This is a genomic window from Pseudomonas serboccidentalis, from assembly GCF_028830055.1.
Classification (GTDB): domain Bacteria; phylum Pseudomonadota; class Gammaproteobacteria; order Pseudomonadales; family Pseudomonadaceae; genus Aquipseudomonas; species Aquipseudomonas serboccidentalis.
In genome coordinates, this window is record NZ_CP101655.1 from 1618880 (window position 1) to 1732418 (window position 113539).

At 59.0% G+C, this 113539-nt stretch carries 108 protein-coding genes and 1 pseudogene (1 of these 109 only partly in view); 47 read left to right on the forward strand and 62 right to left on the reverse strand.

The genetic code is table 11. The annotated features are described in order from the left end of the window. The 7 genes from NN484_RS07455 to NN484_RS07485 form a co-directional block, all read right to left on the reverse strand. Positions 1-257: hypothetical protein (locus NN484_RS07455; RefSeq protein WP_274658801.1), on the reverse strand; the 257-nt coding region annotated here is incomplete at its 3' end. Positions 258-346: 89 nt separating this feature from the next. Beyond that, positions 347-1423: a DUF6708 domain-containing protein gene (locus NN484_RS07460; RefSeq protein ID WP_252191752.1), complete on the reverse strand. Its 1077-nt coding sequence runs from the start codon at positions 1421-1423 to the stop codon at positions 347-349. 123 nt (positions 1424-1546) lie between these two features. After that, positions 1547-2644 carry a DUF6708 domain-containing protein gene (locus NN484_RS07465; protein ID WP_343228791.1) on the reverse strand — a complete coding sequence of 366 codons (1098 nt, stop codon included), beginning with the start codon at positions 2642-2644 and terminating at the stop codon, positions 1547-1549. A gap of 4 nt (positions 2645-2648) precedes the next feature. Beyond that, positions 2649-5990, reverse strand: coding sequence for a toxin VasX (locus NN484_RS07470; protein WP_274658802.1), 3342 nt, complete (start codon positions 5988-5990; stop codon positions 2649-2651). Then, positions 5987-6886 carry a DUF4123 domain-containing protein gene (locus NN484_RS07475; protein WP_274658803.1) on the reverse strand — a complete coding sequence of 300 codons (900 nt, stop codon included), beginning with the start codon at positions 6884-6886 and terminating at the stop codon, positions 5987-5989. The genes NN484_RS07470 and NN484_RS07475 overlap by 4 nt, the downstream gene beginning before the upstream one ends. After that, positions 6879-8921, reverse strand: coding sequence for a type VI secretion system Vgr family protein (locus tag NN484_RS07480; protein ID WP_274658804.1), 2043 nt, complete (start codon positions 8919-8921; stop codon positions 6879-6881). The genes NN484_RS07475 and NN484_RS07480 overlap by 8 nt, the downstream gene beginning before the upstream one ends. 130 nt (positions 8922-9051) lie before the next feature. Next, complete coding sequence (locus NN484_RS07485) at positions 9052-9567, reverse strand: Hcp family type VI secretion system effector (RefSeq protein WP_007919523.1); 516 nt, start codon at positions 9565-9567, stop codon at positions 9052-9054. Between the two features lie 407 nt (positions 9568-9974). Between NN484_RS07485 and NN484_RS07490 the strand changes: the two genes are divergently transcribed. Further along, positions 9975-10652, forward strand: a complete 678-nt coding sequence (locus tag NN484_RS07490) for a type 1 glutamine amidotransferase domain-containing protein (protein ID WP_127651782.1) — start codon at positions 9975-9977, stop codon at positions 10650-10652. 94 nt (positions 10653-10746) lie between these two features. On the opposite strand, the gene hglS is transcribed toward NN484_RS07490, so the two are convergent. The 6 genes from hglS to NN484_RS07520 all read right to left on the reverse strand — a co-directional run bounded on the left by hglS (position 10747) and on the right by NN484_RS07520 (position 18463). Next, a complete protein-coding gene (gene hglS, locus NN484_RS07495; RefSeq protein ID WP_274658805.1) occupies positions 10747-12126 on the reverse strand; it encodes a 2-oxoadipate dioxygenase/decarboxylase HglS in 1380 nt (459 codons plus the stop codon). 88 nt (positions 12127-12214) lie between these two features. Then, complete coding sequence (gene glcF / locus NN484_RS07500) at positions 12215-13435, reverse strand: glycolate oxidase subunit GlcF (RefSeq protein ID WP_215502623.1); 1221 nt, start codon at positions 13433-13435, stop codon at positions 12215-12217. 2 nt (positions 13436-13437) lie between these two features. Further along, on the reverse strand, positions 13438-14487 hold the full coding sequence (glcE, locus tag NN484_RS07505) for a glycolate oxidase subunit GlcE (protein WP_215502624.1): 1050 nt from the start codon (positions 14485-14487) through the stop codon (positions 13438-13440). After that, the gene (gene glcD / locus NN484_RS07510; protein WP_274658806.1) at positions 14487-15986 is read right to left on the reverse strand and encodes a glycolate oxidase subunit GlcD; all 1500 of its coding nucleotides are present in this window, start codon (positions 15984-15986) and stop codon (positions 14487-14489) included. The genes glcE and glcD overlap by 1 nt, the downstream gene beginning before the upstream one ends. A gap of 77 nt (positions 15987-16063) precedes the next feature. Beyond that, positions 16064-16990: an alpha/beta fold hydrolase gene (locus tag NN484_RS07515; RefSeq protein ID WP_127651777.1), complete on the reverse strand. Its 927-nt coding sequence runs from the start codon at positions 16988-16990 to the stop codon at positions 16064-16066. A gap of 21 nt (positions 16991-17011) precedes the next feature. After that, positions 17012-18463, reverse strand: a complete 1452-nt coding sequence (locus tag NN484_RS07520; protein ID WP_274658807.1) for a flavin-containing monooxygenase — start codon at positions 18461-18463, stop codon at positions 17012-17014. Between the two features lie 190 nt (positions 18464-18653). Here NN484_RS07520 and NN484_RS07525 point away from each other — a divergent pair, with 190 nt between their 5' ends. Then, entirely contained in the window at positions 18654-19727 is a 1074-nt protein-coding gene (locus tag NN484_RS07525; protein ID WP_127651775.1) for a diguanylate cyclase, read from the forward strand. Between the two features lie 210 nt (positions 19728-19937). Next, positions 19938-21173 (forward strand): M20/M25/M40 family metallo-hydrolase, encoded by a 1236-nt coding sequence (locus NN484_RS07530; RefSeq protein ID WP_274658808.1) that lies wholly within the window; start codon positions 19938-19940, stop codon positions 21171-21173. Between the two features lie 262 nt (positions 21174-21435). Here NN484_RS07530 and NN484_RS07535 read toward each other — a convergent pair whose 3' ends face one another. From NN484_RS07535 to NN484_RS07570, 8 genes are all read right to left on the reverse strand, one after another. Continuing rightward, positions 21436-22305 (reverse strand): isocitrate lyase/PEP mutase family protein, encoded by an 870-nt coding sequence (locus tag NN484_RS07535; protein WP_127651770.1) that lies wholly within the window; start codon positions 22303-22305, stop codon positions 21436-21438. A gap of 121 nt (positions 22306-22426) precedes the next feature. Then, positions 22427-23461: an arginine N-succinyltransferase gene (gene astA, locus NN484_RS07540; protein ID WP_274658809.1), complete on the reverse strand. Its 1035-nt coding sequence runs from the start codon at positions 23459-23461 to the stop codon at positions 22427-22429. A 61-nt stretch (positions 23462-23522) separates the two neighbouring features. Further along, positions 23523-24539 (reverse strand): arginine N-succinyltransferase, encoded by a 1017-nt coding sequence (locus tag NN484_RS07545; protein ID WP_274658810.1) that lies wholly within the window; start codon positions 24537-24539, stop codon positions 23523-23525. 119 nt (positions 24540-24658) lie between these two features. Beyond that, complete coding sequence (locus tag NN484_RS07550) at positions 24659-26008, reverse strand: APC family permease (protein WP_127651767.1); 1350 nt, start codon at positions 26006-26008, stop codon at positions 24659-24661. An 88-nt stretch (positions 26009-26096) separates the two neighbouring features. Next, on the reverse strand, positions 26097-26849 hold the full coding sequence (locus tag NN484_RS07555) for an N-formylglutamate amidohydrolase (protein ID WP_274658811.1): 753 nt from the start codon (positions 26847-26849) through the stop codon (positions 26097-26099). Continuing rightward, entirely contained in the window at positions 26833-28164 is a 1332-nt protein-coding gene (locus NN484_RS07560; protein WP_274658812.1) for a type I glutamate--ammonia ligase, read from the reverse strand. Before NN484_RS07560 ends, NN484_RS07555 begins: the two co-directional genes overlap by 17 nt. Further along, positions 28161-28805, reverse strand: a complete 645-nt coding sequence (locus tag NN484_RS07565; protein WP_274658813.1) for a cysteine hydrolase family protein — start codon at positions 28803-28805, stop codon at positions 28161-28163. Before NN484_RS07565 ends, NN484_RS07560 begins: the two co-directional genes overlap by 4 nt. A 2-nt stretch (positions 28806-28807) precedes the next feature. Next, entirely contained in the window at positions 28808-29662 is an 855-nt protein-coding gene (locus NN484_RS07570) for a MurR/RpiR family transcriptional regulator (RefSeq protein ID WP_127651763.1), read from the reverse strand. Positions 29663-29972: 310 nt separating this feature from the next. Between NN484_RS07570 and NN484_RS07575 the strand changes: the two genes are divergently transcribed. Then, complete coding sequence (locus NN484_RS07575; RefSeq protein ID WP_174823803.1) at positions 29973-30563, forward strand: histidine phosphatase family protein; 591 nt, start codon at positions 29973-29975, stop codon at positions 30561-30563. Then, on the forward strand, positions 30563-31318 hold the full coding sequence (gene cobF / locus NN484_RS07580; RefSeq protein WP_127651762.1) for a precorrin-6A synthase (deacetylating): 756 nt from the start codon (positions 30563-30565) through the stop codon (positions 31316-31318). The genes NN484_RS07575 and cobF overlap by 1 nt, the downstream gene beginning before the upstream one ends. Positions 31319-31423: 105 nt before the next feature. Here the strand turns inward: cobF and ftrA are convergent, their stop codons facing one another. Beyond that, entirely contained in the window at positions 31424-32398 is a 975-nt protein-coding gene (ftrA, locus tag NN484_RS07585) for a transcriptional regulator FtrA (RefSeq protein WP_274658814.1), read from the reverse strand. A 102-nt stretch (positions 32399-32500) separates the two neighbouring features. Here ftrA and NN484_RS07590 point away from each other — a divergent pair, with 102 nt between their 5' ends. The 4 genes from NN484_RS07590 to NN484_RS07605 all read left to right on the forward strand — a co-directional run bounded on the left by NN484_RS07590 (position 32501) and on the right by NN484_RS07605 (position 36251). After that, positions 32501-32929, forward strand: coding sequence for a rhodanese-like domain-containing protein (locus NN484_RS07590; RefSeq protein ID WP_274658815.1), 429 nt, complete (start codon positions 32501-32503; stop codon positions 32927-32929). 342 nt (positions 32930-33271) lie between these two features. Further along, positions 33272-34051 carry an ABC transporter substrate-binding protein gene (locus NN484_RS07595; RefSeq protein WP_127651759.1) on the forward strand — a complete coding sequence of 260 codons (780 nt, stop codon included), beginning with the start codon at positions 33272-33274 and terminating at the stop codon, positions 34049-34051. Positions 34052-34251: 200 nt separating this feature from the next. Continuing rightward, positions 34252-35364 carry a M14 family metallopeptidase gene (locus NN484_RS07600; protein ID WP_274658816.1) on the forward strand — a complete coding sequence of 371 codons (1113 nt, stop codon included), beginning with the start codon at positions 34252-34254 and terminating at the stop codon, positions 35362-35364. A 170-nt stretch (positions 35365-35534) separates the two neighbouring features. Next, positions 35535-36251 (forward strand): alpha/beta hydrolase, encoded by a 717-nt coding sequence (locus tag NN484_RS07605; protein ID WP_215502639.1) that lies wholly within the window; start codon positions 35535-35537, stop codon positions 36249-36251. 3 nt (positions 36252-36254) lie between these two features. Here the strand turns inward: NN484_RS07605 and NN484_RS07610 are convergent, their stop codons facing one another. Together NN484_RS07610 and NN484_RS07615 are read right to left on the reverse strand one after the other, a co-directional pair. Next, complete coding sequence (locus NN484_RS07610; RefSeq protein ID WP_127651756.1) at positions 36255-36821, reverse strand: DcrB/PsbP domain-containing protein; 567 nt, start codon at positions 36819-36821, stop codon at positions 36255-36257. 75 nt (positions 36822-36896) lie between these two features. Next, on the reverse strand, positions 36897-37691 hold the full coding sequence (locus tag NN484_RS07615) for a hypothetical protein (protein WP_274658817.1): 795 nt from the start codon (positions 37689-37691) through the stop codon (positions 36897-36899). A 147-nt stretch (positions 37692-37838) separates the two neighbouring features. Here NN484_RS07615 and NN484_RS07620 point away from each other — a divergent pair, with 147 nt between their 5' ends. After that, positions 37839-38375 carry a chalcone isomerase family protein gene (locus NN484_RS07620; protein WP_127651754.1) on the forward strand — a complete coding sequence of 179 codons (537 nt, stop codon included), beginning with the start codon at positions 37839-37841 and terminating at the stop codon, positions 38373-38375. Positions 38376-38515: 140 nt separating this feature from the next. Next, positions 38516-39835 carry an Nramp family divalent metal transporter gene (locus tag NN484_RS07625; protein ID WP_215502641.1) on the forward strand — a complete coding sequence of 440 codons (1320 nt, stop codon included), beginning with the start codon at positions 38516-38518 and terminating at the stop codon, positions 39833-39835. A 226-nt stretch (positions 39836-40061) separates the two neighbouring features. Here NN484_RS07625 and NN484_RS07630 read toward each other — a convergent pair whose 3' ends face one another. From NN484_RS07630 to NN484_RS07640, 3 genes are read right to left on the reverse strand one after another with little or no spacing between them, the layout of a single operon-like run. Continuing rightward, the gene (locus NN484_RS07630) at positions 40062-41243 is read right to left on the reverse strand and encodes an acetyl-CoA C-acetyltransferase (RefSeq protein WP_215502642.1); all 1182 of its coding nucleotides are present in this window, start codon (positions 41241-41243) and stop codon (positions 40062-40064) included. A gap of 11 nt (positions 41244-41254) precedes the next feature. Then, positions 41255-41920 (reverse strand): CoA transferase subunit B, encoded by a 666-nt coding sequence (locus NN484_RS07635; RefSeq protein WP_127651751.1) that lies wholly within the window; start codon positions 41918-41920, stop codon positions 41255-41257. Between the two features lie 26 nt (positions 41921-41946). Then, positions 41947-42645, reverse strand: coding sequence for a CoA transferase subunit A (locus NN484_RS07640; RefSeq protein WP_127651750.1), 699 nt, complete (start codon positions 42643-42645; stop codon positions 41947-41949). Positions 42646-42875: 230 nt separating this feature from the next. Here NN484_RS07640 and NN484_RS07645 point away from each other — a divergent pair, with 230 nt between their 5' ends. Then, positions 42876-43751, forward strand: coding sequence for a LysR family transcriptional regulator (locus NN484_RS07645; RefSeq protein WP_215502644.1), 876 nt, complete (start codon positions 42876-42878; stop codon positions 43749-43751). Positions 43752-43882: 131 nt separating this feature from the next. Here NN484_RS07645 and NN484_RS07650 read toward each other — a convergent pair whose 3' ends face one another. The 4 genes from NN484_RS07650 to NN484_RS07665 form a co-directional block, all read right to left on the reverse strand. Next, on the reverse strand, positions 43883-44725 hold the full coding sequence (locus tag NN484_RS07650) for an NAD-dependent protein deacetylase (protein ID WP_215502645.1): 843 nt from the start codon (positions 44723-44725) through the stop codon (positions 43883-43885). Between the two features lie 161 nt (positions 44726-44886). Then, on the reverse strand, positions 44887-45933 hold the full coding sequence (locus NN484_RS07655; RefSeq protein WP_127651747.1) for a class I SAM-dependent methyltransferase: 1047 nt from the start codon (positions 45931-45933) through the stop codon (positions 44887-44889). 216 nt (positions 45934-46149) lie between these two features. Beyond that, positions 46150-47454: an ATP-binding protein gene (locus NN484_RS07660; RefSeq protein WP_274658819.1), complete on the reverse strand. Its 1305-nt coding sequence runs from the start codon at positions 47452-47454 to the stop codon at positions 46150-46152. Beyond that, entirely contained in the window at positions 47451-48191 is a 741-nt protein-coding gene (locus tag NN484_RS07665; RefSeq protein ID WP_127651745.1) for a response regulator, read from the reverse strand. The genes NN484_RS07660 and NN484_RS07665 overlap by 4 nt, the downstream gene beginning before the upstream one ends. A 296-nt stretch (positions 48192-48487) precedes the next feature. On the opposite strand from NN484_RS07665, the gene NN484_RS07670 reads away from it, so the two are divergent. After that, a complete protein-coding gene (locus NN484_RS07670) occupies positions 48488-48751 on the forward strand; it encodes a DUF2790 domain-containing protein (protein WP_127651744.1) in 264 nt (87 codons plus the stop codon). Between the two features lie 44 nt (positions 48752-48795). On the opposite strand, the gene NN484_RS07675 is transcribed toward NN484_RS07670, so the two are convergent. After that, positions 48796-49257, reverse strand: coding sequence for a GNAT family N-acetyltransferase (locus NN484_RS07675; RefSeq protein ID WP_274658820.1), 462 nt, complete (start codon positions 49255-49257; stop codon positions 48796-48798). A gap of 218 nt (positions 49258-49475) precedes the next feature. Between NN484_RS07675 and NN484_RS07680 the strand changes: the two genes are divergently transcribed. Further along, positions 49476-50288 (forward strand): class I SAM-dependent methyltransferase, encoded by an 813-nt coding sequence (locus NN484_RS07680; RefSeq protein ID WP_215502647.1) that lies wholly within the window; start codon positions 49476-49478, stop codon positions 50286-50288. A 118-nt stretch (positions 50289-50406) separates the two neighbouring features. Here NN484_RS07680 and NN484_RS07685 read toward each other — a convergent pair whose 3' ends face one another. Then, positions 50407-51024, reverse strand: a complete 618-nt coding sequence (locus tag NN484_RS07685; RefSeq protein ID WP_215502648.1) for an EF-Tu C-terminal domain-related protein — start codon at positions 51022-51024, stop codon at positions 50407-50409. 432 nt (positions 51025-51456) lie between these two features. Further along, positions 51457-52179 (reverse strand): phosphatidylcholine synthase, encoded by a 723-nt coding sequence (pcsA, locus tag NN484_RS07690; protein WP_215502649.1) that lies wholly within the window; start codon positions 52177-52179, stop codon positions 51457-51459. A 260-nt stretch (positions 52180-52439) separates the two neighbouring features. Here pcsA and NN484_RS07695 point away from each other — a divergent pair, with 260 nt between their 5' ends. Beyond that, on the forward strand, positions 52440-53207 hold the full coding sequence (locus NN484_RS07695; RefSeq protein WP_127651740.1) for a tellurite resistance TerB family protein: 768 nt from the start codon (positions 52440-52442) through the stop codon (positions 53205-53207). 115 nt (positions 53208-53322) lie between these two features. Here the strand turns inward: NN484_RS07695 and NN484_RS07700 are convergent, their stop codons facing one another. Then, positions 53323-53781 (reverse strand): REP-associated tyrosine transposase, encoded by a 459-nt coding sequence (locus NN484_RS07700; protein WP_215502650.1) that lies wholly within the window; start codon positions 53779-53781, stop codon positions 53323-53325. Positions 53782-54170: 389 nt separating this feature from the next. Between NN484_RS07700 and NN484_RS07705 the strand changes: the two genes are divergently transcribed. Genes NN484_RS07705 through ligD form a run of 3 tightly spaced genes read left to right on the forward strand, consistent with a single transcriptional unit; the run spans position 54171 to position 59132 of the window. Next, positions 54171-55550: an iron-containing redox enzyme family protein gene (locus NN484_RS07705; RefSeq protein WP_274658821.1), complete on the forward strand. Its 1380-nt coding sequence runs from the start codon at positions 54171-54173 to the stop codon at positions 55548-55550. Positions 55551-55560: 10 nt separating this feature from the next. Then, positions 55561-56514, forward strand: coding sequence for a methyltransferase (locus NN484_RS07710; RefSeq protein WP_215502652.1), 954 nt, complete (start codon positions 55561-55563; stop codon positions 56512-56514). Positions 56515-56531: 17 nt separating this feature from the next. After that, positions 56532-59132, forward strand: a complete 2601-nt coding sequence (gene ligD / locus NN484_RS07715) for a DNA ligase D (RefSeq protein ID WP_274658822.1) — start codon at positions 56532-56534, stop codon at positions 59130-59132. Here the strand turns inward: ligD and NN484_RS07720 are convergent, their stop codons facing one another. Together NN484_RS07720 and NN484_RS07725 are read right to left on the reverse strand one after the other, a co-directional pair. After that, complete coding sequence (locus tag NN484_RS07720; protein WP_425518801.1) at positions 59133-59555, reverse strand: hypothetical protein; 423 nt, start codon at positions 59553-59555, stop codon at positions 59133-59135. A 68-nt stretch (positions 59556-59623) separates the two neighbouring features. Continuing rightward, the gene (locus NN484_RS07725) at positions 59624-59938 is read right to left on the reverse strand and encodes a DUF2388 domain-containing protein (RefSeq protein WP_007962425.1); all 315 of its coding nucleotides are present in this window, start codon (positions 59936-59938) and stop codon (positions 59624-59626) included. 188 nt (positions 59939-60126) lie between these two features. Between NN484_RS07725 and NN484_RS07730 the strand changes: the two genes are divergently transcribed. Continuing rightward, positions 60127-61740, forward strand: coding sequence for a methyl-accepting chemotaxis protein (locus NN484_RS07730; RefSeq protein WP_127651734.1), 1614 nt, complete (start codon positions 60127-60129; stop codon positions 61738-61740). A gap of 42 nt (positions 61741-61782) precedes the next feature. Here the strand turns inward: NN484_RS07730 and NN484_RS07735 are convergent, their stop codons facing one another. The 3 genes from NN484_RS07735 to NN484_RS07745 form a co-directional block, all read right to left on the reverse strand. Continuing rightward, positions 61783-62289: a hypothetical protein gene (locus tag NN484_RS07735; RefSeq protein WP_274658824.1), complete on the reverse strand. Its 507-nt coding sequence runs from the start codon at positions 62287-62289 to the stop codon at positions 61783-61785. Beyond that, positions 62286-63524, reverse strand: a complete 1239-nt coding sequence (locus NN484_RS07740; protein WP_127651732.1) for an AAA family ATPase — start codon at positions 63522-63524, stop codon at positions 62286-62288. The genes NN484_RS07735 and NN484_RS07740 overlap by 4 nt, the downstream gene beginning before the upstream one ends. Positions 63525-63685: 161 nt before the next feature. Then, positions 63686-64117 (reverse strand): nuclear transport factor 2 family protein, encoded by a 432-nt coding sequence (locus NN484_RS07745; protein WP_215502657.1) that lies wholly within the window; start codon positions 64115-64117, stop codon positions 63686-63688. A 535-nt stretch (positions 64118-64652) separates the two neighbouring features. On the opposite strand from NN484_RS07745, the gene mqo reads away from it, so the two are divergent. After that, on the forward strand, positions 64653-66299 hold the full coding sequence (gene mqo, locus NN484_RS07750; RefSeq protein ID WP_215502658.1) for a malate dehydrogenase (quinone): 1647 nt from the start codon (positions 64653-64655) through the stop codon (positions 66297-66299). Between the two features lie 692 nt (positions 66300-66991). Here mqo and NN484_RS07755 read toward each other — a convergent pair. Further along, positions 66992-67423 (reverse strand): nuclear transport factor 2 family protein, encoded by a 432-nt coding sequence (locus NN484_RS07755; RefSeq protein ID WP_274658825.1) that lies wholly within the window; start codon positions 67421-67423, stop codon positions 66992-66994. Between the two features lie 516 nt (positions 67424-67939). Here NN484_RS07755 and NN484_RS07760 point away from each other — a divergent pair. Next, positions 67940-69151 carry a helix-turn-helix domain-containing protein gene (locus NN484_RS07760; RefSeq protein WP_274658827.1) on the forward strand — a complete coding sequence of 404 codons (1212 nt, stop codon included), beginning with the start codon at positions 67940-67942 and terminating at the stop codon, positions 69149-69151. Positions 69152-69192: 41 nt separating this feature from the next. After that, a complete protein-coding gene (locus NN484_RS07765; RefSeq protein ID WP_274658828.1) occupies positions 69193-69825 on the forward strand; it encodes a Vgb family protein in 633 nt (210 codons plus the stop codon). Between the two features lie 128 nt (positions 69826-69953). Here NN484_RS07765 and NN484_RS07770 read toward each other — a convergent pair whose 3' ends face one another. Together NN484_RS07770 and NN484_RS07775 are read right to left on the reverse strand one after the other, a co-directional pair. Further along, positions 69954-70820, reverse strand: a complete 867-nt coding sequence (locus tag NN484_RS07770) for a CAP domain-containing protein (protein ID WP_127651726.1) — start codon at positions 70818-70820, stop codon at positions 69954-69956. 257 nt (positions 70821-71077) lie between these two features. Then, entirely contained in the window at positions 71078-71851 is a 774-nt protein-coding gene (locus tag NN484_RS07775; protein WP_215502662.1) for an alpha/beta hydrolase, read from the reverse strand. 112 nt (positions 71852-71963) lie between these two features. On the opposite strand from NN484_RS07775, the gene NN484_RS07780 reads away from it, so the two are divergent. Further along, a complete protein-coding gene (locus NN484_RS07780) occupies positions 71964-72923 on the forward strand; it encodes an aldo/keto reductase (RefSeq protein WP_215502663.1) in 960 nt (319 codons plus the stop codon). A 4-nt stretch (positions 72924-72927) separates the two neighbouring features. Here the strand turns inward: NN484_RS07780 and NN484_RS07785 are convergent, their stop codons facing one another. The 5 genes from NN484_RS07785 to NN484_RS07805 all read right to left on the reverse strand — a co-directional run bounded on the left by NN484_RS07785 (position 72928) and on the right by NN484_RS07805 (position 79819). Next, on the reverse strand, positions 72928-73821 hold the full coding sequence (locus NN484_RS07785) for a LysR family transcriptional regulator (protein ID WP_127651723.1): 894 nt from the start codon (positions 73819-73821) through the stop codon (positions 72928-72930). A 197-nt stretch (positions 73822-74018) separates the two neighbouring features. Then, positions 74019-76214, reverse strand: a complete 2196-nt coding sequence (gene paoC, locus NN484_RS07790) for an aldehyde oxidoreductase molybdenum-binding subunit PaoC (protein ID WP_215502665.1) — start codon at positions 76212-76214, stop codon at positions 74019-74021. Then, positions 76211-77167 carry an FAD binding domain-containing protein gene (locus tag NN484_RS07795; RefSeq protein ID WP_274658829.1) on the reverse strand — a complete coding sequence of 319 codons (957 nt, stop codon included), beginning with the start codon at positions 77165-77167 and terminating at the stop codon, positions 76211-76213. The genes paoC and NN484_RS07795 overlap by 4 nt, the downstream gene beginning before the upstream one ends. After that, complete coding sequence (gene paoA, locus NN484_RS07800; protein ID WP_215502667.1) at positions 77164-77787, reverse strand: aldehyde dehydrogenase iron-sulfur subunit PaoA; 624 nt, start codon at positions 77785-77787, stop codon at positions 77164-77166. Before paoA ends, NN484_RS07795 begins: the two co-directional genes overlap by 4 nt. 277 nt (positions 77788-78064) lie before the next feature. Further along, the gene (locus NN484_RS07805) at positions 78065-79819 is read right to left on the reverse strand and encodes an L-lactate permease (protein WP_215502668.1); all 1755 of its coding nucleotides are present in this window, start codon (positions 79817-79819) and stop codon (positions 78065-78067) included. Positions 79820-80062: 243 nt separating this feature from the next. Between NN484_RS07805 and NN484_RS07810 the strand changes: the two genes are divergently transcribed. Beyond that, complete coding sequence (locus NN484_RS07810; protein WP_127652567.1) at positions 80063-80266, forward strand: hypothetical protein; 204 nt, start codon at positions 80063-80065, stop codon at positions 80264-80266. A 55-nt stretch (positions 80267-80321) separates the two neighbouring features. Here the strand turns inward: NN484_RS07810 and NN484_RS07815 are convergent, their stop codons facing one another. Together NN484_RS07815 and NN484_RS07820 are read right to left on the reverse strand one after the other, a co-directional pair. Continuing rightward, the gene (locus NN484_RS07815) at positions 80322-80594 is read right to left on the reverse strand and encodes a hypothetical protein (protein WP_215502670.1); all 273 of its coding nucleotides are present in this window, start codon (positions 80592-80594) and stop codon (positions 80322-80324) included. A 186-nt stretch (positions 80595-80780) separates the two neighbouring features. Continuing rightward, positions 80781-81404 carry a glutathione S-transferase family protein gene (locus tag NN484_RS07820; protein WP_274658830.1) on the reverse strand — a complete coding sequence of 208 codons (624 nt, stop codon included), beginning with the start codon at positions 81402-81404 and terminating at the stop codon, positions 80781-80783. A gap of 362 nt (positions 81405-81766) precedes the next feature. On the opposite strand from NN484_RS07820, the gene NN484_RS07825 reads away from it, so the two are divergent. After that, positions 81767-82546: a PhzF family phenazine biosynthesis protein gene (locus NN484_RS07825; RefSeq protein WP_215502672.1), complete on the forward strand. Its 780-nt coding sequence runs from the start codon at positions 81767-81769 to the stop codon at positions 82544-82546. 94 nt (positions 82547-82640) lie between these two features. On the opposite strand, the gene NN484_RS07830 is transcribed toward NN484_RS07825, so the two are convergent. Beyond that, on the reverse strand, positions 82641-83354 hold the full coding sequence (locus tag NN484_RS07830; protein ID WP_215502673.1) for an autoinducer binding domain-containing protein: 714 nt from the start codon (positions 83352-83354) through the stop codon (positions 82641-82643). Positions 83355-83475: 121 nt separating this feature from the next. Between NN484_RS07830 and NN484_RS07835 the strand changes: the two genes are divergently transcribed. The 11 genes from NN484_RS07835 (at position 83476) to NN484_RS07885 (ending at position 93932) form a co-directional block, all read left to right on the forward strand. Next, a complete protein-coding gene (locus NN484_RS07835) occupies positions 83476-83865 on the forward strand; it encodes a DUF4902 domain-containing protein (protein WP_215502674.1) in 390 nt (129 codons plus the stop codon). A 471-nt stretch (positions 83866-84336) separates the two neighbouring features. After that, positions 84337-84906, forward strand: coding sequence for an acyl-homoserine-lactone synthase (locus NN484_RS07840; RefSeq protein WP_215502720.1), 570 nt, complete (start codon positions 84337-84339; stop codon positions 84904-84906). A 44-nt stretch (positions 84907-84950) separates the two neighbouring features. Then, on the forward strand, positions 84951-85727 hold the full coding sequence (locus tag NN484_RS07845; RefSeq protein ID WP_215502675.1) for a sterol desaturase family protein: 777 nt from the start codon (positions 84951-84953) through the stop codon (positions 85725-85727). 5 nt (positions 85728-85732) lie between these two features. Continuing rightward, on the forward strand, positions 85733-86905 hold the full coding sequence (locus NN484_RS07850; protein WP_274658831.1) for a hypothetical protein: 1173 nt from the start codon (positions 85733-85735) through the stop codon (positions 86903-86905). Between the two features lie 19 nt (positions 86906-86924). Then, entirely contained in the window at positions 86925-88181 is a 1257-nt protein-coding gene (locus NN484_RS07855; RefSeq protein ID WP_274658832.1) for a hypothetical protein, read from the forward strand. 28 nt (positions 88182-88209) lie between these two features. Continuing rightward, positions 88210-88830 (forward strand): 2OG-Fe(II) oxygenase, encoded by a 621-nt coding sequence (locus tag NN484_RS07860; RefSeq protein WP_215502678.1) that lies wholly within the window; start codon positions 88210-88212, stop codon positions 88828-88830. Positions 88831-88853: 23 nt separating this feature from the next. Next, positions 88854-91268 (forward strand): penicillin acylase family protein, encoded by a 2415-nt coding sequence (locus tag NN484_RS07865; protein ID WP_215502679.1) that lies wholly within the window; start codon positions 88854-88856, stop codon positions 91266-91268. 12 nt (positions 91269-91280) lie between these two features. Further along, positions 91281-92015, forward strand: a complete 735-nt coding sequence (locus NN484_RS07870) for a hypothetical protein (RefSeq protein WP_215502680.1) — start codon at positions 91281-91283, stop codon at positions 92013-92015. Position 92016: 1 nt separating this feature from the next. Next, the gene (locus NN484_RS07875; RefSeq protein ID WP_215502681.1) at positions 92017-92424 is read left to right on the forward strand and encodes a hypothetical protein; all 408 of its coding nucleotides are present in this window, start codon (positions 92017-92019) and stop codon (positions 92422-92424) included. Positions 92425-92496: 72 nt separating this feature from the next. Further along, positions 92497-93576 (forward strand): hypothetical protein, encoded by a 1080-nt coding sequence (locus tag NN484_RS07880; RefSeq protein ID WP_274658833.1) that lies wholly within the window; start codon positions 92497-92499, stop codon positions 93574-93576. Between the two features lie 2 nt (positions 93577-93578). Beyond that, entirely contained in the window at positions 93579-93932 is a 354-nt protein-coding gene (locus NN484_RS07885) for a DUF1428 domain-containing protein (protein WP_274658834.1), read from the forward strand. A gap of 109 nt (positions 93933-94041) precedes the next feature. On the opposite strand, the gene NN484_RS07890 is transcribed toward NN484_RS07885, so the two are convergent. After that, on the reverse strand, positions 94042-94236 hold the full coding sequence (locus NN484_RS07890) for a PIN domain-containing protein (RefSeq protein WP_127652571.1): 195 nt from the start codon (positions 94234-94236) through the stop codon (positions 94042-94044). 105 nt (positions 94237-94341) lie between these two features. Here NN484_RS07890 and thpR point away from each other — a divergent pair, with 105 nt between their 5' ends. Next, the gene (gene thpR / locus NN484_RS07895; protein ID WP_127652572.1) at positions 94342-94881 is read left to right on the forward strand and encodes an RNA 2',3'-cyclic phosphodiesterase; all 540 of its coding nucleotides are present in this window, start codon (positions 94342-94344) and stop codon (positions 94879-94881) included. Between the two features lie 246 nt (positions 94882-95127). Here thpR and NN484_RS07900 read toward each other — a convergent pair whose 3' ends face one another. The 5 genes from NN484_RS07900 to NN484_RS07920 form a co-directional block, all read right to left on the reverse strand. Further along, positions 95128-96225 (reverse strand): polyamine ABC transporter substrate-binding protein, encoded by a 1098-nt coding sequence (locus tag NN484_RS07900; protein ID WP_215502684.1) that lies wholly within the window; start codon positions 96223-96225, stop codon positions 95128-95130. Positions 96226-96424: 199 nt separating this feature from the next. Further along, a complete protein-coding gene (locus NN484_RS07905; RefSeq protein ID WP_127652574.1) occupies positions 96425-97300 on the reverse strand; it encodes an ABC transporter permease subunit in 876 nt (291 codons plus the stop codon). Beyond that, a complete protein-coding gene (locus NN484_RS07910; protein ID WP_371260449.1) occupies positions 97297-98178 on the reverse strand; it encodes an ABC transporter permease subunit in 882 nt (293 codons plus the stop codon). Before NN484_RS07910 ends, NN484_RS07905 begins: the two co-directional genes overlap by 4 nt. A gap of 29 nt (positions 98179-98207) precedes the next feature. Next, positions 98208-99350: a polyamine ABC transporter ATP-binding protein gene (gene potA / locus NN484_RS07915; protein WP_274658835.1), complete on the reverse strand. Its 1143-nt coding sequence runs from the start codon at positions 99348-99350 to the stop codon at positions 98208-98210. A 350-nt stretch (positions 99351-99700) separates the two neighbouring features. After that, the gene (locus NN484_RS07920) at positions 99701-100462 is read right to left on the reverse strand and encodes a gamma-glutamyl-gamma-aminobutyrate hydrolase family protein (RefSeq protein ID WP_127652577.1); all 762 of its coding nucleotides are present in this window, start codon (positions 100460-100462) and stop codon (positions 99701-99703) included. Between the two features lie 282 nt (positions 100463-100744). Here NN484_RS07920 and NN484_RS07925 point away from each other — a divergent pair, with 282 nt between their 5' ends. From NN484_RS07925 to NN484_RS07940, 4 genes are all read left to right on the forward strand, one after another. Next, positions 100745-102121 carry a glutamine synthetase family protein gene (locus tag NN484_RS07925; protein WP_127652578.1) on the forward strand — a complete coding sequence of 459 codons (1377 nt, stop codon included), beginning with the start codon at positions 100745-100747 and terminating at the stop codon, positions 102119-102121. A gap of 177 nt (positions 102122-102298) precedes the next feature. Further along, positions 102299-103789 carry an aldehyde dehydrogenase gene (locus tag NN484_RS07930; RefSeq protein WP_127652579.1) on the forward strand — a complete coding sequence of 497 codons (1491 nt, stop codon included), beginning with the start codon at positions 102299-102301 and terminating at the stop codon, positions 103787-103789. 52 nt (positions 103790-103841) lie between these two features. After that, positions 103842-105125, forward strand: a complete 1284-nt coding sequence (locus NN484_RS07935) for an NAD(P)/FAD-dependent oxidoreductase (RefSeq protein ID WP_274658836.1) — start codon at positions 103842-103844, stop codon at positions 105123-105125. A gap of 349 nt (positions 105126-105474) precedes the next feature. Continuing rightward, the gene (locus NN484_RS07940; RefSeq protein WP_042558757.1) at positions 105475-106023 is read left to right on the forward strand and encodes a cupin domain-containing protein; all 549 of its coding nucleotides are present in this window, start codon (positions 105475-105477) and stop codon (positions 106021-106023) included. 219 nt (positions 106024-106242) lie between these two features. Here the strand turns inward: NN484_RS07940 and NN484_RS07945 are convergent, their stop codons facing one another. Continuing rightward, a complete protein-coding gene (locus NN484_RS07945) occupies positions 106243-106470 on the reverse strand; it encodes a hypothetical protein (RefSeq protein WP_274658837.1) in 228 nt (75 codons plus the stop codon). Between the two features lie 189 nt (positions 106471-106659). Between NN484_RS07945 and NN484_RS07950 the strand changes: the two are divergent. Beyond that, a pseudogene (locus tag NN484_RS07950) lies at positions 106660-107016 on the forward strand (XRE family transcriptional regulator); the annotation flags it as partial. Between the two features lie 428 nt (positions 107017-107444). Continuing rightward, positions 107445-107876, forward strand: a complete 432-nt coding sequence (locus tag NN484_RS07955) for a hypothetical protein (protein ID WP_274658838.1) — start codon at positions 107445-107447, stop codon at positions 107874-107876. A gap of 16 nt (positions 107877-107892) precedes the next feature. Here NN484_RS07955 and NN484_RS07960 read toward each other — a convergent pair whose 3' ends face one another. From NN484_RS07960 to NN484_RS07970, 3 genes are all read right to left on the reverse strand, one after another. Next, a complete protein-coding gene (locus tag NN484_RS07960) occupies positions 107893-108579 on the reverse strand; it encodes a DUF4225 domain-containing protein (RefSeq protein WP_274658839.1) in 687 nt (228 codons plus the stop codon). Continuing rightward, complete coding sequence (locus tag NN484_RS07965; RefSeq protein ID WP_127652584.1) at positions 108572-109072, reverse strand: Hcp family type VI secretion system effector; 501 nt, start codon at positions 109070-109072, stop codon at positions 108572-108574. Before NN484_RS07965 ends, NN484_RS07960 begins: the two co-directional genes overlap by 8 nt. Before the next feature lie 217 nt (positions 109073-109289). Next, positions 109290-109577: a fructose-bisphosphate aldolase gene (locus NN484_RS07970; protein WP_274658840.1), complete on the reverse strand. Its 288-nt coding sequence runs from the start codon at positions 109575-109577 to the stop codon at positions 109290-109292. Between the two features lie 594 nt (positions 109578-110171). On the opposite strand from NN484_RS07970, the gene NN484_RS07975 reads away from it, so the two are divergent. The 4 genes from NN484_RS07975 to NN484_RS07990 all read left to right on the forward strand — a co-directional run bounded on the left by NN484_RS07975 (position 110172) and on the right by NN484_RS07990 (position 112762). After that, a complete protein-coding gene (locus tag NN484_RS07975; protein WP_215502692.1) occupies positions 110172-110585 on the forward strand; it encodes a hypothetical protein in 414 nt (137 codons plus the stop codon). Positions 110586-110786: 201 nt separating this feature from the next. After that, positions 110787-111167, forward strand: a complete 381-nt coding sequence (locus NN484_RS07980) for a hypothetical protein (protein ID WP_127652586.1) — start codon at positions 110787-110789, stop codon at positions 111165-111167. Positions 111168-111181: 14 nt separating this feature from the next. After that, positions 111182-111604, forward strand: coding sequence for an HD domain-containing protein (locus NN484_RS07985; protein ID WP_274658841.1), 423 nt, complete (start codon positions 111182-111184; stop codon positions 111602-111604). A 138-nt stretch (positions 111605-111742) separates the two neighbouring features. After that, positions 111743-112762 (forward strand): AbrB family transcriptional regulator, encoded by a 1020-nt coding sequence (locus NN484_RS07990; RefSeq protein ID WP_274658842.1) that lies wholly within the window; start codon positions 111743-111745, stop codon positions 112760-112762. Positions 112763-113260: 498 nt separating this feature from the next. Here NN484_RS07990 and NN484_RS07995 read toward each other — a convergent pair whose 3' ends face one another. Beyond that, positions 113261-113539, reverse strand: partial view of a DUF2955 domain-containing protein gene (locus NN484_RS07995; RefSeq protein WP_215502696.1) — the end only. The gene runs 747 nt beyond the window's last position; the window shows 279 of its 1026 coding nt (coding positions 748-1026); its start codon lies off the right edge, out of view — the gene reads right to left on this strand; the stop codon is at positions 113261-113263.

The window sequence follows — 113539 nt, forward strand, 5'->3', positions numbered from 1 at the left end:
TCGGCCTTTGCCCGTTTCGGAAACTCGACTTTGAGTAAGCTGACTTCCCCACGCCACGCGTTGCCGCCAGTGGCCGAGACCCATTGGGAGTAACGTTCTTCGATCTTTTTCTCAAGCTCATCGCGTTTGGTGGTCAGCTCGATGAATGCCTGAAAATCCTCGGTACCGGCGTACTGGTCATCGGGACTCAGCGCAAACCCGGGAACTGCAATCCCGCACTCGGCAAGCTCCACGATGGCATTGATGTACTTGGACATCAGGTCTTTTGTAAAAGCTCAGACTTGACCTGACGGTTATCGGGCTATCTGATTTCTGGCAACTATATAGCTCAGCTATTTGTTAATTCCTATGCGTTGCTTTCGTTTAGGTTTGCCTTGAAGTACGTCATAAAATCCTGTCCTTGAGCAAAGGCTTTTTCGATTTTCGCGCTTTGCTCTTTAAGCGCCGGGCTTGGCTTGCCCCATTGTTCAGGCGGAAGAGGTTTGGACCACTCAGCAATGGATTCAGGTAGAGATTTCATGCCGAAACGATGGTCCCATTCTGCTACCCAATACGGAAAACGCCACCAAGTGATCAAATGTGTCAGGTACCACCAACCAACGTCTAAAGCGGAACGTTCGTTGTGCTGGTATTCCTCGTGCATGTCTTGTCGTTTTTTATCAAAGGTGTGGCGACCCTCGTAGGGTGCCTTGCCTGGGCAGAACTCTGGACCTTTTTCCATATAGATCCGTATGGCTTCCCACTTACCCAAGGCATGGGCAGGAGTCATGACCTCCTGTGTGAAAAAGTGCACCGTATCGGCCTTGGGATTATCTATGGCCATGCCAAAGGTGTAGCTACTGATTACGCCTACTCCAGTGAATCCGGTGCTGACTGAGATCCACGCAACCGTGTCTTCCCAAGGCTGGATCACGGCTTCGTCGGAGCCATTCGGGAAGTAACAGACCTCTCGGCGTTGACGGTTAAATCGGATGGGTCTGGCGCGGGCTTTGTTCCTTGTGGTGCTGATAATCGCGTACAGGCCAATCAGCGCTGCGCCCCCTCCACACCAGAGCGCTAGTGATATTCCGAACTCAAAAAAATCGTTGAAGTAAAACCAGAAGCTTCTGCCGAATGGGTTTATGAATGCTGCGAAGCCCATCAATGTTGGGAGAACCAATAGACAAACGATAGCTACGACTGTTGGGAGTGATACAGCTAATCGTGCTTGGAAAGACTTGGTGAGATTGCTGCTACCCAAGTCCAGATAGGTGTCGTTGACTTCAACAAAACTTCCACCGAGATCCACTGGGATTTGCCCGGTCGGAACTGGCAGCGGTGAGAAAAATAATGCTTCACCTGTGGCAAAACGACGAGTTTCACCTGCCGTGGGGCGGTGATTTTTAAGATCAAGTTCGACTTGCTGTTCAGGTTTGGATGGCATGCAATTCAACCGAGAAAGTGTAGGCGGTTTAGGCAACTACAGCAAAGCAAAGGTGACAGATTTATTTTCTAAAAATACATCTATCACCCTGTCACCTTTTGCTCTCTTGGCTCCTACGCCTCGTTAATTATGCTGTGCTTCCTGTTCCGTTGATGAGCGCTCTAGATCTATTTTGAAGTAACTCATGAAATCTTGACCACGAGCAAAAGCTTTTTCGATTTTTGCTGACTGTTCTTTCAACGCTGCGCTCGGTTGTGCCCACTGTTCGGGTGGAAGCTCTTCTGACCACCTTTCAACTGACTCGGGAAATCCTTTCATGCTGTAGCGGTGATCCCATTCCGCTATCCAGTACGGAAGACGCCACAACGTAATTAAGTGAGTCAAATACCACCATGCCACACCCAGTGCAGAGCGCTCCTTGTGTTGGTATTCCTCTCGCATGTCATCGCGTTCTTTATTGAAACTATGACTGCCCTCAAAAGGGGCCTGGCCGGGGCAGAATTGAGTGCCCTTTTCCATGTAGATGCGGATGGCTTCCCATTTTCCTAAACCATGAATAGGTGTCATTACCTCTTGATTCAGAAAGTGTACCGTATCAGCCTTGGGGTTATCGATGGCCATGCCAAAGGTATAATTTCTCATTACACCTACTCCCGTAACTCCCGTACTTATTGAAAGCCAGGCGACAGTATCTTCCCAAGGTTGGATTATCGGTTCATCAGAGCCGTCAGGAAAAAAACAGACCTCACGCCGTTGGCGATTAAATCGAATTGGACGAGCTCTTGATTTTTTGAGGGTACTGCTGATTACTACATAGCTACCGAGGATCGCCACTCCCCCAGCGCACCAGATAGATAGTCGCAAGCCAAACTCAAAAAAATCGCTAAAGTACCACCAGAAACTGCGACCAAAGGGATTATTGATTCCAGCGAGGCCTGCAAGTGTTGGAACAATTAATAAACATGAAATGAGTACGAGCATTACACTTGCGATCATCACTCTCGCTTGGAATGCCTTGTTCACATTACTACTGCCTACATCAAGAAACGTATCGTTTACTTCAATGAAGCTTCCTCCCAAATCCATGGGCGTTTGCCCCGTCGGAATTGGTTTCGGTGAGAAAAATATGGCTTCACCTGTAGCGAAGCGCCGGCGTTCTCCCGCAAAAGGTCGGTTTTGTTTGAAATCAAACTCATCGTTTTTCTTAAGGTTCGAATACATGCTTTCAACCTGTCAGGTTTGGAGAACTCAAGGCTTCACTGTTGATTACTAACCATGGAGCATCGGATGCTCGAGTTCGTAGTACTGAAACTGGTGAAAACGGCTTGCCACTTTGGGCGTTAAGCGTAACAGACTCGAAGCGCTTTTCTCGAAATATCTCTTCGCCTGCCACAGGGTGGTAGCGCAGAGCAATACCCATGCCATGTTGCGCATTGGTTTCATTCTGAAAAATCTCAAAGCCAAGTTTGAGTGGTGCATCCAGAGCACTCAACAGATTGAGTTGATAGAGCATCGGCTCACTCCACGGCTCCCAGTCATTGCGTTGGTGGTTAGTAAGCCAGTAGGCACTTAATCCCAAGCCCACCTCATCCAGTTCTCGAATAGTCAATCCTGGGAAATGTAATATAACCATAGGTTTGTTGTTTACTTGTTGTAGCGCTACTTGCGGCGCGGAACTGATATCGGCTAGTAAAAGACGTTCCTCAATCATGCTGCGGTTGGCGTTATTTTTACCCCAAGGACCTTTTTGTAGCCATTTGTCCAGTTCGCTTTTATTGTTTCGGTTATATAACCACTCTCCACCAAGCTGTAAGCCAGTCAACACAAGTCCAATTAGGTTTGCTCGAGCAGCAACGCTAAGCAGCCTTCCTCCAGCTGTTACCCATGCTAAGGAACGCGCCTGATTAGTAGTGGTGACGACATCCATAAGGTGCTTGCCACTGCGAGCAAATGCCCAGCCATTGACGATCAGTTGTCCCGAGTCGCCAGCCAGAGTCATACTGGCACCGGCCAGCTTGGCTCCATCACCTGAGCGAAGAGCTTCAGTCCATCTTGCCGCAGAGCCTTTTTCGCCGTAAATACCAGTGCCAGCTGCAATAGTGCTAAAAACATATGCAAAGGGGCTTAAAGCACCTGTGATTCTACCCAGTCTAGCTGCCAGTTTTATTTTTCCAGCAGCACTGGAGTAGTTTTCTATTGCAAGAGACAGACTAGTGATAGCGATGCCTTGGACGGCAGCGAAGGTGCCTCCTGCCATAGAAAAGAAGGAATTAAATAAAGCTAATTTGTCTGAAGCGTCCGCTTCTTTTTTGAGAGAGTATTCACTAGATACTCTAACAAAGCTGATTATTTGCATCACTGCCGCTGCCGAAGCGAACAAATCCCCGCCAGCTGACTTAAATACTTCTCGACTTAATCCTTTAAGCGGTTTTTTGAGGCGGTAGTCGTCAACCATTCGTTCGAACTCCAAGACCTGTGCATTGGTCAGGCCTTTAATCTTGAACGCTGCCTTTCCTGGTCCTTCGCCAACTGGGCTCATCGCACGGGCCACTCTGGTTTCTAATGGGCCAACCGTTTGTTGCAACGATTTTCGACGCTCTATTAGGCTCTTGTGAGTGCCTTTGGCCGTTACTCCCTTTCGCTCATTGGCAAGTGTTTGACGAATCTGATTTTTCAATGCGCTCATCTGTCGACGCAGATCAGTCAGCTTTTCCATGTCAGCCTTAAAGGTGTCAATCTGGCTGGCGGAGGCAAACTCTAGTGTAATGCCTCCTTTGCCAAAGGCTCGCAGTACATCAACCCATGCTGAGTTGGGGATGTTGCGCAACAATTTGGCTGGATCCACAGGTTGCCCGCTTCGCAGTGCCTTGATGGATTCGTCCATTGCATCTGCTAGGCGAAGTTGCTTAGCCGGCTCATAGGCTGTATTTCGCATTTGATCAAAAGTAATACCGTTTTCACTCAAATGCATGGAGGCAGCGAGATGTTGTGTTAGCAGGTTGCCAAATTTTCCGCTGAGCTCCTGAGCACCCTCGTAATCTTTTGCCGCCATTTTAGTATCGCGTACTGACTTGATTGCCGAAGCAATTTTTGCGTCCAAGTCCTTTTGGTCGGTTAAGCTAAGAGTGAAGTAGGTCGGGACTGTGAAGCCCGGTTGTTTGTTAATAAGGTCTGCTAGTTTTTCAGTCGATTTTTCTGTGCGGCAAATGTCTTTTATACATGCGTATTCGGTTGCCAGCGAGGCTTCCAACTGTATGCCGAATTTTGGGTCGAAGTACCAGCCTGCGCGATGGAATCGTTGCTCACTTATCAAGCCGATTCGATCATTGGTAATTAAATCTAGGCGCTTGTTCCAGCGATTGAGCTGAGCTCTTTGATGTTTCAGGAATGACTCCATGGCGGGTCGATCAATAAGATCGTTGATTCCCTCCTGACCCATTTTGGCGCCGTTTAGTGCGTCGTCAGCATTTTCTTCGATGGTTTCGATCAAGTCTTCATACTTTGGGTACAGAAGGCCAAGACTGGTGCGCATGCGCATTTTCGAGGCCGATATTGCTCCGCGCTGGCTGCCTGCTCCGGACCATTGAGTCTGATTTTTCGTATTGACATAGTCCACGATCGATTGGCGTTGCTCAGGACTTGTTTCATCGCTGAGTTTGCTGAAACGCGGATCCCCTTGCGCGGCGCTAATTAGCGTATCGCCCGTGACGGTGTAAAGTGTCTCGATATAGGATCCAAACACATATTTCTTTTGGTTCGTTTCAGCGTCACTCCAGTCAATGAGCCAGCCGCTGACTAAATCCTGATGCTCTGCTAAATCGCGCAACACTCCCAAGTCATCCTGCACGATCAGATACAAATGGTCGCGCTCATATTCTGCTTTGACTTGTTTCTTTACTAAGCCGAGTTGAGTTTTTTTGAAGCATGCCGTCTGCTCCCACAAGTAATCTTTACTTTCTTCAGGCTTCGCCCCTGCAATAGCTGGATCTTTGCTCGGTTCTTCAGCAACTTCCGCAATCCATTTTTTAGCTTGGCTTTCGGTCAGTAGGTCGGTCGTACCTTTTTCGGGATCGGCGTTAGTCAGGTCAATCTTCTGCATGAAATATTCACGCTCAGATCTATGCTTAATGACCTGCGCACATTTGGCGGCAGTCCACTGCACTTCGGAATAGTTCACATAGAGTTTGCTTAAGCGTGGAAAAATCAGTGTGGCTTCGCCCACATTGCTTTCACGCTTGTTTGCGGTTATTTCGCCTTTTTCCCAGAGCAGTTGCGTCACGATACCGTTTTGCACACGGTATTCATGAAGAACCGCTTCGGGCTTTTTTTCGGTGATAACGTAAAGCCATCCGTCGCGGATCAAACGAATACCCAGCGGGCGCGACTCCAATTTGTACGGCATAGCCAGCGCACTCGATGGATCTAGCCTTTCCACAATTCCGTAACGTAACGGAATGAGCTGGATCTTGGCTTTCATCAGCGAACAGCCGCCCAAAGCGCATTTGCCATCGTCCCGGCTTTTTGCAGCGTTGTTCGGGTTTTTTGCTGCCGATGTTGGCGTTGTCATCCTTGGCTCCTGTTCAGGGTTGCAGCCCGTTCCTGGGCAATATCAGCGACCCTTTCGAGTCGTTGTGCAGGCGTTTGTTCCGACGGGGTTTTGAGTATGGCGTCGAGGTCTGGATGTTCTTCCAGTGCTCGCTCGCCAAGGAACCCGTGAATGTTGGCGTAGAGGGTGATATCGAGTTCGGTGTTGAAGCCGCGATCATAGGAGGTCGACGCCAGCGCATGCAGGTGTTCCCAGCGTTGCCGTGGAGTCGACTGTGCCTGATAGCTTGGAAAATATTCTTGCATGTGTGCATCGAGACGCATCACAACATTGCGAAAGTTCACCTCGTCCAGTTGACTGAGTTGTGCGTCGCTCAATCGATAGCGTTTGCTGTGGTCGGGGTTAGGAGCGTTGCCCGGCCTATTGTTGATGTACCAGCAATCCAGTGCTGCATCGGCAGTAACGATTTGTTTGCAGGGGCCGAATAGGGTCGAATCCTTGATGGTTTCTGCGTGAGCGAGCAGTGCGTGGGTTACGGCCGGGTCTGCGATGCGCAACAGCACTTCCTCGCCCAGTGGGTGCATGACGCTGGTGAGCCAGCGAAAGTGTGCGACCAGTTGATCCCATGATTGATCGCTAAACACCAAGTGCCCCCATTCCTGACGCGATGCGTTCAGGAACCGGGTCAGGATCGGGTTGTTCTGTGCTTTTATTTGCACGAGGCATGGGGAGATATCGCCCAGTCCTGCCCAACGAGTCCCAAGATAAAGCGGCTCGAACTCAGGGTTTTCCGTCCACTGATACAGGTGCTGCGGAAGCTTCTCAACGCTGACACCATCAAGCAGTAGACCTACCGTGCCATTCCATGGAAAGCCTTGGGGGAGGCCGTTTTCCAATGGAAATTCCGACTTAAGCATTCTGTGCCTCCAATTTGGCTTTCTCGCACACCGCACAAATCGGCTTCTTCTGCATCAACGCTTGCCGCTGCGCCGGCACCAGCAACTGCCCAGCCTTATCGGTATCCGCCTGCTTCAACGGCCCCGGCAATAACGGCGCCGCCCCCGTGCCACTGCCCGGACTACCCCCGGAGTTCATATTGATCACCGGCCCACTCATGGTCACGCCGCCAGCGTCGATCTTGATGAAGCTGCCGCCGCCGATCAGGGTCAACTCGGCGCCGGCTTCTAGCACGACTTTCATGCCGCTGCTCAGGTGGATTTCCTGGCCGGCGTCGATGAATTGGCCGGTGCCGATCTTGATGTGTTGGTTGACGCCCACGGTCAGGTGGTCGTTGGCGCGGGCTTCGACTTTGCGGTCGGCGTAGACGGTGTGGTGTTCTTCGGCCTTGAACTCGCTGTAGCTGTTCTGCTCGACGGTGTCGTGGCGTTCGTTGCCGACACGGATTTTCTGGTCGTGCTCGATGTTCTCGTCCCAGTCGCGCTGGGCGTGGAGGTAGATCTGCTCCTGACCTTTCTTGTCTTCGATGCGCAGTTCGTTGTAACCGCCACCGCCCATCGAGCTCAGGGTCTTGAAGGTGCTGCGGGTCTTGTTCGCCGGCAGCGCGTAGGGGACGGTGTTTTCCTTGTGGTACAGGCAGCCGCTGATCAGCGGTTGATCGGGGTCGCCTTCAAGGAAGGTGACCAGCACTTCCATGCCGATGCGCGGGATGGCGATGCCGCCGTACTGGGCGCCGGCCCAGGCGGATGAGACGCGCAGCCAGCAACTGGTCTTGTCGTCGGCCTGGCCTTCGCGGTCCCAGTGGAATTGCACTTTGACGCGGCCGTACTGGTCGCAGTGGATTTCTTCGCCTTTGGGGCCGGTGACCACGGCGCTCTGGCTGCCGAGGATGCGCGGTTTCGGGTGGCGCAGCGGTGGGCGGTTCGGTACGTCCCATGGGGTCGCCTGAAAGCGGTTGCGATAGCCTTGATGGAAGTCGTCTTTGAGTGCGGTGGTGTCACTGGTCACCGATTCTTCCAGCACTTGCGGCTGTTTGCCTTCGTGCAGGACTTCGGTGAGCAGCCACAGGTCGTTCCATTTGGCCTTCGGGTGCTCGGTCAGGGCGAGGAAATGGCCGCTGACCAGCAACGGCTGATCGCTTTTGCCTTCGGCGAGCTGGAAGTCGCTGCGGTGGCGTTCGAGGGCGCGTTTGGCCAGGTGCTTGCCGCGCTCGCGGTCGATGAAGCGGCCCGGGTAGTCGTAGTCTTCGAGGTCGGGCAGGGCGTCGCCACGGTTTTCGCTTTCCAGCGTCAGGCGCGGTTTTTCGAAGTCGTAATCGCGGCGCGTGGTACGACTGGTGCGGGTTTCCAGGCGCAGGTCGAAACGCTTGATCACCGGGTTGCTGGCGACCATGCCGGAGTCTTGCTGGTAGGCCACAGGCTTGAGTTTCGGGAACACCGTCTGGTCATCGCCGAACACCAGCTTGTGCGCCGTGGCGCTGTGCTGGAAGTGGTAATGGATACCTTCTTCCTCGCACAGGCGCTGAATGAAATGCAGGTCCGATTCATCGTATTGCACGCAGTAGATGCGCTCGGGATAGATGGAACCGGTCTTGAATTCGTAGGCGTTGCTCTGGATGCCGTGCTCTTCGAGAACCATGCCGATGATTTTCGGCACCGTGAGGTTCTGGAAGATGCGTTGATTGACGCGATGCGCCAGGTACGACAATTGCGGGCGCAGGGTCACCGAATAGCGCGTCAGGCGCTTGCCGGAATCGCCCTGGGCGGCGCGGTAGATCTGACCGTGAATGCCGCTGCCATCGGGCGACAGTTGCAGGAAGGCCGGTTTGTGCAGCAGGGTTTCGAGGTCCAGCGACGGCTGCTCACTGACCAGCTCCACCTCGAACACAAAAGGCTGGCTGATGGCTTCCCGGCCGGTGAGGGTAAACACCTGAAAGTCGGCGGAAAGCCCTTCGATGGTCAGGGCAAAGTGAGTTTCATTGGCCGGCGCGAACATCCCTTGTTCCTCGTGCTGTACAGCGGCGTACGTCGACGACCGCAAGGCGGCTCAACTTACGCGAAATTCTGGAGGGCGAAAACAACATCGACCAGCAGAGCTGGCCGATGCTTGTAACGATCAGCCGTAATTAAACGACTGGAGCACGCCAGTCATCGGAACCCGAAGTACCGGATACTTCGTGGGTCCAGGTGATTTTACGGTAGGTGAACTGCACTTCTTCCAGGTGGGTGAAGTGCGAGTTGCCTGGATCCTGGCAGTTGTGCATTTTGTTGTTGATGGCGACGATGATCGCGTCTTCCAGTTTGGTGGTGTAGTAGTGCTCTTGAGTACCTTGAGCCGAAGTACGGAACCACTGGATAACGATTTCGCTCATGCGCTCGCCGGAGGTCAGAGCGGCTTGCAGCAGAGGCGAAGCCTTGTCGTAGACCTTGGTGATCACAACTGGCTTGTGAACGCGCTGACCGGTTGGCTGACCGGATTGTGGGTCACGCGGGATGATCACGTCGTGGCTGAAAGCCTGAACCATAACCTGGTCTTCGTGGCCTTCCTGGTAGGTGTTGCCTACGGAGTCAGCAGTGAAAGCGCCTGCAGTGATCAGGCCTTGTTTTTCGCCGGTAACCGACATGTACGCTGGTGTTGCCATGGGGTGCTCTCCTTGCGGAATAATTTAAGGTGCCCGGGAGGCGAAATCGCCCGGTGGGTGCCTGACTGTTATCAAGGAGCGTGCCAGGTTTGCTGAAGGTCCCGGAATCCGGGGGGTCGACTGCTCTAACCTGCGGTTTTGCCGATGTTTTCTGCTGAATCGAGGTAGAAAGTGCGCAACTTCTTGCGCAGTACTGCGCAAGAAGTTGCGCACTTGGCTGCGAGCCACGCCTATCAAGGCTTGCAGCGTGATGGGTGGTCTTTTTTGCCGGACAAGTGCGCAAGAAGTTGCGCAGTAAGGCCAAGTGCCATCGTCGAGTGGTTGAAACGATCCGCCCCGCACGAAGGTCAATCACTCACGACCGCGCCAAAGGCGTCTGAACATTCCCCACATCGAGTGAGAGCGACATGAAAATCCTGATGGTTTTAACGTCCCACGATCAACTGGGTGATACCGGCAAGAAAACCGGTTTCTGGCTGGAAGAATTCGCCGCGCCGTATTACGTGTTCAAGGACGCCGGCGCGCAACTGACGCTGGCCTCGCCCAAGGGCGGCCAGCCACCGCTGGACCCGAAGAGTGACGAGCCGGACGCACAGACCGCTGCAACCGAGCGCTTTCGCAAGGACTCCGCCGCCCAGTCTGCGCTGGCCTCAACGGTCAAACTGGACACGGTGAAGGCCGCGGATTTCGATGCCGTGTTCTATCCCGGCGGCCACGGCCCGCTGTGGGACCTGGCTGAAGATGGCCATTCCATTGCCTTGATCGAAGCGTTTTACAACGGTGGCAAACCGGTAGCAGCGGTATGTCATGCCCCCGGCGTGCTGCGCCATGTCAAAGGCGCGGACGGTCAGCCGCTGGTCAACGGTAAGCAGGTAACCGGTTTCACCAACACTGAAGAGGAGGCGGTAGGGCTGACCAACGTGGTGCCGTTTCTGGTGGAAGATGAACTCAAGGCCAAGGGCGGGATTTTCTCCAAAGGTGCGGACTGGTCGAGCTACACCCGTGAGGACGGGTTGCTGCTGACCGGGCAGAATCCGGCGTCGTCGCAAGAGACGGCGTTCGCGTTGTTGTCGCGGTTGCGCTAGAAGCAAAAGCAAAAGATCGCAGCCTGCGGCAGCTCCTACAGGGGAAACACAATCCATCGGTAGGAGCTGCCGCAGGCTGCGATCTTTTGATCTATCAGCGCGAAAGCGCTGCCAGACACTCTTCAATCGAACGCCGCTGCGTCTCGGCATACAACTCCAGCTCATCAATGGTCGAACGCCCCAGCGCCTGTTCGAACGCCTGGCGGTTCGAGTGTTCGCCATAGTGCGTCTGCGCTGCATCCCCAAGGTTCGACTGAAAAATCCCCGCGGCGCTGACTGGCAGGAAATCTTCGTACACCAACGGTTCGGCTTTCACATGGCCGTCGCGGAGCAAATCCTCCAGTGACGCCGACGCGACGCTACCTGCTGTCAGGCCTTTTTCCGTAGCGAAGTAGCGAAAATACGCCAGCCCCTGCTCACGCATGCCTTCGACGCTGTCAGGAAATTCTCCAAAGTGTTGGGTCATCAGTGCGTTGTAGCGTGCGGCGTTGCCTTCGTTGGGGAAGTCACCGAGTTCATCGCGCGCGGCATTCAGCAAGCGGTCATATAGCGCACGGCCCTTGGGCGTCAGCGCTGCACCGCGTTGTTCGATCTCGCCGAAACGGGCGCTGTGGCTGCCGTGGGTGTCGTGCTGGTCGGTGAACGCGATCGGCTCGTCCAGCGCCTTGAAACTGGTCTGGCGCAGCAGGATCGGGCAGTGCCGGCGCGGCGGGCCTTCGATCACTGCTTTGGGGGTGATGCCGTGCACCGGCATTTGCGCCTGGACGATATCGATGTCCAGCGTGCGCGGGGTCAGGTGATTGATGTGCGGGCCTTTGAACGCCACGACGTCGGCGATCAAACGGTGCTGGGCGCTGAGGGTCTGGTACTGCGCAGCGGTGACGGTTGCGCTGTGATGCCAGCGAAAGGTCTCCAGTGCCTGTAGGACGAATTCCGCCGCTTCATCTTCATTCAGGCCGCCGGCCGCCTCGGCCTGCTCGATCAACCTTAGCGCTTGCGTAGTAAAGATCGAACGTTGGTTCAACACCGATACGGCAAACGCGCGTAACTCGGGATCCTCGATCAACTCCAGGCGCAGCAGAGAAGTGAACACCCTAAACGGACTGACTTGCAGCGCCGCTTCATGCACTGCGCGAAACGCCGTGGAGTGCACCGGCACACCCGCCGGGGTCAGGTCGTAATAGCCCACCGGTTGCATGCCCATCACCGCGAACAGGCGGGCGAGGGTTGCCAGCTCTTTGGCCGTGCCGACGCGGATGGCGCCGTGGCGCTCCATGTCCAGACGCTCGATCTCACCGGTGCTGTGCAGCTGTCGGGCGATTTGCGGTTCGCGGGCCAGCACCTCGCGGTTGGTCTGTTCCACCAGTTCCATCAGCGCGCCGTACAACGGCACTTCTTCGCGGTACATGTCGGACATCGCTTTGGAGAAGCGTTGGCGGATCAGGTCGGGACTGACGAAAGGCTGCACGGTCATGAAAAAAATTCCTGCCACGGTCACGTAAAGGATGGAGGAAAAGATCGCAGCCTTCGCCGGCGGCGACAAACGAAGAATCCTACGAACTTCATTCTGCCAACGACTGATCCACCAGTTCGATCCAGTGCATAACCGGTGTGCGTCCGGCGCCGGCCAGATGATTCTGGCAACCGATGTTGGAGGTGACGATCAGCTCCGGGCGACCGCTCTCCAATGCATTTAGGCGGTTGTCGCGCAGTTGCCGGGCGAGAGTCGGTTGCGTCAGCGAATAGGTGCCCGCCGAACCGCAACACAGATGACCGTCCGGCACGGGCATGAGATTAAATCCGAGTCGGGTCAGCACCGCCTCCACCGCGCCGCCGAGTTTCAGTGCGTGTTGCAGGGTGCAGGGGCAGTGCACGGCGATCCGCCGTTGGGTGGCGGCGCACACCTGTTCCAGGGGTTCCTGCGCGAGGATCTGCACCAGATCCAGCGTCCGTTCGCTGATCTGCCGCGCCTTGTCGGCGTAGCGCGGATCCTGCGCCAGCAAATGCCCGTAATCCTTGATGAACGCGCCGCAACCGCTGGCCGTCTGCACGATGGCTTGCGCGCCGTTTTCCAGGTGTGGCCACCAGGCGTCGATGTTCTGCCGGGCGCGATCGAGGCCCTTGGCCTGGGCGTCGAGGTGATAGTCCAGCGCGCCACAGCAACCCGCCTCGGCCACCGGAGTGACGCTGATCCCCAGCCGATCGAGCACCCGCGCCGTGGCGTCGTTGGTGTTCGGCGACAGGCCCGGTTGCACGCAGCCTTCGAGCAGCAGCACCCGACGCGCATGGCGCGGAGCAGGGCGTGTGCCGGACACTGGCGCGCGTTGCGGCAATTTGCTTTCGAACATCCGCGGTAACAGCGGCCGGAACGTTGCGCCAACCCGCAGCAATCCCTTGAACACCCCAGGATTCGGCGCCAGTGCGCGCAAGCCCTCGCGCAACAAACGCTGGGCAGCGGGGCGCGGCACGGCCTGATCGACCACCGCCCGGCCGATATCGAGCAGATTGTGATAATCGACGCCGGAAGGACAGGTGGTTTCGCAGTTGCGGCAGGACAGGCAGCGATCCAGATGCAGTTGAGTCTGCGCGGTGGCCGGTGCGCCTTCGAGCACTTGCTTGATCAGGTAGATGCGCCCGCGCGGCCCGTCGAGTTCATCGCCGAGCAACTGATAGGTCGGGCAGGTCGCGTTGCAAAACCCGCAATGCACGCAGGTCCGCAGAATTTTTTCCGCCTCGGCAGCACGCGGCAGTTGTCGGGCTTGTTCGCTGAGGGTGGTTTGCATGGCTAGAACTCCGCGTACATCCGGCCGGGGTTGAACAGCCCTTGCGGGTCGAGTTGCGCCTTGAGCTGCCGGTGGTAGCGCAGCAATGCCGGGGCCAGTGGCTGGAACGGTGTGTCGCTGGCGCCATGGGTGAAGCAGGTGGCGTGGCCGCCAAGTTCCTGGGCGAGGATCTGAATGTGTTCGTGATCGGATTTCAGCCAGCGTTGCGCGCCGGCCCAATCGATCAACTGCTGGCCGGGCCAGTCTTGCGGCCCGAGATTGTTCGGCAGCGACAGGCGCCACAGTGGCAGGCCCTCGTCAAAAAATGCCAGACGTTGCTCGTTCAACTCACGCCAGAACCCCGAGTCCAGCGGTTCGCCGCCGAGCCGTTGATGGGCGGCGGTCACCGAGCCTTCGCCGCCCTCAAGGCGCAGATACAGGCTTTGCCCGTCGTGACAGGCGCCGCTGATCGGCAAAGGTTGCTGGCCCCATTCGGCCAGCCTGGCCAGCGCCCGTGTGCAGTCGATATCGAGGCGGATGCTCAGGCATTGACGCGGTTTCGGCAGGACTTTCAATGAGACTTCGGTGAGCACGCCGAGGCAGCCGAAACTGCCGGTCAACAGGCGCGAGAGGTCGTAGCCGGCGACGTTTTTCATCACTTCGCCGCCAAAACGCAGATGCTCGCCGAGACCGGTGATCACCCGGGTGCCGAGGACAAAATCGCGCACCGAGCCGGACCATGGCCGCCGTGGCCCGGACAGTCCGGTGGCGATCATCCCGCCGACCGTGGCGCTGTCGCCGAAGGCCGGCGGCTCGCACGGCAGCATTTGCCCGGCCGCGTCGAGCGCCTCCAGCAACTCGCGCAACGGCGTACCGGCGCGCACGCTGACCACCAGCTCCGTCGGTTCGTAGCGCACGATGCCGCGATGCACGCGGGTGTCGAGCACCTCACCGGCCACCTCGCGGCCGAGGAACGCCTTGCTGTTGCCACCCTGGATTTTCAGCGGCGTGGCGTTGGCCCGGGCCTCGTTGACCTGATCGAGCAGGGCGCTGCTGGCGTCGACGTCAGCCATCAGAAACGCTCCAGATCAGGGAACGGCAGTTGCCCTGCATGAATGTGCATGGCGCCGAATTCGGCGCAGCGATGCAGGGTCGGGATGTTCTTGCCGGGGTTGAGCAGGCCTCGCGGGTCGAACGCGGTTTTGACCGCGTGGAACAGGGTCAGCTCGGCGCTGTTGAATTGCGCGCACATCTGATTGATTTTCTCGCGGCCGACCCCGTGTTCGCCGGTGATGCTGCCGCCGACCTGCACGCACAGTTCCAGAATCTTTCCGCCCAACGCTTCAGCGCGATGCAGTTCGCCCGGCTGGTTGGCGTCGAACAGGATCAACGGGTGCATGTTGCCGTCGCCGGCATGGAACACGTTGGCGACGCGCAAGCCGTATTCGGCGCCGAGGCGGGCGATGCCTTGCAGTACGCCGGGCAATTCGCGGCGCGGGATGGTGCCGTCCATGCAGTAGTAATCCGGTGACAGGCGGCCGATGGCCGGAAAGGCGTTTTTGCGCCCGGCCCAGAAACGCACGCGCTCGGCTTCGTCACGGGCCTGACGCACCTCGCTGGCGCCTGCCTGGAGCATGACCTCGCGGACCCGCAGGCAATCATCGTGGACATCGGCTTCGACGCCATCAAGTTCGCACAACAGGATCGCCTCGGCATCGACCGGGTAACCGGCGTGAATGAAATCTTCGGCGGCGCGGATCGCCAGGTTGTCCATCATCTCCAGGCCGCCGGGGATGATGCCTGCAGCGATGATGTCGGCCACGGCGCGGCCAGCCTTTTCCACTGAGTCGAAACTGGCCAGCAAGACCTTGGCGACTTGCGGCTTGGGCAGCAGTTTGACCGTGACTTCGGTGATGATCCCCAACAAACCTTCGGAGCCGGTGAACAGCGCCAGCAAATCAAAACCCGGCGCATCGAGGGCGTCGCTGCCCAGTGTCAGGCGTTCGCCTTCGATGCTCAGCACTTCGATCTTCAGCAGGTTGTGTACGGTCAGGCCGTACTTGAGGCAATGCACGCCCCCGGCGTTTTCCGCGACGTTGCCGCCGATCGAGCAAGCGATCTGCGACGAAGGATCCGGTGCGTAATACAGGCCGAACGGTGCGGCGGCCTGGGAAATCGCCAGATTGCGCACCCCGGGCTGAACCCGCGCGGTGCGGGCCGCCGGGTCGATGTGCAGGATGTTGTTGAACCGCGCCATCACCAGCAGGAGGCCTTTTTCCAGCGGCAGCGCGCCGCCCGACAGCCCGGTGCCTGCCCCTCGGGCAACCACCGGCACGCTGTGTTGATGGCAGAGTTTGAGCAGGGTCTGCACTTGGTCGAGTCGCCGGGGCAGCGCCACTAGCATTGGCGTGGTGCGATAGGCCGACAGCCCGTCGCACTCGTAAGGCTTGAGCTCGTCTTCGCGCCAGAGAATGTCGAGATCGGGCACGGCGTGCTGCAAGGCCTTGAGCAGCTCGGCCTTGTTCACCTCCGGTAACGGGCCGTCGAGGCGCTCGTCGTAGAGAATGTTCATTGCGACCCCATCTCACTTGGCGGATGACCTCCTCGCCACAATAAGTTTGTTCTCCGCGGGCTCAGCATGGGTCCAGGTCATCGCTGGTTCCCCAGAAACTCCCGATACAACCGCGCCGTGTTGGTCGGTTGTTCGACCATCGGCATGTGCCCGACGCCGTCCCACACGTCGACCCGCAGGTTGGCGATGCCCTTGCTCCAGATCGGCACGCTGCTGACGTCGATCAAGCGGTCCTTGCGTCCCCACAACAGCAGCGCCGGGCATTTGATCTCGGCCAGTTTCGGCTCCATTGGCGGGCTGGCGCGAAAATCACGGAAGATCTCTTCCAGTTCGTCGCGCTGGCGTTCGTAACGCTGGGCGATGGCGTCCAGGATCAACTTGGGCACCCACGGTGGCGAGGCCATGGTCATGGCATACAACTGGCGGAATTCTTCCCGGGAATTGATCAGAAACGGGTTATGCCCGCGGGCCAGATGGCGCTCCATGTCGCTGGCCTCCGGTGCGGTGACGCCGGCCGGGTCGATCAGCGCTACCGAGGCAATCCGGTCCGGGTAGGTCGCCGCCAGCCACGCCGCGATGTAGCCGCCCATCGAGTTGCCTATCACGTGGACTTTCTCCACGCCGCACACGTCGAGCAGTTGGATCATGCGTTTGGCCTGCAGTGGAATGTCGTAGCCGCCACCGGCCTTGAAGCCGGTTTCACCGTGACCGGCGATGTCCGGAATGATCACCCGGTACTGGCGGACAAAATGCCGGGCGAAGCGCAGCCACAGGTTCTTGTCGGCGCTGTAGCCGTGCAGCATGAGGATCGCGCTCGCCGCTTCATAGGGGCCGCCTTGCCACGTCGATACGCTCATTTCGGCGATTGGCACCTCGATTTTGTGCAATTTATACAGCTTGGCTTCGAGGGCCATGCTCAGGTCGTACAGCCAATGGCCGACCGCCGGGTAACTCAACCAGCTCCAGGCCACGAAAACCGCGAGAGCGACAAACAGCAAAAGCATCGACGTCTTCCTTTTACGTGTTCAGGACAGAATGTGGTCAGCCGGTTTCAGCGCCCGGGTCAACCGGTAGTAGCTGAAACTGAAACCCGGAAAAATCGCGATCACATGACCGCTCTTGCTTTGATACCAACTGTGACAGCCGCCGGACTTCCATACCGTGCGTTCCATCTCACGGTGGATCATTGCAGTGTAGGTACGTTCCGCTTCGGGACGCACTTCAATGCTGCGCAGGCCTTTGGCCTGGAGGGTGTGGATGCAGTCGAGGATGTAATTCATCTGAGATTCGATGATGAACAGCGCCGAAGTGTGGCCAATGCCGGTGTTCGGCCCGGTGACGATAAACAGGTTGGGAAACTCCGGGAGGCTGGTGCCCAGGTAGGCGCGCGGGTACTGCGCCCAGACGTCCTTGAGCTGCACGCCATGCTTGCCGGTCACCGGATAGGACACCACGCCGTCGGTGGCGTCGTAGCCGGTCGACCAGACAATCAGGTCGACTTCGATGTGCTGGCCGTCCGTGGTGGTGATCCCGGTTTCGTCGAGCGCGGCGATGCCTTGTTCGCGGCTGTGCAGGGTGACGTTGGGCCGGGTCAGCGCCGGGTAGTAGGTGCTGGAAAGCAGGATGCGCTTGCAGCCGATGGTGAAGTCCGGGGTGAGTTTTTCGCGCAACAGCGGATCCGGCACCTGTTGCTTGAGAAAGCGCAACGCCTGGCGCTGGACCAGGTGAATCGCCGGTTTTGAATATTTGAACGCGATCACCCGGGTTTCGAATTGCCAGTAGAGCAACCAGCGCAGCAGCTTGTACGCCGGTTTCAAACCCAGCAGCCAGCGCTGAAAGCGCCCGAACGTGCGATCAGCCCGCGGCAACACCCAATGCGGTGTGCGCTGGAACACATGCAGTTGCTCGACCTCGGGCGCAATCGCTGGAATCACCTGCGCGGCACTGGCGCCGCTGCCGACGATGGCCACGCGTTTACCCCGGTAGTCGTAGCTGTGATCCCAATTGTTGGTATGAAACGTCTTGCCCTGAAAGCGATCCAGGCCGGGGAAGGGTGGGATCACCGGTTGGCTCAGCGGGCCGCTGGCGTTGATCACGAACTGCGCATAGAAGACGCCACGGTTGGTCTGCACTGCCCAGCGCTTTTCGGCCTCTTCCCATTCAATGCGCTCTACATTGGTCTGCAGCTCCACACGTTCGCGCAGGCCAAAATGCTCGATAACGTATTGGGTGTATTGGTGCAGTTCGGCCTGGGCGGCAAACATCTGCGTCCAGCGGTACGGCGCGAAGGACAGCGAATACAACGGCGAGGGCACATCTACCGCCGCGCCGGGATAGGTGTTCTGGCACCAGGTGCCGCCGAAAAAGTCGCGGCGTTCCAGCAGGCGAAAATCGTCGATCCCGGCCTTGAGCAAATTGACCGCCGCACATTGGCCGCCAAAACCGCTGCCGATGATCAACACTCGGTAGGTCTGCATGGGCCTCCTTCTTATAGTCGTTTTTCCGTTTTCTTCCTTTCAGGTATAGCTAAATATTTGCACTGTGCGCGGCGGCGATGGCCCGGTATTCAGCGGCTGGTCGGTGATGGCTATTTAACGGCTGGCTGTTAGACTTCCAGCACATCGGTCTGACGATGTGCGCAGGTTCCGTTGAGTGGTCGAGGCCCTTATGCGAAACAAGGGAGGAAAGGGACTTTCACTGGCCAGGAGGCTTTATACATCGCGAACCCTCGGGCTGGTGCTGGGGCTGTTGTGCGTGAGTGCGGCGATGTACCCGCTCGACCCGCCGCTGTGGGTCTGGGCGCTGATGCTGTTCAATGGCCTGCTCTGGCCGCATCTGGCATTTCAATGGGCCCGTCGTTCCAGCGTTCCCTATCACGCCGAACACCGCAATCTGTTGGTCGATGCGTTTATGGGCGGCTTCTGGGTCGCCGCCATGCATTTCAATCCACTGCCCAGTGCCACCACCATCTCGATGATGGCGATGAACAACGTCGCCATCGGCGGCTTGCGTTTTCTCGCCGCAGGCCTTGCGGCGCAGATCCTTGGCATCGGCGTCGGCCTGGTGGTTTTCGCCCCGGCGTTCATTCCGCAAACCTCGCCGTTGCAGCTGTACGCGTGCCTGCCGTTGTTGATGCTGTACCCGTTGGCATTGGGCTGGATCTGCTTTCGCCAGGCCTACACGCTGGGGCTGCACAAGCGTGAGTTGCTGGCGCTGAGCCGCACCGACAGCCTCACCGGCTTGCTCAACCATGGTGCCTGGAAGGATCAGCTGGAAATCGAATTTCAACGTTGCCGCCGGCAGCAACAGGGCGCGGCGATTGCCTTGATCGACATCGATCATTTCAAGGCGATCAACGATACCTACGGTCACGTGGCCGGCGACATCGTGCTCCGTCAGTTGAGCAAGATGCTCAAGCAGAACCTGCGCGCCGCGGACGTGGCCGGGCGTTACGGCGGTGACGAGTTCTGCGTGATTCTGCCGGACCTGCCGCTGTTCAATGCCGCCCAGGCCATGGAAGCCTTGCGCGAGCGTTTCGCCACCCTGGGTTACGAACAGAACCCGGCGCTCAAGGTCAGCCTCAGCATTGGCCTGGCCGCTTACGACCCGGCCCATGGCGATGCGACCCGTTGGCTTAACGATGCGGATCAGGCGCTGTACGAGGCCAAGGCCAGCGGGCGCAATCGGGTGATCTGCAACAGTGATGATCGGCCGAAGCGCGAAGTGCTCGATTCGGTCTGACTGCCCACAACAATTCCCTTTGTAGGCCTTCGCCTGCTCGCGATAGCAGTCTATCAGTAACCCGGATGTTGACCGATATAACGCTATCGCGAGCAGGCTCACTCCTACAGGTGTTCGGTGTCGGTCGGGGGAGATGTCGCATCCGGTATAGAGCCTTGCGTCGATGTCAGGTACGGTTGAATCCCCCCGACGCGAACCAAGGATCGATTCATGACGTTCTCATTTTCCCGCTCTCTGCTGGCCGCCAGCCTCGGCCTGTCTCTCGCCTTCAGCACCGCCAGCGCCTTCGCCGAACCGCACAAGCAAGTGCTGGCCGATGCCGAACAGTATCAGCCCGAAGCCCTGAAACTGCTGGAACGGCTGGTCAACATCGACTCCGGTTCCGGTTATGAACCGGGGTTGAAACAAGTCAGCGAGATTGCCATCGACGAGCTGAAAAAACTCGGCGCAACCATCGAGCTGGTGCCCAATACTCCGGAAAAATCCAACCACGTGCTGGCAACGTTCAAAGGCACCGGCAAGGCAAAAATCCTCCTGATGGCGCACATGGACACGGTGTTCAAGGAAGGCTCCGCCGCCGAGCGCCCGTTCCGTATCAAGGACGGCCGCGCTTACGGGCCGGGGGTGATGGATGACAAGGGCGGCATCGTCGCAGGGATCTACGCGCTGAAAATTCTGAAGAACCTCGACTTCAAGGACTACGCGCAAATCACCTTCCTGCTCGACGCCAGCGAAGAAACCGGCTCGGACGTCGCCACCGATCTGATCAAGAAAACCGCCAAGGCCCACGACGTGACCCTCAACCTTGAGCCGGGACGTCCGGCCGATGGTCTGGTGGTGTGGCGCAAGGGCAGCGCGACGGCGTTGGTCGAGGTCAAAGGCAAGGCTGCGCATGCCGGCGTTGCGCCGGAGCTGGGGCGTAACGCGGCGATGGAGGCCGCGCACCAGATTCTGCAACTGGGCAAACTCGGCGACGAGGCGAAGAAAACCACCATCAACTTCACCGTGCTCCAGGCCGGCGATCGCACCAACGTGATCCCGGATCACGCGACGGCCAAGGCTGACGTGCGCGCGGCGGTGCCGGAAGAGTTCGACCGGATCGAGAAAGACCTGGCGCGGGTCTCGCAGGACAAGTTGATCGCCGAAACCGAAGTCACCACCAGCCTCAAGCGCGGCTTGCCACCCATGCCACAGACAGCGGAGTCGGATCGTTTGATGGCCATGGCCCAGGGAATTTACGGCGAGATCGGCCGCAAGCTGACTGAAGAGGGCAGCGGTGGCGCGGCGGATGCCAGCCTGTCGGCCGGGGTCGGTACACCGACGCTGGATGGTTTCGGGATTGTTGGCGGCAATATTCACACGCCGGAGGAATACGCCGAAGTAGCGAGCGTGACGCCGCGGATTTATCTGTTGTCGCGGATGATCATGGAATTGGCCAAGCGCTGAGCCGGTAGCCACAAACCGGCGGTGTTGCGGCTGACGTCTTCGCGAGCAGGCTCGCTCCCACAGGGATTTGTATTCGCCGCAAGTCCAATGTGAGAGCCTGCTCGCGATGGCGTCAGCCCATTCAAAACTCGTACTGCCTGACTCACCGCTTTCGCGAGCAAGCTCGCTCCGACATTGGAGCTGTCGAACACGAATGCGGTGTTCACTGAACATCTACTGTGGGGGCGGGCTTGCTCGCGAAGAGGTCAGACCAGGCTGCACCTTATTCCTTCACGCTCATGTATTCCTTCGCCCAGAGAATGTAATCCTCAGGCTGGGTGTAGGTGTGCGTCAGCTCGGTGGCGTTCAGGTCCGAGGCCTGGGTGAAGATCTGCCGCTGCTCGCGCAGGCTGTCATAGGTGGCCTTGATCGCGGCGAAATATGCGCCGTGACCGTCGATGGTCACGCGCACGCCCAGTTCGGCCAGACGCTTGTCGTCGCGCAGCGCCGGGTTGCCGTAGGTGACCAGCATCAGCGGCACGCTCAGGTGTTCGGCGATCTGTTCGAGCTGATCGAAGTCCTGCACCCCGACCATGCAGATGCCGTCGGCACCGGCGGCCTGGTATTGCTTGGTGCGGCTGATGATTTCCTGGTTCGGCAGGATGCCGGCGTTGGTGCGGGCGATGATCGCCATTTCCGCATCGACCCGGGCTTCCAGCGCCGCGCGGATCTTGCCGACGCCTTCGGCGACCGAGATCAGGTCAGTGGATTTGCGGCCGAATTGCGCCGGCAGCAGGGTGTCTTCGATGGTCAGGGCGGCGACGCCGGCACGTTCCAGTTCAACGATGGTACGCATCACGTTGAGGGCGTTGCCGTAGCCGTGGTCGGCGTCGGCGATCACCGGCAATTGGGCGACGCGGCCGATACGGGTGGCCTGTTCGGCGAATTCGCTGAGGGTGATCAGGGCAAAGTCGGGGGCGCCCAGCACTTGCAACGAGGCCACGGAGCCGCCGAGGATCCCCACTTCAAAACCGAGGTCGGCGGCAATGCGCGCGGACATCGGGTCGAACACCGAGGCGGTGTGGTAGCAGGTGTCGGAAGCCAGCAATTGACGGAAGTTACGGCGCAAATCTTGATGGGAAAGCCTGGTCATACGAGTTCCACCAATACAAAGGAATGGAACGGCTTGAGCAAAGGTGTCAACGCCGAAGAATGAAAAGGCTATCACGCGAATGGGTCAAGGTTCATGACGAATTTGCGCGGGAGAAGGGGATTCAGGCCGCTACTGCCTGTTGCTGTTGCCTGGGCAGCAGCACCGCGCGCACCGAGTTGCCCGGTTGCAGCTGCAGGCGCTTGGCGGTGAGGCGGTCGACCACCAGGGTATTGCCGACCTGACGGCCGGGGGCCACGGTGATGCGGCAGTTTTCCAGGCGACGGTTGTGGATCAGCCACAACGGCGCCTGATCATCTGGTGTGCCGAGGCTCAGGGCCAGCGCGAGACTGTCGCGCACGGTACGAATGTTCGGGATCGCGGCTTCAATGACCGGGCCGCCGTCGAAGATGTCGATGTAGCCCTTATGCACAAAACCTTCTTCGCGCAGGATCTTCAGCGCCGGTTCGGTGTTGGGGTGCGGTTGGCTGATGACCGCTTGTGCCTGTTCGGTGAGCAGGCAGGTGTACAGCGGCTGGCGTGGCATCAGTTCGGCGATGAACGACTTGTTGCCCAAGCCCGACAAATGGTCGGCGTGGCTGAAATCCATCTTGAAAAAGTGCCGCCCCAGGCTGTCCCAGAACGGCGAGCAGCCGAGTTCATCGGCACTGCCGCGCAGTTCGGCGATCATCTTCTCGCCAAACAGCTGCGGAAATTCAGCCACGAACAGCAGACGTCCGAGCGACAGTAACCGACCATTGCTACCTTGGCGGTGCTGCGGATGCAGGAACAGCGAACACAGTTCCGACTGGCCGGTCAGCTCGTTATTGAGAAACAGGGTAGGGATCTGTCGCGAAATACCCAGATCCGGCGATGAAGTCACGGTCAACCCGACCCGGTAGTTGTACCACGGCTCACGCAGACCCACCGCCCCGGTCAGGGCGCTGACACCGACCACGCGCAGGTCGTCGTCTTCGAGCACGAACAGATAATCGGCGTCGGCTCGCTCCACTTGCTCGGCGAACGCACGCTGGGCCCAGCGTACGCGGTGGGCGAGGCGGTCTTCATTGGCCGGCAGGGTGGTGAACCCCGGGCCGGCCTGTTGCACCAAGGTCATCAGTGCTGGCAGGTCGCTGACTTTGACCGGACGGACGATCATGCGGTAACTCCTTGTACGCGCCTGTTCGGGCACTGTCGTTGGGTGTGCAGCCGGGCGCGGCTCACAGGGCTATCAGCCTGATCGTGCTGCCATCGGTGACATTCAGCGCCGCACATAACTGCGGCGTGAGGGACAGCGGTTGATCGGGTTGGTAATCCAGTTCGGCGACGATGGCCCGGAAGCCGTGCAGCGCGTCGTTGCTCAACAGATAGCGGCCCCGGGCGTCGATCTGTGCTTGCTGGCGCACGCTGGCGATCCGGCTGCGGGCAATCGAACGGATGTTCGCGGTGCGCGCATACAGGGTCGGGCCGGCGTCGAACAGATCAATGTAGCTGTTGGTTTCGAAGCCCTCACGCTCGAGGATGTCGAAGGCTTCCTGGCCGTCGGGGTGAATCCGGCCGATGCATTCCTGTGCGGCCGGGGGCAGCATCGGCACGTAAATCGGGTATTGCGGCATCAGTTCGGCGAGAAACGTGCGGCTTTGCAGGCCGCACAGACGCTCGGCCTCGACGTAGGGCAGGTCGAAGAAATGCTTGCCGAGTGCGTCCCAGAACGGCGAGTGACCGTTCTCGTCGCTGTAGCCGACGATTTCGGTGATCACCGCATCGGCGAAACGTTGCTCGTGGGCGGCGATGAACAGCAGCCGCGCCCGCGACAGCAATTCGGAAAAGGCGCTGCGCACCAGCGCGTTATCGATGTGAAAGCCGCGCAGCAGCGTGTGGTCGTTGAGGTCGTGACACAGCGACAGCGCCGGCACCCCGTGCTCGATGTTCAATTCTCGCGAGGCGCTGGTGAAGTGCCGATTGCGCAGGCTGTAGAACGGCTCGTTGAAACCGGCAGTGGCGAGGATTTCCGAGCAGCCGACCAGCCGCTGACGGTCGAGGTCTTCCAGCACGAAGAAGTAGTTCTCCGGGCCTTGCGCCTGAATGTCGCTGTCGAACGAGGCGCAGGAGCCGGCGATTTTTTCGCGCAGGCGCTCGCTGTCGTCCGGCAGCGACGTGACGCCGACCAGACTGTCGCGGGCCAGTTGCTGCAATTGCGGCAGGTCGGTTGGCGCGACCGGGCGTAAGACCAGCATGGATGCACTCCTGTATCAAAGGGTTCGGTGATCCCCACCGAACCTGACTATCACTGTCGGTTGCCACGCTTTAAAGCGGCGGTCGCCTGATTTATTGTCAGACGCCGCTCTTTTTCTTGTCAGCCATTGCTCGGGTCAGGCAGCGCGGTGCTGGCGCCGAGCTTGTTCAGGAAGAACAGGTACACCAGGCCCAGGGCGATCCAGATCAGGCCGAGTTTCTGTGCATCGACGCCCATGTTGTACATGATGGCGGCGACGATGATGAAGCCGATCACCGGGCAGATCAGATGGCGTACGACCTGACCGGACTTCTGCCGACGCCAGTAGTAGTTGATCACCGTCAGGTGCAGCAGCATGAAACCGCTGAGGGCACCGAAGTTGACCAGCGAGGTCAGGGTGTCGACCGAATTGATGAACAGGTAGCAGATCACCAGCGACAGCACCGCCACCAGGTAAATGCTCAGGTACGGGGTGTTGTGTTTCGGGTGCACCTTGGCCAGCACTTTCGGCAATTTGCCGTCGCGGGCCATGCCGAACAGCAGACGCGACACGGCGGCTTGCGAGGTGATCGCCACCGCGACGCCCCAGGCCAGTGCGGTCGCCACACCGGTCAGGGTTGCCAGCCAGCTGCCGGCAGCCATTTCAGCAATTTCATAGAACGCAGTGTCGGCAGACTTGAAGCCCATGCCGGCGGCCAGATCGGTGGCGATCCAGGTCTGTACGACGAAAATCGCGCCCATCACCACCAGGGTAATCAGTGCGGCTTTGCCGACGCTTTTGCCCGGGTCGCCTTTGATTTCTTCGGCGAGGGTCGAGATCGCATCGAAGCCGAGGAACGACAGCACCGCAATCGACACAGCTTGCATCAGCAGGGCGAAGTTGAACGTTTCCGGGTGATACAGCGGCGCCAGGGTCAGTTCGCCGTTACCGCCACCGTTGTGTAGGGCATTCCAGGCGTAGAACAGAAAAATCCCCAGCACGACAAGCTGTGCCAGCAGGAAAACGATGTTCATCCGTGCGGTGAAGGTGATGCCGCGCAGGTTGACGAAGGTCGCGCTGACCAGGAACGCCAGAATGAAACCGACCTTCGGGATATCCGGGTACAGGTGGTTCAGAGCCATCGCCGCGTAGACGTACAGCAGCGGCGGAATCAGCAGGTAGTCGAGCAGCATCAGCCAGCCGGCGATGAAACCAACGTGCTGATTGAGGCCGCGCTGTGCGTAGGAATACACGGAACCTGCGATCGGAAACGCCCGCGCCATGCTGCCGTAGCTCAGCGCGGTGAACAGCATCGCGACCATGCCGATGATGTAGGCCAGCGGCACCATCCCGGGCGCCTCGGCATTGACGTAGCCATACACGCCGAAGGGGGCGATGGGGATCATGAAGATCATCCCGTACACCACCAGGTCGGTCAGTGTCAGGCTACGTTTCAACTCCTGTTTGTAGCCGAATTCTTCTATTTCCATGAAGCGCAACTCCTTGTCAGCCTATCCAGCGTTATTAGTTGTTATGTCGATCCGTCGTTTATCGCGTCAGCAGTCTCTACAGCATTCGTTACAACAGCGGCGCCAGGCGCTCGGCCCACAGTGATACGGCTTCGGGGCTGCGCAACAGGTCGTTGCGCACTTCGATCAGCACCGACTCCAGCCCTCGGGCATCGCCGTGCACCGGCACGGTCATGTCGCCCAGCGGATCAATCCGGTACGGCTGGTTGCCCGCGATCTTCAGCGGGTACTGGTCGAGGCCGTCGATCACCCGTTGCGCGTAGGCGCTGGCCTGGCCGAACAGCACACCGACTTCCAGCGGGCGCGGCTGGCCGTAATACACCGGGGTAAAACTGTGAATCCCTACCACCCGCACCGCTTGACCCTGCGCCACGCGCTCGTCGATCAGGGTCTGCAGCCGGGCGTGAAACGGTTTGAACAGGTTCTGGCGCCGGTATTCGCGTGTGGCTTCATCCAGATCGCGGTTGCCGGGCACCTGATAAATCTCGCTCTGCGCCGGGATGCTGTCCGGGGCATGCCGGGGCCGATTGAGGTCGATCAGCAGCCGTGAATAATTGGCGCTCAACAACGTCGCCCCGAGTGTTTCCGAGAGCTTTTCAGCCAGTTGCAGTGCGCCGATGTCCCAGGCGATGTGCTCGCGCGCGGCTGCATCGTCCAGGCCCAGATTGTTCAGGGCGTCGGGGATGTAGCGGCTGGCGTGCTCACACACCAGGATCAACGGATGCGATGAATCTTCACGGCTCAGGTTGTAGACCGGGCGGGTGTACAACCCCAGCTCGGTGGATTCAGTACAGGCGTGCATAGTGCTCACACAGGTCAGCGGGCGAGAGCTGTTCCGTCAGCGCCAGTTCCTCGGTTTTAAGGGCGTGGTAAGTGTCGAGCAACGGCTTGGGCAGCCATTGGTTGAAGGCTGCACTGTCACGCAGGCAATCCAGCGCCTGGGCCAGCGAGGCGGGCAGGGCTACGATGCCCCGGGCCTTGCGTTGCTCGTCGTTGAGTGAATCGGGAATTTCATCGGTGATCGCGTTCAGCGCCAGACGCTGTTCGATGCCCAGCCGTCCGGCAATCAGTAGTGCGGCCATCGCCAGGTGCGGCGAGGCGGTGGCGTCCATGGCACGGAATTCCAGGTTGTACTGCGCCGCCACGGATTTGCCGCCCAGGCTCACGGTCGGGCAGATGCGCAACGCCGCTTCGCGGTTCTGCTGCCCCAGACACGCGTAGGACGCGCTCCAGTGATGTGGCTGCAAACGCTCGTACGACACCGGCGTCGGCGCGGTGAAGGCACACAGCGCCGGCAGGTAATGCAGGATCCCGGCGGCCCAATGCTGGCCGAGGGTCGACAGACCGTTGCTGGTGCCGGCGTCGTAAAGCATCGGCAGACCTTGCAGATCGAGCAGGCTGACGTGCAGGTGCACGCCATTGCACACTGCGTCAGCCTTGGTTTTCGGCGCGAAGCTGACGTCGACGCCCATTTGCCGGGCGATTTCGCGGGTGATCTCGCGCACGTTCACCGCGCGATCCGCCGCCGCTACACCAAGGGTCGGGCGGCAGGTGATTTCGTATTGATGCTTGCCGTATTCGGGCAGGAACATTTCCGGCTCGACGCCGCCGGCGCGCAGGGCGCTGAGCAGCCAGCCGCCGAATTCGGCGCCCTGACGCTGGGCTTCAAGGGTGAACGCCAGATGCTCGGTAAAACCGGCATGCAGGTTGAATTCGTGTTCGAACGCCGCGTTGACCTGCAAGCCGAGGTCGTCGCGATAGCGTTCGATTTCATCGCGCAACAAGGTGCGCGGGCAGGCGCTCCACGGGCGGCCGTCGGTCTCGCGGATGTCGCCGTGGATGAAGTCCAGCGCCGGTGCAGCGGCGTCCGGGCCGTTGCCGACGGTGACGCGGCTGGCAAGATCAGGGATCAGCCGCAAGTCGCCATAAGCCCCCCACGGGTTGGTCGAGGCGATGATGTCTTGCGGGGTCAACGCGCTGTTGGCCGGCACCCAGCCGCAACCGGCGGCTTGATAGTGCTCCAGCTCGTCGGTCGGAAACGAACGGCCACGGGTGATGCCGATCAGGTCGGTGGTGACGATGGTGGTCATCGGCAACGGCGTCAGGCGCTCGCTCATGGGCGCATCTCCTGCAATCGGCCGAGCACGGTTTGCGTGTCGGTGATCCAGCAGTAACCCTTGATCGCATTCAGGCAGGCGTCATGCCGCGCCGGGGTGTAGGTGGCGCAGGCGTCTTCGACCAGCGTCACCAGATAGCCGCGGTCGGCGGCGTCGCGCACGGCCATGTCGACGCACTGGTCGGTGACGATGCCGGCGATGATCAGATGGCGGGTTTCGAGGTTGCGCAGCACGTAATCGATGTTGGTCGAGTTGAACACCCCGGACGAGGTTTTCGGCAACACGATCTCGTTTTCCACCGGGGTCAGGTCGTCGATGATGCGCGCCTGTTCACTGCCCTTGGGCAGGTGCATGTCCGACAGCTTGTGGTCCAGCGAGCGATCGCGACCGTCGGCGGTCAGGCTTTCGATAAGGGTGTGCAGCACGTTCTGCCGCGCCTGGCGAAAGGCGCTGAGCAACCGGCGCTGGTTGGGCACCACCTGCATGTGGGTGCGGGTCAGGAAATACTCGGCGTCCGGCCCGTTCAGGTGCGGGTCGTACTGCGGTTCGAGCCAGGCTCGCTGCATGTCCACCAGCAACAACGCGGTGTGATCGGTGACAAACGGCAAGTCCCGCGGCGAGCGGTGTGGAAGGCTGAACATCCTTATTTATCCTCCAGCAGGTGGGTGTTGAACTCGTTGCGCATGGCGTCGATGCCTTCCAGGCGATCGGCCAGATCGGGGCTGCGCAGGGTCAGGCAGGCAATCAGCGCCTCGACCTGGGCCAGTGCCGGCACCATGGTGTCGAACGGCGAGGCCGATTCCACCGGGGCGCTGATGATCAGGTCAGCGAGTTCTCGCAGCGGCGAGGCATAGATGTCGGTGAACAACACCACCCGGGCGTTGCGGCTTTTTGCGGCACTGGCCACGCGCAGGGCCTGGGTCTGGTAGCGGCGATAGTCGAACAGCAGCACAACGTCCTGGCGTTGCAGGTCGAACAAGCGATCGGGCAGTTGCGCGTTGTCTTCCAGGGCAAAGCAGCCGGGGCGCAGCAGGCGCAAGTGATTGAGCAGGTAATGGGCCATCAGGCTGCTGAAACGCCCGCCGAAGCAGTAGATCTGGTGCCGTGTATCAAGCAGCCAGTCCAGCAGAATGCGCACGTCTTCAGGCTGGGTCAGAACCTGGGTTTCCACCAGCAGGCGCTGGCTGTCGGCCAGATAATGGCCCCAGGCATCGTCCTTGTTCAGGTGCGAACGCGGTTGCAACAAGGTGCTTGGCGAACGCAGGCGGTGGTCCATGTCGCTGAGCAGGGCGTCCTGAAATTCGGCATAACCGCCGAATCCGAGTTTCTTCACCAGCCGCACGATGGTCGGATCGCTGACGCCGGCGTGTTCGGCCAGACGCGCCATCGGACCCAGGCCGTTGCGTGGATACTGGTCGAGCAGGGCGCGAATCACTTTGCGCTCCGACGGCGTCAGTTCCAGGTCGGGATCGGTGATCAAGTCTCTTAGAGGGGGCATCCGGGCTCCTGCTGGATGAAGAGGTGTTGAATTCGTTTCATAATCCGTTAAAACAGTATTTATGTAACTCAGGTTACATGTCTAGTGAATTTTTAGCGCTCGCGATTCAGCGTTTAAATAACGTGAGAGCCCTGTGAAACAAGGGCTACACCGATGTCGCCGACCCTTGTAGTCCATTGCCCATTGGTGTGTGAGACATTGCCGTTTTTTCCCATTCAGCAGGTCGGACGTAAAGCTTGCGAGATCCCCTGAGACGCCCGGTTTGCGGCACAATTGCCGCAAGACCGGCGGTTTGCCGCCGATTCAACTGATGTTCATCGAGTGCAATCCTGTGCAGTCCACCCGTTTGACTTTGATTTGCCACGCTCGAACCGTCGCACAGAAATTGGCGTGTTTTCCTACGAACGAGCCTGTTGAAAAACAGCCATTGGCGCTCGATGTGTTGGCGAAACAGTTGGGTAGCGCCACTCGCTTGTTGTGCGGGCCGGAATTGCGTACGTGCCAGACCGCCGAGTGGTTTGGGGCGGTGCCGCAAGTGGACGAAGCGCTGCGCGATTGCGATTGGGGGCGCTGGCACGGGCGGGCGATCAAGGATCTGCAACTGAGCGAGGCCGAGGCGTTGCAGGCGTGGATCAACGATCCGCAGGCGGCCCCCCATGGTGGCGAATCGGTGAGGCAATTGGGCGAGCGGGTCGCCGCGTGGCTGCACACTCTGCAAACCACGCCGGGGCATATCGTAGCGATCACCCATCCGTTCGTGATGCGTGCTGCCGTGATGCAGGTGGTGCAGGGCGCCGCATTTAACGCGATGGATGTTGAACCGCTGTCAGTGGTCGAGTTGCGGTTCAACGGGATCTGGCGGCTACGCTTGCCGGGTATCGATCTTGCGGGAGCACAGTGATGAAACGATTGCTGGTCATCGGCATCGGCGCCGGAAATCCCGACTACATCACGATGCAGGCGGTGAAGGCGCTCAACCGGGTGGACGTGTTCTTTCTGATGGACAAAGGCCGGAGCAAGGACAAACTGCTCGACCTGCGTCGGGACATCTGTGAACGCTACATCACCAATCCTGCTTATCGATTTGTCGAAGCCCACAGCCCGGAGCGCGAGCGCGGCGACGTGGACTACACCCGCGCGGTCGAAGATCTGAACCGCGCGAGGCAGGAAACCTTCGTACGCCTGATCGATGAGCAACTGTCTGACGGCCAGTGCGGCGGTTTCCTCGTGTGGGGCGACCCGGCGCTGTACGACAGCACCATCCGTATCCTGCAGGCGATTCTGGCGTCAGGCCGCTGTGCCTTCGAATACGAAGTGATCCCCGGCATCACCAGCGTTCAGGCCCTGGCTGCTCAACACAAAGTGCCGTTGAACACCATCGGCCAGCCGATTGAAATCACCACCGGCCGGCGCCTGGCGGCAGGGCAGGTGAGTGACACCGACAGCCTGGTGGTGATGCTCGACGCCGAAGATGCCTACCGTCGTGTGGCGGATGAGGAGACCGAGATTTACTGGGGCGCCTACCTGGGCACGCCGGATGAAATCCTGATTCGCGGCAAGCTCAAGGATGTGGCGGAGCAGATCGAGCGCACGCGCAAGGCGGCGCGGGCTGCGCATGGGTGGATCATGGATACCTATCTATTGCGCAAGCCGTAGGTTTTTTGTGGCTGGACTGGCCTCTTCGCGAGCAGGCTCGCTCCCGCAGGGGGACGCATTTCAAATGTGTGCGAGCCTGCTCGCGAAGGGGTCATCACAGCCACCTCAGGAAATCGCTTTGACCCCACGCCCAAACCGCTCCCGATACACCGACGGCGGCACCCCGACCACGCTGCGAAACGCCACGCGAAAGCTTTCCACCGAACGGTAACCACAGCGCTGGGCAATCTGCTCGGTGTTGTGTGCGGTGCTCTCCAGCAGTTCCCGTGCCCGGGCCAGGCGTTCGTGTTGCAGCCAGGCCTTGGGCGATTGCCCGCTGGCCTCGGTGAAACGCCGCAGAAAGGTGCGCTCACTCATCGCCGCTTCGCTCGCCAGATCGCGCACTTCCAGCGGTTGGTGCAGGCGCTCGCGAGCCCACTGCATCACCCGCGACAGATCATTGCGCGGTGTCGGGCTGACCGGCGTGGGGATGAATTGCGCCTGGCCGCCGGTGCGTTGCGGCGACATCACCAGTCGCCGCGCCACCGAATTGGCGACCTGGGTGCCGAAGTCCCGGGCCACCAGATGCAGGCAGGCATCGATCCCGGCGGCGCTGCCCGCCGAGGTGATCAATTGGCCGGCGTCGACGTACAGCACGTCCGGATCGACCGCAATCGCCGGGAAGCGTCGCGCCAGTTCATCGCTGTAGCGCCAGTGCGTGGTCGCACCGTGGCCATCGAGCAAGCCGCTGGCGGCCAGCACGAACACCCCGGAGCAGATCGATAACAGCCGCGCACCCTGGGCGTGGGCCTGGCGCAGAGCCTCAAGCAATGCCGGTGGCACCGGAGCCTCGCGGTCACGCCAACCGGGAATGATGATGGTGCGCGCCTGCGCCAGCAGCTCCAGGCCTCCGTCGGCCAGGACGTGGATGCCGCCCATGGCGCGCATCGGCCCTGAGTCCACGGCGACGATGCGGTGCTGGTACCACGGGAACTCGAACTCCGGCCGGGCGAGGCCGAAGATCTCCACGGCAATCCCGAACTCGAAGGTACAGAGGCCGTCGTAGGCCAGAATCGCGACCAATCCAGGTGACTCAGGCATTTGGCGGAAAACTCCCGGTGAGTGTCTTGCGCGCCACTGTAGCGTCAAGTGCCGGGCCGATAAAGTCTGTTCACACCCCAACCGATACAGGAGCTACACAGCATGACCAGCCTGGTTCGCGAAATGCCTGCTGCACCGTCGGCGATTGCCCTGATGCACTTCAGCAACCGTCTGACGTTTGAAACCGATTGTTCCGATGTGTACAGCAGCCAGGAGGCCGGTGAAGTCGATTTTGTGCTGGTCGATGTGCGCGGTCCGCTGGCGTTCGAACGTGGTCATGTGCCGGGCGCCATCAACATCCCGACCCGCTTGCTGACCGCCGAAGGCCTGGCGGATTACTCGAAGAGCACGCTGTTCGTGGTCTATTGCGCCGGCCCGCACTGCAACGGCGCCAACAAGGCAGCGGTGAAACTGGCGGCGTTGGGTTACCCGGTCAAAGAGATGATCGGCGGCGTGACCGGATGGCTGGATGAGGGCTTTACCCTGAGCGTCGTACAACCCGCCAAAACCCCCATCGCCTGCGAATGCTGAAAATGCTTTTGTAGGAGCTGCCGCAGGCTCGGGCCGCGTTCGGACGATCTTTTGCTCTTGTTCTTAAAAACAACGTCAAAAGATCGCAGCCTACGGCAGCTCCTACACGGTAATTTTTGTTGTTTTCAAAGATTTGTCCTACAGCCTTTGCACCATGTCGGCGCACCATTGATCCCGGTCAACGAGTGCGCCGATGATATGTAAGTATTTGTCGCATAAACACAATTTACCCTGTGCGCGCCGCCATAGACTGCCGTCCACTTCGGTTTTTGCCGTTAAATGGCCATGACCGAACGCCAATCGAAAGCTGCCAATAAAAGCCTCCGCACACAGGAGTAATAAATGAAGAAGCTAGTGATGTTCGGTGCCCTGGCACTGTCGATGTTGTCCCTGACCGCTGTGGCTGCAGACGCCAAGCCGATCCGCCTCGGGATCGAAGCCGCTTACCCGCCGTTCTCGATGAAAACCGCTGACGGCAAACTCACCGGGTTTGACGTCGACATTGGCGATGCCCTGTGCAAGCAGATGGACGTCAAATGCGTGTGGGTCGAGCAGGAGTTCGATGGTCTGATCCCGGCACTCAAAGTGAAGAAGATCGACGCGATCCTGTCCTCGATGACCATCACCGACGACCGCAAGAAGAACGTCGATTTCACCATCAAGTACTACCACACCCCGGCGCGCTTCGTGATGAAGGAAGGCTCCGGTGTCAAAGACCCGCTGACCGAGCTCAAGGGCAAGAAAGTCGGCGTGCTGCGTGCCAGTACCCACGACCGCTACGCCACCGACATGGCCAAGGATGCCGGGTTTGAAGTGGTGCGTTACGGCTCGCAACAGGAAGCCAACCTCGACATGAAGTCCGGCCGTCTTGACGCGATTCTGGCCGACTCGGTCAACCTGAGCGACGGCTTCCTGAAAACCGACGCCGGCAAAGGCTTCGAATTCGTCGGCCCGACCTACGAAGACGCCAAGTACTTCGGTGGTGGTGCCGGTATTGCGGTACGCAAGGGTGATACCGAGCTGGCCGAGAAATTCAACAAGGCCATCACCGAAATCCGCGCCAATGGCGAATACAAAAAAGTCCAGGACAAGTACTTCGACTTTGACGTGTACGGCCATTAATACGCCGTAGGAAAAAAGTGGCCCCGTGCAGACGGTGGCCACTTTTTTTGTGCTCTGATTCATAGGAGAACCCTGTAGGAGTGAGCCTGCTCGCGATAGCGGTTTAACATTCAGCCACTTTAGTGCCTGACAAACCGCTATCGCGAGCAGGCTCACTCCTACAGGGGATCTGCGTGATCCAGCCATTCAGGAGTTTTCTCATGCAACGCATCGACCATGTTCTGCCCTGGAGCCATCTGGGTAGCGAACGTTCCCTCAGCGTATTTCGTTACGGCGCGGGCAGCCGCAAGGTGTATATCCAGGCCAGCCTGCACGCCGACGAGCTGCCGGGCATGCGCACCGCGTGGGAACTGAAACAGCGCCTCAACGAGCTGGAACAGCAGGGCCGTCTGCAAGGTGTGATCGAGTTGGTGCCGGTGGCCAACCCGATCGGCCTCGATCAGCACCTGCAAGGCAGCCACATGGGCCGCTTCGAACTGGGCAGCGGCAAGAATTTCAACCGCGCGTTTGTCGAACTCAGCGCACCGGTGGCGGCGCGGATCGGCGAGCGGCTGGGCAGCGAAGTCGAGGCCAACATTGCGCTGATCCGCCAGACCATGGGTCAGGTGCTTGATGAGCTGCCAGCCCCGGCCTCGCAACTCGAAGCGCTGCACCGCTTGTTGCTGCGCCACGCCTGCGATGCCGACATTACCCTCGATCTGCATTGCGATTTCGATGCGGCGATCCATCTCTACGCGCTGCCGCAACACTGGCCGCGCTGGCAATCCTTGGCGGCGCGACTGAAGGCCGGCGTGGCGTTGCTGTGCGAAGACTCTGGCGGCAGTTCGTTCGACGAATCGTGCTCGGCACCGTGGTTGCGTCTGGCGCGAACGTTCCCGAACGCGGCGATTCCCCCGGCCAACCTCGCCACCACTCTGGAACTGGGCAGCATGGGCGATACCCGGGTCGATCAGGCCCAGGCCAATTGCGAAGCGATTCTCGGGTTTCTCGCCGAGCAGGGCTTCATCGGCGGCGAATGGCCGGCGGCGCCGCAGGAATGCTGTGAAGGCATGCCGTTCGAAGGCACCGAATACCTGTTCGCACCGCACCACGGTGTGGTCAGTTTCCTGCGCAATGCCGGGGAGTGGGTCGAGCAGGGCGATGCGCTGTTCGAGGTGGTGGATCCGCTGAATGACCGCCTCACCACGGTCCGCGCCGGTACCAGTGGGGTCTTGTTTGCGATCGATCGCGGACGTTACACCCAGCCGGGAATCTGGCAGGCCAAGGTGGCGGGGCGCGAGCCGATTCGGGTGGGCAAGCTGATCAACGACTGAGGGATCTTCTTTGGATTTTCCGGCCTCATCGCGAGCAGGCTCACTCCTACATCTGGAATGCGTACCCCTGTAGGAGTGAGCCTGCTCGCGATAGCGCTCTCGCCAACCCCACTATCTTCAGGCAAGTGTTAGGCTCCCCCCGAACCCGACACCCTGTGAAGGAAGGCTTTATGTTGAAGGCGTTTGCCCTGTTAACCCTCCTGGCGTCCAGCGCCGTCCACGCGCAAACCACGCTGCAAAGCGACTTGCCATTGAAGTACATCGAACAGGTTCACCCGGACGCGGACGCCCGGCCGCTGGTGATTTTCCTGCACGGTTACGGCAGTAACGAAGCCGATCTGATCGGCATGAAGTTCCAGCTCCCGGCGCAGTACAACTACCTGTCGGTGCAGGCACCGCTGGCGTTGGGCGAAGGGCGTTTCCAGTGGTTTCGCAAGAAAGGCGAAGGGGCCTACAACGGGGAGACCGATGATCTGAAGGCCAGTGGTCAGAAGTTGCGGGCGTTTGTCGCGCAGGCAGCGAAGAAATATCACACCAGCCCGGACAAGGTGTACCTGATCGGCTTCAGCCAGGGCGCGATGATGACGTACGAGCTGGGCTTGCGTCCGCCCGTGGCGGTCGGCGGCATCGCGGCGTTGAGCGGACGGCTGTTGCCGGTATTGAAAGCCGAGCTCAAGGCCGAGCAGCAACCGTTGCCGCTGAAGATCTTCATCGGCCACGGCACCGCCGATGATCGGGTGCCGTACCACGACGGCACCGAGGCCAATGCGCTGCTGCAAAAACTCGCCTACACCCCCGAGTTTCACGCCTATCCCGGCGTTGGCCACAGCATCAGCGCCGCCGAACTGCGGGACTTGAACGCCTGGCTGCAGCAGCTCAATCCGTGACGATCATTTGTCCTTGAGGATGGTTTTCACCAGCGCCTCGTGACCGCTCTTGTCGCTGGCCCGGGAAATCACCTGGACCAGCGCCATGCGCTTGCCGGACGCTGCGAGCAGGGTGGTGTTGAGCGTCTGACCACCGCCCTGGGTGGCGGTGCTGTCGACCTGACGCACACCGAGGCCGCTGCTTTTCTGGGTCAGGCTTTTTTCGCTGAGCTTGTTGAAGTCCGGCAGGGCCTTGCGCTGGTCATCGATGAAACTCGCCAGACTGCCGTCGAGAAACTCATTGTCGTTGTCCTTGACGGTGGTGCCGCCGGCGATCTGATTTTCCGCCGCGATGACCACGGTCTTGGTGGCCTGATTGGTGTACATCGTGCCCTTGGCACCGGTCGGGCCGGCGGGCAACGGGTCGGCGGTGAAGCCTTTGGGCAGGACGAAGGTGAACTTGCCGTCGAGCATCGACACGCTGTTGGTCGAGGCTTTTTCCTTGGCCTTGGCCGCCTGGGCATTGATGGCGCCGAAGCCGGCGACCGCCGCCAGCAACAGGACGACGGCTTTCTTGCTGAGCAATGACATGTGAATCTCCGAGGGATGGTCGCGCCAGGGCGGCGATGATCCCACGGAGCGTGCATGGCATTCCAGCGCGGTTTGTCAGGCGCTCGCGTCAGCCTTGGGGTGGCGGGCCTTTGCCGGGGCTGGCCGGGCCAGCAGTTTGCGGGTGACCCCGAGCATGGCCAGCGACACCGCCACACCGGCGATGAATCCGCTGAGACCGAGGCTTGGCAGGGTCAGCGCCGACACCAGGCAAAACGCCGAAAACGAGTACATCCCGGTGGCCGTTGCCCGCAGCAATGCTGCGGTAAATGCCGGGCCGCGTGTCTGCTGGGAGAACACCGCCATGACGCTGCCGAGCACCGGGAACACCGCGAGCAGACCGCTCCAGCGTTCGCCCACGGTACTGGCGAGCATCGTCACCAGCAGCGTCAGCGCTGCCCCGGCAATCATCCGCCAGAGCAGTTTGTCCGACTTCGGGGCCGGGCCATTCAGCACCGGTTGCACCTGGGGGAACAGGTACGGCGCCGCCAGCAGGGCCGTGGCTGCCGCCGCGACCGAGAACGGCAGCGACAGCGGAATCAGCGACAGCACCAGCGCCAGCACCGCCCACACCGCCAGGGAAATCGTCAGCGCCCACGGCCAGTTTGCCCGCTGCGCGACCTGCGCATAGGTGGCGCAGAACGCGATCATGGCGAACATCGCCGACAGCGCCGCGACCGCCGATTGCGCGGCAAACGGCGCCCCCTGTTCGATGGCGAGGAAAAACAATATCGGCCCGACCACCACCGGCAACCCCGACAACCACCCGGCCACGCTCGGCCCCCAGCGCTTGCCGGCGAGGGAAATCAGCAGCAGAAAACCGGGGATCAGCAGCAGTTTGAGCATCAGCACGCGGGTGGCTCCGTCGGGTGAGAGAGGGCCACGTTAGCATTGCCGCTGGTCGATTGCTGCATTGTTCGGCATGAATTGTATACAACGTGCTGGCGCTGATCGCCGACTATGCTCTGAGTATCAGGGTTTACCGGAGTCGATGCCGCGATGAGCAAACCATCGAAGGTGGTGCGTGGGTGTTGTGGCATCGGCTTGTGGGCGCTGTTACTGACGCCGACCTGGGCCAATTGGCAGGACGCCGTGCCCGGCGCGCAGGTCATCGGTACCGGCGATTTCAGTGTGTTCGGTTTCGACGTGTACAACGCGCGGTTGTGGAGCGCGGCACGCCCGTTGTCGACCGAACAGCCCTTTGCCCTGGAGTTGATCTATCGGCGCAAGATTTCCCGTGATGATCTGGTGCAGGCCAGCGTCGACGAAATCAAACGCCTGGCCGGCACTGGCGTCAGCCCGGCGCAACTGGCCGCGTGGCAAGTGCAGATGCAGCAGTCGTTCGTTGATGTGCAGGCTGGTACGCGAATCACTGGCGTGTACTTGCCGGGGCAGGGCGCACGGTTTTTTGTCGGTCAGCAGTTGCAGCATGAAATCGATGATCCGCAGTTTGCCCGGGCGTTTTTTGATATCTGGCTGGATCCGCGCACGCGCAGTCCCGAGTTGCGTCAGCAATTACTGGGTATGAGCCATTAAAGTCAAAAGATCGCAGCCTGCAGCTCCTACATTGGGATGTGTCCTCTGTAGGAGCTGCCGCAGGCGGCGATCTGTTGATCTTCAAGGCTGGCGCTGAAACGTCTAAGCTGCGCCTTTCGAACCTGTTTCTGGATGTGTGCGTGAAATTCAGCTTACCCAAAATCGCCACCGCGCCGTTTTGTCCGCCGGAAGTGGCCGGCAGTGTCGCGGTTGACCCGAACGCCTCGTTCTTCAAACGCGCACTGCGCTTCGCCGGTCCAGGGTTACTGGTGTCGATCGGCTACATGGACCCGGGCAACTGGGCGACCGCCATCGAGGCCGGTTCGCGCTTTGGGTACAGCCTGCTGTTTGTGGTGCTGCTGGCGAGTCTGGCGGGGATGGTCGTGCAGTGCCTGTGTTCGCGCCTGGGCATTGCCACCGGCCGCGATCTGGCGCAACTGTCCCGCGAGCGCTACAGCACCCCGACCGCGCGCCTGCAATGGGTGCTGGCGGAAATTTCGATCATCGCCACCGATCTGGCAGAAGTGCTCGGCTGTGCCTTGGCCTTTCACTTGTTGCTCGGTTGTTCGCTGACCTTCGGCATCGCCCTGACCGCCTTCGACACACTGCTGGTGCTGGCCCTGCAGAACCGTGGTTTTCGTCGCCTGGAAGCGATCATGCTGGTGCTGGTGGCGACCATTGGCGTGTGTTTCTTCGTCGAACTGGTGCTGATCAAACCCTACTGGCCGGAGGTGTTCGCCGGCTTCAAACCATCGCTCTCGGCAATCAGTGACGCGGCACCGTTGTACTTGGCGATCGGCATCCTCGGCGCGACGGTGATGCCGCATAACCTCTACCTGCACACCTCGATCGTGCAGACGCGGATGATCGGCAAGGACCTGGCGAGCAAGCAGGACGCGGTGAACCTGGCGCGCATCGACACCATCGGTTCGCTGGCCCTGGCGCTGCTGGTCAACGCGGCGATCCTGATTCTGGCAGCGGCTGCCTTTCACCAGTCCGGGCATACCGACGTGGTCGATATTCAGGACGCCTATCACCTGCTCGATCCGCTGGTGGGCGGTGCGCTGGCGAGTGTGCTGTTCGGCGTGGCCCTGCTGGCGTCGGGGCAGAGCTCGACGTTCACCGGGACCATCGCCGGACAGGTGATCATGGAAGGCTATCTGAACCTGCGGATTCCCTGCTGGCAGCGGCGTTTGATCACCCGCGGGCTGGCGCTGATCCCGGCGTTTATCGGCGTGTGGCTGATGGGCGACAACGCGGTGGGCAAGCTGCTGGTGTTGAGTCAGGTGGTGTTGAGCCTGCAACTGCCGTTTGCGCTGTACCCGCTGATTCGCATGACCAGCGACAAGCAACTGATGGGGCCGTTTGTGAACCGGCTGCCGACCCGGGTGCTGGCGTGGGGCTTGTTTGCGGTGATCAGTGGGGCGAATGCGTGGCTGATTCTGCAAATGGCGGTGTGACTGAGGGTTTTGTGGCGTCTGAATTGGCCCCATCGCGAGCAGGCTCGCTCCTACATTTGGAACGCGTTTCCCTGTAGGAGTGAGCCTGCTCGCGATAGGGCCAGCCGATTCAAAGAAGATTTTGAATGGACAAAAAAAGACCCGGTGCAACGCAAGTCGCACCGGGTTTTTGTTGCCAGCGAGCAGTGGATGTCGTGGATCCGCCACCCGCCGTTGAACTCGTTGTTTAAGTGCGTTCCAGCGCCAGCGCCACGCCCTGACCACCGCCAATGCACAAGGTCGCCAGACCTTTTTTCGCATCACGCTTGATCATCTCGTGCAGCAGGGTCACCAGCACGCGGCAGCCCGACGCACCGATCGGGTGACCGAGGGCGATGGCGCCGCCGTTGACGTTGACCTTGTCCAGATCCCATTGCAGATCCTTGGCCACCGCCAGCGATTGTGCGGCGAAGGCTTCGTTGGCTTCGATCAGGTCCAGTTGGCCGATGTTCCAGCCCGCCTTGTCCAGGCAGCGGCGGGTAGCGGAAACCGGGCCGATGCCCATGATCGCCGGATCAACGCCCGCATTGGCATACGCGGCGATTTTCGCCAGCACTGGCAGGCCCAATGCTTTGGCTTTTTCTGCGCTCATCAGGATCACCGCAGCGGCGCCGTCGTTCAGCGACGAGGCGTTGCCGGCGGTGACGCTGCCATCCTTCTTGAACGCCGGGCGCAGTTTTGCCAGGGATTCGGCGGTGGTGTCGCCACGCGGTTGTTCATCGACCTTGAACGCCACCGGGTCGCCTTTGCGCTGTGGAATCAGGATCGGGGTGATCTCATCAACGAAGCGACCCGCCTCAATCGCGGCGGCCGCTTTCTGCTGCGAGGCCGCGGCGAAGGCGTCCTGCTGCTCGCGGCTGATGTCGTACTTGTCGACCAGATTTTCTGCGGTGATGCCCATGTGGTAATCGTTGAACGCATCCCACAGGCCATCGCTGATCATGGTGTCGACCATTTGCGCATGGCCCATGCGCAGACCGGTGCGCGCACCCGGCATGACGTAGTTGGACAGGCTCATGTTTTCCTGACCGCCGGCGATGATCACGTCAGCGTCGCCGCAACGGATCGCTTGCGCGCCCAGATGCAGGGCTTTGAGGCCCGAGCCGCAGACCTTGTTCAGGGTCATGGCCGGAACGGCGTGGGGCAGGCCAGCTTTGATGGCGGCCTGACGCGCCGGGTTCTGGCCGGCGCCGGCGGTCAGTACCTGGCCCATGATCACTTCATCGACCTGCGCACCGTCCAGGCCGGTCTGCTCGAGCAACTGGCGGATCACCGCCGCGCCCAGATCAACCGCGGACACGCTGGCCAGGGAACCCTGGAAACTGCCGATCGCGGTGCGCGTGGCGGCAACAATTACGACGTCTTGCATCTTCGAATTCCTCACTGGGCAGTGAACTGCATTTCCGGTACGTGATCCGGGACGATCAGTTTACCAGCGGTTTTGGCGACGATTTCCTCGACGCTGACGCCAGGTGCGCGTTCCTTGAGGACAAAAGCGCCATTTTCGATTTCCAGATAGGCGAGGTCAGTCAGCACCCGCTTGATGCACCCGGCGCCAGTCAGCGGCAGGCTGCACTTGGACAGCAGCTTGGACTCACCGTCCTTGGACGCGTGGGTCATGATCACGATGATGTTGTCGGCGCCAGCCACCAGGTCCATGGCGCCGCCCATGCCCTTGACCAGCTTGCCGGGAATCATCCACGAGGCGATGTTGCCTTCGACGTCGACTTCGAACGCGCCCAGCACGGTCAGGTCGACATGACCGCCACGGATCATCGCGAAGGATTCGGCGGAGTTGAAGATCGACGCGCCGATGCGTGCGGTCACGGTTTGTTTGCCGGCGTTGATCATGTCGGCATCAATGGTTTCTTCAGTCGGAAACGGACCCATGCCGAGCAGGCCGTTTTCCGATTGCAGCATGACTTCCATGCCTTCGGGAATGTAGTTGGCGACCAGGGTCGGAATGCCGATGCCGAGGTTCACGTAAAAGCCGTCCTGCATTTCGCGGGCGACGCGCTGAGCCATTTGTTCGCGGGAAAGTGCCATGTTGTTGTTCTCCGTCTGGGCTTGAGTTATTTGCGGATGGTGCGCTGTTCGATGCGTTTTTCGAACGTGCCGCAAATGACCCGGTCGACGTAGATGCCGGGGGTGTGGATCTGCGACGGATCCAGCTCGCCGGGTTCGACGATTTCTTCGACTTCGACCACGGTGATCTTGCCGGCGGTGGCGGCCAGCGGGTTGAAGTTCTGCGCGGTGTGACGGTAGATGACGTTGCCGAAATGGTCGGCTTTCCAGCCTTTGACGATGGCGAAGTCACCGGTGATGGACTCTTCCATCAGGTACTTGCGCCCTTTGAACTCACGCACTTCCTTGCCTTCGGCGACCGGGGTGCCGACCCCGGTGGCGGTGAAGAACGCCGGGATGCCGGCGCCGCCTGCGCGCATTTTCTCGGCGAGTGTGCCTTGCGGGGTCAGGATGACTTCGATGTCGCCCTTGAGCAGTTGCTCTTCGAACAGTTTGTTTTCGCCAACGTAGGAGGCGATGACTTTGCTGATCTGGCGGTCGGTCAGCAGCACGCCGAGACCGAAACCGTCGACGCCACAGTTGTTGGAGACCACGGTGAGGTTGCGGGTGCCTTTGCGCTTGATCTCGGCGATCAGATTTTCCGGGATGCCGCACAGGCCGAAGCCGCCGGCGATCACGGTCATGCCGTCTTCAAGACCTGCCAAGGCTTCCTCGTAGGAATTCACGCGCTTGTCGAAACCTGCCATATGCACCTCTTTTATTGTTTGTCGGGCGGCTGGCTAGCCGAATGACTGGAGTGTCTCGCTGGAGGATATATTTGTTAAGTTGATTTTTAAGGTTGATTGATAGATAAAACTCAACAATAGACTCCATTACCGGTAGGAGCTGCCGCAGGCTGCGATCTTTTGCTCTTGTCTTTTAAAGTCAAAAGATCGCAGCCTGCGGCAGCTCCTACAAGGATCAAGGCGTATTCAGTATGACCATCAAACAGATCCGCGCCTTTCTCGCCGTGGCCCAGAGCCTGAGCTTCGCCGTGGCTTGCGAGCGTCTGCACCTGTCGCAATCGGCGCTGAGCCTGACCATCAAGGCGCTGGAAGAGGGCCTAGGCGGGCGGCTGTTCAGTCGCAATACGCGCAACGTGGCGCTGACCGCCGAGGGTGAGTCACTGCTGCCGCTGGCCCGGCGCCTGATCGCCGACTGGGACAACGCCGAAGACGAAATGCGCCAGCGCTTCAGCCTGCAACGCGGGCGGGTGACGCTGGCGGCGATGCCGTCGTTTGCCGGCAATCTGCTGCCGCCGATCCTCAAGACCTTCCGTGCGCGCTATCCGAACGTCAACGTCACGGTCAACGACGTGATCAACGAACAAGTGCTGGAAATGGTCCGCGACCGGCAGGTGGAACTGGGCGTGGCGTTCGAGCCGATGCAGAGTACCTCGCTGACGTTCACGCCGCTGTACATGGACCGTTTTGTCGCCGTGGTGCCGCAGGATTCGGCGCTGGCCGGGCGCAACGAAATCGACTGGCAGACCTTGCTGCAGGAACCGTTCATCACCCTGCAACGGCCGTCGACGGTGCGGGTGATGCTCGAAGAACACCTGCAGGCCCGGGGCATGAAGCTGCCGGTGGAATTCGAAAGCCATCAACTGGCAACGGTCGGGCGTATGGTCGCCAGCGGGCTGGGGGTCAGTGCGGTGCCGGCGTTGTGCGCCGAGCAGATGCTGGAGCTGGGCGCCTGTTGCCTGACTTTGAATGACTCGGTGGAGCGGGCGATTGGCGTGCTGACCGACCCGGGTAATGACCTGTCGGCGGCGGCGCAGGCACTGTTCGACATCCTCAAGGCTGAACACTGAACTTGAAATCATTACCCCCTGTAGGAGCTGCCGCAGGCTGCAATCTTTTGATCTTGCTTCTAAAAAACAACATCAAAAGATCGTCCGAACGCGGCCCGAGCCTGCGGCATCTCCTACAGGGGAGTGCGGATTCAGGTGGTCAGGTGTTGAGCCAGCAACGGCAGCAGTTGTTCGCACGACGCTTCGATCTTCAAATCCAGCAACTCATCCGCCCGGGTCTTGCCCAGATTGATCGCCATCAACGGCTTGCCCCGATCGGCGATCACCCGGCACAGGCGAAATGCCGAATACGCCATCAGCGACGAGCCCACCACCAGCAAGCCCTTGGCATCTTCCGCTGCGGCCATGGCCCGGGCCGCCGTCGGCTGCGCCACGTTCTCGCCGAAGAACACCACGTCCGGTTTCATCCGCTCGCCTGCGCAATAGGGGCATTGCGGTGTCTGAAAACGTGCTTCGAACGCCGGGTCGAGCAGGGTATCGCCGTCCGGCGCCTGCACCGCGTCGACCCCGGCCAGATACGGATTCTGTTCAACCATTCGCTGCTGAATATCATCGCGCGCGCTGCGCTGGCCGCAATCCAGGCACAACACCCGGTGCAGGCTGCCGTGCAGTTCGATCACGTCATGACTGCCGGCCTGATCGTGCAAGGTGTCGACGTTCTGGGTGATCAAGGCGTCGATTTGCCCTTGGCGCTGCAACTCGGCCAGCGCCGAATGTGCCGCATTCGGCTGCGCCTGACGCACCCGTGGCCAGCCGAGCATGGCCCGCGCCCAGTAGCGACGGCGGGATTCGGGGGCGGCGAGAAACTCCTGGTACATCATCGGCTGCCGGCCCCGGCGCACACCTTCGCTGTCGCGGTAATCCGGGATGCCCGACGGCGTGCTGATGCCGGCGCCGGTCAGCACCACAAAGCCACCATCGGCCATGGCCTGGTGCAGGATGTCGAGGTGTTCGCGGATCGGGCTGTCGAGCATGGTCAGCACTCCGGGGCAATTGGGGTGCCAAGCAGATTAGCACCTACCTCTGTGGCGAGGGGGCTTGCCCCCGTCGGGGTGCGGAGCAGCCCTCAAAAAGCGGGCCTGCTGCGCAGTCCAACGGGGGCAAGCCCCCTCGCCACGGGTTTCAGTCCCGGTATCTATTTGCGCGCCTCCAGAATCAGATTGAACGGTGTCTGCGTCGCCCGGCGAAAATGCTTGAACCCGGCCTCGGCAAACACTTTGCGCAAGCGCATTTCACCGGCCTGTGCGCCGAGGCCGAGACCGACTTCCTGTGACAGCGAGTTCGGCGTGCAAATAAAGGTCGACGCCGCATAAAACAGCCGACCGACCGGGTTGATGTTGTCGTCCAGCGTATCGTTGGCGAACGGTTCGACCAGTAGCACCGTGCCGTCGTCCTTCAGCGATTCGTAGGCATGCCGGGCCGCGCCGACCGGGTCGCCCATGTCGTGCAGGCAGTCGAAATAGCAGATCAGGTCATAGTCGCCGCCGGGATAGCTTTTGGCGGTGTTCTGGAAGAATTTCGCCCGGCTGCTGACACCCCCTTCTTCAGCGCGCTGGGTGGCGACGGTGATCGACGGCGCGTGGTAATCGAAGCCGACGAAGCGCGAGTTGGGAAACGCCTGAGCCATGATCACCGTCGAGGCGCCGTGGCCGCAGCCGATGTCGGCGACCTTGGCGCCGTCTTCGAGTTTCGCCACCACGCCGTCCAGCGCCGGCAGCCATTCAGCGATCAAGTGACCTTTGTAGCCGGGGCGGAAGAAGCGTTCGGTGCCGCTGAACATGCACGGGTGGTGGTCACCCCAGGGCAGGGCGCCGTTGCCGCGCATCGCCTTGACCAGTTTGTCCTTGTCGTGGAAAAACGATGCCACCACGCCGAGCCCGCCGGCGACGTACACCGGTGAGTCTTCGACGGCCAGTGCCAGCGCCTGTTCTTCCGGCAGGCGAAACTGGCCATCGTGATGTTCCATGTAGCCGGACGCGGCATGGGCGCTGAGCCACTCACGGACGAGTCGGGGGTTGCAGGTGGTTTTTTCGGCGAGGGCTTGCGGGGTGATCGGCTGACTGTCGGCCATTGCCCGGTACAGCCCGAGTTCTTCGCCAACGATGACGTTCGCCAGCATCGCGGCGCCGCCCATGTCGTTGACCAGTTTGCCCATGAATGCGTTGAGTCGGGCCTCGTCCATCACATGTGCTCCTGAAACAGGATCACAGTCCGGCGGCGTTGAAGGTCGAGGCATACGCCACCGGGCGGTGGTCGTGGAAACGGGCAGGGCGACGGATGCGTCCTGCAGCCCCCTCGACTGGGTCATCAGTCAGTCTAGCCGGGCTGGGGCAACCTGCAGACTTTGTGAACCCTGCGAATCCCCTTGTAGGCGTGAGCCTGCAGGGATTTGTATGGGTCAGGCATGCAGTGGCAATTTCAGTTCTGCACACAGCCCACCGCCCTCGCGGTTGCTCAGGGTCAGCGACCCGCCAAGGGCCATGGCCAGTTGCTGGGCGATCGCCAGGCCCAGGCCGGTGCCGCCGGTGCTGCGGTTGCGAGAGTTTTCCACGCGGTAGAACGGCTGCATGACCTGTTGCAACTCGGCTTCGGCGATGCCCGGCCCGCGATCCATGACCTTGATCGACAGACCGTCGCCGGTGTCGACCTGCAACTGCGCCGCCCCGGCGAATTTCAGCGCGTTATCGGTCAGGTTCACCAGCACCCGGCGCAGGGCCTGGGGCCGGGTCTCGATCACCGCCGCGCTCTTGCCCTGAAGCTGCACGTCCTGGCCCATGTCCTGATAGTCGAACACCAGGCTGTCGAGGAACGAGTCGAGGTCGGTGCGCCGGCTTTCCTCGGTCGAACCGTGGATGCTGCGGGCGTACGCCACGCCTTCGCGCACCAGATGCTCCATCTCGCCGAGGTCGTTCCACAGTTTGTCTTTCTCCACCGAGTCGTCCATGAATTCTGCGCGCAGCTTCATGCGGGTGATCGGGGTTTGCAGGTCGTGGGAGATCGCCGCCAGCAGTTGCATGCGCTCTTTCAGATACGCGGCGATGCGCGCCTGCATCGCGTTGAAGGCCCGTGCGGCGTAGGCCACTTCCGTAGGGCCTCGCTCGTCGAGCATGACCGGGTGAGCGTTGGGATCGAGGGTTTCCACGGCGTTGGCGAGGCGGGCGAGGGGGCGGATGGCGATGCGCACTGCCAGCCAGGTGCAGGCGATCAGCAGCGCCAGTTGCCCGAGCAAGACCCCCGGCAGCCACGGCGACAGCGGCGGCATGGCCGGACGCACATCGATGGTCACCGGGCTGCCGTCGCTCAGGCGCACATGGGCCTGAAAGTGTTTTTGCTCCCCGGCAAACCGAGTGAAAGTCAGTGGGTGGGCGCCGCCGATTGCGGCGCTGATCGAAGTCACGGCCACTGGCACTTCGTCGGCGTCGAGCGGGGCACCGGGATCGCCGTCGCTCAACAGATAGTCGTAGTTGGTGCGGGCCAGTTGCTTGAGCCAGGCGGGGCGTTCCTGCGCGGGCAAGCGGTCGAGGATCGCGATCGAAGTCGAGACGTCGCTTCGCATATTGCCGAGCATGGTGCTTCTGGCACTCTGGAAACGCTCGTAATACTGCGCGCCGAACGACAGTGCCTGGGCGAGGATCAGCCCGACCAGAAAGATCAGCGACAACCGCGACGCCAGGGTGCGCGGCCACTGCAACTTAAGGCTCATGCCGAGGCTCCGAGGATCTCCACCGGCAGCGAGAACACGTAGCCCTCGCTGCGCACGGTCTTGATGCAGGCCGGTTCGCGCGCATCGTCGAGCAGACGCTGGCGCAGGCGGCTGACCAGCAGATCAATGGAACGGTCGAACAGATCAGCCTCGCGACCCTGGGTCAGGTTGAGCAACTGATCGCGGCTGAGCACCCGTTGCGGATGATCGAGGAACACTCGCAGCAAGCGGTATTCGGCACCGCTCAGCGCCACCAGTGTGCCGTCCTGGTCCAGCAGGTGGCGGGCCGAGGTGTCCAGTCGCCAACGGCCGAAGGCGAGCAGGCGACCGCTTTCGGTGACCACCAGATTCGGCGGCAGCATCCGCGTGCGCCGCAGCACGGCGTTGATCCGCGCCAGCAATTCGCGGGCGGCGAATGGCTTGGTCAGGTAATCGTCGGCGCCCATTTCCAGACCGATGATACGGTCGGTTTCATCGTTGCGCGCCGTGAGCATCAGCACCGGCGTGGCCTTGTGTTTGCCCACGCGCAGTTCGCGGCACAGCTGCAGGCCATCGTCGCCGGGCATCATGATGTCGAGCACGATCAGGTCGACGGTGTTGGCTTCGAGGAAGCTGCGCATCTGCCGGCCATCGGCGACCACCGTGGTGCGCAGGCCGTTCTTCTTCAGGTAATTGCCGACCAGTTCGCGGATCTCGCGGTCGTCGTCGACGATGAGAATGTGATCGACATGTTCCATCGGTGCAGAACCTCTATCAAAGGGCAATGCCGTGCAGTCTATCGATACTCTGGCTGCTCGCCTGCCCGGGTTTGTATTGCAGTGTATCTGGCGCAACGCGGGATACACACAAACGCAAAAACGCGATTTCTGCAGGGTTTTGTATCGCTGTGTATCTCCGGGCAGCGGGGATACACAGCGAGTTATAGCGGGCGTTTTCTGACACAGACGCGATACCTCACGCGCCTCAAATAGGCTCCATCGAGGCCCACACAGCTTGCCTCGGCTCAACCCACACAAGCCTTGAGGAAATCGCCATGACCCACAAAACCGTTGTCGCCGCCTGCCTGTTCGCTGCTCTGAACATCTGCACCCTGTCGGCTCGCGCCGAAGCCGACGTCAGCCCGCACACCTACACCTACGGCACACACCTGGACGTGCAGAAAGTGCTGTCGATGACTCAGGACACCTCGGTGAACTGCGGCATTGTCGACGCGCGCATGACCTACCTCGATTCGGCCGGCAAAACCCAGGTGCTGGATTACCGCAAATTCGCCGACGGCTGCAACAACGAAAACTGAGTGCTCACTGGCATCCGCGGTCGCTGGCCGTTCGCATCAATGGCTCATAGCTCGCGCACCATGAGCCATTGCTCGTTGTCCCAGGCGTGAAAGCGCTCCAGCACTGTCCAGCCACGTTTGGCGTAGTAGTCCTGTTTGTTTTGCGTGTGCAGGTAGAACCGCGCGCAGCCACGCTGTTTCGCCGCCTGGCTGATGCCTTCGATCAAGCGTTCCGCCAGTCCCCGGCCCCGAGCCTGCGGGCTGACAAATACGCATGCCAGCCATGGGCCGAGATCCGGGCGCAGGTCCAGATCCGCCCGGGCCAGCGCCGCACCGCCGAGCAGTCGGTCGCCATCCAGCGCAATCAGGCACGGCCAGTCGCCGTTGCTCTGGCCGGCAGCGAACTCGCGTTGCCATTCGGCCAAGGGTTGCCGGGCGTATTCGTAGGCGAATTGCCGGTGGATCCACTCGGCGTAAGTGTCGCTGTGTTGCAGGTGATCGACGAGCCATTCAAGGCGCAGGGACATGACGGGAATCCATTCTCGGAACACGGGAAGGCATAAGAGCCGATTGCCCCCGCCTGTGGCAATCCCGACAGTGTTTCGAGGGCTTTACAAAACCCCGCCATTCATCGGCCCGGCCCTTGTTTTACTGGCTCTTCGGACGATTGGCAGGGACGCCGACGACCCTCGGCGCGATAGTGAGTGAGTGGGTCAGTTCTGCAACCTGCTGTGGAGCACGATTGATGAGTACACCCATTGATCTGGCGGGCCTGAAAGAACGCCAGAAAGTCGCCTGGGCCAGCGGCGATTACGCGCTGATCGGTACCACCTTGCAGATCGTCGGCGAGAACCTTGCCGAGGCCTGCGACCTGCGCTGCGATGAACAGGTGCTGGATGTCGCGGCCGGCAATGGCAATGCCACTTTGGCGGCGGCGCGACGTGGTTGTCAGGTGACTTCCACCGACTACGTGGCGGCGCTGCTGGAACGTGGCCAGGACCGGGCGCGGGCCGAGCATCTGGACGTGATCTTTCAAGTCGCTGATGCCGAAGCGTTGCCGTTCGCCGATGAGAGTTACGACGCGGTGCTCTCGACGTTCGGCGTGATGTTTGCCCCGGATCAGGCCACAGCCGCTGCGGAACTGGCGCGGGTCTGCCGGCGGGGCGGGCGGATCGGCCTGGCGAACTGGACGCCGGAAGGGTTCGTCGGCCAGATGTTCAAGGTGCTGGGTCGCCACGTACCGCCGCCCGCCGTGGCGCAACCGCCGTCGAACTGGGGCACCGAAGCGTGGTTGCACAGCCACTTCGGCGAACGTGAATTCCTGCTGCAGGTGACGCGCCGCACGTTCAACTTCCGCTATCGCTCGGCGGCGCATTTCATCGACATTTTCCGCCACTGGTACGGGCCGGTGCACAAGGCATTCGCGGCGCTGCCGCCGGAAAGCGGGCAGGCGCTGGAGAGTGATCTGGCGGATCTGCTGAACCGGTCGAACCGGGCGGGGGAGGGATCGCTGGTGGTACCGAGCGAGTATCTGGAGGTGGTCATCACCAAGCGCTGAACGTCCGGAAAGATGCAAAACCGTTGTGGGAGCCTGCTCGCGAAGGCGGTGTGTCAGTGGAAAAATATCCGACTGACGCACCGCGATCGCGAGCAGGCTCGCTCTTTCAGAAAACGTTTCAGTCGTTGATTTCGGACACTACGCCTCGACCGACTGTTCGGCTGTCTTCACGGATATCGAAATGCTGACCTGGCTCCATTGCGATTGATTTGGACAGTTCAACTTTGAGTTCCACGGTGTCCCCCGGCATTACCGTTTCAACGCCACTTGGCAATTCGATCGCTCCGGTCACGTCAGACTTATGGAAGTAGAACTGGGGTCGGAACTCCCTGGAAAACGCGGTATGACGTCCGCCTTCTTCCTTCGACAATACATAGATACTGGCGGTAAATTTTTTGTGAGGTTTGATTGATCCTGGTTTGGCCACAACCTGGCCAAGTTCAATGTCTTGAGGCTGGAGCCCGGCCAGCAACAGGCCGATATTTTCCCCTGCGTGGCCCTCATCCGGCATTTTGTTGGACGTTGCGACGCCAGTGCAGGTGGTTTTTCTTGTGTCACGTCTACCGACTAATTCCACTTCGTCGCCAACCTTGATAACACCTCGCTCAATGCGCCCCGTTACCACAGTACCGCGACCTTTGAGCGTGAAAACTTCCTGCACAGGCATCAGAAAAGCCCCAGCTTCAGCCGGGGGAGTAGGACGGGGGTCATCGAAAACATCTACCGGGCCGCTCATGGCAATGACGCCCCCGAATGTGACGCCTCCGTATGATCCGGATAGTCCAAATGCTCGAAGTCGAGACCTTTTTGTCCGAGGGTACCGACGTAGATGATGGGTTTGTCAGTGTTGGCGACCATGATGATGAGCTCCCGTGAGTAGCGGCGAATCGTGTTTTCGATTTCACGGTAGCGAGTTCAGAGTAAAGGCGGCAACTGTCAAAGCTGACAGTTGACGGGCATTCAAAGATTCACTAAGAGAGCTGCTGAACACCAAGAAATCGGCTGTTTTAATAGCCTTGAACGCTAAAAAGAGAGTGTTAGTAGTGAATAGATCTAGAGGCAGGAGATTGTGGTCACCCAGCGTTGATTCAGCATCATGAAGATCCCCTCTAGACCTTCGCTTGCTCGCGAAGGCCTAGAGGGAGATGGTGTTTGGCGGGGCTGGCAGCTATTTCAAGTGCGGCCGATCAAACCACTCCAGCGCCGTGCGCCAGATGCAGATTCCCAGAAAGTACGCCGACATCAGCAGCCACAAAGCCATCACCAGCGGATTGAGCGCTGGGTGGTTGAGCACCAGCGACAGGCTGCACAGCAGCCAGATCGCCGTCACCGCGATGTTGATCGGCATGAACCGGCGCACGCGGAACGGGTGGAGGAATTTCATCCGGGTGACGGTCAGCAGGGCCAGGCCGATCACCGTCAAAAAGGTGATCCACGGCCCCGGGCCGATGATGTACAGGCACAGGGCAACCACGTTCCACGCGGCCGGGAAGCCGACGAAATAGTTGTCCTTGCTCTTCATGTTGACGTTGCAGAAGCAGAACAGCGACGACACCAGAATCAGCGACACGGTCAGCAGCAGGGTGTAGTCGGGCAGGGGAATGTAGCGGTAGATGAACAGTGCCGGGATGAACACGTAGGTGAGGTAGTCGATTACCAGATCGAGGATCGAACCGTCGAAACTCGGCAACACCGATTGCACATTGACCTTGCGTGCCAGCGCGCCGTCGAGACCATCGACGATCAACGCCACGCCCAGCCACATCAGGCAATGGGTCGGCTGGTTTTCCAGCAGCGCGAGGGTTGCCAGAAAGGCAGTGACCACGCCGGTCGCGGTAAAACCATGGGCGCCCCATGCTTTGAGCCTGGCGATGTGTACGGTCGATATCACAGGGGCGTTCTCCAGAAAAATGAAGCAAGCCGGGTATCACCCTTGGGCACAGGGCGCCGGCAAACCGGGTCGGGGTTGCAGCTATCGACCGGTTCGGCCGGGATAAGGTTCACCACCTTTGAATCTTAGCTGGCCGCACAAAAAATACCTCGGCGAAATCCGCCGGTGGCGCCAGGCGTCAGCTAAATGGTGTTGGCGCGATGGCTGCGGCAGTCTATCGTTGCCTGACGCAATTAATGCCAATGCCTGAGGACGACATCATGAACACCAGCGATTTGCTCGAACAACTGCTGCGGGGCCAGGCCTCGGCAGGACAACAAAGTGGTGCCTCGGCCGGTGGTGGTCTGGATGGGTTGGGCGGCTTGCTCGGCGGCCTGTTGGGCGGCGGTGCGAGCGCTGGCGGCAGTGGGGCGCAGTCCGGTGGGCTGGGTGGTCTGGGCGGCTTGCTCGGTGGCCTGCTCGGCGGTGGCAGCGGCGGTGGTTTGGGCGGCGCGCTCGGCGGAGCACTGGGCGGCGGCGGTACGCAAAGCCGCTCCGGCGGCACCAATTATGCGGCGCTGGCCTCGCTGGGGATGATGGCGTTCCAGGCGTATCAGGCCTGGCAACGCAGTCAGGCCTCGGCCGCACCACAACAGATCCCGCAAACGGCGAATCTGCTGGCCGGGCCCGAGGTCGAGGAACACAGTCACGCGGTGCTGCGGGCGCTGATCGCGGCAGCCAAGGCTGACGGTGAGATCGATGAACGTGAACAACAGATGATCAACGGTGAAATCAGCAAGCACACCGACGATCCGCAATTGCAGCAGTGGTTTGAAAGCGAAGTCGCCAAACCGCTGGATGCGAACGAAGTCGCGCAGGCGGCCAACGGCGATCCGGCCATGGCCGCTGAGATGTATCTGGTCAGTGTGATCCTGGTGGACGACCAGCAGGATGCCGAGCGCAACTACCTGGATGAACTGGCAGCGGCGCTGCAGATCGATCCGCAATTGCAGGTGCATCTGGAACAACAGGCCAAGGGTACGGCTTAAGGCAAAGTCAAAAGATTGTCCGCACGCGGCCCGAACCTTCGGCAGCTCCTACAGAGGATTGGCGGTGTACTCCAGATACCTGTAGGAGCTGCCGAAGGCTGCGATCTTTTGATCTTCAGAGCCAGATTGCGTCCCACAACGGATAATCACCCAAGCGCTGCACCAGTCCGGCTCGCAATGGGTTCATGACGATATAACGGGCTGCCGCTTTAAGATCTTCATCGCGACGCAAGGCCCGGTCGTAATAGCCGCGTTGCCATAGACCTCCCTGGCTGCCAGACATCAGGTTTACCGACCGACAACTGCGCGACTTGACGCGGCACATCAACTGCGCCAAGGAACCTTGTTGCAACTCAACCAGCCAGTGCAGGTGGTCCGGCATGACCACCCAAGCCAAAGATTCAATCAATCCTGCCTCATCGGCCGCGCGCATCTGTTCAACCAATAATCGTCCCGTTCTCCAGTCGGAAAAAACCGGTCGACGCGCCTCAACCACCGCCGTCAGCAAATAGACACGCCCAACCTCCGAATATCGCCCCTTGCGCAAACCACATGCTCTTGCAGCTTCAGGCATTCCATTGCCCTCCGTGACCATCGTCTTGGAACACTAGCGTTTCCGAGGCCAATCGCGAATCCAGCTCATTACACGATGTAAATGTAGGAGCTGCCGAAGGTTCGGGCCGCGTGCGGACGATCTTTTGATCTTCAAAAATCAAAAGATCGTCCGCACGCGGCCCGAACCTTCGGCAGCTCCTACAGTGATCAAGTGATCAAGTGATCAAGTGATCAAGTGATCAAGTGATCGAGTGATCAAGTGATCGAGTGATCAAGTGATCGAGGGTTGATCGGGCCGTCCGTCAGGGCGATTTTCATGTCGATTGAATTTTTCTCCGTAGCGGTTGCTCTGCTGCTGTAGAGGCGTGAAGCAACGCCCTGACAGGCCAACCGACCGAGAACATTGACATGACTGCCCTGACTTCCCTGCAAGCGCCGAGCGCGCAGCAACAGCCGATCATTGCCGACGGTGATCTGCGGCGCATTTATGAGGCACTGCTGCTCGAGGATTCGCCTGAAACCCTCGCGCAGGATTTTCTCGATGAACAATTGCTGCGTGCCTCGCAGTTACCCGAAGCGCTGCCGCAGGATCCGTCTGCCTGGCAGGCCTGGGTCGCTCAACGCTGCACCGAGGTTGCCCGGCAGTATGCCGAGTACCTGCAACAGCGCCAGGCCGGCGGGCCGCGCCAGTTCTTCAGCAACAAGGCTCACGCGCTGTACTTTCTGCAAGCCGTGGCGCCGACCAAACTGGTCGATGGCGCGTGGCTGTACGGATTGTTGCCGCAATGGCGCGACCCGCGTTTTGACGGCTTGCTGTGCACCTATCTGGAAGAACTCGGCGACGGCAATCCTGCGCAAAACCATGTGGTGATCTACCGCAAACTGCTCGCCGAACATGGCTTGCAGGACGCCAGCGCCATCACGGATGAGCGCTACCTGCAAGGCGCGCTGCAACTGGCACTCGGTGCCTGTGGCGAGAACGTTCTGCCGGAGGTCATCGGCTACAACCTGGGCTATGAACAACTGCCGCTGCACTTGCTGATCAGTGCCTATGAACTCAGCGAGTTGGGCATCGATCCGTACTACTTCACGCTGCACGTGACCATCGATAACGCCAGCACCGGCCATGCGCAAAAAGCCGTGCAGTCGGTGCTCGACCTGCTGCCACTGGAAGCCGATCGCGGCGAATTCCTGCGCCGGGTGTCGCTGGGTTATCGACTCAACGATCTGGGGCAGGGCAGCCGCGCGATCATCGAGAGCTTTGACCTGGAACACGAAGTGCTGGCGATGCTCGAACGCAAGCGTCCGTTCGGCCAGCACATGCATTCGGACTACTGCCGCTTCGAAGGCAAAACCGTCAATCAGTGGCTGGCCACGCCCGAGCAACTGCCCGGATTTTTGCAGGCGATGCAGGACAAAGGCTGGATCAAACGCAACCAAGACCCACAGGCCAGTCGCTTCTGGCAGTTGATCGACGGTGACGGTGCGGCAATGTTCGGCGTGTTCAGCCCGTATGAAAAACAGCTGCTGCACGACTGGATTGCCGGTGACTGGACGCCACCCGACCCACGCAAGGTGCCACGACGCAGCCGTCAGGTCGCGACTCCCGACGCCGCCGTGCCCGAACACGATCCCGATGTGCAACGCCTGACCGCCGCCCTGCAAGGCCAGGACGGTCACGGGCAAATGGCAACGCTGATCCCGTGGCTGGCGCCAGCCCGTCACGCCCACCCGGCGGGGCTGTTGGCGACGCGTCGTTTCATCGAACTCAAATCCAGCCTGCGCTAAGGAAATCCCCATGAATCAGGAAGAACAACTGTCCGCCAACGACCTCACGCTGCTGCAACTCGGCCGACGCTTGCAGGCCGACGGCTACCGTTTCATCACGCCGACGCCCTTGACCCATCAACGCGTCAACCAGCGAGATGAGGGGCAGGCCGCCGAGACCCTGCGCGACGTCTTCGGCTGGTCGCGTCCGTTCGAGCCGGGGTTGTTGTCTGCTGACGAACAGCGGCAATTGCAGGAGGCGCAAGTGATCGATGTCTACGACGGCCGCTTGAAAAGCCGGGTGCGCTGGTCGAGTCTGGATGACTTGCTCTTCGTCCACTCGGGGTTTCCCACCGACGCCGCCGACTCGGTGTTTTTCGGCCCGGACACCTACCGTTTCGCACAGCTGATTCACGCGCACCTGCAACAGAACTTCGCGCCGATTCAGCGCGCCGTGGACATCGGCTGCGGTGCCGGCGTCGGTGCGATCCTGATTGCCCGCGCGCGACGTGAAGCCGAAGTGCTGGCGGTGGACATCAATCCCGCCGCGCTGCGCCTGACCGCAATCAACGCGGCATTGGCCGAGGTTGCCAATGTCGAGTTGCAGGCCAGCGATGTGCTGCAGGGCATTGACGGCAGCTTCGACCTGATTGTCGCCAACCCGCCGTACATGGCCGACCCGGCCGGACGTGCCTACCGGCATGGCGGTGGCTCACTCGGTGCCGGGTTGTCGCTGCGCATCGTCGAGCAGGCCCTCAATCGACTGGCGCCCGGTGGTTCGTTGCTGCTGTACACCGGCGTGGCGATGGTCGACGGTCGCGACCCGTTTTTCGACACCGTGGTGCCACGGCTGGACTCGACGCGATTCGGCTGGACCTATCGTGAACTGGACCCCGACGTGTTCGGTGAAGAGTTGTTGAACCCCGGTTACCAGCGTGTGGACCGGATCGCCGTGGTCGCGCTGACCGTGACCCGCATGGGCTGAAACAAGGCAGGTGCGCCATGAACCGGAACCTCGACGACTACAACCGCATGCGCGATTTCTCGGCGACCTCAGAGCCCGCCGCCGTCAAGCGCCGTGCCCGCAGCAAGGCCACCGAGCATGCGCTGCAGTTCTGCATCCAGAAGCACGACGCGTCGCATCTGCATTACGACTTTCGCCTGGAACTCGATGGCGCACTCAAGAGCTGGGCAGTGCCCAAGGGGCCGTCGCTCGACCCCAAGGTCAAGCGCCTGGCCGTGCATGTCGAAGACCATCCGCTGGATTACGCCACGTTCGAGGGCAGCATTCCCGAAGGGCATTACGGCGCCGGCGATGTGATCGTCTGGGATCGTGGCGTGTGGATCCCGCTGGAAGACCCGGCCAAGGCCTACGCCAAGGGCAAACTCAAGTTCGAGCTGCAGGGCGAGAAGCTGTCCGGCCTCTGGAACCTGGTGCGCACGCACATGCCGGGCAAGAAGGAAAACTGGTTCCTGATCAAGCATCAGGACAGCGCCGCCCGCCCGCAAGACGACTACGATGTGCTCAGCGCGGAGCCGAACAGCGTGCTCAGCGAGCGAACCCTGATCAGCAAACCGAGGCTCGCCGCCGAGCAAGCCAAACCCGTGAAAAAGGCCCCGGCCAAACCGCGCAAAGCCGCGTCCGGGACGCTCACCGGTGCGCGCAAGGCCAAGCTCCCGGCGCAACTCAAACCGGAGCTGGCGACCCTGGTCGACAGCGCACCCGAAGGGCAGTGGAGTTACGAGATCAAGTTCGACGGCTACCGGATCATGGCGCGCATCGATCACGGCGAGGTGCAACTGTTTACCCGCAACGGTCACGACTGGACGCACAAACTGCCGCAACAGGCGCAAGCACTGGCCACGTTGGGGCTGGAATCGGCTTGGCTGGACGGTGAAATGGTGGTGGCCAACGAGCAAGGCGTGCCGGATTTTCAGGCGCTGCAAAACGCCTTCGAAGCCGGGCGCAGCGGCAACATCGTCTATTACCTGTTCGACTTGCCGTACCTCAACGGCGTGGACCTGCGTGAAGTGCCGGTCGAGGAGCGCCGCGCGGCACTGTCCACGGTGCTCGGTGGGCATGAGCAGCCCTTGCTGCGCTTCTCCGAAGCCTTTGACGAAGCCCCGGACGCGCTGCTCAACAGCGCCTGCCAGATGCAGATGGAAGGGCTGATCGGCAAACGCCTTGGCTCACCCTACGTGTCGCGGCGCAGCAGCGACTGGATCAAGCTCAAATGCAAGCATCGGCAGGAATTCGTGATTGTCGGCTACACCGATCCGCAAGGCGCGCGCAGTGCCTTCGGTGCCTTGCTGTTGGGCCTGCATGATCGTGACAGCGGCGAGCTGCGCTACGCCGGCAAGGTCGGCACCGGGTTCAACGAAGCGACGCTGAAAAGCATCCTCGCCCAACTCAAGCCGTTGCAGGTGAAGAAGGCCACGGTGGTCAATCCGCCAAGTGGCTTCGACGCCAAAGGCGTGCACTGGCTCAAGCCGAGCCTGTTGGCAGAAGTGGCGTTCGCCGAAATGACCAAGGACGGCTCGGTGCGTCACGCCGTGTTCCATGGTTTGCGCAATGACAAACCGGCCAGGGCCATTACCGAGGAGCGAGCGAAAACCGTGAAGACGTCAGCCAAAGCCAGCCCATCGAAAAAGGCACCTTCAGCAAAAAAAACCACCCCTTCGAAGACCAGCGAACCGGCACCGTCGCAGCTTGGCCTCGCCAGCGGCAAGGTGCGCATCACCCACCCCGATCGGGTGATCGATGCAGTCAGTGGCACCACCAAGATGCAACTGGCCGAGTATTACGCCAGTGTTGCCGAATGGATTCTGCCGCAACTCAAGGATCGCCCGGTGGCGCTGGTGCGGGCGCCGGACGGTATTGCCGGCGAACTGTTCTTCCAGAAAAACGCCGAGCGCCTGGCGATTCCCGGCATCACCACGCTGGACAAAGACGTCATCGGCCAACCGGTGATGCTGATCAACAACGCCGAAGCGCTGATTGGTGCGGTGCAGATGAGCACGGTCGAGTTGCACACCTGGAACGCCACCACGGTCGATCTGGACAAGCCTGATCGATTCGTCCTCGATCTCGACCCGGACCCCGCGCTGCCGTGGAAAAGCATGGTCGAAGCCACCGCGTTGACCCTGACCGTGCTCGATGAACTGGGACTCAAGGCGTTCCTCAAGACCAGTGGCGGCAAGGGTATTCACCTGGTGGTGCCGTTGACCCGCAAACATGGCTGGGACGAGGTCAAGGATTTCAGCCACGCGATCGTCAGCCATATGGCGAACCTCTTGCCGGAGCGGTTTTCAGCGGTGTCCGGGCCGAAAAACCGTGTCGGGCGGATCTTCATCGATTACCTGCGCAACGGTCTGGGTGCCACCACCATTTGTGCCTACGCGGCGCGCACCCGCGAAGGGTTACCGGTGTCGGTGCCGCTGTTTCGTGACGAGGTGGCGGAGATCAAGGGCGGCAATCAGTGGAACATCAGCAATGTCCATGAGCGTCTGAACGAGGTCGGCGATGAGCCGTGGGCCGAGATGAAGAAAACCCGCCAGAGCATCACGGCCGAGATGCGCAAGCGGGTTGGCATGAAAAAGTGATCAGGTGTCGCGCAGCAAGTCGTGGGCGTTGAGCAGTTCGAAGGCGATTTCGGGGTGGTTGTTCAGGCCCCGACGAATCGCTGCGGGGATCGATTTGCGCGTCTTGCGACACATCCCCGGCAGCTCCGCGATCTGAATGTCGATGCCAAGCATGGTGCGCACTTCATGAAATCCCGGGGCGACTTCCACACGTACGCCCAACTGCTCGTACATACGGTTCTGCAGGTGCCGCAGGTCGGCGAGGTCCTTTAGTTGTTCCAGGCGCGCGAGAAGGATTTTTTCCTGCTCGCGCGTGAGACGAAGGATGCGCAGATCCGTGCCGGGCGTCTCCAGCAACGATTCGCGCCCGCAATCGCAGGCGCCGGGCGGGCAGGGTGAGCGCAAAGGCGCAAGGGGCGCAAGAGTCGTCATGGCCTCCATCATAGAGGCCGTCGGACCGTTTTGCCTATGCGCCTTCAGCTGCCGTCCATCGGCCGCCGCATCCGTGACAGCTACTGATTCAGGCCTTCGTAATGCACCAGAATCGCGTTGGCGAGGTCCTCATCGCTGGCGTTCAGACCGGGGTTGTCGTGGCGCACCTGTTGCAGTACCGACTCAAGATAAACGCCACGGATGGCCCCGCCGCTGGCGACAAATGCGGACAAGTCGTCGCGTGCCGGGATCACCATTTTGTGATCCTTGAAGGTCGAGTACAGCGAGGCGGACACACCCGCCGAAGTGGCGACGTCTCCGGCATCGACACGAGCCAGAGCCGAGCCGACAGGGAGGCACAGCAGGAGAGAAGAAATGAGCACTAACTTGCGCATGACGGTGTTCCTCCACAAGCGCGAAGCAAAAAGGAAGGACTACATAATCTCAGAGGGGCGCCGCTTGCCGGAGTTCCATTCGAGCGCAAGGATACTTGCTGAAACGCTCTGGGGCGGCGCATTTGCCCAAATAGGCTTAACTGAAACCCTGACAGGTGCATTCCAGCGAGCCTCAGGAGGAACCCACGGTGTCGATCAAATTGCGTTTGCTGTTGCTGATTGCAACCAGCCTGCTGACGGCGCTGATCGTGAGTCTGGTCAGCTATGTGGGGAATACGCGGATGTCCGGCGCGGTGAACGACAACGCGGTGAGCATGACCGCGCTGCGCAATCATATGGAAGCCGACATGATGCACGATGCGCTGCGTGCCGATGTGTACTCGGCGATGCTGGTGGGCCTGGGCAAAAGCACCGGCACGGCGGCCGAGGTGCGGGAGTCGATCAACGAGCACGCGACGCACTTTCGCGAAGTGCTGGATGAAAACCTCAAACTGCCGGTCAACCCGACGCTCAAGGCTGCGCTGGAACAGATCAAGCCCAGCCTGGACACCTACATCGAGGCGGCCGAGCGCATTGTCGGCCTGGCACTGGACAACCCGGACAGTGCCCAGCGGGAACTGGGTACGTTCAACGCGGCGTTCAGTCACCTCGAAGAGCAGATGGCCGCGCTCAGCGAACTGATCGAAAGCAATACCCGCGACACCAGTCAGGCCACCGAAAGCGCCATCCGCAGTGCCAACATCGCCCTCGGTGCGGTGTTGCTCGCCAGCCTGTTGCTGTTATTGGCGCAAGGGCGCTGGGTGACCCGCAGCATCATGGGGCCGCTGAAGTCCGCCAACCACATCGCCCAAAGCATCGCCCACGGCAACCTCAGCGAGCCGATCAGCGAACCGACCGGCAAGGACGAAGCCAGCACTTTGATTCGCAGCCTGGCGACCATGCAGCGCGATCTGCGCAACATGATCGATGCGGTGCGACGCAACGCCCATGGCGTCAGCGGCATGAGCGAGCAACTGAGTCAGGGCTGCCATCAGGTGGCCGACAGCAGTCAGCAGCAAAGCGCCGCCGCCGGCACTATGGCCGCCGCTGCCAGCCAGATGACTGCCAGCATCGAGGAGATCACCCGTCACGCCGAACGTGCGCTGGGCATGGCCAATCAGGCTGAGTCTCTGGCCAAGAGCGGCGGGCAGGTGATCCATCAGGTGGTCAGCGACATGGACGACATCGCCCGCTCGGCGCAGCAGTCGGCGCAGGTGATCCGTACGCTGGATCAGGAATCCGAAGGCATCTTCAACATCATTCAAGTGATCAAGAGCATTGCCGACCAGACCAACCTGCTGGCGCTCAACGCGGCCATCGAAGCAGCGCGAGCCGGCGAGCAGGGCCGGGGCTTTGCGGTGGTCGCCGACGAAGTGCGCAGTCTGGCCGCACGCACCAGTGCCTCAACCCAGGAAATCGCCGCCATGGTCGCGCGCATCCAGCACAGCACCCGCGAGGCGGTCAGCAGCATGGAGGCCGGTGTGGCCCAGGTCGACAAGGGCATGGCGGTCACGGCCGAAGTCGAACGGGCGATCCGCGAGATCCTCGACGCCACCCTCAGCACCACACAACTGGTCAACGACATCACCCGCACCATCGGCGAGCAGAGCCAGGCCAGCAACGAAATTGCCCATCAGGTGGAAATGATCGCCGGCATGTCCGAGGGCAACAGCAAGGTGATCGGGCAGACGGCCAATACCACGGATGAATTGTCGAGTCTGGCGGGGGCGTTGGCGCTGTCGGTGGATCGGTTTCGGTTGTGAGGCGAATGTGGATGTTTGCTCACGACGAACTGAGCATATCGATCACTGATCCGCCTTTCGCCGGACCTTTATGGCGGCCTCAATCTTCAGCCTGAAATTGTATTTCGAGAAAAGATTCTTCGCGTTGAATTCTGGTTTAACGAAGGGGGCTTTTTTGTTGCAGACGTACGCTATTTTGGGATGGTAGCTAGCCAAGAATTGCTCGCCGTGTGCTGCAATCAAAAATTTAATAGTCGACTCTAATTGTTTTATTCCTTGGCTTTGCCAGCCACTTCCAGCTCGATCCTTGAGCTCCACCAAGTACAAGGCGTCTTCGGTATTCAGCATGCAGTCACAGCGCTCCCGGCCTTTTTCCTCTCCGTCTTTGATCACGCATTTGTCAATCGCGGTAAATACAACCGATCTTTGGAGGGGATTTACTACGGACGCTACCCATGTTGCCCGGTTTCCGGCGTCAACATAGGCTACGGGAAACTCTTGATCGTCACGTATTCCAAATTCGGCATCAGTAAACGGGCCTGTCTGGCAGCGAGTATCAAGAAAATTCACCCTTTCAGCTCCTCCTCAATATCGAGGAGTGCGTCAAATAGATCATTGCCTTCTTGCAAGGATCTGTTCAGAAAGTTGTCATCGGAAGGGATGCCATCAACTATCGGCAGCGTCTTGATTGATCCGTTTTTTTCATCTGCTTGGTAAATTGCCAACTCATTGATGTCCACCAAAGCGTGTAAAGGGATAACCGTGGCAAGTTTAGGGAGGAGGTCCTTATCGCGTTTTTTCTTGTGAATGCTGTCCTGCAGATGTTTGCCTTGTACGGCAATCGTCAAGTAATTAACCACATAGGGGCTATGGGTTGTCATCACTAGACGGTTGTTCTCTCCCTGATTATTGAACTGCAGAAGACTCTGCAAAACGCTCCATTGCGACTGCGGATAAAGATTTTGTTCCGGCTCTTCCACTATATTGATAAACGCTGACTTGTTGAATCTGGACGAGAGGGCGGAGAGAGCGATACGCCGCTGTTCCTCCGTCAGAGAATCGATAGAAAATATTTGTACGACCTCCTTTCTGAAGCGATCCAGTTCTTCGGCGCTCATGTTCTCCTGTCGCTCTTCACTGTGTACTTGAACAGCATTGGCCAGGTAATGGCTTACTAAATGCAATGGCACAGCAGATTGAAATCCACTGGAGGCGTCGGCCAATCTGAGCTTGTAATCGGAGTCACGAATATTGAGGAGGTCGTTCAGTTTGTCGTATTCGAGTTCTGCCTGGTTGATAGGCAATAACAGAGTGCCCTTCATATTGGCTTTGGCTGCATCGAACTCAGTCAGAAATTCCTTAAGCGAGTCAGAGGATAATTTCAGCTCGCGAGGGTGTCTGACGTACGAGATGAAGTTGCGCTCAGCAGGCACATACATAATCTGAGGCAGATGGTAATTTCCGCCCTTCGAAGCAGTGATATGTAGCTGGCCCCGCAGGTAGCGAATGGAAAAGGCCTCACCTTCGTATTCGATCTCTGAGGAGTCAGAGATGTAGTGTTCTAGCCTGTGATAAGTCAAAAAGGGTTTGATGAATTTATTCTTTCGTTCAAACCATTTTTGTTCGTAATCCCCGCGCACCAAAGCCTTTTCTATCCACGAAAAGGTTGAGTACAGCTTGGCCAGCGTGCTTTTCCCGGAGCCCTGATTGCCCACGAATACGGTCACGCGTTTGAACTCTATCCAACCGTCATTCTCAACTCCATCGCGGATAGGGCCAAAATGCTTGACGCGTAGTCGGGTCATTGAACACTCCATGAGAAATAGCTTGGCAGGTACAGCTGTGCAGCATATCAGGGCGTTAAGCAAACGGGAGGGGCAAATGCGTGAAGCTTGCCGGCGGAACGTGCTTTTCTCCTAAGAATAAAAGCTCCGCCAATTCAAATCGGCGGAGTGCTACACATCAGTCAGAATTTGTACGCCTGTCTCCCGACCAGCAACCACGTTCCTTGCTGCTTCTGCCAGATCTGGAAATTCTCGATCTCCGTCGGTACCACCTCCGTGCCTTTCAGTGCCTGCGCCGAAAAATGATGACGCACCAGTGCGGTGTCACCAGAAAGGGTGATGGTCTGGTTCTGCATTTCAAGTGTCTTGAATGCACTTTTGCCTGTTTCGATGTCGGCGATGAACGCTTTTTTGTCCTGGATCTTGCCGTTGGAGTGGCCGTAGGTCAGGTTGTCGGCCGTCAGGGCGTTCAACTCGGGGATGTTTTTGTGCAGCATCGCCTGGGTCAGATGATCGACCGCTTGGGCGACATCTTTTTCTGCCGGGGCAGGGGCAGCCATGGTGTAACCGCAGAAGGTGCAGAGAAATCCGATCAGAAGTCGGGTCCTGGTCATGGGGCTGTTTCCTTGTAGTTATGGGGTTGATGACTGATCACCTGACTGCTCATCATCGGTCATCGTACAACGTAGCAGGTTTTGGTTTGTTCAGGCAGCCGTTCCAGGCTTTCCGTCACAAGGGCGCTAAAGTGGAAAGGTTAAAAGGCTTCAATCAGAGTCTCACCGGATCATGTTCGGCCTTTGGCAGCCGATAAGACCCAGAGCAGAAAAAGACTCTCAAGTCGGGAACAGACGCGCGGGTTTGCCCTGACGTGATATTCTTCGCGCCAACTTGGTTTGACCTTATTCGGTTTGCCTGCCTTTGGGGCGGGCTGACGGAATCCCTGTCGCTCAAGTAGCTGAAGCCAATAATGATAAGAAGTCAGTTCAGAAGGGACATTAACTGAGGTCGATGCGGTACATCGGCCTTGTGTGCCCACCCGTCAAAATTGCAGTGTGAAGGTGCCCGCGACCCTGGCCTGAGTGTCGCGACAAAAGGCCCTCATACCCACAACAGCGGCGGGCGGAAGGCGTTTTATCATAGGTGCAACGGATGTTTAAGAAAGTGAACACAGCCTTGCTGGGGCTGGCTTTGGCGATGGGGATGTCGTCTGCCAATGCTGCAGAAGCAAAGAAAGTCGACGTTCTGCTGATCGGCGGCGGCATCATGAGCACCACCCTGGGTGTGTGGATCAATGAGCTGGAACCGAGCTGGTCGATGCAAATGGTCGAGCGCCTCGATGGCGTCGCCCTGGAAAGCTCCAACGGCTGGAACAACGCCGGTACCGGTCACTCCGCTCTGGCCGAGCTGAACTACACCCCGGAAGACGACAAGGGCAACGTGACGATCCCGAAAGCCGTCGAGATCAACGAAGCGTTCCAGGTGTCCCGTCAGTTCTGGGCCTGGCAGGTTCAGCAAGGCGTTCTGAAGAACCCTCGTTCGTTCATCAACACCACGCCGCACATGAGTTTCGTGTGGGGTGATGACAACATCAAGTTCCTGAAAAAGCGCTACGAAGCCCTGCAGGCGAGCCCGCTGTTCGCCGGCATGCAGTACTCCGAAGACCCGGCTGTGATCAAGAAGTGGGTCCCGCTGATGATGGAAGGGCGTGACCCGAACCAGAAAATCGCGGCCACCTGGAGCCCGCTGGGTACCGACATGAACTTCGGTGAAATCACCCGCCAGTTCGCCGGTTACCTGCAGACCAAGCCTAACTTCGACCTGAAGCTGTCGAGTGAAGTCGAAGACATCACCAAGAACGCCGACGGCACCTGGCGCGTCAGCTACAAAAACCTGAAAGACGGCACCAAGACCGAAACCGACGCCAAGTTCGTGTTCATCGGCGCCGGTGGCGGCGCTCTGCACCTGCTGCAGAAGTCCGGCATTCCTGAAGCCAAGGAATACGCTGGCTTCCCGGTCGGCGGCTCGTTCCTGGTGACCGATAACCCGGCCATCGCCGAGCAGCACCTGGCCAAGGCCTACGGTAAAGCTTCGGTGGGCGCACCGCCGATGTCGGTTCCGCACCTGGACACCCGTGTCCTGGACGGCAAGCGCGTCATCCTGTTTGGCCCATTCGCGACCTTCAGCACCAAGTTCCTGAAAGAAGGCTCGTACCTGGACCTGTTGACCAGCACCACCACCCACAACATCTGGCCGATGACCAAGGTCGGCATCAAGGAATACCCGCTGGTCGAGTACCTGGCCGGTCAACTGATGCTGTCGGATGAAGACCGTCTGAACGCGCTGAAGGAATACTTCCCGAACGCCAAAGCCGAAGACTGGCGCCTGTGGCAAGCCGGCCAACGCGTGCAGATCATCAAGCGTGATGAAGCCGCTGGCGGCGTGCTGAAACTGGGCACCGAAATCGTTGCCGCACAAGACGGCTCCATCGCCGGTCTGCTGGGCGCATCGCCAGGCGCATCGACCGCTGCACCGATCATGCTGAGCGTGCTGCAGAAAGTCTTCAAAGACAAAGTCGCGACCCCTGAGTGGCAAGCCAAGCTGCACCAGATCGTTCCAAGCTACGGCACCCAGCTGAACAACGATCCGGCCAAAGTGGCACAAGAGTGGGCGTACACCGCCAAGATCCTCGAACTGCCAACCCCTCCGGTGATTGGTCAGGCTGTTGCTCCGGCAGCACCTGCAGCTGAAAAAGCTGAAGCGCCGAAGGAAAACGCTGCACGTGACATGGCCCTGTAACTAGACGCCAGACACACAAAAGCCCACTGAACCGGTAACGGTCAGTGGGCTTTTTTTTGAGCAGTACAAATCGGAGTCGACCTGCCAATTCACCCGTTCGAGGGTGTCTCCTATCGGTTTTTGTCTCACGAGGCATTGATCGTACGCGCGATCAGTATCTGATGGTCTTTATGGATAGATAGGATCGTGCATATGCCACTGTGAATATATTGCGTCTCTGCCAGTGCTATTGCCCCTGTCTTTTTTACAAGCTTCACAAATACAGTTGCATCTGTGCAGCTGAGGTAATGGGCTGCGATTGAATTCATTTGGGGCACCCGGGCTGAGGATAGGTTTTGGTACGCCTGACTCATGTCTGTTGCCAACTTGGTCTTTGAATTCCATTTTCATCTCTCCTTGCGTATAGGAATTTAGCATCTCCCGGGAACCCGCATACCAGCGAATTTCCCAATGATTGAACCTCAGGTTAATTATTTTTTCTCTTTCGTTCACCTGTAAAATCTGACAGGTTTTTATAATTTTTCTTCATTTCCTAATTACAAATGAAGGATATCGAATATAAGATTTTTCATTAAAAAGCCCACTGAGCCTGGAACGGTCAGTGGGCTTTTTTTGTGTCGCCATTTTGATTGGAACTGCCAGCGATCTGTTTTTGAAGATCAAAGTCAAAAGATCGCAGCCTGCGGCAGCTCCTACAAAGGTTTCGCTTTCGCTAGATAGGCGCCGAGACGCCGCCCCATTTCTTCCCCCAGCGCTTGCAAGCCGCTCAGCGGGCGCACCATCACTTCAAACTCGACAATCTTCCCGCGCTCATCAAAGCGAATCATGTCGACGCCCTTGAGTTCTTTCGAGCCGACTTTCGCGCTGAATTCCAGAATCACGTTCAAGCCATCGGCAGTCGCCAGTTCGCGGTGATATTTGAAGTCTTCGAACACGTTGAACACCGTGTTGAGGATCATCGTCACTACCTGTGCGCCGGGGTAGGGCGTGTGGGCCATGGGCGAGCGGAACAGCGCGTTCGGGTCGAGCAACTCGGGCAGGGCCTTGAGGTTGCCGGTGCGGATCATTTCGTGCCAGCGCTGCAGGGATTCGGCGGCGTTGGGGTGCAGGTTCAGTTCGGACATGGGCCACTCCTGGGATTGTTGTTCTTCACGCGACGGCAATGACTCTAGATCAAAGCGGCCGAGGGCGAACCTTTGTGGGGCGATCTGAATACCGGGTCATGGCCGGAGCAGATCAGATTGGCATCTGATCCGTATTTTTCTGTTGAATCTGCCTCTGTTACCGGTTCAGTCAGGCGCTCAAAATACCCCTGCAGTTCGGTTTCCTGCGGCAGTCCTTCATCCCGAAGCGCCCGGTGCACCGCAAGCTCAGCATTGAGGAGAGCAGCATGAACAAGATGGCGATTTTCCTGGGTGGGTTTCTGACATTGACCATTCTGATCGGAATGCTCGCGACGATTTCCCCGGTCTGACCCCCGGCCGTTCCAACACCGACCTCCGGCGCCCTTTTTTTGTGGAAGGGCGCGTCTGTTTCTGCTGCTTTGTCATTTCTCGCATCACACTGCACTGGTGCCCACCTGCGAACTGAACTAAACCGGGATATCCAATCCCGGGAATGTTCACTGTGCCTGATCTGTCATGGACTCGTTGATCAACGCCGCCGGCCGCGCGCTTGCGGCGGGTGATCCGCTGGCCGCACTTAAGCTTGTCGCCCTGCGCGAAGACCCGCCTGCGCTGGCCCTGCGTGGTATTGCCATGGCTCAGCTCGGGGATTTGTCCCGGGCCAGGGCGTTGCTGCAGCGGGGGGTCAAGGCGTTCGGCGCCAATGAGCCGTTGTCGCGGGCGCGCTGTGTGGTGGCCGAGGCTGAAGTGGCGCTGGCGACGCGGGATCTGGGCTGGCCGGTGAAAGCGCTGGAGGCCGCGCGGCGAGTCTTGCTTGATCACGCCGATCACCTGAATGCGGCGCACGCCCGGTATTTGCAGATCCGTCGTTTGCTGCTGATCGGTCAGCTCGATGCGGCGCAGGCGCTGCTCGCGGAGCTGGATCCCGCGCCGTGGCCTCCGTCGTTGCGCGCCGTCCACGAGTTGCTGACAGCAGGGATCGCGCTGCGTCAGGTGCAGGCGCACACGGCGCGGGCGGCGCTGGAACGTGCGCAACGGGCGGCGCAGCAGGCCGCTATTCCAGCGCTGACGGCAGAAATCGAACATGCCCTGCAAATGCTCGATGCTCCAGCGGCGCGATTGATCATTTCTGGCCAGTCTCAAACAGTGACGCTTGCGCAGGTTGAAGCGCTGCTCGCCTCGTCGACGCTGGTGGTCGACGCCTGTCGCTACAGCGTGCGCGGCGCCGGGATGACAGTGGCGTTGGCGACCCGGCCGGTGCTGTTCAGTCTGCTGCGGATGCTGGCTCAGGCGTGGCCGGCGGATGTGCCGAGAGACGCGCTGATCGCCCAGGCGTTTCGCTTGAAACTGAGTGACGATTCCCATCGTGCACGCCTGCGGGTGGAGATCGGCCGGTTGCGTTCGGCGTTGCAGCCGCTGGCGCGGATCGTCGCGACCGCGCGCGGTTTTGCCCTGGCGGCCGATGACGTGGCGTTGCTCACTTTGCCGGTCGAGGACAAACACGCCGCGCTGCTGGCCTTGCTCGCCGATGGCGAAGCCTGGTCAAGTTCGGCGCTGGCCCTGGCGTTGGGCAGCAGCCAGCGGCAAGTGCAGCGCTCACTGGAAGCGCTGGCGCTGGCGGAAAAGGTGCAGTGGTTTGGCGTCGGCCGTGCGCGGCGCTGGACCACGCCGCCGGTGCCGGGTTTCGCGACGATCTTGTTACTCCCGGTGGCGTTGGGCAATGGTTAGGCTGGACTCACTCAGACTCACCCACCAGCGAGGAAGGCATCATGAAACAGGCAAAGGCAGAAATCCTTCGTGAGTACGGCCCGTTCGAAGGCGTCGAACGTGTCCACGGCGTGACCTTCGATGGCCAGCAAGTGTGGTTCGCCAGCGACGGCCAGCTCAATGCGCTGGACCCGGCCAGCGGTGAAACCGTGCGCACGCTCAAGGTCGGCGCCGACGCCGGCACCGCGTTCGACGGCCAGCATCTGTTCCAGATCGCGGACAGCCGCATCCAGAAAATCGACCCGGCCACCGGTCGTGTGCTCAGTACCCTCCCGGCGCCGGGCGGCGGTAACGATTCGGGGATGGCCTGGGCCGAAGGCTCGCTGTGGATCGGCCAGTATCGCGAGCGCAAGATCTATCAGGTCGATCCGGAGACCGGCGAGGTTTTGCGCACGCTGACGTCAGACCGTTTTGTCACCGGGGTGACCTGGGTTGACGGTGCGTTGTGGCATGGCACCTGGGAGGGTGATGAAAGTGAATTGCGTCGGGTCGATCCGCAAGATGGCGAGGTGCTGGAAAGCCTGATGATGCCCGCAGGGATCGGCGTTTCCGGGTTGGAAGCGGATGGCGGTGAGCGGTTTTATTGCGGCGGCGGGGGGAGTGGGCGATTGCGGGCGGTGCGTCGGCCCAAGTGATTGATGGTGTTTGTGCTGGCCCTTTCGCGAGCAGGCTCGCACATTTTCACCGGTTAACGCTGAACCAATGTGGGAGCGAGCTTGCTCGCGAAAGGGCCAGTAGCTCCAGTGAAAATCTCCCAGGCGAATCAAGGCGCGCCAAACACCATCGTCCAGTAAACCCCCTCATCACTGCGCGCCTCACTGGCAAACCCGGCGCCGACCTGAGTGAACATCGGGTTCATCAGGTTGGCGCAATGCCCGGGGCTGGCCAGCCACCCGGCCATCGCCTTGCCCGGTGAACTCTGGCCGGCGGCGATGTTTTCGCCGATCTGCCGACCCCGATAACCCGCCGCCCGGGCGCGATCCGCCGGCATGTCGCCGTCCGGGTCACGGTGGGCGAAATAGTTGCCGTAGGCCATGGCCTTGCTGTGCCCCTGTGCGGCGGCGCCCAGTGCCGGGTTCCAGCTCAAGGGGCGGGCGGCGGCGAAACGCTGGCGTCCGCACATCCGTGGGCGTGCCCGGGCGGCGTTGACCTCGGCGAGCAGGGCTTTACCGACGCTGCGGTTGTCGCCGACACGACTGTCGAGCACCGGTTGCGCCAGCACCACTTGCCATTCACCCCGGGAACGGCTGATGCCGATGTCGGCGTATTGGGCGTCAAGCAGTGCGCCACAATAACGGTCTTGCAGCCTGTCGAATGCCTCATCGGCGTCTTCGGCGCCGACAATACGGATGCTGCGCACGGCCACGGCCGAATACCCGGACGATTTGAGCGTCTCGCGCAATCCGCCGCCGTAGCCATAGCCGATCGGCAGTGCCAGATTCGATTTCAACGCCAGGGGCGCCAGACGTTGTGCCGGACGCCGGTCGCAACGTTGCGGGTGGGCGCGGTAGTCGTTGATGGCGGCCACCAGTTGCCGCTCTTCACTGGCGTGGGCGGTCTCGGTGAAAAGCGGGGTAAGGATCAGCAGGCACAGCGATACGAAGCGTGTTGAGCGAACGGCATGGCGCATGGGACGGCAGGCTCTGGGAAAAGGACAGTGCTGAAGTGGGCGGCCGCAGAATGCGGCGCCACTAGGACTGGGCTTTTTGCACTTGGTTCATGATGGCCATAAGGCTTTTTTGCTGGGTTGATGAAGGGCAGGGCAGGCCTGGATTTTGTGTTGCCCGCACTGGCCTCTTCGCGAGCAGGCTCGCTCCCACAGGGGGCATGCATTGCCAAGGTGCGAGCGAGCTTGCTCGCGAAGAGGCCAGTCCATACGAATGCCTATCAACGATTGAGCACATCCCCCATCCACTGCAGATACTGCACCCGCTCGGAAATCGAGTTGTGCCCCGCGTCCGGCACCACCCGCAGCGTCGCCACACCGTTGGGGAAATGCTCCAGCAGCCGTTGCGTGCTGGCACGGGGAATCACCTCGTCATCGCTGGCCGCCAGCAGCAAGGTCGGCACTTGTATGTGCGCGGCATAGCGACCCGACTCGAAACGATCCTTGAGCAACCACTTCACCGGAAACCACGGGTATTGGCGGACGGCGATTTCTGCGAGGCTGTTGTACGGCGTCACCAGAATCAGTTGGGTCGCCGGGCGCTGACTCGCCAGCCGCACCGCCACCCCGGACCCCAGGCTGCGCCCGATCACGGCAATCTGTGGATGGCTGGCGTACACCTGATCGAACAATGCCAACGCATCTTCGGCAATCGCTTCCTCCGAGGGCGCGCCGCCGCTGCCGCCAAAACCCCGGTAGTTCAGCAGATACACCGCGTACTCGGGAAAGGCGTCGCTGAACGCCGGCAGGTTGCGCGACACGTCCTCGGCATTGCCGCCAAAGTAGATCAGTGCCTTGGGCCCCGCGTGCTCGCGAACGGTCACCCAGACATCGGCATCCGGCATCGCCAGTTTCAGCCGCGAATCCGCCGTGGCGACGGCGCTGTCAGGCTGGGGGAAATAGATCAGCGAACGCTGAAACACGAACAGCGCAACGCACAGCAACACGTACAGGGTGATGATCAAGGCGACGAGTGACATCAGGATTCTGGACATTCGGCTAACTTTAACGGGGCGCGGGTGTTCGCCGTCGCAGTGTAGTCCAGCGGACCGGGCAGGCCGCCGTCGCACACAACGTGCAACAGATTCACGCAGCAGGGGAACCAGCATGCGCCACACTGAGGGTTGCTCCCGTCGCCGATTGCTCACGCTGGCTGCCGGGGTTTCGGCGGTCCTGACCTTTGACCGGGCGTTGGCCACTGCCACGACGCCGACTGCCACTTCGCCGAGCCAGGCAGGAGACCAGACCATGCAGACCCGCGCCATCCCTTCCAGCTCCGAGCCGCTGCCCATGGTGGGCCTGGGCACGTATCGCGGCTTCGACGTTGCGCCCGGTGAAACCGCTTATAGGCAACTGCCCGCAGTGCTCGACGAGCTGTTCAGAAAGGGTGGCACGCTGATCGACAGCTCACCGATGTATGGCCGCGCCGAGCAAACCACCGGCGAACTGCTGTCGATCCACGAACCGCGCTCGCCGGCATTTCTCGCGACCAAGGTATGGACCCGCGGGCGCAAGGAAGGCATCGCGCAGATGGAACAATCCTTCAGTCTGCTGCGCACCGAACGCATCGACCTGATGCAGATCCACAACCTGCTGGACTGGCAAACCCATCTGCCGACCCTGCGCGAATGGAAAGAACAGGGGCGCATCCGCTACATCGGCATCACCCATTACACGCCCTCGGCCTACGACGAAGTCGAGTCGGTGCTCAAGGCCGAACAGCTCGACTTTCTGCAAATCAACTACGCCCTCGATGACCGTGGCGTGGAAAAACGCATCTTGCCGCTGTGCCGCGAGCGCGGGGTCGCGGTGATCTGCAATCGGCCGTTCGGCGGTGGCGGATTGCTCGCGCGGCTCAAGGGCAAACCGTTGCCGGCCTGGGTCTCGGACGTGCAGGTCAACAGTTGGCCGCAACTGGCGCTGAAGTTTCTGCTATCGCACCCGGCAGTGACTTGCGTGATTCCCGGCACCGGCAATCCGCGCTACATGGCCGACAATGCCGGCGCCGGGTTTGGGCTGATGCTGACGGATGCGCAGCGTCATCAATTGATCGCGCTGCTGGAATAGGCGCTCAACCGCGATAACGCAACGCCTCCAGCAACAGCGCAAACGCCGGCGCTGCCTGACGTCGGCTCGGGTAATACAGGTGATAACCGGCAAACGTCGGGCACCAGTCTGCCAGCACTTGCACCAGACGCCCGTCGGCCAGATACGGCGCGACAATATTTTCCGGGATGTAGCTGAGGCCGAAACCATCCAGTGCGGCGTCGAGCAGCGGATAAACACCATTCAGCGTGACTTGTCCGGATACCCGCACCTTGAGGCTTTCGCCGTTCTTCTCGAACTCCCAGGTGTACAGCCCGCCATTGGTGGGCAGGCGCAGGTTGTTGCAGGCGTGTTGGGTCAGATCCCTCGGCGTCTGCGGCCGCGTGCGGCTGGCGAAGTAGGCTGGAGAACCGACCACCGCCATGCGCATGTCCGGGCCGATGCGGGTGGCGATCATGCCCTGGGCCACGTCTTCACCGAGGCGAATGCCGGCGTCGAAGCCTTGCCCGGCGATGTCGACGAAACCGTAGTCGCAGATCACCTCCACGGCGATGTCGGGATACTGCGGCAGGAAGCCCTTGAGCACCGGGCGCAACAGCCAGTTCAGCGAATGGTCGGTGGCGCTGATGCGGATGCGCCCAGCCGGGGTTTCGCGCAGGTTGCTCAGGGCCGCCAGTTCCAGTTCGATCTCTTCGAAACGCGGGCCGATGGTCTGCAGCAAATGGTCGCCGGCCTCGGTGGGCGAGACGCTGCGGGTGGTACGGGTGAGCAAGCGCAGGCCAAGGCGCGCTTCGAGGGCGCGGATGGTATGGCTGAGCGCCGATTGCGAGACGCCGAGTCTGGCCGCCGCTTTGGTGAAACTGCGCTCGCGGGCCACGGCGAGGAAGGCGAGCAGGTCACTGGCGTTTTCTCGAAGCATTGATGAGTGTCCTGCATAAGTTCTTTCGAATTCTAGTCGATTATCTGAACAGTCCGGCTCGGTAAAGTGACGCAAGTTCCCTGTAGGAGCTGCCGCAGGTTCGGGCCGCGATCGGACGATCTTTTGACTTTAGCTTCTCAAGCAAGAGCAAAAGATCGCAGCCTGCGGCAGCTCCTACAGGGGAGGGGGGCGGGGGGTCAGATCATCGGCGGTAACGACGAGAGAATCTTGTCCAGCGTAATCGGATACTCGCGCACCCGCGCCCCGGTGGCGTTGTAGATCGCATTTGCCACCGCCGCACTCACACCGCAAATCCCCAGTTCCCCCACACCTTTGGCTTTCATCGGTGACGAAACCGGATCAGTCTCGTCAAGGAATATCACCTCCTGATGCGGGATGTCGGCGTGCACCGGCACCTCATATCCGGCCAGGTCATGGTTGACGAAAAAGCCCAGCCGCTTGTCCACCGCCAGCTCTTCCATCAACGCCGCGCCGACGCCCATGGTCATCGCCCCGATCACCTGGCTGCGCGCCGCTTTCGGGTTGAGAATCCGCCCCGCCGCACACACCGCGAGCATGCGCCGCACGCGGACTTCGCCGGTCGCCGCGTCCACCGCGACTTCGACGAAATGCGCACCGAAGGTCGACTGCTGATACTGCTTGGCGAGGTCGGCGAATTCGATACTGTCCTCGGCCTCGACCACGCCATTTTTGGCAGCATCACGCAACGGCAGGGTCTTGCCGCCGGCGCGGACCTGACCGTCGGCAAACTCGATGTCGCTGCCGCTCATGCCCAGTTTGCTGACCACCGTTTCGCGCAGCTTCATGCACGCGGCATAGACCCCCGCGGTCGAGCAGTTGGCGCCGAACTGGCCGCCGGAGCCGGACGATACCGGGAAGGTCGAGTCGCCCAGATGCACGCTGACATCCGCAAGACCGACGCCCATCATCTCGGCCGCTGTCTGGGCGATGATCGTGTAGCTGCCGGTGCCGATATCGGTCATGTCGGTCTCCACCGTGACCTTGCCGTCGCGCTCCAGCCGCACCCGGGCGCCGGATTTGAGCAGCAGGTTGTTGCGGATCGCTGCGGCGACGCCCATGCCGATCAGCCAGCGACCTTCGCGACGGCTGCCGGGTGTGGCGTTGCGCTGGTTCCAGCCGAACTTCTCGGCGCCGGTCTGCAGGCATTCGATCAGGCGTCGCTGGGAGAACGGACGTTCGGTTTTCACCGGATCGACCTGGGTGTCGTTGAGGATGCGGAACTGGATCGGGTCGAGCTTGAGCTGCTCGGCCATCTCGTCCATGGCGATTTCCAGTGCCATCAGCCCCGGCGCTTCACCGGGCGCGCGCATGGAGTTGCCTTCGGGCAGATCCAGCGGCGCCAGGCGCATGGTCACCCGACGGTTTTGCGCGGCGTAGAGCAACTGACTTGGTTGCGCGGCGACTTCGACCTTGCCGTCCTTGAGGTTGCCCGACCAGCCTTCGTGGGCGATGGCGCTGAGCTTGCCGTCCGCGGTGGCGCCCAGACGAATGCGCTGGATGGTGGCGGGGCGGTGGGTGGTGTTGTTGGCCATTTGCGGGCGGGCGAGGGCGACTTTCACCGGGCGATTGGCCAGGCGCGCACCGAGGGCGGCGAGGATCGCGTCGGCGCGGATGAACAGTTTGCCGCCGAAGCCGCCACCAATGTACGGCGAGATCAGGCGCACGTTTTCCTTGGGCAAACCGAGGGTGGTGGCGATGTCGCCGACGCTCCAGGCGATCATCTGGTTGGAGGTCCACAGGGTCAGATGATCACCTTTCCAAGCGGCCAGTGTCGCGTGCGGCTCCATCATCGCGTGGGACTGGTCGGGGGTGGTGTAGGTCTGGTCGAACTGCACCGGCGCGGCGGCGAAGGCCGAGTCGAAATCGCCGTGGGTGACGTCGGGCAACTCGTCGTCTTCGACACCCTGGTCGCGCACGTTGGCCAGTTCGAATTGGCCTTTGGCCGCGACGTAATCGACCTTGACCATTTGCGCGGCGGCGCGGGCCTGTTCGAAGGTCTCGGCGACCACCAGCGCAACGGCCTGGTGATAATGCTGCACCTCGGGCCCGGCCAGCAGCGGCGCCGAGTTGTATTGGCCCTTGCCGAGCTTGCCGGCATTGGCGGCGGTGACGATGGCCAGCACGCCGGGCGCGGCTTCGGCCGCATTGAGATCGATGTGGCTGATGCGACCCTTGGCGATGGCCGAACCGACCATGAAGCCGTAGGCCTGATTCGCCACGGCGTCATGCTGCTCGTAGGCGTACGGAGCCTGGCCGCTGGTTTTCAGCGGGCCTTCGACGCGGTCGGTGGGTTTGCCGATGACCTTCAACTGGTCGATCGGGTTGGTGGTGGCGGGCGTGTCGAATTTCATGCTTCATCCCTCGCTTGCGCCAACACCGAGCCGAGCGTGCGCTCGACCAGGGTCAGTTTGAATTGGTTGTCGTGAGTCGGCGTGGCGCCGTCGAGCAGGCGTTCGCTCACGGCTTTCGCGCCGTGGGGCAGCAACGCGTCGGCGGCTTCGACCCGCCATGGTTTCGGCGCAATACCACCGACCGCCACGCGACCGTTGCCGTCCTTTTGCAGGATCAAACCGACCGACACCAGGGCAAAGGCGTATGACGAACGATCACGCACCTTGTGATAAAGATGCGTGCCGCCGACCGGGGCAGGCAGGGTCACTGAGGTAATGAACTCGCCGGGCGTGAGGCTGGTTTCGATGTTCGGCGTGTTGCCCGGGAGCTGATGGAAATCGGCGATGGCGATGCTGCGGGTGCTGCCGTCGGGTTTGACCGTTTCAATCTGTGCATCGAGGGCGCGCATGGCAATCGCCATGTCGCTGGGGTGGGTGGCGATGCAGGCGTCGCTGACGCCGATCAGCCCCAGTTGCCGACTGACCCCGCCAATCGCCGCGCAACCACTGCCGGGCTGGCGTTTGTTGCAGGCCTGATTGACGTCATAGAAATACGGGCAACGGGTGCGTTGCAGCAGGTTGCCGGCGGTGCTTGCCATGTTGCGCAACTGGCCGGAAGCCCCGGCGAGCAAGGCGCGGGAGAGCAGCGCGTAGTCCTTGCGCACGCGGCTGTCGGCGGCCAGATCGGTGTTGCGTACCAGTGCGCCGATGCGCAATCCGCCTTCGGGCGTGGCTTCGATTTGGTCAAGACCGAGGTGGTTGATGTCAATCAGGTGCAGCGGGGTTTCAATGTCGAGTTTCATCAGGTCCAGCAGGTTGGTGCCGCCAGCGATGAACTTCGCGCCTTCGACCTGCGCCGCCAGCGCTGCGGCTGCGGCGGGGGAGTCGGCGCGGCTGTAATTGAACGGTCTCATGCCGGCACCTCCGCGACTTCAGTGATGGCTTCGATGATGTTGGAATAGGCGCCGCAGCGGCAGATATTGCCGCTCATGCGCTCCTGGAATTCGCTGGCGATCAGTTGCGGCGCGTCGGTCAGGCTGGGGCTGACGTGGCTGGGAATACCCTCGCGGATTTCCTTGAGCACCGCCACCGCCGAGCAGATCTGCCCCGGCGTGCAATAGCCGCACTGGTAGCCGTCGTGCTTGATGAACGCAGCCTGCATCGGGTGCAGGTTGTCGGGCATGCCGAGGCCTTCGATGGTGGTGATCTCGCTGCCGTCGTGCATCACCGCCAGGGTCAGGCAGGCATTGATCCGCCGCCCATCGGCGATCACCGTGCAGGCGCCGCACTGACCGTGGTCGCAGCCTTTTTTGCTGCCGGTCAGGTGCAGGTGCTCGCGCAAGGCATCGAGCAGGGTGGTGCGGTTGTCGACTTCAAGGGTTTGGGGTTTACCGTTGACGTTGATCGTCACTTTGGCCATGGCCGGTTGCTCCAGACTGGCCGCGTAGGCCTTGAGGCTAATGAAAGGCGGCATCGCGAATGCCGTGGCGGTCACGGCACCGAGGATCAGGAATCTACGTCGGGAAATCGTCATGCTTCGATTCCTCTCTGGCTTAATCAGGACGGCAGGGATTGAAAGGCCCAGTCGGGCGCGCCGGCATGCTTGCCGGTCTCGTTCTTGGAATGACCTGCGCGGAGGGGAAAAGGTTTTTGCGGATTTGCGCTATAGAGTTATGCGCATGGCTCATGAGTCTGCTGAGCGACATGTAGCCAAATGTGGGAGGGGCGGTGCGACGATTCGACTTGCTCCCACAATTGAAATGCATTTCAACTGTGGGAGCCTGCTCGCGAAGAGGGCGTCATGACCGACCTCAATGCCCGCCAACCACCATCGAGGTAAACGGCGCCACATACGCCTGCAACGTCACCAGCCCACCCACCAGGATCGCCAGCACAATCGAGTGGAAGAACACGTAGCGCAGAATCTCGCCTTCATGCCCATACCAACGGGTCGCGGTGGAGGCGACCACGATCGATTGCGCGTCGACCATTTTGCCCATCACCCCGCCGGAACTGTTCGCTGCCGCCATCAGGATCGGGCTGATGCCGAGCTGTTCCGAGGTCACCCGCTGCAAACCGCCAAACAACACGTTTGACGCCGTATCCGAACCCGTCAACGCGACACCCAGCCAGCCGAGCAACGTGCCGAACATCGGATAGAAAATGCCCGTCGCCGCAAACGCCAGGCCCATGGTCGCGTCGAGTCCCGAGTAACGTGTGAGGAAGCCCAGCGCCAGCATCGCGGCAATGGTGATCAGCGAAAACCGCACCACCCATAACGTGCGCAGGTACTGCTTGATCAATTGCGGGATCGAATAGCCCATCAGCAGCCCGCCGACAATCGCCGCCAGCAGAATGCCGCTGCCGGTGGCGGTGAACCAGGTGAATTTGTAGATCGCTTCTTCGGCTTTCGGCGCCGGCACCACCGGCGGGACTTTCTGCACTTGCAGGTGCAGGGTGGTGAAGGTCAGCGCCGGCGAAAAAATCGGGTTGGCCTCGTTCAGTGGTTTGCCTTGGGGATCGAGTTTGACGGAATGGGTCACCGGGTCCAGCGCCGGGCGCACGTCAAAGATGTTCTTGAAGCCCTGAGTGCCCCAGGCAAACACGAACACGGTGAGGATGATCCACGGCATCCACGCACGCATCACCGCCGGGCGCGCCTGATCGCTGAACGTGGCGCTGGCGGTGACTTTTTCTTCCTCGACCCGGGAGTTGTCGACGCGACCTGCCAGGGCGGCCGAGGTGTACACCGTCGCCGGTTTCCAGACCCGCAGAAACAGGGTCAGGCAGGCCATGGAAATCAGCGCGGCAATCACGTCCACCAGCATTGGGCCGTGGTAGTTCGACACGAGGAACTGCGGCACCGCGAAGCTGACCCCGGCTACCAGAATCGCCGGCCAGATTTCGAGCATCTTGCGCCACCCGGCAAATGCCCAGATCAGCCAGAACGGCACCAGCACCGAGAAAAATGGCAACTGCCGACCGACCATCATCGACAGCTCCATCTCATCCAGCCCGGTGACCTTGGCCAGGGTGATGATCGGTGTGCCGAGCGCGCCGAATGCCACCGGGGCGGTGTTGGCAATCAACGCCAGACCGGACGCGGCCAACGGCGAAAAACCGAGGCCGATCAGAATCGCCCCGGTCACCGCCACCGGTGTGCCGAACCCGGCCGCGCCTTCAAAAAACGCACCGAAGCAGAAGGCGATCAGCAGCAACTGCAAACGGCGGTCGTCGGTGATCCGCGCCAGTGAATCCTGCAGCACTTTGAACGAGCCGTTCTCGGTGGTCAGGCGATGCAGAAAGATGATGTTGAGCACGATCCAGCCGATCGGCAGCAAGCCATTGGCCGCACCAAACAACGCCGCCGAACCGGCCATGCTTGCCGGCATGCCGAAGGCGAAGATCGAGATCAGTAACGCCGAAGCGAGGGCGAGCAGGGCGGCCAGATGCGCCTTGACGTGAAAGAACGCCAGCGCCGCGAGCATCACCACCACCGGTACGGCGGCCATGAGCGTGGAGATCACCGGGTTGCCGAACGGGTCGTAGATTTGCTGCCAGACCATGGTCCACCTCTGCTTGTTGTTATTGAGGGCGCAGATCCATTGCATGGGGCTTGGTTGCAAGGAGTATAGGTGGCATTTCGCCGCCGCTCGGGCAGTGCGGACAGGGCGACAAACGGTCGATAGTGGCCACTGAATCAACGGCGTTTTGCCCGGTCGTATCTGCGGCTGTCCGTAAAGCGTCATGAAGGCGCGGGCAGCGTGGCCGATTCCGTCGTCAAAACCTTGGTTTTAGGGAAGTGTTGAATGAAGCGCGCAACAACGATGCTGCTGACCGTGACCGCCGCCGTATTGCTCGGCGGCTGTGTGGCGGACTTTGATGATGACCACCACTATGGCCGGCATTACGACCGCGATCACCGCCGCTATTACGATCATGACCGGCGCTGGGATGACCGCGATGACCGCCGCGACGGGCGTCGCTACTACCGTGATCGGGATGATGACTGATTGAACGCCAAGAGGGCGTCCCGCCACGGGACGCCCTCTTGGTTTAGCCTTCGAATTAAAAGTGAGCGCTCGCCCGGACGCTGGATCGCGCAGGCACGGCGGCCTCGATGTCCAGCAAATGGGTGGCGAGAATGTCGCTCAGAAAACGGAACTGATCGTTGATGCCGACCACTTCATTGCTGAAATGATGGGTCGCGGCGGGCATCAGCAGATTTTCGAAATTTTCGTTGAACACCAGTGCCTCAGCTTTGTGCGACACGGCGTGTTGGTCGTAGTAGTTACTGCCGAACACCGGGAAACGCACATTCAGGGCGACGTAGTGACTCATGGCATTTTCTCCATTCGAGAATTGTCTTCGAGATGGAATCATCGTGCCTGACGGTGGGGGGCTGCGGAAGGCAATCCTCGCAATGGTCAATATCGATACCATTGATGATCGCCTGTTTCATTCGGTTCACAAGCCGCTGACGCTGGCACAAGCGTTTGCCGCTCTGCCAGCGCTGCGTTTATTGGCTCAGGGGGTACCGTTTCTGCCATACAAACGGAAGCCGGGACGCGAGTTCAAGCGATCGTAGTATGCACTGACTGCCGGCAAGTCTGGGTGCGCCAGGGGGGTCTCGAACCAACGGTTCACCGACAGCCCTATCGGTATGTCCGCCAGAGAAAATTCGTCGCCGCTGACGTAGGCACCGGTCTTCTGGAGTTGTTGCTCCAGGATTGTCATGTGCGCTACCCATTGATGAAAACCTTGCTGTAAAGCATCGGCGTCTTGGTGAGCCGCACTTTTGCGCACCAGTGACATGAATACATAACCCCAGGACTTGTTGAGGTCGGTAGCCTGCCAGTCTATCCATTGGTCGATCCGCGCCCGATGCCGGGGGGCCGAGGGGTAAAGGTGCAAAGCGTTGTCGCGATTTGCCAGGTAGCGAATGATCGTATTCGACTCCCACAGCACGAAACCCTGATCGTTAATCACCGGCACCATTGCATTGGGGTTCAACGCGATGAATTCGGGGGTGTGCGTATCCCTGAAGCCTGATCCCCAGTCTTCTCGTTCAATGGCAATCTGCAGCTCTGCGCAGGTCCAGAGTACCTTGCGGACATTGATCGATGACGCTTTGCCAAATACCTGTAGCATTTTATCTCCCTATCGTATGCCACCTGGCTGAGGCCCTATGATGCCACCGGCCATTAGGTTAAACGAGCATGACGGTTGAATTTTCACGTTGTTTAAATACATCGGTTGCCTAGACTGTACGGTGTGCTTATAACGTTAATAAAAGTCTGCTGTGATAGCGGTTTTTTTTATACAGTGCATGTTTAAGCGTGTCTTGATGGCTATGTTTCAACCTTTTTTTAATGGTCGTTTCCCTGCCCGAATGGGCGGGTGTCATCATTGAGGTAAACGGTTTAAATTTTAGTTTCGTGTATTCGTTAAAGTTGTAAGTGGGGCGGTACTAACGGGTGCCGTCATCGGTATTTATTGCAGGAGTCGTATTGGTGCAGATCGCTATTTTTCAAGTGGATGCGTTTGCTTCTCGACCTTTTGATGGAAACCCCGCAGCGGTTTGCCCATTGAGCGAATGGTTGCCGGACGAAAAGTTATATGCGATCGCTGCTGAAAATAACCTCTCGGAAACGGCATTCTTCGTTAAACAGGGTGATCTCTATGAGTTGAGGTGGTTCACGCCTCAGGTCGAAGTTGACTTGTGCGGCCATGCGACATTGGCTGCGGCGTGGGTCATCTTTAACAAGGTTGGAGACGATGCCCAGGTGCTGCGGTTTTCGACGCGAAGCGGCGAGCTTCGAGTGCGACGTTCAGGCACTGGATTGACGATGGATTTTCCGGCGAAAGTGCCAGTGCGTTGCGAGCCTCCACCCGAGTTGTTGCCAGCGCTTGGCTTGACCACGGCGGACGTTCTGGCCACTGACGACTTTATTGTCGTGGTTGCAGATGAGGCGATTGTCGAGGGACTGTCCCCTGACTTCGCCAAGCTCAAGGGGCTGCCCAAGCGGGGCGTCGTGGTGACTGCCGCCAGTCGCTCGTTTGATTTTGTTTCGCGCTGGTTCGGTCCGAATGTAGGGGTAAACGAAGACCCTGTCACCGGTTCAGCTCATACATCACTCGCACCTTACTGGGCACAGACTCTGGATAAACAGACGCTGAGCGCGCAACAAGGAGGTACCCGCAAGGGCCAGTTACGCTGCGAGATCGCTGGCGATCGGGTGTTGATCAGCGGTGAGTCAGTGCTCTATATGGTCGGGGAAATCACGGTCTAGCGCTGATGCGCGGTACGCCGCCGGAAACTGCCTTGGAGGCAAGTTCCGGTGGCAGACGATTTCTCTGTGCTGTATTCATATCGAGTGGTCAAACTCAATGAAGCATTCCCAATGCATAAGCTTTCATGGCGGCCTCCACTTTATTGCTGGAATGAAGCTTGCGCATGGCGTTGACCAGATGAAATTTCACGGTCCGTTCGTCTATGGACAATATCAGTCCGGTCTCGCAGTAGGTTTTGCCCGTCGCCGACCATTTCAATGTTTCCACCTCCCTGGCTGTCAATGACGCACCTACTTCCGGAATGTATTCATTCGCGATGAAGTTGAGCATGGTGGAATGTGCCAGATGCGTAATCCACGTGAGCTTGGCTTCTTTTTCGTTCAGCTCCAGCAGCGATACAGGCATAGTGGATCTGACCAGCGAGAGCATGCCGATGGTGTCATGTTTGGCGCGCGAAGGCGTACACCAGCCATGGGAAAGTTGATAGTGCCTGGCGTCTTCCCAGAAATGTGGGTTGTCATCAAAAGTCTCAGCCGACCAGCACAAGGGTTGATTCTGGGTCAGGCCATGCTTGACGGTGGGGTCTACACTGAAATAGTTTTTGCTCTTGTAGGTGTCTTCCCACTGGGGAGAATAGTTCGAGGATAAGTGAAATTTCGGGCTGGAAATGGGTAGGGGGAAACGTATGCCAAGGGAATATTGATCAAACTCGAAAGAGCGAACAACGGAATCAAGCAGCGTGAGCAATCCTTCCTTGGATGTAACGTTCATGAACAGAGATAAATAGTGCTCGCGCCAATCAGTCATCTTACTTACCAGCGTAGTAAAGTGTGATGGGAGGTGTCCAGGCTTTGGGTTGTTGATGCCGTTATGGCAATAAATTCATCAAGGCAATAATAAAAATTTATAACTAATCAGGGTGATTGAAATGCTGTCGTTAGCGCCCGATCAATTGATACGTCTGTCCTATGCCGAATTGAGTAGTGTGGTTTTTCAGCCCTCGCTTGCCTGGGTCGACACCTGTTTGACCGCCGAGCTAAAAGAGATCGGACTGCAAGTGGCGTGTGCCGGTTACAGTGAATGGGAGTCTCACGGTTTTGCACCAAAACTGAGCATTGGTTGGGCTTGGTTTAAAGCCAGTTTTTCCGGGAAAGTTCTTATAGCACCGGGCGGGATTAGCTGCAACATTATGTTACGTTCATCGCGGGGTTACGATCTCGGTGCGAACACCACCCAAGAGTTGATTCTTCTGTGGTTATCTGGTCAACCTCTGGAGCGAACTTTGCCCGAGAGTTTGACGCGTGAATACAATGGTTAACGGTAAAGGGTGCAACCGCGAATGTATTGGTGCAACCCACCGTGTCAAGTTGATACAGGCCTTTTGATCAATGAGGAAATGGGTCTGTTCCTTGCTCGAATGAAAAGGTGCAACCCGCAGACTCGCCGTTCTCATTGACTCCCCTATGCGAGTGCGTATGGCGCACTGGTCGTAGCTGGAGCGTCCTGCACGTAAGGTCGGCCTTCATGACCCGCATCAATATTCTTTTGTGAATCCCGTCTAAACTGGCGACTGTCATACCCGGCCCGGCTGATCGCGAACGCAGCGGTGGGGTTGACTGGCGGATCGTCTACCTCGCCGCAGCAGTCTTGCACCGTTTGCATCGGTTATTGTCAGGTCGCATCCGGCCCTGGCTGAAGCCGTACGCCAGGAAGCTGCCCTTTTGGGCAGCTATTTTGTTCTGCACCCATGACTTCTAATTCAAGGAACTGGATTGGAAGCTGGTGCGGAATGTTAAATATAATAAATGGCAAAACTCAGCAACTTACTCCTGAGCTTATCTCTGGGCTCGGTCTCTTCCGCTATAAAATATTTGTCGAAAAAATGGCCTGGCCTCTGCAATGCGAACCAGGCCTTGAATATGACGAATTTGATCGCGATGACACTCACTATGTAATTGCGCAGGACGGCAACGGGCATGTCTGTGGTTGCGCAAGATTGTTATCGACCATGAACGATTATTTGCTTGAGCAGATTTTTCCAGAGTTGATGGGCGATATCCCACTCCCCAAATCACCCGACATCTGGGAACTTTCTCGTTTTGCCTTTGAGTCCGAAAACTCAAGTTCGGGTCATTGGCTGGATACATGCCGGCTGATGAAGCAGATTGTCGCGCTCGCCAATAGAAATAACGTTAAACGTCTGATCGCCTTTTCCGCGCTGGGTAACGAACGCTTACTCCGGCGGATGGGGGTGGATGTTCATCGCGTATCTTCTGCGCAACTGATCGACGGCAAACCAGTGCTGGCCTTCTGGGTCGAAATTAACGACAAAACGATCAATGCCTTGTCAGTTTATTAAAGCGTGAGCCGAGCGATCGTCATACAAATAATGAGGGGTTAGCCATGATTGTTTATCTGATAGGTGTTGCGTTGGCGGTGCTTGTGCTAGAGCAAATTATTCCAGGGTGGAAGTTGCCGAAAGTCAGTACCTGGTTCTTTCGATCCATGACGCTCAACATTGTGCAGATCGCCGTTGCGTTACTTGCGGGTGTGTCGTGGAACAAATGGATGCAGGGCCATAGCCTGTTTCATCTGTCTGAAAGCTACAGTCCGTTGCTGGCAGGTTTCATTGCCTACGTCATCAATACATTCGTGACGTATTGGTGGCACCGCTGGCGTCATGCGAACAATTTCCTCTGGCGCCTGTTCCACCAAATGCATCACGCCCCGCAACGCATTGAAGTGTTTACCTCGTTTTATAAACATCCCACCGAAATGGTATTCAACTCGATGCTGGGCAGCGCTGTGGCCTACGTGTTACTGGGTATCAGCGTGGAAGCCGGTGCGTTCTATGTGATGTTTGCTGCGTTGGGTGAAATGTTCTATCACTCCAACCTTCGGACACCGCATTGGCTGGGGTACTTTTTCCAAAGACCGGAGATGCATCACGTTCATCACCAGCGTGATCGCCATGAGTGCAACTACAGTGACTTTCCAATCTGGGACATGATGTTCGGGACTTTTGAAAATCCCAAGGAAAATCTCCATCCTCAAGGATTTTCCGATAACAAGGAAAACCGGTTTATCGATATTTTGCTGTTCAAGGACGTCCACGAAGCACCTGCGAGTATGAGTGAGTCTGTTCCTCAATTGACCGAGTCCGTTGTAAAGCGTGGGTGAAGGATATGTTTCTTGATATTGATTCGAGATTAAGTCGCGACCTGCTCAAGTGCATCAATTCGGGCATCCCGCATGATGCGTTGAATGTGCCAAAAGATCCGGAGTCGCTGATCGAGAGGATTGAGGATTTACGCAATCGGTATGTTGCATTGCGCAGGTCATTTGGCAATAAAACGCTCCCGGTCAGTAATTATCTGTTTTATATGATGCTCAAGGATAAATATTCCGAGTTTGATTTCGAGTTGCGTAATAGCAGGGCGCGGGTCGTGACCAATATTCATGTGTTCAAATCCAAAGGGCGCATTCCTTCTATCGCCTCTTTGCTGTTATCGGATAATCACGTGGCGAAATCTGCGCTTGAACTCAAATATGCGACGGTGGAGCACATGGCTTTATATGGGGCTGCGCTGTCCCGGTTGGTGTCCGACGGTGGGTTAATCACGCCGACACGGCCAGCGGTTGAAGGGGCGGTTGCGCAGATCCATCGCTGTAAAGCGACCAGCCAGCCGTTGACTGTTGTCAGTGCGGTATGCCCGGATTATTCGTACGACCTGACGGCTGAAGGCAAACCCCGATACACGTTTACGCAGGTGGGTGATCAGCCAGGCTTGGCGGGCACCAAACTGATCAATGCCGATGAGGCCTTGACTGCCTTTTCGGCAGCGGTAGGCGTGACGGTGGAGCACCGGTTATTCGGTGGTGAATTCGAATATATATCGTTCAACAAGAATGCTGGCTCATCCAGTGCGCGTGAGGCGTTTCTCGATAAGGTCAATCGGCAGTTGCGGACTATTGGCGATCAGTTGACGGCGCCCGCAGCCGTCGGTTCTTTCTTCGAACTGTGCGGCAATGAACAGGGCTGGCACGACCAGCATGCAGACATCCTGGAGCGGCTACGCGCAGGCGATTATGGTCAGACCGGTCTGAACCTTGAGCAAATGAATGAAATATTCGAAGCCAGACGTCCGCTGTATTCCAAATGGTTTACGGGGCAAAGCGACGAATTGATCTGGAATAACTTCCTGTCACAAGCCGCCGAATACGCGCTGATGGGAAGGATATTTCTCGACGTTTACAAAGACTTTGTGGTCCTGGCCGTTGACCATTACAAGATGGAGCCGTTCTATTCCTTCTTTGGGTCGGTCGCTGTTTTGTATGTGAAAACGGATTATCTATAGGCGATAGGAAGCTGCCAATATGAAACAGGAACTTTTCAAGACACGCTATACGAAATACGGTCACGGCTTTGATGTCAGGGCCACTTATGAGCAACTGCCACTGCAAGGCTTCTGGACATGGGTGACTGGGAAATCGGGTAATAAAAATGCTCCGAAAGCGGCCAAGGAAACATTACTGAAACCGTGGCAGTTGTTTCTTCAGATCAGCTGGGGTTATGCGGTTTTCTTTGCGGCAGTGCTGTTGGGCAATGAGATCCTGCAGTCGGAACTTCACTGGATCGCCAAGGTTATATTGTCGATTCCTCTCATGTGCATGGTTGTCAACCGCCAGCGGGGGCTATTGCATACGTTCCACTATACGATTCACGGTGCGGGCATTGCTAACAAGAAGTTGGCAAAGTTTGTGTGCAAGTGGGTGCTGTCGATGCCTATTCTGCACACCCCGTGGAACAACTACATGAAACTTCATGTAGGCGAGCACCACAGCGTCAATACGTTTTGCACCGACAAGGATGTTGATCTGCAGTTCATGACCAGCCATGGCTTTTACAAAGGCATGAGCGAAACCGAGTACTGGACAAAGTTGGTGGTCGCGCCGTTTCATCCGATGCGCATCTATGAGCACATCAAATTTCGGCTCGAAGTTTGTTTTGTCAATACTGACAGACACGAGAAAGTCAGTCGTGCGATCTACTGGGTGCTGTTGCTGACGGCTGTTTATCTGTCCGGATATTTCACTCCATTCGCTCTGTATTACCTGCTGCCGATTTTGTTGATCACGCAGTTTTCTTCGTGGATTCAACACGTCACTGAACACCTGTGGTTTGCCGAGAATTCAGAAGGGTTACCAAAGTACATTTTTTACGGGTCGCTCAGTTGGGGGCGTTTCTTCGGTCGCCCGTATCCGATTGGCCATACCGGTTGGTCCTTTGCCTGGCGTGTTGTGAAGTGGGGGCTGGGCACGCTGTTCATCGATATTCCGCTGCGGGTCTTTTCCTTCATGCAGGACTTGCCCAGTCATGATTTTCATCACCGCAGTCCGGGGGTGAACTTCTGGAGTATCGCGCCCGAGCGAGCGGCTAATGAGGGCCTGGTCTCCCGTTTCGGCCCGATGACTGAAACCTGGAGCATGACCGAGAGCTTCCTGATCCTGCGCGATCACTTGTGCCGCAATGAAAGTGATCCGTTCGGCATTGTCACGTGGTACCAGAGCAATAAACAGCAACTTGAAACCAAACCGGCACGTGAAGCCGCCGCCGTCGAAGCCGCTGCTTGATAGTCGATTGATAACGAAGGAACGTGAAATGAATATTGTTGAAGTTGCAAAGCGGGAATTGGCGCAGAAAGGTTCGTTTTATTCGCCTGTCAGTGAGTTTGTTTACAGTCAGCACGACTGGGATGACATCAATGAAATTCTCGCCAGCAAGGCACTGCCGTGGGAGCAGGTGTTCATCGGTGATGCCGACGAACTCAACGACCTGACGGTCGCTCGATTCATGACGGACATTGAGCGACCCAAACGTGTCAACCAGCCGCTCGCCGATCAAATGATCTCGGTGGTGTGCAACCAGAAGCTGATGCAGTTTGTTTCGGGCCTGCTCGACGGTGAAGAGTTTTATATCCGGCGGATGCAAGTCAACAAAATGAAAGATGGTTCTTTCATTGGCAAACATCTCGATGTCGACAGTAATCCCGATTATTTGTACTCGATCGTTTTGCAACTCGGTAAGGGGTTTTCCGGTGGTGAGTTCCTGATCTTTAACGAGCAGGGTGAGCAGGTCAATACGATTCACCCCGCGCTGCAATCGATCGTCATCACTGACTGCACATTCCCGCATCAGGTGGAATCGGTGACTGAAGGCGAGCGCATATCGCTGGTATTTTTTGTCAGCAAGTACGCAGAAAAGAATCGCCGGGTTGCGTGAGTCTTCAGGGTCGGAATTTTGTCATGAAAACGATGAGTAAAACGTTACTGTTCGGTACGCTGGGTGTATTCGGTATCGGGCTGGTCGGGGTGATGTATGTGTTGCATAACATCACCCTGTCCAATGTGTTTGCGACGGGCATCCTTAAAGTCAGCCAGGGACTGTCTGAAAAAGGCACCATTGCCTGGGATGCCAACGCCGTTCCGCACATCAAGGCGGCAAATGACCGGGATGCGTATTTTTTGCTGGGCTATAGCCACGCCAGGGATCGGTTGTGGCAGATGCAATTCAGTAAAAACTACGCCAATGGCACACTATCGGAAACCTTCGGTTCGAAGACCCTGGAGATGGATAAGTTCTCCAGAACCCTGGGCTTCAGAAAGACTGCGGATTCGATCTATCAACAGTTGAATCCGGATACACGGGATGTGCTGCAGAGCTACAGCGACGGGGTGAATTACTTCATCGATAAATTCTCTGACCGGCTCCCGGTGGAATTCGCCCTGACCCGTTCTGCGCCGCCGAATCACTGGCAACCTTCTGACTCGGTTGCGCTGCACTTATTGTTTTCATGGACGTTGAGTTCAAACTTGGGCATGCAGTTGCAGCGCCTGTCATTGTCGAAAGATCTGACGGTCGCGCAAATCAATGAAGTGTTCGCTCCTTATCCGGGAAGTGCCGCGGTGAAAACCCGGGATTATGCGGCGCTTTACAGAACGCTTGATGTCACCGATACCGGGATGGCGCTGCTGGACAAGTTACCGCCTTCGAATGTCGAGGGCGTGGGTTCCAACAACTGGGTCATCAGCGGTGAGCATACGGCGTCAGGCAAACCGATACTGGCGAACGACCCGCACCTGCGCTTGACCAATCCTGCGTTGTTTTACCTGGCATCCATCGAAACGGCCAAGTCTTCGTTGGTGGGTGCCACGTATGCCGGGGCGCCGCTGTTTGTGATCGGGCACAACAAGAAAATCGCTTGGGGCTATACCAACACAGGTTCGTCTGTTCAGGACGCCTACCTGGAGAAGGTAAACCCTGGCGATGCCAGTCTGTATCTCGGCTCTGACTCGACCTGGCAGCCATTTCAAATCGCGGAGGAGACGATTAATGTCAAAGGCGAGGATCCGGTCAGGCTTGCTGTTCGCGCCACCCGACACGGTCCGGTCATCAGTGACATCTACCCGGCCGCGCAACAGGCACTCAACGGTAAGAAATCAGTGGTCATTGCGCTGGCCTGGACAGGGCTGGACACCCGCGACAAAACTTTCGACAGCATTCTGGGGATCAACCGTGCCGAAAACTGGCAGCAGTTTTTAAGCGCTTCTGCCGATTTTGGCTTGCCTCCGCAGAACATGGTCTACGGCGATACCGCCGGCAATATTGGTTATGTTTCGGCCGGTCGGGTGCCCGTGAAGGCACAGGACAATGACCTTTTGGGGCAAGGCCCCGCGCCAGGCTGGGAGGGCAAGTACGACTGGACAGGCTATGTTCCAGAATCGGCAAAGCCAAAGCAGTTCAATCCGCCGATCGGCTACATTGCAACGGCCAATAACCGTATTGTCCCGGATAATTACGCATTCAATTTCGGTCACGATTGGGTGCTGCCTTATCGCTATGATCGAATCATGCAATTGTTGAAGGCGCACGCGCCGCACACGTTGCAAACGTCTGCCGATATTCAGCTGGATCGTTACTCGACTTCAATGTCCGATCTCCTGCCGAAAATGATGGCGCCGCTCGAAAACCATCCGGCGGTCAGCAATGAACTGAGTATTCTCAAGGCGTGGCGGTTTGATTCCGATCCCGACTCAGCAGCGCCATTGATTGCAGCGTATTGGGTGAAGAACCTCACGCAGGCGTTGCTGGAGCCGAAAATTGGCAAGGAACTGTTGGCCGCTGGCTGGAACCAGCGTAACTATGATGCGTTTCTCAATTTGCTGTTGAGCAAACAAGCGGATCAGGCTTTCTGGTGTGGCGCCGCGGATTGCCAGCGCCTGCTGGAGGAGTCCCTGGTCGCCTCGTTGCGTCAGATCAAGGAAAAATATGGCGACCAAGTCAGCGGCTGGCATTGGGGGCAAGCGCATCAGGCGGTATCCGAGCACGTCCCTCTGCACAAGAGCCCCGCAGCATGGTTTTTCGATAATCATAATGCCGTGGGCGGTGACAATTTCACGGTCAATGTCGGTCGCTACAACTACAGCGACCCGGTGAATCCGTTCAATACAAACATTGCCGCGACATTCAGGATGGTCGCCGATCTTTCTGATCTTGATAACTCAAGTTACATCCTCTCGTCCTCTAATACCGGTATCAAGTTCAACGGTTATGTCGATATGAACAGGCTCTGGGCGCGGGGTGACTATGTGAAGATTCCGGTCGCCCGGCAGATGTCTGAAAGTCATGCGCTCAGGTTTTATCCAGATAACAAATTCTAAGAAGGGTGATATATGTCCGATGTGAAAGGTGGTACGGATTGGGATCTGGATTATTCGGCTATTGGCCGTAACTTTCCTGAAAGTTTCAAAACCAAGATTGTCGTCGATCTGCAGCAGGGTATGCCTGATTATGATGTGAATCAGTACTTCGGCAACCAGCCCGGCATTTTCGATATTTATGAGCATCTGGCGCTGGCGATTGACTCGACGACGGAGAAGGTGGTGGGGATCATTGGGGCGAAGAGTATTCCCTTTGGCTCTTCATCGTTTCTGTATCTGTGGACGGCGATGATTGCCGATGAGTGCCGCGGTTCTTCGCTGTTCAAGAAGCTCAATCAGTTTTTTCTGAAGAACGTGATACAGCAGATCGGCCTGCCTAAACTGATAGTGGCCAAGACCTATAATCCGGTGGTTTACAACATGTTCCGGGTCATGTCTTCAAGGGTGCCAGCGGCGCGGTTTTATCCGGACTTGCGACAGGATCCTCAGCCAGCAGATATGTCGGCGCTGGCGGTTGAAATTGTTCAAGCCCTGTCCAAGGACCTGGTGCTGGACATCAATACGGGGGTGATCCCAGGTGGGCAGAGTTCAGTCGCACCAAACTTCTTTCCGAAAATGGACATGTCCAGTGATGACGTAACAAATGCCCACTTCATCAAGCATGTCGGGTATTCGGACCAAGTGTTGTGCCTGGTTCTGTTACAGCCGGACTCGGAAGGATTCATCCAAGATAAAATCATTCGCTGACATGCGTGTCTCTCACGTTTCACTTTTGCTTTCAGCACTGCCAGCCGCCATTTTCTATGGCGCGCTGGCGGCAGCTGCCAATAGCGGGCACGGTGTTTCGGTCGCCGTGCAGGCTGCGGTTGTTCAAGCGCTGATCAGTTACACCTCGACGCTCGTTGCCCTGTCGCTGATGTTCAGACTGGCGAATCTGCTGAGCGGTTACAGTGCTGTCATTCGCCGCAGTATCGTTCCGTTAACGATCATCAGTGTGTTCAGTTCGGTCTCGATCATCATCCATTTGACGGTAGACACGCCCAATGTGTTGTTGACGGTTGCCCCTTCATTCTTCATCGGTTGGGTGTATTTTACGGTCGTCTATTGGCTCAAGGACTCCAGCCAGGCAGTGCCCGACACGGCTGATCCGCTGTAGGCACCTATACTCCTACTGCATATCGGAGAACACCCGGCACAGTGTTCGGCAGTGTTATGGGACATCGTTATCTTGAGTCCGCACTCGTTGATTGTCGTCGCGATTCTGGCTTTGGCGGGGTGCGCCAGCCCGGTTCATGCCCCGCAGACACCGATCGCTGTCCCCGTTTCCGCCGCGACCTGGCACCAAGTGGACAGGGAACTGGTCAGCGCGTCGCAGCAAGCTACCGAGCAGGTCAAGCTGTTCGCCCGTGGCTCGATGGAACATTGGCGCACTCGCGTCTACCAGCAAACTGAAGAAAATTTCATCCCGTGGTTCAGCAGCTACTGGACCCAGGAATGGCTGTCGATGAAGGTCAGTTGGTACACCATCAATGCCGGTGGCGAACAGGACGCCTCGGCCAAGCGCCTGGCGGCGTATCTGCTTGAGCAATATCAGGAAAGGGTGCTGGCACCGGTGGCGGTGGAGATCGACCCGGACGCGATCCTCGGCCAGGCCACGGCGTTCTACGCGCAACTGATGGCGCAGCAGATGCCGCTCATCGCCCAGCGTTATGGCGTGCCGTTGGCGCAGCTCAACGGGCGTCTGCAGAAAGTCCCGGCCATCGCCCTCGGGCCGCCACCGGCGCGGGATGCGTCGCTGTATCAGATCATCAGTACCGAGCCGCTGAACACCCTGCCGGCGTACGCCGCGCTGATCGACAAGATTCACACCGAGGGTGGCAGCAAGGGCATCGCCTCGACCGACGCCGGCATGGCCCCGGTGGCCAAACGCGCCAGTCAGCGGATGGAAGCGGAAATGGCCCCGCGCGGTGCGGCCAGTGCGGTGGCGGCTGCGGCGGGCAAGTTAGTCGGCGGGGTGATCTCGATCGGCGTGGCGGGCATCCGCGCGATCATTCAGGCCAACGACCGGCCTGACAGCGAAGCGCTGATTCGCAGCAGCCTGGGCAGCACCTTCGACAAGGCCTGGTCGAAACTGCTGCAGAACCCGACCACCGGGGTCATGGCCGGTACGCTGCATATCGCCGGGCAGGTCGAAGGCAGCTTGGGCGGGGCTGAACAACCGTCGGTCGGGCTGGGGGTGAATCGTGTCGAATGGCAGCCGCCGCAATCGACTACCCAGCAGATCCAACCCAACGTGCAAGGAGAGTGATCATGGCTTACATCGATATTTTTGTAGCACCTGTGCCCAATGCCAATCGCGACCAGTACAAAAAACACTGTGAGATCGCCGCCAGGCTGTTCAAGGAATACGGCGCAAAGGAAGTGGTTCAGTGCTGGGGCGATGACGTGCCGGAGGGCAAAGTCACGTCATTCCCGATGGCGGTAAAACTCAAGGACGGCGAGACGGTTTCGTCCGGCTGGCTGATCTGGCCAGACAAAGCCACCCGCGATGCCGGCATGGCCAAAATGATGGAAGACCCGCGCATGCAACCGGACGTCAACCCGATGGGATTTGATGGTCAGCGCATGATCTTTGGTGGCTTCAAAAGTATTCTTGAGTCCTGAAACTCCCACATATCCCCGTAGGAGCTGCCGAAGGCTGCGATCTTTTGATGTTGATTGTAAAAAACAAGGTCAAAAGATCGCAGCCTTCGGCAGCTCCTACAGGGGGGCGTCACTCGGCTGAGGGGGTGATACGGCAACTTTTGCGGTGGCGGATCTGCTCGTCCGTCGGCCGTTCGCGGACGAATTCGAAACGCGGTTCACCTTCGCTGTAATGCACCAGCCAGCCCCATTCCAGCTCGGTTTCATCCTGCCCGGGGTTCGGTGGTCGGGCCCACCACGGTTCTTTGCTGAGGATCTCGCGCATGGCGGCCTCCGGTTCGATGGCAATCCTTGAACTATAGACGGGTGTCGCGAGTCGTCAGAGAAGGCTGTGTAGAATCGGCCGATCGACCAGCGAAGGAGCAGGGCCATGACCGATGACGCGCGCAGGGATGAACCGTTCAAGCGACTGTTTTTTGCCCTCGACTGCCCGCCACCACAGCGCAAGGCCATTGCTCAGTGGCGCGGCGACCTGGGGTTGCGCACCGGCAAACCGGTGCCGGCGGATAACTTTCACCTGACGCTGCTGTTCCTCGGTGCCGTGCCGCTGGCGCAGATCAATGAAGTCTGCGAGGCCGCCGGCAAAGTACGCACGCCGGGTGAAACGCTGAGGATTGCGTTGGATCGCTTGCAGGTCTGGCATCGCGCCGGGATCCTGTCTTTGGCGCCCGAGCAGGCTCCGCCGGCCTTGTTGCACCTGGTGTATGCGCTGGAGCAGGCGATGCTGCCGTTTGGTTTTGAAGAGTCGCCGCGCGAGTTTCGCCCGCACCTGACCCTGGCCCGGGACTACCGTGCCGCGGAGCCGGAATCCGCCACGCCGCCGGAGTTTTTCCTGCGGGCCGAGCGCTTCGCCTTGTTCGAATCGCATAAGGGCCGCTATCGAGTCCTGCAGGATTGGCCACTGAGTTGAGCGCACAAAAAAAGGCGCCCGAGGGCGCCTGAAATTCACCTGAACCGAGGAAGCCAGGTGAGGCCGTTCATTGCAGGGGGCAGCGGTGGTAAGGCGCTGCGTGAACGGGAAATCATTAGTTCTTTGTGTCACAACACCGACCCACTGTAGGAGTGAGCCTGCTCGCGATGACGTCGGCACATTCAGCATCATTGCTGCCTGACATACCGCCATCGCGAGCAGGCTCACTCCTACAGGGGTATTCGGTTATTTACCGAGCTTCACCCGTGTCCAGCCCCGGGTCATGATCCGCTGCGTGGCAATCGGCTGATCCGGCACCGCGTACAACGTCGCCATCACCGCTTGCGACGGGTACGACCCCGGGTCGTTGCGGATCGCTTCGTCCACCAGCGGCGTCGCGGCCGAGTTGGCGTTGCTGTAGCCGTTGCTGTTGGTGATCTCGGCAATGATGTCCGGACGCATCAGGAAGTTCATGAACAGGTAGGCGTTGTCGACGTTGGCGGCATCGCGCGGGATGGCGACCATGTCGTAGAAACTGCCGGCGCCTTCCTTCGGAATGCTGTAGTCGATCTGCACCTGGTTGCCGGCCTCCACGGCGCGGGCCTTGGCCTGCAGCACGTCGCCGGAGTAACCGACCGCCACGCAGATGTTGCCGTTGGCCAGGTCCGAGATGTACTTCGAGGAATGGAAGTACGCCACGTACGGACGGATCTTCATGAACAGTGCTTCAGCTTCGAGGATGTGCGCCTTGTCCTTGTCGTTCACCGGATAGCCCAGGTAGTGCAGGGCGGCCGGGATCATTTCGGTCGGCGAGTCGAGGAAGCTGATGCCGCAGGCTTTCAGTTTTTCTGCGTTTTCCGGTTTGAACAGCAAGTCCCAGGAGTTGGTCGGGGCATTGGCGCCGAGCACTTCCTTGACCTTGGCCGGGTTATAGCCGATGCCGATCGAGCCCCACATGTACGGGAACGCGTGAGCGTTGTCCGGGTCACTGGCGGAGGCGTTTTTCAACAGCACCGGGTTGAGATTCTTCCAGTTCGACAGCTTCGATTTGTCCAGCGGCTGATAGACCCCGGCCTTGATCTGTTTGGCCAGGAAGCTGTTGGACGGCACGACAATGTCATACCCGGATTTGCCCGCCAGCAAACGCGCCTCAAGGGTTTCGTTGCTGTCGAAGACGTCGTAGGTCACCTGGATGCCGGTCTCGTCTTCGAACTTCTTGACGGTGTCCGGCGCGATGTAATCGGACCAGTTGTAAACACGCAGCACCTTGTCGTTGGCTTGGACGCCCGTGGCGATTGCGCCCATTAAGGACAGTGTCAGCAGAGTCCTGCCAAACATTTTCATTGGTGAAACTCCATTTTTTTTATTCAAAAACACAACACAAAACCTGATCGACTGGCACAACTCGTGTAGGAACTGTCGAGTGAAACGAGGCTGCGATCTTTTGATCTTGCTTCTAAAGATCAAAATCAAAAGATCGCAGCGTGCCGCAGCTCCTACAGGTGGACATAGCCCCCTTGCCACAGATTTTGTATGTCTACATTCAGGCCGTGGCGGCGCGTTGCGGCTGCTGCCACGATTCATTCGCCGTCTGATCCATTGCTTCCTGAATCGCACGCTTGCGGTTGGCTTCTGCCTTGCGGCCGAAGTACCAGACCAGGAAGGTCACCAGCGACACCGCCAGCAGAATCAGGCTCGCCACGGCGTTGATCTCAGGCTTCACGCCCAGACGTACCGCCGAGAACACTTCCATCGGCAGCGTCGTCGAACCCGGGCCGGAAACGAAACTCGCCAGCACCAGATCGTCCAGCGACAGGGCGAACGACATCATGCCGCCCGCTGCCAGCGACGGCGCGATCATTGGAATGGTGATCAGGAAAAACACCTTGAACGGCTTGGCCCCCAGATCCATCGCGGCTTCTTCGATCGACAGGTCCAGTTCACGCAGGCGGGCGGAGACTACCACCGCCACATAAGCGGCACAAAACGTGGTGTGGGCGATCCAGATGGTGACGATGCCACGTTCCTGCGGCCAGCCGATCAGCTGCGCCATTGCCACGAACAACAGCAACAGCGACAGACCGGTGATCACTTCCGGCATCACCAGCGGCGCGGTGACCAGACCGCCGAACAGCGTACGACCCTTGAAGCGCGTGACGCGGGTCAGCACGAACGCGGCGAGGGTGCCCAGCGCAACGGCGGCAATCGCGGTGTAGCAGGCGATTTCCAGCGAGCGCACCACCGAGCCCATCAGTTGCGTGTTGTCGAGCAGGCCGACGTACCACTTCACCGACCAGCCGCCCCACACCGTCACCAGTTTCGAGGCGTTGAACGAGTAGATCACCAGGATCAGCATCGGCAGATAAATGAACATCAGGCCGAAGATCAACATGAACTTGGAAAAACCGAAGCGTTTCATCCCCGTGCCTCCATCTCTTTGGCCTGGCTGCGGTTGAACAGCAGAATCGGCACAATCAGGATCAACAGCATCACCACCGCCAGCGCAGACGCCACCGGCCAGTCGCGGTTATTGAAGAACTCTTGCCACAGCACGCGACCGATCATCAGCGTCTCCGGGCCACCCAGCAGTTCCGGAATCACGAACTCACCGACCACCGGAATGAACACCAGCATGCAGCCTGCGATGATGCCGTTCTTGGCCAGCGGCACGGTGATTTTCCAGAAGTTGTTGAAGTTGCTCGAACCCAGGTCCGACGCGGCTTCCAGCAGGCTGCCATCGTGTTTGACGAGGTTGGCGTACAGCGGCAACACCATGAACGGCAGATAGGCATACACGACACCTATATAGACCGCGGTGTTGGTGTTGAGGATCTCGATCGGGTGATCGGTCAGCCCCGTCCACATCAGAAACGCGTTGAGCAGACCGTTGTTGCTGAGGATGCCCATCCACGCGTAAACGCGGATCAGGATCGCGGTCCAGGTCGGCATCATGATCAACAGCAGCAGGACGTTTTGCGCTTCCTTGCTCGCTTTGGTAATCGCATACGCCATCGGGAAACCGATCACCAGGCACATCATCGTGCTCAGCGCCGCGACCTTCAGCGAACCGAGGTAGGCCGACAGGTACAACTCGTCTTCGCCGAGCATGGTGTAGTTGCCGATGTTCAGCATCAGCTGGAATTTCTGTTCGGCGTAGGTGTAGATCTCCGAGTACGGCGGGATCGACAGCGCGGCTTCCGAGAAGCTGATCTTCATCACCAGAAAGAACGGCAGCATGAAGAACAGGAACAGCCAGATGAAGGGGATGCCGATGACGAATTTTCGCCCGCTGGGCACCAGGCGCAGGAATTGTTGATTGAGGGTTCTCATGAGCGCAGTACCACGCCGCTGTCGTCTTCCCACCACACGTAGACGTTGTCGTCCCAGGTCGGACGCGCGCCACGGCGTTCGGCGTTGGCCATGAACGACTGGACGATCTTGCCGCCGGGCAATTCGACGTAGAACACCGAGTGGCCGCCGAGGTAGGCGATGTCATGCACCTTGCCTTCGGACCAGTTGTAGCGGGTCTCTGGCTTGATCGTGCTGACGAGCATTTTTTCCGGGCGGATCGCGTAGGTGATCGATTTGTCCTGCACCGAGGTGCTGACGCCGTGGCCGACGTAGATCTTCTGCTGCAAGTCCGGGCTGTGGATGATCGCGTGACCTTCAAGGTCTTCCACCACGGTGCCGTCGAAGGCGTTCACGTTGCCGATGAATTCGCAGACCATACGGCTGACCGGCGCTTCATAGATGTCGACCGGGCTGCCGATCTGGGCGATCCAGCCCAGGTGCATGATCGCGATGCGCTCGGCCATGGTCATGGCCTCTTCCTGGTCGTGGGTCACCATCACGCAGGTCACACCGACGCGCTCGATGATTTGCACCAGCTCGAGCTGCATTTGCGAACGCAGCTTTTTATCCAGCGCACCCATCGGCTCGTCGAGCAGCAACAGTTTCGGACGTTTCGCCAGGGAGCGGGCGAGGGCCACGCGCTGACGCTGGCCGCCGGACAACTGATGGGGTTTGCGTCTGGCGTATTGGGTCATGTGCACCAGGCGCAGCATCTCTTCGACGCGGGCGTCGATTTCGCTGGCCGGCAAACGATCCTGCTTCAAGCCGAAGGCAATGTTCTGCGCCACCGTCATGTGCGGGAACAGCGCGTAGGACTGGAACATCATGTTGATCGGCCGCTCGTACGGCGGCATGTCGGTGATGTCCACACCGTCGAGCAGAATCCGCCCTTCAGTCGGGCGCTCGAAACCGGCGAGCATGCGCAGCAGGGTCGATTTGCCCGAGCCGGAGCCGCCCAGCAGCGCGAAGATTTCGCCCTGATGGATCTCCAGGGACACATCGTCCACAGCGGTGGTTTCGTCGAACTTCTTGGTGACACGGTCGACTTTCACCAGAACCTTTTTCGGTTGCTGGTGGCCTTCTAGTGCCTTCCTGTAAGTGCTGGAGGCGTTTGCCATGTGAAACTCCCAACAGGTTTCGTTCGCCTGGCCAATGTGGCCGGGCTTGAGTGGATTGCAAGCCAGGGAAACTGTCCTCGCCACACATGGCCCCTGTAGGCGCTGCCGAAGGCTGCGATCTTTTGATCTTGATCCTGAAAAACAAAATCAAAAGATCGCAGCCTTCGGCAGCTCCTACTGGGGATCGCATTTGCAGCGGGTTGCCCTGACCTGGTCGGCGCCGCCGTCCTGGCTGCCTGGGTCGTACTTGTTGTTATTACGGTTTGTTGTTTTCACGGATGACGGATGCGCACACGCGCAACCGCCGACCCCGTGGGGGCAGTAAACAGTGATGAAATCCTGGGGGGGGGTCAGCGCTTGTTGCGTCGCGCCGCCCGTTGCCGGCAAGCCTCACCGAACCCCTGAAAAATCTTCAGATAGTTCGGGTTGTCCAGCACTTGCCATTCCGGGTGCCATTGCACGCCGAGGGCAAAGGTCGGGCTGTGCTCGACCGAGATCGCCTCGATCAGGCCATCCGGCGCCACGGCTTCGGCGCGCAGGCCGGGGGCGAGGCGGTCGATGCCCTGACTGTGGATCGAGTTGACCTGGAACTCACCCGGCAACCCCAGCGTTTCGAACACACCGCCGCCGAGCACAGTGACCGCATGGGCCGGTGCGTACTGCACGGCCACGTCCGGGCTGTCGGCTTCACGGTGATCGAGCATGCCCGGCAACTCGTGCACTTTCTGGTGCAGGCTGCCGCCGAAGGCCACGTTCATTTCCTGGAAGCCACGGCAGATGCCGAGTACCGGAACGCCCGCCGCAATGGCTGCACGCAATAGGGGAAGGGTGGTGGCGTCCCGCGCCGGATCGTGATCCGTGCCGGGGGCGCTGGCCGGGCCTTGATAGTGGAAGGGTTCCACGTTCGAGGGCGAGCCGGTCAGCAGCAGACCGTCGAGTTGACCGAGCAGGTCTTCGATTTCAGTCAGGTTGCCAAGGGAAGGAATGACCACCGGCAACCCCAGCGCCGCAACGCTGACAGCGCGAACGTACTTGTCGCCGCTGATGTGGTAGGGGTGCAGGCCAATCTGTTTGACGCACGCAGTAACGCCGATCAATGGCTTGAATGCCATTTTTATTCACCTCGAAGTTTGACACTTGAACGAGCTTTTCCGGAGCTTAGCCTCGTTGATTTTAATTAACAACTGCCATGTAAAAAATTCTAAACGCCGTTCATCATGTCTTCATGATTCCAGGCCTTGTGGCGCCTGCGTTGGCACGTAAGTGTTAAAAAAAGCCCGAAAAATAAACGCTGAACGGCCAGATGTTCGCTATTGACTTCACTTTGCCTTTCGGATTGACTGGCTCGGCGAAACAGCGGTGAACATAATAATTAACAGCTAAATAGGTGCATCATGTCGGTCCCTCTGCGTGCCGTTCAACTCAACGAAGCAAACGCATTCCTTAAGAAACATCCTGAGGTTTTGTACGTCGACCTTCTGATTGCGGATATGAACGGTGTGGTGCGCGGCAAGCGCATCGAACGCACCAGTCTTCATAAGGTTTACGAGAAAGGCATCAACCTGCCGGCCTCGCTTTTCGCCCTCGACATCAATGGCTCTACGGTGGAAAGCACCGGCCTGGGTCTGGACATCGGCGACGCCGACCGCATCTGCTACCCGATCCCGGGCACCCTGAGCATCGAGCCGTGGCAGAAGCGTCCAACCGCACAGTTGCTGATGACCATGCACGAGATCGAGGGCGAGCCGTTCTTCGCTGACCCGCGTGAAGTGCTGGCCAACGTGGTGCGCAAGTTCGACGAACTGGGCCTGACCATCTGCGCCGCGTTCGAGCTGGAGTTCTACCTGATCGATCAGGACAACGTGAACGGCCGTCCGCAGTCGCCGCGTTCGCCGGTGTCCGGCAAGCGTCCGGTGTCGACTCAGGTGTACCTGATCGACGACCTCGACGAATACGTCGACTGCCTGCAAGACATCCTCGAAGGCGCGAAAGAGCAGGGCATCCCGGCTGACGCCATCGTCAAGGAAAGCGCCCCGGCGCAGTTCGAAGTCAACCTGCATCACGTCTCCGACCCGATCAAGGCGTGCGACTACGCAGTGCTGCTCAAGCGTCTGGTGAAGAACATCGCCTACGACCATGAGATGGATACCACCTTCATGGCCAAGCCGTACCCGGGCCAGGCGGGCAACGGTCTGCACGTGCACATTTCGATCCTGGACAAAGAAGGCAACAACATCTTCGCCAGCGAGGATCCCGAGCAGAACGCCGCGCTGCGACACGCGATCGGCGGTGTGCTGGAGACCCTGCCTGCGCAAATGGCCTTCCTCTGCCCGAACGTCAACTCGTACCGCCGTTTCGGCGCGCAGTTCTACGTACCGAACTCGCCGAGCTGGGGCATCGACAACCGCACCGTTGCGGTACGTGTGCCGACTGGTTCTGCCGACGCCGTGCGCATCGAGCACCGTGTCGCCGGTGCCGACGCCAACCCGTACCTGCTGATGGCTTCGGTACTGGCCGGTATTCACCACGGCCTGACCAACCAGATCGAGCCGGGCGCGCCCGTTGAAGGCAACAGCTACGAGCAGAACGAGCAGAGCCTGCCGAACAACCTGCGCGACGCACTGCGCGAGCTCGACGACAGCGAAGTCATGGCCCGCTACATCGACCCGCTGTACATCGACGTGTTCGTCGCGTGCAAGGAAAGCGAGCTGGCCGAGTTCGAAAACTCGATCTCCGACCTTGAGTACAACTGGTATCTGCATACGGTCTAAAAGGCCACCGCACACCCTGTAGGAACTGCCGAAGGCTGCGATCTTTTGACTTTGTTTTTTTGCAAATCAAGGTCAAAAGATCGCAGCCTGCGGCAGCTCCTACAGGGGGGCGGGTTATCAGATTTTGATTGACGGGTATTCGCTCGTCACCCAATTCCCCCTTGTCGAGCCCCAACCATGACCATCACCCGCAACGACTGGGAACAACGCTTCCAGTCCCTGAGCATCGAATCCCGCGCCTTTATCAACGGTGAATACCGCCCGGCGATCAGCGGCGCCACCTTTGAATGCCTGAGCCCCGTCGACGGCCGTTTCCTCGCCTCCGTGGCCAGCACCGATGAAGCCGACGCCAACCTCGCCGTCGAAGTCGCACGCCAATCCTTCAACTCCGGCGTGTGGGCCAACAAGGCCCCGGCCGAGCGCAAGCGCATCCTGATTCGCTTCGCCGATCTGATCCTGCAACACCAGGAAGAACTGGCGCTGCTGGAAACCCTCGACATGGGCAAACCGATCAGCGACTCGATGAGCATCGACATCCCGGCGACCGCCAACGCGATCCGCTGGAGCGCCGAAGCCATCGACAAGATCTACGACGAAGTCGCCGCCACCCCGCACGACCAACTCGGCCTGGTAACCCGCGAACCGTCCGGTGTGGTCGCCGCCATCGTGCCGTGGAACTTTCCGTTGATCATGGCCAGCTGGAAATTCGCCCCAGCGTTGGCGGCGGGCAACTCGTTCATCCTCAAGCCTTCGGAAAAGTCGCCACTGACCGCGATTCGCATCGCGCAGCTTGGGCTGGAGGCGGGCATTCCGAAAGGCGTGTTCAACGTTCTGCCGGGCTTCGGTCACACCGTCGGCAAGGCGTTGGCGCTGCACATGGACGTCGACGTGCTGGCCTTCACCGGCTCCACGGCGATTGCCAAGCAACTGATGATTTATGCCGGGCAAAGCAACATGAAACGCGTCTGGCTCGAAGCCGGTGGCAAGAGCCCGAACGTGGTGTTTGCCGACGCCCCGGACTTGCGCGCGGCAGCCCAGGCAGCAGCCGGCGCCATTGCCTTCAACCAAGGCGAAGTGTGCACCGCCGGTTCGCGTCTGCTGGTGGAGCGTTCGATCCGCGAGCAATTCATTCCGCTGCTGGTGGAAGCGCTGCAAGCGTGGAAACCGGGGCATGCCCTCGACCCGGCGACCACCGTCGGCGCCGTGGTCGATCAGCGTCAACTGGACAATGTGCTGCGTTACATCAGCATCGGCCGCGAGCAGGGCGCCGAGCTGATTGCCGGCGGCCAGCGCACCCTCGAAGAAACCGGTGGCCTCTATGTGCAACCGGCGATCTTCGACGGCGTGACCAATGCGATGACCATCGCCCGCGAAGAAATCTTCGGCCCGGTGCTGTCGCTGATCACCTTCGACACCGTTGAGGAAGCGCTGCAGATCGCCAACGACAGCATCTTCGGCCTCGCTGCCGGTGTCTGGACCAGCAACCTGAGCAAGGCGCACACCTTCGCCCGTGGCTTGCGGGCCGGCAGCGTGTGGGTCAACCAGTACGACGGCGGCGACATGACCGCCCCGTTCGGTGGCTTCAAGCAGTCGGGTAACGGTCGCGACAAATCGCTGCATGCGTTCGACAAGTACACCGAGCTGAAAGCGACCTGGATCAAGCTCTAACTCTTATACAACGGTGGTCGCCCTGAATCGGCGACCCTCGGAGAACAATAAAATGAAACAGCAACACGTCAACAGCTACTACGCCGCCACCCGCAACGAAGTCATCGACTTCCCGGTGCTTGAAGAATCGGTCGAATGCGATGTCTGCATCATCGGCGCCGGCTACACCGGTCTGTCCTCGGCGCTTTTCCTGAGCGAAGCCGGCTACAAAGTGACGGTGCTCGAAGCGGCGAAAGTCGGCTACGGCGCCAGCGGCCGCAATGGCGGGCAATTGGTCAACTCCTACAGCCGCGACGTCGATGTGATCGAAGAGCGCTACGGCGACAAGACCGCAGAAATCCTCGGCAGCATGATCTTCGAAGGCGCCGACATCATTCGTTCGCGCATCAAGGAATACGACATCAAATGCGACTACCGCCCGGGCGGCATCTTCGCAGCGATGAACAAGAAACAACTCAATGGCCTGGCCGAGCAGAAGCGCAGTTGGGAACGTTACGGCAACAAAAATCTGAAGATGCTCGATGCTGCTGACATCCGTCGTGAAGTCGGCTCCGACGCCTACGTTGGCGGCATGCTGGACATGCAGGGCGGTCACGTTCACCCGCTGAACCTGGCGCTCGGTGAGGCCGCGGCCATCGTGAGCCGGGGCGGCAAGATCTACGAGCAATCGGCGGCCGTGGAAATCAAATACGGCGAGCCCAACGTCGTGCGGACCGCCAAAGGCCAGGTGCGCGCCAAGTACCTGCTGATCGCTGGCAACGCCTACCTGCCGCAAGGTCTGGACAACCGCGTGACCGCGAAAAGCATGCCGTGCGGCTCACAGATCTGCGTCACCGAACCGCTGACCGAGAAGCAGGCGCGCAGCCTGATCACCAACAACTACTGCGTCGAAGACTGCAACTACCTGCTCGACTACTACCGCCTGACGGCCGACAACCGTTTGCTGTACGGCGGCGGCGTGGTCTACGGCGCGCGGGAGCCGGACGACATCGAGCAACTGATCCGCCCGAAGATCCTCAAGACCTTCCCGCAGCTCAAGGACGTGAAAATCGACTACCGCTGGACCGGCAACTTCCTGCTGACCATGTCGCGCATGCCGCAATTTGGCCGCATCGAGAAAAACGCCTACTACATGCAGGGCTACAGCGGCCACGGCGTCACCTGCTCGCACCTGGCCGGCAAACTGATCTCGGAAATGATCCGCGGCGACGCCGAACGCTTCGATGCCTTCGCCTCGCTACCGCACATGCCCATGATCGGCGGCCGCACCTTCTCCGCCCCATTGACCGCCCTCGGCGCCGTCTACTACTCGCTGCGCGACCGTTTCGGCATCTAGCTTACCTCCCCGGCGGCGGCTCCCAGGACCCCGCCGGTTTTTTACCTGCCTGAAACACCACAGATCAAATTGTAGGAGTGAGCCTGCTCGCGAAGGCGGTCTTTCAGTCAAAAAACATGTTGAATGTGCCACCGAATCGCGAGCAGGCTCACTCCTACAGGTCCGTATTTCCAAGGCTAGAAGGACTTTTATCCCACCGCCCATCGAACCTGCTGAGCAACACCACCAAACGTGATTTAATAGCCGCCTTTCACGGTTCCGGGACACGGGAGCAACGTGATCCGCGCCCTCGGCGCGTCACCCGCCACCCACCCCCATCGCCCTTAAGTCGTTCTCACATAAGGCAGTCATGGATACGGGTTCTCGACTCAAACTAGTACGCGAAAGCTACAAACTGTCCCAGCGCGAGCTGGCCCGGCGTAGCGGCGTGACCAATGCCACCATCTCCCTGATCGAACAGAATCGTGTCAGTCCTTCCGTCAGCTCCCTGAAAAAGCTGCTCGAAGGCATCCCGATGTCCCTGGCCGACTTCTTCACCTTCGACCAGCCCCCGCGCGAACACCAATACGTGTTCCGCGCCAACGAACAGCCCGACCTCGGCCGCCACGGCCTGCGCCTGCTGCTGATCGGCGCCTCCGTCCCAAGCCGCCAGATGCGCCTGCTGCGCGAGCAATACGCGCCAGGCGCGAGCTCCGGGGAAGAGCCGATTGTTCACTCGGAAGGTGAAGAGTGTGGGTTGGTGACGCGCGGCACCGTGGAGTTGACGGTGGATGGGTCGGTGAGTGTGTTGAATGCGGGGGATGGGTATTACTTTCCTACGACGTTGCCGCATAAGTTCCGGAACATTGGGGCGGATGAGGCTGAGATTATTAGTGCGAATACGCCGGCGAATTTTTGAATTGTTTGTGACCTCTGATTTGTATGCTTCCAATTTTTTCTTGGGCATTAGCTTTGTAACGATGTTGCAGTATTTCTGGGAAAGTTGACGAGAGGGAGCTCTGGTGATTTGAGTTTTTAGTACTGGTCAGGGACTATCAGTTGAGTTGATCGGCCCCTGACCAAGGTTTCCTCTACAATGCAGTAGTTTTTATATGGTGTTTGGTTTATAGAGTACTGCTCATAGCGTCATATTCGGATGTTGGCCATGATGTTCTTTTCGCCATTCTAATTCCTTTGGTGTAAGAGGACGATAGTCGTAAGTGATTTTTGCGGTTTTTGTCTGGGGTTGAAGTGCTATTTTTTGTATGATTAGAAACTTATCATCCTCGACCAGTTTGAGAACGGCGGCTCTTTCTGCGGCCTCTTCGGTCATTTTTACTCCTGTCATGTCAATTTCGCGTTCCATGATTTATTCCTTTTGATAGTTGCTACGTCATTGTGACGAGCTAATTACATGATCTTGCGCTAGGGTCATGCTTTCAACTGTCATATATGACAGTTTAATATATAAATTTGGAATTGATTCTGGGTTGCATATATTTTTTTGTTTGCGGTGTTAACACGAAAAAGTGACAGATTTATTTGAGTAGGTCCGAAAAAGCTGCTCGAACATCGTCCCGATGTCCTGACCACTTTTTCACCTTCGACCAGCCCCCACGCGAACTCCAATACGTGTTCCGCGTCAACGAACAACCTGACCTCGGCTGCCACGGGCTGCGCCTGCTGCTGATCAGCGCCTCGGTGCCGAGCCGCCAGATGCGCTTGCTGCAGGATCAATACGCGCCGGTGCCAGTTCGGGGGAAAAGCCGATTGTGCATGCGGAAGGTGGGGAGTGTGGGCTTGTTACGCGGGGGATGGGTATTACTTTCCGACGACGCTGCCGCATAAGTTCCGGAACATTGGGGCGGATGAGGCTGAGATTATTAGTGCGAATACGCCGGCTAACTTCTGATTGGTGCTTCACGTAAGCCCATGCGCTGCAAACAAATCCGACGCCTTTTTAAGGTGTCGGATTTTTTTGAGTGGCGGAAAAATTTGTAGGGTTGATGGTTTTCATTCGTACGAAAATTCTGAATGAGTGCGTGATGATGCAAAGTTAATGGCGTTATGATTTTTCTGACATGTTTAGATTGCTTGGTGATTCGATTTTTTCGAGGCTAAGGAGTGCTGGAGAATTATGAGTGTTCGGTAAATGTGCGTTGTCATTGGTTTTTTCTTTGCGGCTTTTGCGCTTTGTGTGCTCTATATCATGTTGCTTGTTCTTTTGTTTGACAGGTTTTTTCCGTTTGGTGAGATTGCAGTGCAGGCCTTTTTGAGCACGTTTTCGCTCGCGTACTCGGCTTGATTGTGTTGATGGTTTTCATGCTCTGGAATTGAATTATGAGATTAGATGATCTTCGATATTACTTTAGTGTTTCAGGGTTGGTAGTCGCGTCTGCTGGATTTTATGCAATGGTTTTCATGGGCGGTATGCGCGAGTTATTTGGAATCGACGAGTCGATATTCTGGATTTTATTCTGGATTACTTTTTTGTTTTTCGCGTTTTTTGGACTTGTTTACTATGTTCCTCGTCTTCGTAATGTGCTCTCTGGAGAAAGGATTGAAGAAAAGCACTATGGTTTTAAAGGCGCATGGGTAGAGATAGTCATTGTGTCTATAACTGCGGCCGCTATTTTTGCTCCTTTTCTATTGGAGTTTGATTTTTTTAGTGATGTGTCGTACTGGGTTATGGCGTTTTTCTTGTTTTTTTTGTTTCTTGGATTATTTTGTTACTTGAGTTTTTTTCAACGTTCGTTTCGCTCTCGCCGTTGACGGACTCGGTATGTGATTATTTTTCAAGGCTCGATTCTTTTATAATTGCGTTTAGCGTGAAGCTGTCGACTAATGCTTCGAATGACAACGCTAGTGTTCCCATCTGCTTGTGGGCTCGCTCGTAGTTTATAGGGTCTTTATTGAAAAGTTGCACAGAATCTGGCTTTCTAACGAGTTTTACCATGCCTAGAACAGAGAGGTATAGATCGACAGTGTAATAGCCAAGATTACCATTTTTGATACCAAGTATTTTCTGGTAAGCCATTCTCATAGGCCCTACCAAACTTGGGTTGTCGGGGCCGCGATAGATGTTTCCCACCCCCTCGTAAACGTTGTTGAAGCCATGCCCGATTAATATCGCGCCCGTGACGCCGGCTTTCCCTCTGCCAGCTCCAAGTACTACAGCGCCAGCCTGAATTTGTAGGGTCCCTGAAGCAATGTTCACTCCATTCTGAAAATAAAATATGGATTTGGCAGAAAGCTCTGAATACTCCTCCCTGAGTTCCTGCAATCCTTGCTTGGCACTAATGACACCTTCATCCACCGCCCGAATAATCTCATTCGCATAATCTGAAACGATCTCGCTAAATCGCAGTTGCGTGAAACTGTCATACAGCTGCGTTGCGCCGATCTTGCAGCCAAAGGCGACTAGATCGGATGCAGCACGGCTGACGTCGTCAATGTCACACGAATCCTCATTCATCGTTATTTCCCCAACTGCTGAAGCCGCTTGTGCCCGCCTGAATATGGGTCCAACTGATTTCGCGGTAAGTGAATGACACCAGTTCCTGTGGCTGAGCGTCGTTCAAATGGATGGCGTGAGGAACCTGGAGGTTGATGTGGGCGATTTTTGCGCCGCTTATGTGGATTTTGAAGTATTTGTCTTGCGTGCCAGCGGGGGAGGTTCGGTAGAAAAAGATGGTGCAGTCCAGCACTTCGCGTTCGTGAAGTGCGGCGGAGAGGAGGGGGGAGGATTTGTCGATGTTCTTGGTGATCATGATCGGCAAGTGCTTGCCACGGTCGGCCGTAACGCCGCCGTCATTACCGGTAGTCATATTGTGCGAATAGGAAAGGACCATGATTTCATCGAGATGGCCCAACTGACATTTGTTGCCGATTGAATTGATATCGGAGCAGCCGGCCGAGATAAGCCCTTGACGATTTCCGGTAATGCTCATGTAGCTGTGGTTGGCCATGGAAGCTCTGCTTTATTGACTGGAAAACTCTTGTTTGAAGAGTAACCGTCAACTAAAGCCAGAACGGTGGCGCGCTGGTTCGCTGTTGGTGATGTTCGGACGCGTCTTACAAGGGGCGCGGAAGTCAGGAGGTGATTATTCCCAAATGCCAACGACGTTATCGCTGGTTGGATGACCGGGCGTTTATGAAGTTGGCACTTTGGCAATGTGTTGGTTATCAGGCTGGTGCGTCGAAACCCCGCTGTTCAATCACCCGAAACACATCACTCACGTCCTGCACCATGATCCTGGCGATGTTGGTCACGGTATTGATGTCATGTTCGGCGTAGTCGGGGAGGCGGGTGCAGGCGATGAGGTCGAGGTATTTGAGGACGGCGTTGAGGCGTTCGGCGACGCAGGCGTGGAGTTCGCGCAATGGGGCGTCGGCGTCGATGAGGAGGACGGGGTGGTCGGTGGCGGGGTGGGACATGTGGGCGTAGTGGTGGAGCGGTTTTTTGATCGTCATTAGGAATGGTCTCTCAATAAAATGAGCCACCGTTTTGCTGCGAAACATAATGGGTGGCGGCTGTGAGCGGGTTCGCAGACCGAGGAGAAACCAGACCCGGCAGACTCGAAAGTCTCCCGCACACAACCGCCATAAAACGTAATGCCGGCGAATTTTGCCAGAATTGTCGTTAGACGGTGTTATCCAATTTCTCTTCAGGGCTGCGAAACCCATCGCCAACTGCGGTCAGCGACAACCTTACTCTAGGCAGCAATTCCCGTAGCCACAACCGACCTGTAGGACGCAAAACCAACCCTGTGGCGAGGGAGCTTGCTCCCGCTCGGCGACGCAGTCGGCGTATTCCGGCGCATGCGGTGGACCTGGAGAAAAGGACTGGCCGGTTTTGGGTCTGCTTCGCAGCCCAGCGGGAGCAAGCTCCCTCGCCACAGGTGGTGTTTTCCTACGAGTTTTTCAGACTCAAAAATCTGCGCGGATCTCATTTGCCTGTTTGAACTTTCCTAAAAAGCGATGTCAATTTGATGGCGTGTCGCGACGCTCATTGAGAACGGATCAAGCAGTGCCAGGCTGTTTCCTGGCAACCCAGGGAAGTGTGAGATGAAACTGATTCTTGCGATGTTGTTGATGTTCAGCGGTTACACGTTTGCCAGTTGTTCCAGCATCAGTGACAGCGATCAACGCAACTATTGCCAGGCCACGCAGGAAGGCAGTACCTGCTCCTCGATCCGGGATAGTGATTTGCGTGCGTCCTGTGAAGCCGAGAAGGGCAGTACCTGTTCGAGCATTCACGACAGCGACCAGCGCGCTTACTGCGAGGCTAAAAAGGGCAGCACTTGTTCCAGCATTCATGATTCGGATTTGCGCGCAATGTGTGAGGCTGAGAAAGGCAGTACCTGCTCCAGCATCCATGACAGCGATCAGCGTGCATTTTGTGAGGCGAAGAAGGGCAGCACGTGTTCGAGCATCCATGATTCGGACCTGCGCAATCAGTGTGAAGCGATGAAGCGCTGATTGATCCGCGTACCTCCATACGTAAAAAGGGACACCCAACGGTGTCCCTTTTTTGTGGGCGACAGAAACGTGATTCCCGGACTGCCCAGTCAAACGTTTCACTTGTCACAACCCGGTTCATCGTCAAAGGTTCCCCCCACTGGCACCAAGTCGTAGACTGCGAAACAAGTTGTAACGCCTCACTCACGGACGGAACCGCGCATGATCGAAATCGGCAGCCGCAACAACGCCCCCACGCCGCAGCATCCCACTCAAGACATCTATATCTTCAGCATCGACCAGGCCCGACCGGCGACGCCGTTCTGCTTCGAGCAATCGATTGGCGGCGGGCATGCCAATCAGGGCGGGGCACGGTGGTTGGCGCTGGATGAGCTGGATGCCTGGCCTGGCGAGTGGCGTGAACATCTGAAGAAAGCCGATTGCGCGTGGGTCGCGCAAGTGATCGATACGCATCCGGGGGCGGATCAGGCGACATTGGTGTCCATGATTCTTGAGCAACATTCCCAGCCAGTGGGGCGCTTTAAAACAATCGGCAACTGGCTTAAGCGCAACATCCACGTCGGCGGCCGTTACGGCCTCTAACCCGAGGAATCCCCATGACCCAGACACTCGAACGCGCCATCGCCCTCGCTGCCACCGCGCACGCCGGGCAGGTGGACAAGGGCGGTGCGCCGTACATTTTGCATCCGCTGAAAGTCATGTTGCGCATGACCACGATGGAAGAACGCATCGTCGCCGTGCTGCACGATGTGGTGGAGGATTGCGGCATCAGCCTCGATGATTTGCGCAAGGAAGGCTTCAGCGAGGAGGTGCTGACGGCGCTTGAATCGGTGACCAAAGTGCCAGGCGAGTCCTACGAGGATTTCGTCGAGCGCGCGGCGCAGAACCCGATCGGCCGGGTGGTGAAACTGGCGGATCTGGAAGAGAACAGTGACCTGTCGCGGATCGCCTCGCCGAGTTGGGAGGATCTGGAACGGGTCGAGAAGTATCGGCGGGCAATCGGACGGTTGCGCGCGTAAGAACGAATACACCCCTGTAGGAGCTGCCGAAGGCTGCGATCTTTTGATCTTGATCTGCAAAAAATCAAAAGATCGCAGCCTGCGGCAGCTCCTACAGGGATTGAGGGTGGGTCAGTTGAATAGCCAGGAAGGCGAAATATGAAATCGATTCTGTGTTTGTTGATCGCTGCCGCCGTTGGTGCTGCGTTGCAGGTCAGCGGTGTTCCTCACGGCTTGTTGCTGGGGGCGATTCTCGTCACCGCGCTGGTCACCACGCGCACCGGTTTCGCCCCCGCAACCCCTTATGGCTTGGGCTACATTCAGGTGACGCTGGGCATCGCCACCGGGCTGATGTTCGAAGCGTGGGACAGTGCGACGGCATCGGCGATGTTGCCAAGCCTTGGCGTGTTGCTACTGTGTCTGACGGTGCAGATCGCCCTCGCCGGATGGTGGCTGACTCGCGGCGCGGGATGGAATCGCACCGATGCGCTGTTGGCGGTGTACCCCGGTGCATTGGCGGCGGTGTTCGATTTGCTGGAATCGCATCAGGCTTCAAGCAAGGTGATCATCGTGCATTTGATGCGGCTGCTGTTGATCACGGTGCTGGTGAGTTTGCTGATTCCTGGAACGGCACCGGTTGCCGTGGCCGAGGCCGATCCGTTGTCCACGGGCATGGCGCTGACCGTGCTGTCGGTGATCGGTTTGAGCGTGTTGGTCGGGCGTTTATTGCTCGCCGTTGGCGTGCCGGCACCGTTCATGCTGACGGCAATCATCATCACTGCCGTGTTCGTGAAATCAGGATGGCTGCACGGCTTTCACATGCCGAACTGGAGTTTGAGCCTGGCGGCGCTGATTCTGGGTGTGCGGATTGGCTCCCGTTTTCAAGGGCTCGGCCTCGCGGAACTGGGACGTCATGGCCGCACGGCATTGGTGTCGGTGGGTTTGATGATTCTGGTCGCGGCGGTTTTCGCGTTGGCGGCGGGACGGTTGCTGGGCAGCGATGCGCTGTCGTTGTGGCTCGCGTACATGCCAGGAGCAATCGAAACCATCGCTATTGTGGCGTTCGCCGGCGGGCTGAACGTGGTGTTTATCCTGACTCACCATCTGGCACGAATGGTGGTGCTGCATTTTGCGCCGGCGTTGTTGGTGCAGGTGCGGCGTATTAGAGAGGAAGTCTGAAAAGCTTTTTGGCGTTTAGCAAAATGCCCATTTTTAAAATGGGCATTGGCTAAATATGCATTGATGGTTACTTCAACCACTTGTACAAACGATAGCCACCATAGCCCGCCACTGCGATTGCAGCCGCTGGCCAAGCTGCTGCGGTGGCGACTGCCACCACTCCTGCAGCCATTCCACCTCCACCTGCAGCAACTGCGCCACCTCCGAGAGTGGCTAAGGCAGAAGTCGTTGCAGCGGCGCCGCTTAAGCCAGCCGCGTTAGCGACCGCGACCGCTCCGCCATAAACCATCGAAGCGTTGGCTATACCTGCTGCTGCACCAGTTGCAATGGCGGAGCCTGCTACTGTTTTGTCACCAATTTCCATTTGATTACCCCTACTGGATATGTGCCATGGCAACTATAAGCCATCACTTTGGCATCATTCCAGATCTTTTTAAGGTTGGATCCAAGGCGAAAAAGTTATTGCGCCAGATTGGATGACAACTCGAAGCCCGGTTATCAGGTCACACCCTGACGGTGTTCCCGGTGCGCGACGAGCAAGTGCATCATCACCCCGCTATAAAGCGTCACCAGAATGAACAACCCCATGCGCACCGCAAATGCGCTGTAGACATCCTTGCCCGCCGCGCTGTCTTCCACCGATTGGCCGAGCAGGATGATCATGGTGATCAGGGTGTTGAGCCAGAACCCCGGCGTGAGTTGCGTCGGGTGCATCCGATAGAGTTTGCGCGCCACCAACAGCCCGAACAGCAGCATCCACAGAAAGAACATCCACAG

Bases quoted from the DNA above. Each gene is read 5' to 3' on its own strand.
- NN484_RS07900 (WP_215502684.1), bottom strand. From the start codon at position 96,225: ATGAAAATGTTTGGCAGGACTCTGCTGACACTGTCCTTAATGGGCGCA.
- NN484_RS07545 (WP_274658810.1), bottom strand. From the start codon at position 24,539: ATGCTGGTCTTACGCCCGGTCGCGCCAACCGACCTGCCGCAATTGCAG.
- ligD (WP_274658822.1), top strand. From the start codon at position 56,532: ATGAACCGGAACCTCGACGACTACAACCGCATGCGCGATTTCTCGGCG.
- NN484_RS07840 (WP_215502720.1), top strand. From the start codon at position 84,337: ATGTTAAATATAATAAATGGCAAAACTCAGCAACTTACTCCTGAGCTT.
- NN484_RS07945 (WP_274658837.1), bottom strand. From the start codon at position 106,470: ATGGAACGCGAAATTGACATGACAGGAGTAAAAATGACCGAAGAGGCC.
- NN484_RS07525 (WP_127651775.1), top strand. From the start codon at position 18,654: ATGCGAAACAAGGGAGGAAAGGGACTTTCACTGGCCAGGAGGCTTTAT.
- thpR (WP_127652572.1), top strand. From the start codon at position 94,342: ATGACCGATGACGCGCGCAGGGATGAACCGTTCAAGCGACTGTTTTTT.
- mqo (WP_215502658.1), top strand. From the start codon at position 64,653: ATGTTTAAGAAAGTGAACACAGCCTTGCTGGGGCTGGCTTTGGCGATG.
- NN484_RS07795 (WP_274658829.1), bottom strand. From the start codon at position 77,167: ATGAGACCGTTCAATTACAGCCGCGCCGACTCCCCCGCCGCAGCCGCA.
- NN484_RS07860 (WP_215502678.1), top strand. From the start codon at position 88,210: ATGAATATTGTTGAAGTTGCAAAGCGGGAATTGGCGCAGAAAGGTTCG.
- NN484_RS07905 (WP_127652574.1), bottom strand. From the start codon at position 97,300: ATGAAACGCTTCGGTTTTTCCAAGTTCATGTTGATCTTCGGCCTGATG.
- NN484_RS07600 (WP_274658816.1), top strand. From the start codon at position 34,252: ATGCAACGCATCGACCATGTTCTGCCCTGGAGCCATCTGGGTAGCGAA.
- NN484_RS07675 (WP_274658820.1), bottom strand. From the start codon at position 49,257: ATGTCCCTGCGCCTTGAATGGCTCGTCGATCACCTGCAACACAGCGAC.
- NN484_RS07520 (WP_274658807.1), bottom strand. From the start codon at position 18,463: ATGCAGACCTACCGAGTGTTGATCATCGGCAGCGGTTTTGGCGGCCAA.
- NN484_RS07565 (WP_274658813.1), bottom strand. From the start codon at position 28,805: ATGTTCAGCCTTCCACACCGCTCGCCGCGGGACTTGCCGTTTGTCACC.
- NN484_RS07925 (WP_127652578.1), top strand. From the start codon at position 100,745: ATGTCGGTCCCTCTGCGTGCCGTTCAACTCAACGAAGCAAACGCATTC.
- potA (WP_274658835.1), bottom strand. From the start codon at position 99,350: ATGGCAAACGCCTCCAGCACTTACAGGAAGGCACTAGAAGGCCACCAG.
- NN484_RS07765 (WP_274658828.1), top strand. From the start codon at position 69,193: ATGAAACAGGCAAAGGCAGAAATCCTTCGTGAGTACGGCCCGTTCGAA.
- NN484_RS07595 (WP_127651759.1), top strand. From the start codon at position 33,272: ATGAAGAAGCTAGTGATGTTCGGTGCCCTGGCACTGTCGATGTTGTCC.
- paoC (WP_215502665.1), bottom strand. From the start codon at position 76,214: ATGAAATTCGACACGCCCGCCACCACCAACCCGATCGACCAGTTGAAG.
- NN484_RS07660 (WP_274658819.1), bottom strand. From the start codon at position 47,454: ATGAGCCTTAAGTTGCAGTGGCCGCGCACCCTGGCGTCGCGGTTGTCG.
- astA (WP_274658809.1), bottom strand. From the start codon at position 23,461: ATGATCGTCCGTCCGGTCAAAGTCAGCGACCTGCCAGCACTGATGACC.
- NN484_RS07655 (WP_127651747.1), bottom strand. From the start codon at position 45,933: ATGGACGAGGCCCGACTCAACGCATTCATGGGCAAACTGGTCAACGAC.
- NN484_RS07575 (WP_174823803.1), top strand. From the start codon at position 29,973: ATGTTCATCGAGTGCAATCCTGTGCAGTCCACCCGTTTGACTTTGATT.
- NN484_RS07830 (WP_215502673.1), bottom strand. From the start codon at position 83,354: ATGACTGATTGGCGCGAGCACTATTTATCTCTGTTCATGAACGTTACA.
- NN484_RS07560 (WP_274658812.1), bottom strand. From the start codon at position 28,164: ATGAGCGAGCGCCTGACGCCGTTGCCGATGACCACCATCGTCACCACC.
- NN484_RS07805 (WP_215502668.1), bottom strand. From the start codon at position 79,819: ATGGTCTGGCAGCAAATCTACGACCCGTTCGGCAACCCGGTGATCTCC.
- NN484_RS07740 (WP_127651732.1), bottom strand. From the start codon at position 63,524: ATGACCCGACTACGCGTCAAGCATTTTGGCCCTATCCGCGATGGAGTT.
- NN484_RS07850 (WP_274658831.1), top strand. From the start codon at position 85,733: ATGTTTCTTGATATTGATTCGAGATTAAGTCGCGACCTGCTCAAGTGC.
- NN484_RS07650 (WP_215502645.1), bottom strand. From the start codon at position 44,725: ATGCTCGACAGCCCGATCCGCGAACACCTCGACATCCTGCACCAGGCC.
- NN484_RS07635 (WP_127651751.1), bottom strand. From the start codon at position 41,920: ATGGCACTTTCCCGCGAACAAATGGCTCAGCGCGTCGCCCGCGAAATG.
- ftrA (WP_274658814.1), bottom strand. From the start codon at position 32,398: ATGCCTGAGTCACCTGGATTGGTCGCGATTCTGGCCTACGACGGCCTC.
- NN484_RS07890 (WP_127652571.1), bottom strand. From the start codon at position 94,236: ATGCGCGAGATCCTCAGCAAAGAACCGTGGTGGGCCCGACCACCGAAC.
- NN484_RS07590 (WP_274658815.1), top strand. From the start codon at position 32,501: ATGACCAGCCTGGTTCGCGAAATGCCTGCTGCACCGTCGGCGATTGCC.
- NN484_RS07810 (WP_127652567.1), top strand. From the start codon at position 80,063: ATGAAGCGCGCAACAACGATGCTGCTGACCGTGACCGCCGCCGTATTG.
- NN484_RS07535 (WP_127651770.1), bottom strand. From the start codon at position 22,305: ATGACCAGGCTTTCCCATCAAGATTTGCGCCGTAACTTCCGTCAATTG.
- NN484_RS07465 (WP_343228791.1), bottom strand. From the start codon at position 2,644: ATGTATTCGAACCTTAAGAAAAACGATGAGTTTGATTTCAAACAAAAC.
- NN484_RS07760 (WP_274658827.1), top strand. From the start codon at position 67,940: ATGGACTCGTTGATCAACGCCGCCGGCCGCGCGCTTGCGGCGGGTGAT.
- NN484_RS07645 (WP_215502644.1), top strand. From the start codon at position 42,876: ATGACCATCAAACAGATCCGCGCCTTTCTCGCCGTGGCCCAGAGCCTG.
- NN484_RS07930 (WP_127652579.1), top strand. From the start codon at position 102,299: ATGACCATCACCCGCAACGACTGGGAACAACGCTTCCAGTCCCTGAGC.
- NN484_RS07980 (WP_127652586.1), top strand. From the start codon at position 110,787: ATGATCGAAATCGGCAGCCGCAACAACGCCCCCACGCCGCAGCATCCC.
- NN484_RS07695 (WP_127651740.1), top strand. From the start codon at position 52,440: ATGAACACCAGCGATTTGCTCGAACAACTGCTGCGGGGCCAGGCCTCG.
- NN484_RS07920 (WP_127652577.1), bottom strand. From the start codon at position 100,462: ATGGCATTCAAGCCATTGATCGGCGTTACTGCGTGCGTCAAACAGATT.
- paoA (WP_215502667.1), bottom strand. From the start codon at position 77,787: ATGACGATTTCCCGACGTAGATTCCTGATCCTCGGTGCCGTGACCGCC.
- NN484_RS07705 (WP_274658821.1), top strand. From the start codon at position 54,171: ATGACTGCCCTGACTTCCCTGCAAGCGCCGAGCGCGCAGCAACAGCCG.
- glcD (WP_274658806.1), bottom strand. From the start codon at position 15,986: ATGAACATTCTCTACGACGAGCGCCTCGACGGCCCGTTACCGGAGGTG.
- NN484_RS07935 (WP_274658836.1), top strand. From the start codon at position 103,842: ATGAAACAGCAACACGTCAACAGCTACTACGCCGCCACCCGCAACGAA.
- NN484_RS07745 (WP_215502657.1), bottom strand. From the start codon at position 64,117: ATGACCAGGACCCGACTTCTGATCGGATTTCTCTGCACCTTCTGCGGT.
- NN484_RS07530 (WP_274658808.1), top strand. From the start codon at position 19,938: ATGACGTTCTCATTTTCCCGCTCTCTGCTGGCCGCCAGCCTCGGCCTG.
- NN484_RS07955 (WP_274658838.1), top strand. From the start codon at position 107,445: ATGAGATTAGATGATCTTCGATATTACTTTAGTGTTTCAGGGTTGGTA.
- NN484_RS07630 (WP_215502642.1), bottom strand. From the start codon at position 41,243: ATGCAAGACGTCGTAATTGTTGCCGCCACGCGCACCGCGATCGGCAGT.
- NN484_RS07770 (WP_127651726.1), bottom strand. From the start codon at position 70,820: ATGCGCCATGCCGTTCGCTCAACACGCTTCGTATCGCTGTGCCTGCTG.
- NN484_RS07965 (WP_127652584.1), bottom strand. From the start codon at position 109,072: ATGGCCAACCACAGCTACATGAGCATTACCGGAAATCGTCAAGGGCTT.
- NN484_RS07755 (WP_274658825.1), bottom strand. From the start codon at position 67,423: ATGTCCGAACTGAACCTGCACCCCAACGCCGCCGAATCCCTGCAGCGC.
- NN484_RS07550 (WP_127651767.1), bottom strand. From the start codon at position 26,008: ATGGAAATAGAAGAATTCGGCTACAAACAGGAGTTGAAACGTAGCCTG.
- NN484_RS07570 (WP_127651763.1), bottom strand. From the start codon at position 29,662: ATGCCCCCTCTAAGAGACTTGATCACCGATCCCGACCTGGAACTGACG.
- NN484_RS07775 (WP_215502662.1), bottom strand. From the start codon at position 71,851: ATGTCCAGAATCCTGATGTCACTCGTCGCCTTGATCATCACCCTGTAC.
- NN484_RS07640 (WP_127651750.1), bottom strand. From the start codon at position 42,645: ATGGCAGGTTTCGACAAGCGCGTGAATTCCTACGAGGAAGCCTTGGCA.
- NN484_RS07555 (WP_274658811.1), bottom strand. From the start codon at position 26,849: ATGCACGCCTGTACTGAATCCACCGAGCTGGGGTTGTACACCCGCCCG.
- NN484_RS07875 (WP_215502681.1), top strand. From the start codon at position 92,017: ATGCGTGTCTCTCACGTTTCACTTTTGCTTTCAGCACTGCCAGCCGCC.
- NN484_RS07610 (WP_127651756.1), bottom strand. From the start codon at position 36,821: ATGTCATTGCTCAGCAAGAAAGCCGTCGTCCTGTTGCTGGCGGCGGTC.
- NN484_RS07815 (WP_215502670.1), bottom strand. From the start codon at position 80,594: ATGAGTCACTACGTCGCCCTGAATGTGCGTTTCCCGGTGTTCGGCAGT.
- NN484_RS07680 (WP_215502647.1), top strand. From the start codon at position 49,476: ATGAGTACACCCATTGATCTGGCGGGCCTGAAAGAACGCCAGAAAGTC.
- NN484_RS07785 (WP_127651723.1), bottom strand. From the start codon at position 73,821: ATGCTTCGAGAAAACGCCAGTGACCTGCTCGCCTTCCTCGCCGTGGCC.
- cobF (WP_127651762.1), top strand. From the start codon at position 30,563: ATGAAACGATTGCTGGTCATCGGCATCGGCGCCGGAAATCCCGACTAC.
- NN484_RS07475 (WP_274658803.1), bottom strand. From the start codon at position 6,886: ATGCTTAAGTCGGAATTTCCATTGGAAAACGGCCTCCCCCAAGGCTTT.
- NN484_RS07975 (WP_215502692.1), top strand. From the start codon at position 110,172: ATGAAACTGATTCTTGCGATGTTGTTGATGTTCAGCGGTTACACGTTT.
- NN484_RS07620 (WP_127651754.1), top strand. From the start codon at position 37,839: ATGAGCAAACCATCGAAGGTGGTGCGTGGGTGTTGTGGCATCGGCTTG.
- NN484_RS07970 (WP_274658840.1), bottom strand. From the start codon at position 109,577: ATGACGATCAAAAAACCGCTCCACCACTACGCCCACATGTCCCACCCC.
- NN484_RS07480 (WP_274658804.1), bottom strand. From the start codon at position 8,921: ATGTTCGCGCCGGCCAATGAAACTCACTTTGCCCTGACCATCGAAGGG.
- NN484_RS07700 (WP_215502650.1), bottom strand. From the start codon at position 53,781: ATGCCTGAAGCTGCAAGAGCATGTGGTTTGCGCAAGGGGCGATATTCG.
- NN484_RS07725 (WP_007962425.1), bottom strand. From the start codon at position 59,938: ATGCGCAAGTTAGTGCTCATTTCTTCTCTCCTGCTGTGCCTCCCTGTC.
- NN484_RS07490 (WP_127651782.1), top strand. From the start codon at position 9,975: ATGAAAATCCTGATGGTTTTAACGTCCCACGATCAACTGGGTGATACC.
- hglS (WP_274658805.1), bottom strand. From the start codon at position 12,126: ATGACCGTGCAGCCTTTCGTCAGTCCCGACCTGATCCGCCAACGCTTC.
- NN484_RS07460 (WP_252191752.1), bottom strand. From the start codon at position 1,423: ATGCCATCCAAACCTGAACAGCAAGTCGAACTTGATCTTAAAAATCAC.
- NN484_RS07485 (WP_007919523.1), bottom strand. From the start codon at position 9,567: ATGGCAACACCAGCGTACATGTCGGTTACCGGCGAAAAACAAGGCCTG.
- NN484_RS07820 (WP_274658830.1), bottom strand. From the start codon at position 81,404: ATGCTACAGGTATTTGGCAAAGCGTCATCGATCAATGTCCGCAAGGTA.
- NN484_RS07720 (WP_425518801.1), bottom strand. From the start codon at position 59,555: ATGATGGAGGCCATGACGACTCTTGCGCCCCTTGCGCCTTTGCGCTCA.
- NN484_RS07990 (WP_274658842.1), top strand. From the start codon at position 111,743: ATGAAATCGATTCTGTGTTTGTTGATCGCTGCCGCCGTTGGTGCTGCG.
- NN484_RS07515 (WP_127651777.1), bottom strand. From the start codon at position 16,990: ATGCTTTTGCTGTTTGTCGCTCTCGCGGTTTTCGTGGCCTGGAGCTGG.
- NN484_RS07940 (WP_042558757.1), top strand. From the start codon at position 105,475: ATGGATACGGGTTCTCGACTCAAACTAGTACGCGAAAGCTACAAACTG.
- glcE (WP_215502624.1), bottom strand. From the start codon at position 14,487: ATGGCTGACGTCGACGCCAGCAGCGCCCTGCTCGATCAGGTCAACGAG.
- NN484_RS07685 (WP_215502648.1), bottom strand. From the start codon at position 51,024: ATGAGCGGCCCGGTAGATGTTTTCGATGACCCCCGTCCTACTCCCCCG.
- glcF (WP_215502623.1), bottom strand. From the start codon at position 13,435: ATGCAAACCACCCTCAGCGAACAAGCCCGACAACTGCCGCGTGCTGCC.
- NN484_RS07710 (WP_215502652.1), top strand. From the start codon at position 55,561: ATGAATCAGGAAGAACAACTGTCCGCCAACGACCTCACGCTGCTGCAA.
- NN484_RS07855 (WP_274658832.1), top strand. From the start codon at position 86,925: ATGAAACAGGAACTTTTCAAGACACGCTATACGAAATACGGTCACGGC.
- NN484_RS07985 (WP_274658841.1), top strand. From the start codon at position 111,182: ATGACCCAGACACTCGAACGCGCCATCGCCCTCGCTGCCACCGCGCAC.
- NN484_RS07870 (WP_215502680.1), top strand. From the start codon at position 91,281: ATGTCCGATGTGAAAGGTGGTACGGATTGGGATCTGGATTATTCGGCT.
- NN484_RS07835 (WP_215502674.1), top strand. From the start codon at position 83,476: ATGCTGTCGTTAGCGCCCGATCAATTGATACGTCTGTCCTATGCCGAA.
- NN484_RS07665 (WP_127651745.1), bottom strand. From the start codon at position 48,191: ATGGAACATGTCGATCACATTCTCATCGTCGACGACGACCGCGAGATC.
- NN484_RS07670 (WP_127651744.1), top strand. From the start codon at position 48,488: ATGACCCACAAAACCGTTGTCGCCGCCTGCCTGTTCGCTGCTCTGAAC.
- NN484_RS07960 (WP_274658839.1), bottom strand. From the start codon at position 108,579: ATGAATGAGGATTCGTGTGACATTGACGACGTCAGCCGTGCTGCATCC.
- NN484_RS07845 (WP_215502675.1), top strand. From the start codon at position 84,951: ATGATTGTTTATCTGATAGGTGTTGCGTTGGCGGTGCTTGTGCTAGAG.
- NN484_RS07885 (WP_274658834.1), top strand. From the start codon at position 93,579: ATGGCTTACATCGATATTTTTGTAGCACCTGTGCCCAATGCCAATCGC.
- NN484_RS07780 (WP_215502663.1), top strand. From the start codon at position 71,964: ATGCGCCACACTGAGGGTTGCTCCCGTCGCCGATTGCTCACGCTGGCT.
- NN484_RS07865 (WP_215502679.1), top strand. From the start codon at position 88,854: ATGAAAACGATGAGTAAAACGTTACTGTTCGGTACGCTGGGTGTATTC.
- NN484_RS07470 (WP_274658802.1), bottom strand. From the start codon at position 5,990: ATGACAACGCCAACATCGGCAGCAAAAAACCCGAACAACGCTGCAAAA.
- NN484_RS07605 (WP_215502639.1), top strand. From the start codon at position 35,535: ATGTTGAAGGCGTTTGCCCTGTTAACCCTCCTGGCGTCCAGCGCCGTC.